At 46.1% G+C, this 115,343-nt stretch carries 112 protein-coding genes, 11 tRNA genes and 1 other RNA gene (1 of these 124 running past the window's edge); 47 read left to right on the top strand and 77 right to left on the bottom strand.

All coding sequences use genetic code 11. From position 1 onward, the window contains the following. From aceF to ampD, 4 genes are all read right to left on the bottom strand, one after another. Positions 1-241 carry the start of a pyruvate dehydrogenase complex dihydrolipoyllysine-residue acetyltransferase gene (gene aceF / locus KIT90_RS18630; protein WP_285377959.1) on the bottom strand. It extends 1,664 nt beyond the left edge of the window, so only the first 241 of its 1,905 coding nucleotides appear in the window; the start codon lies at positions 239-241; its stop codon lies off the left edge, out of view. Positions 242-271: 30 nt separating this feature from the next. Beyond that, positions 272-2,935 (bottom strand): pyruvate dehydrogenase (acetyl-transferring), homodimeric type, encoded by a 2,664-nt coding sequence (gene aceE / locus KIT90_RS18625; protein WP_005438024.1) that lies wholly within the window; start codon positions 2,933-2,935, stop codon positions 272-274. Between the two features lie 55 nt (positions 2,936-2,990). Next, a complete protein-coding gene (gene pdhR, locus KIT90_RS18620) occupies positions 2,991-3,758 on the bottom strand; it encodes a pyruvate dehydrogenase complex transcriptional repressor PdhR (protein WP_005438026.1) in 768 nt (255 codons plus the stop codon). A 404-nt stretch (positions 3,759-4,162) separates the two neighbouring features. Next, entirely contained in the window at positions 4,163-4,714 is a 552-nt protein-coding gene (ampD, locus tag KIT90_RS18615) for a 1,6-anhydro-N-acetylmuramyl-L-alanine amidase AmpD (RefSeq protein WP_038896786.1), read from the bottom strand. A 92-nt stretch (positions 4,715-4,806) separates the two neighbouring features. Between ampD and nadC the strand changes: the two genes are divergently transcribed. The 8 genes from nadC to yacG all read left to right on the top strand — a co-directional run bounded on the left by nadC (position 4,807) and on the right by yacG (position 11,969). Beyond that, complete coding sequence (gene nadC, locus KIT90_RS18610) at positions 4,807-5,694, top strand: carboxylating nicotinate-nucleotide diphosphorylase (RefSeq protein WP_285377955.1); 888 nt, start codon at positions 4,807-4,809, stop codon at positions 5,692-5,694. 264 nt (positions 5,695-5,958) lie between these two features. Next, a complete protein-coding gene (locus KIT90_RS18605; protein ID WP_050905229.1) occupies positions 5,959-6,444 on the top strand; it encodes a prepilin-type N-terminal cleavage/methylation domain-containing protein in 486 nt (161 codons plus the stop codon). Then, positions 6,445-8,130, top strand: coding sequence for a type IV-A pilus assembly ATPase PilB (gene pilB / locus KIT90_RS18600; RefSeq protein ID WP_285377952.1), 1,686 nt, complete (start codon positions 6,445-6,447; stop codon positions 8,128-8,130). 33 nt (positions 8,131-8,163) lie between these two features. Then, a complete protein-coding gene (locus tag KIT90_RS18595; protein WP_285377950.1) occupies positions 8,164-9,387 on the top strand; it encodes a type II secretion system F family protein in 1,224 nt (407 codons plus the stop codon). 72 nt (positions 9,388-9,459) lie between these two features. Continuing rightward, a complete protein-coding gene (locus tag KIT90_RS18590; RefSeq protein WP_038896780.1) occupies positions 9,460-10,329 on the top strand; it encodes an A24 family peptidase in 870 nt (289 codons plus the stop codon). Continuing rightward, positions 10,330-10,944 carry a dephospho-CoA kinase gene (coaE, locus tag KIT90_RS18585; RefSeq protein WP_285377947.1) on the top strand — a complete coding sequence of 205 codons (615 nt, stop codon included), beginning with the start codon at positions 10,330-10,332 and terminating at the stop codon, positions 10,942-10,944. A 27-nt stretch (positions 10,945-10,971) separates the two neighbouring features. Beyond that, on the top strand, positions 10,972-11,712 hold the full coding sequence (zapD, locus tag KIT90_RS18580; protein WP_038896791.1) for a cell division protein ZapD: 741 nt from the start codon (positions 10,972-10,974) through the stop codon (positions 11,710-11,712). Between the two features lie 62 nt (positions 11,713-11,774). Next, positions 11,775-11,969, top strand: a complete 195-nt coding sequence (gene yacG / locus KIT90_RS18575) for a DNA gyrase inhibitor YacG (protein ID WP_009707573.1) — start codon at positions 11,775-11,777, stop codon at positions 11,967-11,969. 368 nt (positions 11,970-12,337) lie between these two features. On the opposite strand, the gene rplS is transcribed toward yacG, so the two are convergent. From rplS to ffh, 5 genes are all read right to left on the bottom strand, one after another. Then, a complete protein-coding gene (gene rplS, locus KIT90_RS18570) occupies positions 12,338-12,691 on the bottom strand; it encodes a 50S ribosomal protein L19 (protein WP_005438036.1) in 354 nt (117 codons plus the stop codon). A gap of 41 nt (positions 12,692-12,732) precedes the next feature. Then, positions 12,733-13,476, bottom strand: coding sequence for a tRNA (guanosine(37)-N1)-methyltransferase TrmD (trmD, locus tag KIT90_RS18565; protein WP_285377943.1), 744 nt, complete (start codon positions 13,474-13,476; stop codon positions 12,733-12,735). Between the two features lie 27 nt (positions 13,477-13,503). After that, complete coding sequence (gene rimM, locus KIT90_RS18560; RefSeq protein WP_005438038.1) at positions 13,504-14,052, bottom strand: ribosome maturation factor RimM; 549 nt, start codon at positions 14,050-14,052, stop codon at positions 13,504-13,506. A gap of 30 nt (positions 14,053-14,082) precedes the next feature. Next, complete coding sequence (gene rpsP, locus KIT90_RS18555) at positions 14,083-14,331, bottom strand: 30S ribosomal protein S16 (RefSeq protein WP_005438039.1); 249 nt, start codon at positions 14,329-14,331, stop codon at positions 14,083-14,085. Positions 14,332-14,541: 210 nt separating this feature from the next. Continuing rightward, on the bottom strand, positions 14,542-15,930 hold the full coding sequence (gene ffh / locus KIT90_RS18550) for a signal recognition particle protein (protein WP_005438041.1): 1,389 nt from the start codon (positions 15,928-15,930) through the stop codon (positions 14,542-14,544). A gap of 213 nt (positions 15,931-16,143) precedes the next feature. On the opposite strand from ffh, the gene KIT90_RS18545 reads away from it, so the two are divergent. Together KIT90_RS18545 and KIT90_RS18540 are read left to right on the top strand one after the other, a co-directional pair. Continuing rightward, positions 16,144-16,938, top strand: a complete 795-nt coding sequence (locus KIT90_RS18545; protein ID WP_005438043.1) for an inner membrane protein YpjD — start codon at positions 16,144-16,146, stop codon at positions 16,936-16,938. 154 nt (positions 16,939-17,092) lie between these two features. Then, complete coding sequence (locus KIT90_RS18540) at positions 17,093-18,373, top strand: HlyC/CorC family transporter (RefSeq protein ID WP_009707575.1); 1,281 nt, start codon at positions 17,093-17,095, stop codon at positions 18,371-18,373. An 85-nt stretch (positions 18,374-18,458) separates the two neighbouring features. Here KIT90_RS18540 and luxS read toward each other — a convergent pair whose 3' ends face one another. From luxS to KIT90_RS18490, 10 genes are all read right to left on the bottom strand, one after another. Next, positions 18,459-18,977, bottom strand: a complete 519-nt coding sequence (gene luxS / locus KIT90_RS18535) for an S-ribosylhomocysteine lyase (protein ID WP_005438047.1) — start codon at positions 18,975-18,977, stop codon at positions 18,459-18,461. 91 nt (positions 18,978-19,068) lie between these two features. Beyond that, a complete protein-coding gene (locus tag KIT90_RS18530; RefSeq protein ID WP_005438049.1) occupies positions 19,069-19,674 on the bottom strand; it encodes a hypothetical protein in 606 nt (201 codons plus the stop codon). 19 nt (positions 19,675-19,693) lie between these two features. After that, on the bottom strand, positions 19,694-21,262 hold the full coding sequence (gene gshA, locus KIT90_RS18525) for a glutamate--cysteine ligase (protein ID WP_005438052.1): 1,569 nt from the start codon (positions 21,260-21,262) through the stop codon (positions 19,694-19,696). A gap of 163 nt (positions 21,263-21,425) precedes the next feature. Next, on the bottom strand, positions 21,426-24,269 hold the full coding sequence (locus tag KIT90_RS18520; RefSeq protein ID WP_045480255.1) for a pitrilysin family protein: 2,844 nt from the start codon (positions 24,267-24,269) through the stop codon (positions 21,426-21,428). Between the two features lie 9 nt (positions 24,270-24,278). Then, a complete protein-coding gene (locus KIT90_RS18515; RefSeq protein ID WP_005438056.1) occupies positions 24,279-24,740 on the bottom strand; it encodes a YqaA family protein in 462 nt (153 codons plus the stop codon). Then, the gene (locus KIT90_RS18510; RefSeq protein ID WP_285377938.1) at positions 24,734-25,684 is read right to left on the bottom strand and encodes an NADP-dependent oxidoreductase; all 951 of its coding nucleotides are present in this window, start codon (positions 25,682-25,684) and stop codon (positions 24,734-24,736) included. Before KIT90_RS18510 ends, KIT90_RS18515 begins: the two co-directional genes overlap by 7 nt. Before the next feature lie 157 nt (positions 25,685-25,841). After that, complete coding sequence (locus KIT90_RS18505; protein ID WP_005438059.1) at positions 25,842-26,972, bottom strand: sodium ion-translocating decarboxylase subunit beta; 1,131 nt, start codon at positions 26,970-26,972, stop codon at positions 25,842-25,844. A gap of 9 nt (positions 26,973-26,981) precedes the next feature. Then, positions 26,982-28,775 (bottom strand): sodium-extruding oxaloacetate decarboxylase subunit alpha, encoded by a 1,794-nt coding sequence (gene oadA / locus KIT90_RS18500; protein WP_285377935.1) that lies wholly within the window; start codon positions 28,773-28,775, stop codon positions 26,982-26,984. Positions 28,776-28,808: 33 nt separating this feature from the next. Beyond that, positions 28,809-29,066, bottom strand: a complete 258-nt coding sequence (locus KIT90_RS18495) for an oxaloacetate decarboxylase subunit gamma (RefSeq protein ID WP_005448441.1) — start codon at positions 29,064-29,066, stop codon at positions 28,809-28,811. A gap of 497 nt (positions 29,067-29,563) precedes the next feature. Then, the gene (locus KIT90_RS18490) at positions 29,564-30,205 is read right to left on the bottom strand and encodes a helix-turn-helix transcriptional regulator (protein WP_020196754.1); all 642 of its coding nucleotides are present in this window, start codon (positions 30,203-30,205) and stop codon (positions 29,564-29,566) included. A gap of 572 nt (positions 30,206-30,777) precedes the next feature. On the opposite strand from KIT90_RS18490, the gene KIT90_RS18485 reads away from it, so the two are divergent. From KIT90_RS18485 to KIT90_RS18470, 4 genes are read left to right on the top strand one after another with little or no spacing between them, the layout of a single operon-like run. Next, positions 30,778-31,878, top strand: coding sequence for a dentin sialophosphoprotein (locus KIT90_RS18485; protein WP_285377932.1), 1,101 nt, complete (start codon positions 30,778-30,780; stop codon positions 31,876-31,878). Between the two features lie 21 nt (positions 31,879-31,899). Then, positions 31,900-32,223: a carbon storage regulator gene (locus tag KIT90_RS18480; protein WP_122067009.1), complete on the top strand. Its 324-nt coding sequence runs from the start codon at positions 31,900-31,902 to the stop codon at positions 32,221-32,223. Positions 32,224-32,231: 8 nt separating this feature from the next. Beyond that, entirely contained in the window at positions 32,232-32,909 is a 678-nt protein-coding gene (locus KIT90_RS18475) for a C39 family peptidase (protein ID WP_285377929.1), read from the top strand. Positions 32,910-32,922: 13 nt separating this feature from the next. After that, complete coding sequence (locus tag KIT90_RS18470) at positions 32,923-33,486, top strand: hypothetical protein (protein ID WP_285377927.1); 564 nt, start codon at positions 32,923-32,925, stop codon at positions 33,484-33,486. 86 nt (positions 33,487-33,572) lie between these two features. Here the strand turns inward: KIT90_RS18470 and KIT90_RS18465 are convergent, their stop codons facing one another. The 17 genes from KIT90_RS18465 to pncC form a co-directional block, all read right to left on the bottom strand. Then, a complete protein-coding gene (locus KIT90_RS18465) occupies positions 33,573-34,568 on the bottom strand; it encodes a transporter (protein ID WP_038896771.1) in 996 nt (331 codons plus the stop codon). A 190-nt stretch (positions 34,569-34,758) separates the two neighbouring features. Beyond that, a tRNA-Arg gene (locus tag KIT90_RS18460) sits at positions 34,759-34,835 on the bottom strand. Positions 34,836-34,892: 57 nt separating this feature from the next. Continuing rightward, a tRNA-Arg gene (locus tag KIT90_RS18455) sits at positions 34,893-34,969 on the bottom strand. Between the two features lie 57 nt (positions 34,970-35,026). Further along, positions 35,027-35,103, bottom strand: a tRNA-Arg gene (locus KIT90_RS18450). Between the two features lie 57 nt (positions 35,104-35,160). Continuing rightward, positions 35,161-35,237: transfer RNA gene (locus KIT90_RS18445), tRNA-Arg, on the bottom strand. A gap of 57 nt (positions 35,238-35,294) precedes the next feature. After that, positions 35,295-35,371: transfer RNA gene (locus tag KIT90_RS18440), tRNA-Arg, on the bottom strand. A 57-nt stretch (positions 35,372-35,428) separates the two neighbouring features. Next, positions 35,429-35,505 (bottom strand) — tRNA-Arg (locus tag KIT90_RS18435). 56 nt (positions 35,506-35,561) lie between these two features. After that, positions 35,562-35,638: transfer RNA gene (locus KIT90_RS18430), tRNA-Arg, on the bottom strand. Between the two features lie 85 nt (positions 35,639-35,723). Further along, positions 35,724-35,815 (bottom strand) — tRNA-Ser (locus tag KIT90_RS18425). A 29-nt stretch (positions 35,816-35,844) separates the two neighbouring features. Continuing rightward, a tRNA-Arg gene (locus KIT90_RS18420) sits at positions 35,845-35,921 on the bottom strand. 31 nt (positions 35,922-35,952) lie between these two features. Further along, a tRNA-Ser gene (locus KIT90_RS18415) sits at positions 35,953-36,044 on the bottom strand. Between the two features lie 243 nt (positions 36,045-36,287). Beyond that, the gene (gene csrA / locus KIT90_RS18410; RefSeq protein WP_004415691.1) at positions 36,288-36,485 is read right to left on the bottom strand and encodes a carbon storage regulator CsrA; all 198 of its coding nucleotides are present in this window, start codon (positions 36,483-36,485) and stop codon (positions 36,288-36,290) included. A 92-nt stretch (positions 36,486-36,577) separates the two neighbouring features. After that, complete coding sequence (locus KIT90_RS18405) at positions 36,578-37,765, bottom strand: aspartate kinase (RefSeq protein ID WP_285377925.1); 1,188 nt, start codon at positions 37,763-37,765, stop codon at positions 36,578-36,580. Positions 37,766-37,968: 203 nt separating this feature from the next. After that, positions 37,969-40,551 (bottom strand): alanine--tRNA ligase, encoded by a 2,583-nt coding sequence (gene alaS / locus KIT90_RS18400; protein WP_005436411.1) that lies wholly within the window; start codon positions 40,549-40,551, stop codon positions 37,969-37,971. A gap of 142 nt (positions 40,552-40,693) precedes the next feature. Further along, entirely contained in the window at positions 40,694-41,161 is a 468-nt protein-coding gene (recX, locus tag KIT90_RS18395) for a recombination regulator RecX (protein ID WP_005425358.1), read from the bottom strand. A 200-nt stretch (positions 41,162-41,361) separates the two neighbouring features. Next, positions 41,362-42,405, bottom strand: a complete 1,044-nt coding sequence (recA, locus tag KIT90_RS18390) for a recombinase RecA (protein ID WP_005436413.1) — start codon at positions 42,403-42,405, stop codon at positions 41,362-41,364. A 200-nt stretch (positions 42,406-42,605) separates the two neighbouring features. Further along, positions 42,606-43,088: a nicotinamide-nucleotide amidase gene (gene pncC / locus KIT90_RS18385; RefSeq protein WP_009707585.1), complete on the bottom strand. Its 483-nt coding sequence runs from the start codon at positions 43,086-43,088 to the stop codon at positions 42,606-42,608. An 85-nt stretch (positions 43,089-43,173) separates the two neighbouring features. On the opposite strand from pncC, the gene mutS reads away from it, so the two are divergent. After that, the gene (gene mutS / locus KIT90_RS18380; RefSeq protein WP_132697857.1) at positions 43,174-45,735 is read left to right on the top strand and encodes a DNA mismatch repair protein MutS; all 2,562 of its coding nucleotides are present in this window, start codon (positions 43,174-43,176) and stop codon (positions 45,733-45,735) included. Between the two features lie 88 nt (positions 45,736-45,823). Here the strand turns inward: mutS and rpoS are convergent, their stop codons facing one another. The 13 genes from rpoS to rlmD all read right to left on the bottom strand — a co-directional run bounded on the left by rpoS (position 45,824) and on the right by rlmD (position 60,151). Then, the gene (gene rpoS / locus KIT90_RS18375; protein WP_009707587.1) at positions 45,824-46,807 is read right to left on the bottom strand and encodes an RNA polymerase sigma factor RpoS; all 984 of its coding nucleotides are present in this window, start codon (positions 46,805-46,807) and stop codon (positions 45,824-45,826) included. Between the two features lie 80 nt (positions 46,808-46,887). After that, the gene (locus tag KIT90_RS18370) at positions 46,888-47,811 is read right to left on the bottom strand and encodes a peptidoglycan DD-metalloendopeptidase family protein (protein ID WP_005436421.1); all 924 of its coding nucleotides are present in this window, start codon (positions 47,809-47,811) and stop codon (positions 46,888-46,890) included. Positions 47,812-47,825: 14 nt separating this feature from the next. Next, a complete protein-coding gene (locus tag KIT90_RS18365; protein ID WP_005436423.1) occupies positions 47,826-48,452 on the bottom strand; it encodes a protein-L-isoaspartate(D-aspartate) O-methyltransferase in 627 nt (208 codons plus the stop codon). Beyond that, the gene (surE, locus tag KIT90_RS18360; RefSeq protein WP_005436425.1) at positions 48,452-49,228 is read right to left on the bottom strand and encodes a 5'/3'-nucleotidase SurE; all 777 of its coding nucleotides are present in this window, start codon (positions 49,226-49,228) and stop codon (positions 48,452-48,454) included. The genes KIT90_RS18365 and surE overlap by 1 nt, the downstream gene beginning before the upstream one ends. Beyond that, positions 49,228-50,271: a tRNA pseudouridine(13) synthase TruD gene (truD, locus tag KIT90_RS18355; protein ID WP_285377921.1), complete on the bottom strand. Its 1,044-nt coding sequence runs from the start codon at positions 50,269-50,271 to the stop codon at positions 49,228-49,230. The genes surE and truD overlap by 1 nt, the downstream gene beginning before the upstream one ends. 45 nt (positions 50,272-50,316) lie before the next feature. Next, entirely contained in the window at positions 50,317-50,793 is a 477-nt protein-coding gene (gene ispF / locus KIT90_RS18350) for a 2-C-methyl-D-erythritol 2,4-cyclodiphosphate synthase (RefSeq protein ID WP_005436430.1), read from the bottom strand. Positions 50,794-50,807: 14 nt separating this feature from the next. Then, positions 50,808-51,515 (bottom strand): 2-C-methyl-D-erythritol 4-phosphate cytidylyltransferase, encoded by a 708-nt coding sequence (gene ispD, locus KIT90_RS18345; protein WP_285377961.1) that lies wholly within the window; start codon positions 51,513-51,515, stop codon positions 50,808-50,810. 1 nt (position 51,516) lies between these two features. Further along, positions 51,517-51,798 carry a cell division protein FtsB gene (gene ftsB / locus KIT90_RS18340; RefSeq protein ID WP_005436434.1) on the bottom strand — a complete coding sequence of 94 codons (282 nt, stop codon included), beginning with the start codon at positions 51,796-51,798 and terminating at the stop codon, positions 51,517-51,519. Between the two features lie 508 nt (positions 51,799-52,306). Then, the gene (gene eno / locus KIT90_RS18335; RefSeq protein ID WP_009707595.1) at positions 52,307-53,608 is read right to left on the bottom strand and encodes a phosphopyruvate hydratase; all 1,302 of its coding nucleotides are present in this window, start codon (positions 53,606-53,608) and stop codon (positions 52,307-52,309) included. Positions 53,609-53,686: 78 nt separating this feature from the next. Beyond that, positions 53,687-55,327, bottom strand: coding sequence for a CTP synthase (locus KIT90_RS18330; protein WP_009707596.1), 1,641 nt, complete (start codon positions 55,325-55,327; stop codon positions 53,687-53,689). A gap of 151 nt (positions 55,328-55,478) precedes the next feature. After that, the gene (mazG, locus tag KIT90_RS18325; protein WP_039841946.1) at positions 55,479-56,276 is read right to left on the bottom strand and encodes a nucleoside triphosphate pyrophosphohydrolase; all 798 of its coding nucleotides are present in this window, start codon (positions 56,274-56,276) and stop codon (positions 55,479-55,481) included. A 208-nt stretch (positions 56,277-56,484) separates the two neighbouring features. Further along, entirely contained in the window at positions 56,485-58,704 is a 2,220-nt protein-coding gene (relA, locus tag KIT90_RS18320) for a GTP diphosphokinase (protein ID WP_005436441.1), read from the bottom strand. A 127-nt stretch (positions 58,705-58,831) separates the two neighbouring features. Further along, on the bottom strand, positions 58,832-60,151 hold the full coding sequence (gene rlmD / locus KIT90_RS18315) for a 23S rRNA (uracil(1939)-C(5))-methyltransferase RlmD (protein ID WP_285377918.1): 1,320 nt from the start codon (positions 60,149-60,151) through the stop codon (positions 58,832-58,834). A gap of 192 nt (positions 60,152-60,343) precedes the next feature. Between rlmD and barA the strand changes: the two genes are divergently transcribed. After that, on the top strand, positions 60,344-63,142 hold the full coding sequence (gene barA, locus KIT90_RS18310; protein ID WP_285377916.1) for a two-component sensor histidine kinase BarA: 2,799 nt from the start codon (positions 60,344-60,346) through the stop codon (positions 63,140-63,142). A gap of 90 nt (positions 63,143-63,232) precedes the next feature. Here the strand turns inward: barA and acpS are convergent, their stop codons facing one another. The 11 genes from acpS to rpoE all read right to left on the bottom strand — a co-directional run bounded on the left by acpS (position 63,233) and on the right by rpoE (position 72,452). Further along, positions 63,233-63,613 carry a holo-ACP synthase gene (gene acpS / locus KIT90_RS18305; protein ID WP_240305008.1) on the bottom strand — a complete coding sequence of 127 codons (381 nt, stop codon included), beginning with the start codon at positions 63,611-63,613 and terminating at the stop codon, positions 63,233-63,235. Positions 63,614-63,625: 12 nt separating this feature from the next. Next, positions 63,626-64,357 carry a pyridoxine 5'-phosphate synthase gene (pdxJ, locus tag KIT90_RS18300; RefSeq protein ID WP_005426507.1) on the bottom strand — a complete coding sequence of 244 codons (732 nt, stop codon included), beginning with the start codon at positions 64,355-64,357 and terminating at the stop codon, positions 63,626-63,628. Further along, positions 64,354-65,085 (bottom strand): DNA repair protein RecO, encoded by a 732-nt coding sequence (gene recO / locus KIT90_RS18295; protein ID WP_005426504.1) that lies wholly within the window; start codon positions 65,083-65,085, stop codon positions 64,354-64,356. The genes pdxJ and recO overlap by 4 nt, the downstream gene beginning before the upstream one ends. A gap of 128 nt (positions 65,086-65,213) precedes the next feature. Beyond that, complete coding sequence (gene era, locus KIT90_RS18290) at positions 65,214-66,176, bottom strand: GTPase Era (RefSeq protein WP_005436447.1); 963 nt, start codon at positions 66,174-66,176, stop codon at positions 65,214-65,216. Next, entirely contained in the window at positions 66,169-66,846 is a 678-nt protein-coding gene (gene rnc, locus KIT90_RS18285) for a ribonuclease III (protein WP_005436448.1), read from the bottom strand. The genes era and rnc overlap by 8 nt, the downstream gene beginning before the upstream one ends. Before the next feature lie 20 nt (positions 66,847-66,866). Further along, entirely contained in the window at positions 66,867-67,766 is a 900-nt protein-coding gene (gene lepB, locus KIT90_RS18280; protein ID WP_285377915.1) for a signal peptidase I, read from the bottom strand. 104 nt (positions 67,767-67,870) lie between these two features. Continuing rightward, the gene (gene lepA / locus KIT90_RS18275) at positions 67,871-69,664 is read right to left on the bottom strand and encodes a translation elongation factor 4 (RefSeq protein WP_005436452.1); all 1,794 of its coding nucleotides are present in this window, start codon (positions 69,662-69,664) and stop codon (positions 67,871-67,873) included. 127 nt (positions 69,665-69,791) lie between these two features. Then, the gene (locus tag KIT90_RS18270; protein ID WP_020196171.1) at positions 69,792-70,262 is read right to left on the bottom strand and encodes a SoxR reducing system RseC family protein; all 471 of its coding nucleotides are present in this window, start codon (positions 70,260-70,262) and stop codon (positions 69,792-69,794) included. Next, positions 70,259-71,224 carry a sigma-E factor regulatory protein RseB gene (rseB, locus tag KIT90_RS18265; protein WP_285377912.1) on the bottom strand — a complete coding sequence of 322 codons (966 nt, stop codon included), beginning with the start codon at positions 71,222-71,224 and terminating at the stop codon, positions 70,259-70,261. Before rseB ends, KIT90_RS18270 begins: the two co-directional genes overlap by 4 nt. Beyond that, on the bottom strand, positions 71,221-71,847 hold the full coding sequence (locus KIT90_RS18260; RefSeq protein ID WP_005449785.1) for a sigma-E factor negative regulatory protein: 627 nt from the start codon (positions 71,845-71,847) through the stop codon (positions 71,221-71,223). The genes rseB and KIT90_RS18260 overlap by 4 nt, the downstream gene beginning before the upstream one ends. A 26-nt stretch (positions 71,848-71,873) precedes the next feature. Further along, positions 71,874-72,452, bottom strand: coding sequence for an RNA polymerase sigma factor RpoE (rpoE, locus tag KIT90_RS18255; protein WP_005436461.1), 579 nt, complete (start codon positions 72,450-72,452; stop codon positions 71,874-71,876). 555 nt (positions 72,453-73,007) lie between these two features. Here rpoE and nadB point away from each other — a divergent pair. Continuing rightward, complete coding sequence (gene nadB, locus KIT90_RS18250; protein ID WP_009707603.1) at positions 73,008-74,615, top strand: L-aspartate oxidase; 1,608 nt, start codon at positions 73,008-73,010, stop codon at positions 74,613-74,615. 33 nt (positions 74,616-74,648) lie between these two features. On the opposite strand, the gene KIT90_RS27940 is transcribed toward nadB, so the two are convergent. Further along, positions 74,649-75,089, bottom strand: coding sequence for a protein YgfX (locus KIT90_RS27940; protein WP_354391130.1), 441 nt, complete (start codon positions 75,087-75,089; stop codon positions 74,649-74,651). Beyond that, positions 75,037-75,297, bottom strand: a complete 261-nt coding sequence (locus KIT90_RS18240) for a succinate dehydrogenase assembly factor 2 (protein WP_005429937.1) — start codon at positions 75,295-75,297, stop codon at positions 75,037-75,039. The genes KIT90_RS27940 and KIT90_RS18240 overlap by 53 nt, the downstream gene beginning before the upstream one ends. A gap of 236 nt (positions 75,298-75,533) precedes the next feature. Here KIT90_RS18240 and ygfZ point away from each other — a divergent pair, with 236 nt between their 5' ends. The 3 genes from ygfZ (at position 75,534) to KIT90_RS18225 (ending at position 77,827) form a co-directional block, all read left to right on the top strand. Beyond that, complete coding sequence (gene ygfZ / locus KIT90_RS18235; RefSeq protein ID WP_285377908.1) at positions 75,534-76,502, top strand: tRNA-modifying protein YgfZ; 969 nt, start codon at positions 75,534-75,536, stop codon at positions 76,500-76,502. After that, a complete protein-coding gene (locus tag KIT90_RS18230; protein WP_009707606.1) occupies positions 76,495-76,968 on the top strand; it encodes an aminoacyl-tRNA deacylase in 474 nt (157 codons plus the stop codon). Before ygfZ ends, KIT90_RS18230 begins: the two co-directional genes overlap by 8 nt. 652 nt (positions 76,969-77,620) lie before the next feature. Next, positions 77,621-77,827 carry a DUF1107 domain-containing protein gene (locus tag KIT90_RS18225; protein ID WP_005449772.1) on the top strand — a complete coding sequence of 69 codons (207 nt, stop codon included), beginning with the start codon at positions 77,621-77,623 and terminating at the stop codon, positions 77,825-77,827. A 78-nt stretch (positions 77,828-77,905) separates the two neighbouring features. Here KIT90_RS18225 and KIT90_RS18220 read toward each other — a convergent pair whose 3' ends face one another. The 3 genes from KIT90_RS18220 to KIT90_RS18210 are packed head-to-tail and all read right to left on the bottom strand — an operon-like array spanning position 77,906 to position 80,939. Next, positions 77,906-79,114, bottom strand: a complete 1,209-nt coding sequence (locus tag KIT90_RS18220) for an FAD-dependent 2-octaprenylphenol hydroxylase (RefSeq protein WP_285377907.1) — start codon at positions 79,112-79,114, stop codon at positions 77,906-77,908. 27 nt (positions 79,115-79,141) lie between these two features. Further along, positions 79,142-80,320: a 2-octaprenyl-6-methoxyphenyl hydroxylase gene (ubiH, locus tag KIT90_RS18215; RefSeq protein WP_285377906.1), complete on the bottom strand. Its 1,179-nt coding sequence runs from the start codon at positions 80,318-80,320 to the stop codon at positions 79,142-79,144. A 40-nt stretch (positions 80,321-80,360) separates the two neighbouring features. Further along, entirely contained in the window at positions 80,361-80,939 is a 579-nt protein-coding gene (locus tag KIT90_RS18210) for a YecA family protein (RefSeq protein WP_009699857.1), read from the bottom strand. A 250-nt stretch (positions 80,940-81,189) separates the two neighbouring features. On the opposite strand from KIT90_RS18210, the gene KIT90_RS18205 reads away from it, so the two are divergent. From KIT90_RS18205 to serA, 5 genes are all read left to right on the top strand, one after another. Then, positions 81,190-81,498 (top strand): cell division protein ZapA, encoded by a 309-nt coding sequence (locus tag KIT90_RS18205; protein ID WP_039841960.1) that lies wholly within the window; start codon positions 81,190-81,192, stop codon positions 81,496-81,498. An 8-nt stretch (positions 81,499-81,506) separates the two neighbouring features. Then, a non-coding RNA gene (gene ssrS / locus KIT90_RS18200) (6S RNA) lies at positions 81,507-81,691 on the top strand. Positions 81,692-81,696: 5 nt separating this feature from the next. Further along, positions 81,697-82,290 carry a 5-formyltetrahydrofolate cyclo-ligase gene (locus KIT90_RS18195; RefSeq protein ID WP_285377905.1) on the top strand — a complete coding sequence of 198 codons (594 nt, stop codon included), beginning with the start codon at positions 81,697-81,699 and terminating at the stop codon, positions 82,288-82,290. A gap of 58 nt (positions 82,291-82,348) precedes the next feature. Further along, positions 82,349-83,005, top strand: coding sequence for a ribose-5-phosphate isomerase RpiA (rpiA, locus tag KIT90_RS18190; protein WP_005436473.1), 657 nt, complete (start codon positions 82,349-82,351; stop codon positions 83,003-83,005). 259 nt (positions 83,006-83,264) lie between these two features. Beyond that, complete coding sequence (gene serA / locus KIT90_RS18185; protein WP_009707610.1) at positions 83,265-84,494, top strand: phosphoglycerate dehydrogenase; 1,230 nt, start codon at positions 83,265-83,267, stop codon at positions 84,492-84,494. Positions 84,495-84,570: 76 nt separating this feature from the next. Here the strand turns inward: serA and KIT90_RS18180 are convergent, their stop codons facing one another. Both KIT90_RS18180 and KIT90_RS18175 read right to left on the bottom strand, forming a co-directional pair. Then, positions 84,571-85,266, bottom strand: a complete 696-nt coding sequence (locus KIT90_RS18180; protein WP_009707611.1) for an oxidative stress defense protein — start codon at positions 85,264-85,266, stop codon at positions 84,571-84,573. A 261-nt stretch (positions 85,267-85,527) separates the two neighbouring features. Continuing rightward, positions 85,528-86,424 (bottom strand): LysR family transcriptional regulator ArgP, encoded by an 897-nt coding sequence (locus KIT90_RS18175; RefSeq protein WP_009707613.1) that lies wholly within the window; start codon positions 86,422-86,424, stop codon positions 85,528-85,530. 142 nt (positions 86,425-86,566) lie between these two features. On the opposite strand from KIT90_RS18175, the gene KIT90_RS18170 reads away from it, so the two are divergent. Together KIT90_RS18170 and KIT90_RS18165 are read left to right on the top strand one after the other, a co-directional pair. Beyond that, positions 86,567-87,196, top strand: a complete 630-nt coding sequence (locus KIT90_RS18170) for a LysE/ArgO family amino acid transporter (protein ID WP_005436477.1) — start codon at positions 86,567-86,569, stop codon at positions 87,194-87,196. 24 nt (positions 87,197-87,220) lie between these two features. Continuing rightward, the gene (locus KIT90_RS18165) at positions 87,221-87,703 is read left to right on the top strand and encodes a YbaK/EbsC family protein (RefSeq protein ID WP_020196162.1); all 483 of its coding nucleotides are present in this window, start codon (positions 87,221-87,223) and stop codon (positions 87,701-87,703) included. A gap of 63 nt (positions 87,704-87,766) precedes the next feature. Here the strand turns inward: KIT90_RS18165 and mscS are convergent, their stop codons facing one another. The 4 genes from mscS to epd form a co-directional block, all read right to left on the bottom strand. Next, positions 87,767-88,633 carry a small-conductance mechanosensitive channel MscS gene (gene mscS, locus KIT90_RS18160; protein WP_005436480.1) on the bottom strand — a complete coding sequence of 289 codons (867 nt, stop codon included), beginning with the start codon at positions 88,631-88,633 and terminating at the stop codon, positions 87,767-87,769. Positions 88,634-89,091: 458 nt separating this feature from the next. Beyond that, positions 89,092-90,168 carry a class II fructose-bisphosphate aldolase gene (fbaA, locus tag KIT90_RS18155; protein WP_005436482.1) on the bottom strand — a complete coding sequence of 359 codons (1,077 nt, stop codon included), beginning with the start codon at positions 90,166-90,168 and terminating at the stop codon, positions 89,092-89,094. A 152-nt stretch (positions 90,169-90,320) separates the two neighbouring features. Beyond that, positions 90,321-91,481 (bottom strand): phosphoglycerate kinase, encoded by a 1,161-nt coding sequence (locus KIT90_RS18150; RefSeq protein WP_005436484.1) that lies wholly within the window; start codon positions 91,479-91,481, stop codon positions 90,321-90,323. 153 nt (positions 91,482-91,634) lie between these two features. Beyond that, positions 91,635-92,672, bottom strand: a complete 1,038-nt coding sequence (gene epd / locus KIT90_RS18145; protein ID WP_038891914.1) for an erythrose-4-phosphate dehydrogenase — start codon at positions 92,670-92,672, stop codon at positions 91,635-91,637. A 198-nt stretch (positions 92,673-92,870) separates the two neighbouring features. Between epd and KIT90_RS18140 the strand changes: the two genes are divergently transcribed. Next, positions 92,871-93,107, top strand: coding sequence for a hypothetical protein (locus KIT90_RS18140; RefSeq protein ID WP_005534899.1), 237 nt, complete (start codon positions 92,871-92,873; stop codon positions 93,105-93,107). Positions 93,108-93,158: 51 nt separating this feature from the next. Here the strand turns inward: KIT90_RS18140 and tkt are convergent, their stop codons facing one another. Continuing rightward, positions 93,159-95,153, bottom strand: coding sequence for a transketolase (gene tkt / locus KIT90_RS18135; protein ID WP_045480184.1), 1,995 nt, complete (start codon positions 95,151-95,153; stop codon positions 93,159-93,161). 368 nt (positions 95,154-95,521) lie between these two features. Here tkt and metK point away from each other — a divergent pair, with 368 nt between their 5' ends. The 8 genes from metK (at position 95,522) to ruvX (ending at position 102,181) form a co-directional block, all read left to right on the top strand. Next, complete coding sequence (metK, locus tag KIT90_RS18130) at positions 95,522-96,676, top strand: methionine adenosyltransferase (protein WP_078608169.1); 1,155 nt, start codon at positions 95,522-95,524, stop codon at positions 96,674-96,676. Between the two features lie 283 nt (positions 96,677-96,959). Then, positions 96,960-97,757: a DUF2189 domain-containing protein gene (locus tag KIT90_RS18125; protein ID WP_009705547.1), complete on the top strand. Its 798-nt coding sequence runs from the start codon at positions 96,960-96,962 to the stop codon at positions 97,755-97,757. Positions 97,758-97,824: 67 nt separating this feature from the next. Beyond that, entirely contained in the window at positions 97,825-98,322 is a 498-nt protein-coding gene (locus KIT90_RS18120) for a SprT family zinc-dependent metalloprotease (protein ID WP_005436498.1), read from the top strand. Positions 98,323-98,472: 150 nt separating this feature from the next. Next, positions 98,473-99,168, top strand: a complete 696-nt coding sequence (gene endA / locus KIT90_RS18115) for a deoxyribonuclease I (protein ID WP_050919060.1) — start codon at positions 98,473-98,475, stop codon at positions 99,166-99,168. A 146-nt stretch (positions 99,169-99,314) separates the two neighbouring features. Continuing rightward, positions 99,315-100,046: a 16S rRNA (uracil(1498)-N(3))-methyltransferase gene (rsmE, locus tag KIT90_RS18110; protein WP_005436502.1), complete on the top strand. Its 732-nt coding sequence runs from the start codon at positions 99,315-99,317 to the stop codon at positions 100,044-100,046. 14 nt (positions 100,047-100,060) lie between these two features. After that, complete coding sequence (gene gshB, locus KIT90_RS18105) at positions 100,061-101,011, top strand: glutathione synthase (RefSeq protein ID WP_005425823.1); 951 nt, start codon at positions 100,061-100,063, stop codon at positions 101,009-101,011. Positions 101,012-101,140: 129 nt separating this feature from the next. Further along, positions 101,141-101,704 (top strand): YqgE/AlgH family protein, encoded by a 564-nt coding sequence (locus tag KIT90_RS18100; protein ID WP_005436504.1) that lies wholly within the window; start codon positions 101,141-101,143, stop codon positions 101,702-101,704. Positions 101,705-101,755: 51 nt separating this feature from the next. Continuing rightward, a complete protein-coding gene (ruvX, locus tag KIT90_RS18095; RefSeq protein ID WP_005436506.1) occupies positions 101,756-102,181 on the top strand; it encodes a Holliday junction resolvase RuvX in 426 nt (141 codons plus the stop codon). A 61-nt stretch (positions 102,182-102,242) separates the two neighbouring features. Here ruvX and KIT90_RS18090 read toward each other — a convergent pair whose 3' ends face one another. Together KIT90_RS18090 and KIT90_RS18085 are read right to left on the bottom strand one after the other, a co-directional pair. Continuing rightward, positions 102,243-103,349: a PilT/PilU family type 4a pilus ATPase gene (locus KIT90_RS18090; RefSeq protein WP_005436509.1), complete on the bottom strand. Its 1,107-nt coding sequence runs from the start codon at positions 103,347-103,349 to the stop codon at positions 102,243-102,245. Between the two features lie 31 nt (positions 103,350-103,380). After that, the gene (locus KIT90_RS18085) at positions 103,381-104,421 is read right to left on the bottom strand and encodes a type IV pilus twitching motility protein PilT (protein WP_005436511.1); all 1,041 of its coding nucleotides are present in this window, start codon (positions 104,419-104,421) and stop codon (positions 103,381-103,383) included. A 28-nt stretch (positions 104,422-104,449) separates the two neighbouring features. Here KIT90_RS18085 and KIT90_RS18080 point away from each other — a divergent pair, with 28 nt between their 5' ends. The 7 genes from KIT90_RS18080 to hemW all read left to right on the top strand — a co-directional run bounded on the left by KIT90_RS18080 (position 104,450) and on the right by hemW (position 109,399). Beyond that, complete coding sequence (locus KIT90_RS18080) at positions 104,450-105,160, top strand: YggS family pyridoxal phosphate-dependent enzyme (protein ID WP_009705542.1); 711 nt, start codon at positions 104,450-104,452, stop codon at positions 105,158-105,160. 130 nt (positions 105,161-105,290) lie between these two features. Next, positions 105,291-106,109: a pyrroline-5-carboxylate reductase gene (gene proC / locus KIT90_RS18075; RefSeq protein WP_020197220.1), complete on the top strand. Its 819-nt coding sequence runs from the start codon at positions 105,291-105,293 to the stop codon at positions 106,107-106,109. Between the two features lie 53 nt (positions 106,110-106,162). Beyond that, positions 106,163-106,720: a YggT family protein gene (locus KIT90_RS18070; RefSeq protein ID WP_005425806.1), complete on the top strand. Its 558-nt coding sequence runs from the start codon at positions 106,163-106,165 to the stop codon at positions 106,718-106,720. After that, complete coding sequence (gene yggU, locus KIT90_RS18065; RefSeq protein WP_005425805.1) at positions 106,720-107,010, top strand: DUF167 family protein YggU; 291 nt, start codon at positions 106,720-106,722, stop codon at positions 107,008-107,010. Before KIT90_RS18070 ends, yggU begins: the two co-directional genes overlap by 1 nt. A 58-nt stretch (positions 107,011-107,068) precedes the next feature. Continuing rightward, positions 107,069-107,500, top strand: a complete 432-nt coding sequence (locus KIT90_RS18060; RefSeq protein ID WP_005425804.1) for a DUF4426 domain-containing protein — start codon at positions 107,069-107,071, stop codon at positions 107,498-107,500. A 105-nt stretch (positions 107,501-107,605) separates the two neighbouring features. Then, a complete protein-coding gene (locus KIT90_RS18055) occupies positions 107,606-108,208 on the top strand; it encodes an XTP/dITP diphosphatase (protein ID WP_285377903.1) in 603 nt (200 codons plus the stop codon). 18 nt (positions 108,209-108,226) lie between these two features. Continuing rightward, complete coding sequence (gene hemW / locus KIT90_RS18050) at positions 108,227-109,399, top strand: radical SAM family heme chaperone HemW (protein WP_285377902.1); 1,173 nt, start codon at positions 108,227-108,229, stop codon at positions 109,397-109,399. A gap of 132 nt (positions 109,400-109,531) precedes the next feature. Here the strand turns inward: hemW and glsB are convergent, their stop codons facing one another. The 3 genes from glsB to trmB form a co-directional block, all read right to left on the bottom strand. Further along, positions 109,532-110,452 carry a glutaminase B gene (gene glsB, locus KIT90_RS18045; protein ID WP_005425799.1) on the bottom strand — a complete coding sequence of 307 codons (921 nt, stop codon included), beginning with the start codon at positions 110,450-110,452 and terminating at the stop codon, positions 109,532-109,534. Positions 110,453-110,554: 102 nt separating this feature from the next. Beyond that, a complete protein-coding gene (locus KIT90_RS18040; RefSeq protein WP_045389737.1) occupies positions 110,555-111,583 on the bottom strand; it encodes a TRM11 family methyltransferase in 1,029 nt (342 codons plus the stop codon). 11 nt (positions 111,584-111,594) lie between these two features. Continuing rightward, positions 111,595-112,314, bottom strand: a complete 720-nt coding sequence (gene trmB, locus KIT90_RS18035) for a tRNA (guanosine(46)-N7)-methyltransferase TrmB (RefSeq protein WP_005449665.1) — start codon at positions 112,312-112,314, stop codon at positions 111,595-111,597. Between the two features lie 203 nt (positions 112,315-112,517). On the opposite strand from trmB, the gene mutY reads away from it, so the two are divergent. From mutY to KIT90_RS18015, 4 genes are all read left to right on the top strand, one after another. Further along, entirely contained in the window at positions 112,518-113,594 is a 1,077-nt protein-coding gene (gene mutY / locus KIT90_RS18030) for an A/G-specific adenine glycosylase (RefSeq protein WP_285377901.1), read from the top strand. Between the two features lie 19 nt (positions 113,595-113,613). After that, positions 113,614-113,886 carry an oxidative damage protection protein gene (locus KIT90_RS18025; protein WP_005436530.1) on the top strand — a complete coding sequence of 91 codons (273 nt, stop codon included), beginning with the start codon at positions 113,614-113,616 and terminating at the stop codon, positions 113,884-113,886. Positions 113,887-113,972: 86 nt separating this feature from the next. Next, positions 113,973-115,103 (top strand): membrane-bound lytic murein transglycosylase MltC, encoded by a 1,131-nt coding sequence (gene mltC, locus KIT90_RS18020; RefSeq protein WP_009705536.1) that lies wholly within the window; start codon positions 113,973-113,975, stop codon positions 115,101-115,103. A 109-nt stretch (positions 115,104-115,212) separates the two neighbouring features. Beyond that, positions 115,213-115,288: transfer RNA gene (locus KIT90_RS18015), tRNA-Phe, on the top strand. The last annotated feature ends 55 nt before the right edge of the window (positions 115,289-115,343 follow it).

Raw genomic sequence — 115,343 nt, 5'->3', positions numbered from 1 at the left:
CAGCTGCACCCTCGGCTTCGAAAATCATGATAAGAGAACCAGTTGTTACTGAATCGCCTTCTGCAACTTTGATTTCTTTTACGATACCTGCTTGAGACGCTGGAACTTCCATAGAAGCTTTGTCGCCTTCTACAGTGATCAGAGACTGTTCTTCTTCAACCTTGTCGCCAACGCTTACAAGAATCTCAGTAACTTCAACCTCATCCGCACCGATGTCAGGTACATTAATTTCGATTGCCATTGCTTATTTACCTTCTAGTTAAGCGCTGTATTAAGCGTAAAGTGGGTTAGTTTTTTCAGTGTCGATGTTGAACTTAGCAATTGCTTCAGAAACAACAGACTTCTCAACATCACCACGTTTCGCTAGTTCAGTTAGTGCTGCAACTACCACGTAGCCTGCATTAACTTCGAAGTGACGACGTAGGTTCTCACGGCTGTCTGAGCGACCGAAGCCGTCAGTACCAAGAACTTTGTAAGACTCAGTTGGCATGAATGCACGTACTTGCTCAGCGTAGTTCTTCATGTAATCCGTCGCAGCGATTGCTGGTTCGTTACCAAGAACAGTAGTGATGTAAGGCACTTTCGCTTCAGCTTCTGGGTGAAGCATGTTGTAACGCTCTGCATTTTGACCATCACGAGTTAGCTCGTTGAATGAAGTTACAGAGAACACGTCAGATGCTACGCCGTACTCTTCGCTTAGGATAGTCGCTGCTTTACGTACTTCGTTCATGATAGTACCAGAGCTCATTAGCTGAACTTTACCCTTAGCACCTTCGTGAGACTCAAGCTTGTAGATACCTTTACGGATGCCTTCTTCAGCGCCTTCTGGCATTGCTGGCATTGCGTAGTTTTCATTCATTACTGTTAGGTAGTAGTAAATGTTTTCTTGCTCAGGACCGTACATACGACGGATACCATCTTGCATGATTACTGCTAGCTCGTAAGCGAATGTTGGGTCGTAAGAGATACAGTTCGGGATAGTGTTCGCTTGAATGTGCGAGTGACCATCTTCGTGCTGTAGACCTTCACCGTTCAGTGTTGTACGACCAGCTGTAGCACCTAGTAGGAAGCCACGAGCTTGTTGGTCACCTGCTAGCCATGCCATGTCACCAATACGTTGGAAACCGAACATTGAGTAGTAGATGTAGAACGGGATCATTGGCAGATCGTTTGTGCTGTAAGAAGTAGCAGCAGCAACCCAAGATGCCATTGAACCTAGTTCGTTGATACCTTCTTGAAGAACTTGGCCTGATGTTGCTTCTTTGTAGTAAGAAACGATGCCTTTATCTTCAGGTGTGTATTCTTGACCGTCTGGGTTGTAGATACCCACTTGACGGAATAGACCTTCCATACCGAACGTACGCGCTTCATCACAGATGATAGGAACGATGTTCTTACCGATGTTCTTGTCTTTAAGCAGGATGTTCAACGTACGTACGTAAGCCATAGTCGTTGAGATTTCACGCTTCTGAGCACCAAGTAGAGGAGCAAACTCTTCTAGCTCAGGTACTTTGAACTCTTGTGTAAACTTAGGTAGACGCTGTGGCGTGTAACCTTTCAGAGCTTTACGACGAGCATGTAGGTATTCGTATTCAGCAGAACCTTCTTCCAGTTTTAGGTAAGGCAGTTCAGCTACTTTCTCATCAGAAAGAATGTCTTGTAGACCTAGACGATCACGTAGGTATTGTACGTGAGTCATGTCCATCTTCTTAACACCGTGAGCGATGTTCTTACCTTCAGCCGCTTCACCCATGCCGTAACCTTTAACAGTCTTAGCTAGGATTACTGTTGGCTTGCCGTTTGTTTCTTTTGCATTGTTAAATGCAGCAAACAGCTTAGAAGAATCGTGACCACCACGCTTCAATTCGAAAATTTGGTCGTCAGTCATGTCTGCAACTAGTGCAGCAGTCTCAGGGTACTTACCAAAGAAGTGCTCACGTACGTATGCGCCATCTTTAGATTTGAATGTTTGGTAGTCGCCATCGATCGTTTCGTTCATAAGCTGTAGTAGCTTACCAGTCGTATCTTTAGCTAGTAGTGCATCCCAGTTGTTACCCCAAATAACTTTAACTACGTTCCAACCTGCACCTTTGAATAGACCTTCAAGCTCTTGAATGATCTTACCGTTACCCATTACAGGGCCATCTAGACGCTGTAGGTTACAGTTGATTAGGAAACATAGGTTGTCTAGCTTTTCACGCGCAGCGAAAGAAATTGCACCACGTGATTCTGGCTCATCCATCTCACCGTCGCCTAGGAAAGCGTATACACGTTGAGCAGAAGTATCTTTAAGGCCACGGCCGTTTAGGTACTTAAGGAAACGTGCTTGGTAAATAGCAGAGATAGGACCAAGACCCATAGATACTGTTGGGAACTGCCAGAACTCAGGCATCAGTTTAGGGTGTGGGTATGAAGGAACACCTTTACCGTCTACTTCTTGACGGAAGTTGTCTAGCTGCTCTTCAGTTAGACGACCTTCAACGAACGCACGAGAGTAGATACCTGGTGAGATGTGACCTTGGTAGTAAACTAGATCGCCACCGTCCGTCTCGTTTGGAGCACGGAAGAAGTGGTTGAAACAAACTTCGTAGAACGCTGCAGCTGACTGGTAAGAAGCCATGTGACCACCTAGGTCTAGGTCTTTCTTAGAAGCACGCAATACGATCATGATTGCGTTCCAGCGAATAATCGAACGAATACGACGCTCAAGAGTTACGTCACCAGGGTAAGCTGGTTCTTGTGCTGCTGGAATAGTGTTGATGTAGTTTGTGTTGATGCCAGTTGGCATATCAACGCCGTCTAGACGTGCTTTTTCTAGAACGGTTTCTAGTAGAAACTGTGCACGTTCTACACCTTCTTCACGAACAACTGATTCAAGGGCTTGTAGCCAATCTTGAGTTTCCAGTGCATCTACGTCATGCTTCATGTCAGACATGGCGATCTATCCTTCTGTTGGTTGGATCTACTTATTTAAGTAAGCGGTTCTTGTATTAAGAATCGTTACCTTGCTGAATTCGACGCAGAGAACGCTCTCGTCGAGACTCTTCTCGAGTCAAATCCAACAATGTTTCTTCGATATAAGCTAAATGTGAGTGAGACATTTCACGCGCCTTTTCAGGCTGACCAGAAACAATCGCATCCACGATATTAGCTCTGTGTTTACTTACTTTATCGACCACTTCTTCGCGGCGATGTAAGAGCTTTAGATTCTGTAGAACATTTTGCTCAAGCAAAGGCGCAAGGCTACGAACAATATGAAGCAATACAACATTGTGCGCCGCTTCTGTTAAAGCAATAAGGAACTGCATTACTGCCGCAGCTTCCGCTTCAACGTTGTCGCTTTTTTGCTCTTCACTGATTTGATTCAGGCAAGCTTGAATGCGTGCAAAATCTTCTTCGGTACCACGCAATGCTGCAAAGTACGCCGAAATTCCTTCCATCGCATGGCGCGATTCAAGTAGGTCTAACTGCGTTTCGGAGTGAGTCGACAACAAGTTCAACAAAGGATCTGAAAAGCTTTTCCAGATGTTTTCGCTAACGAATGTGCCACCGCCTTGACGGCGAGTAAGCAAACGCTTTGCTTCCAAGCGTTGAATGGCTTCACGGACAGATGGACGAGACACATCGAACTGCTTAGCGAGTTCGCGCTCTGGTGGCAACTGCTGCCCCGGAGACAATGTTCCTTCCACAATCAACCTTTCCAACTCTTGTTCAATAACATCAGAGAGTTTTGGCTGACGAATCCTTTGATAAGCCATAATTTATTGTTCTTCTACTCTTGCAGGTAATTGGTAATACCAATTTTAAGATGGTGCAGAAATTAACATAATTAAAACGCCACTGTCCAGCCAAAAATTGACCTAAATCATAGAATGGACTTACAACCAACACTCTGATAACAATCGACTATTAAAACGGCAATAAAATTGGTATGACCAATTACATAAACAAAACAGATGGGAGCTCTGCGTGCTAGTAAATTTGATCAACAAAAACAAAAAATGACAAAATTATCTGTACACTTTTGCACCGATCGCCGATTTAAGCGTTCAAAATGTAGTTAACTTTTAACAAGCGCTCATATTTCTTGTATCGAAAAAAGGCATACCTGAGTGTATGCCTTATTTATTTCTGTTTTTTGAATTTACATTTTCGCTACAAGTTAGCGTTTTATCTGGTGCCGGAACTTGACCCAGTCAAAGCTTAGACCAGGATCAGCTTTTCTCAAGGGAGCGATATACTGATGCCCCGTGATTCTCGGCAAGGTGATTTTTGGGTAGGAATGCATAACAGCTTGGGTCAATGCAGTAAGTGATTGATATTGCTCTTCTGTGTACGCAACAAACTCGGTACCTTCCAACTCAATACCAATTGAATAGTCATTACAGCGTTCTCGGCCAGCGAAGCTGGATTGTCCGGCATGCCATGCTCTGTCTAAAAAAGAAACAAACTGAACAATCTCGCCATCACGCTTAATTAAACAATGAGCCGAAACGCCCATTTTGTGAATTACTTCAAAGAATGGGTGTGTATTGGGGTCAAGGTTGCCCGTGAAAAAGTCTTCTATATAAGAGCCACCAAACTGACCCGGTGGTAGACTGATGTTGTGAACCACCAGCAGAGAGATGTCATTTTTATCAGAACGAGCATCAAAAAATGGCGATGGGACGTGCTTTGCCTCCGTCAACCAACCATTCTCGATTTTTAGGCACATATCAACCTCTCTACTTTGCAAATTAACTGCTGAAATTATTGACACCGGAGAGTATCATTCGTTGCCATCTCCCTTTCAAGACAAGATTTGCGATGAAGAACACACACAACAGCCAAGAACGCCTAGAATACCTTAAGCAACAACTTCCATTAGAAATCACTCGCGCCGTAGCCGATACCCTAAAAGAAGATCTAGGTGGCACATTGGATGCAGACAAAGACATCACCGCATCGCTTATCCCAGCTGACGCTATTAACACCGCAACCATCATCACTCGTGAACACGGTGTGTTTTGTGGCCAAGCGTGGGCAGATGAAGTATTTAAACAACTGGGTAGCAAAGTGACCATCGAATGGAATGTAAAAGATGGCGACAAGGTTGAACCAAACCAAACACTTTGCACACTGACAGGTCCTGCTCGTGATTTGCTCACTGGCGAGCGCAACGCAATGAACTTTATTCAAACCCTTTCAGGCTGCGCGACCATTACCGCTGAATACGCAGAGAAAATTGCTCACACTGAATGTCGTCTATTAGATACACGTAAAACAATTCCAGGTCTACGTAGTGCGCTTAAATACGCAGTAGCTTGTGGCGGTGGTTTCAACCATCGTATCGGTGTGTTCGATGCCTACCTTATTAAAGAAAACCACATCATTGCTTGTGGCGGCATCACTCAAGCGATCACTACTGCAAAAGAATTAAACCCAGGCAAGCCTGTTGAAGTTGAGACGGAAAGCTTAGAAGAGCTAAAAGAAGCAATCGAAGCGGGTGCAGATATCATTATGCTAGATAACTTCACGACAGATATGATGCGTGAAGCGGTCGCGATCAACGCAGGTCGTGCGGCATTAGAAAACTCAGGTAACGTTACCCTAGAAACCATCGCTGAATATGCAGAAACCGGCGTCGATTACATCTCGGTGGGTGCTTTGACTAAGCACCTAAAAGCGATGGATCTTTCGATGCGCTTCAAGTAATTCTAGAGAACCAAGCGATGCTAACTCTCTTAATCTCATAGAGTTACGCTTTTCAAACCGCAATAAAGAGCCGCAAGGCTCTTTATTTTTATCCGCTTAAAAAATAACACCACTCGCAAAACCTTGCATGCAATATGCAACTACAGTGCAAAGATTTTTATCTCACTCGAGAGCCACTTCGTTTCCAGTTTCCACTTGTTTCTACTCTTTTTACTCTTCTGCCCCATGCATAAGCATTAACTAAATTTATCTTAAGGAAAGAAGATGAAAACGAATAAACAGAAAAAGCAGCAAGGTTTTACGCTGATTGAATTGATGATTGTCGTGGCGATTATCGGTATCTTGGCTGCGTTTGCAGTGCCTGCTTACCAAAATTACACTAACAAAACTCACGCTTCTGAAATGCTCAGCACTGCTTCAGCTATGAAAGCTGGTGTAGGTGTTTGTCTGTTAAGTGGAGGAACTAATTGCGCAGCTGGACAACCCAATGTTCCCGCAGCTCAGGACTTTGATAAGGGTACAGGAAATGCATTTGCCATAACGTCTGACGTTGCAGTCACTGCTGCTGCAACCTCATCAGCAGCCGCGACTATCACAGGAACAGTTACTGCAACTGTAGATGGAACAAAAGGTAAAGCTGGTCTTAAAAAGAACGGAACTATTAAATTGACGCCTACGTTAACTATGTCAGGGGTTACATGGGCTGTAACGTGTGATCTTGGTAGTAATGACTTCTGCCCTAAAAGTTAAATGCTAACCAACCTCTCAACAGTTCTTCGCCAAGCTGGGATACTGACCTTTTCTCAAGAAGAGCTGTTACTTGAGCAAGCTAAAGCTTCTGGTATATCAATGCCAGAAGCTTTACTCAATTCTGGCTTTTTCCAATCTCATGAATTAACGGAGCACCTGAGCTCTGTTTTCGGGCTTTCTTGCACTTCTCTCAATCAGTACGAGTACGCTTCGTTATGCCAAACGCTGGGCTTACGCGATCTGATCACTCGGCACAACGCTCTGCCGCTTAATCGCACCTCATCAACTTTGATTCTCGCGGTTGCCGATCCAACCAATCTTCAAGCCGAAGACGACTTTCGTTTTGCAACAGGTTTGCAAGTCGAACTTGTTCTGGCTGATTTTCGCGAGCTGACCGCTGCCATTCGGCGCTTATATGGCCGAGCACTTGGGCAGGAAAAGTCGAGGTTAAAAGAAATAAACCAAGACGAACTCGCAAGCTTGGTTGAGATTGGAGATGATGAGATTGAGAACATTGAAGATCTCAGCCAAGACGAATCACCGGTCAGTCGTTATATCAACCAAATCTTACTCGATGCGGTTCGTAAAGGGGCTTCCGATATTCACTTCGAACCCTACGAAAACATGTATCGAGTCCGTTTACGCTGCGATGGCATCTTGATTGAAATTCAACAGCCACCTAGCCATTTAAGTCGCCGCCTCTCTGCCCGAATAAAGATACTATCTAAACTCGATATTGCTGAGCGCCGTTTGCCGCAAGATGGGCGCATCAAACTCAAATTAAACCAAGACACCGCGATTGATATGCGTGTCTCCACACTGCCAACTCTGTTTGGAGAAAAGATCGTACTGCGTTTACTCGACAGCAGTTCTGCAGCATTAGATATCAATAAACTTGGTTATAGCGACCAACAGAAGCAGCTTTATTTGGATGCTCTGCGTCGGCCACAAGGCATGATTTTGATGACGGGTCCAACAGGTAGTGGCAAAACCGTTTCTCTTTATACAGGGCTAAGCATTCTTAATAAAACAGAGATCAACATCTCGACTGCGGAAGACCCAGTGGAGATTAACTTACCCGGCATTAACCAAGTTCAAGTCCAGCCTAAGATCGGTTTTGGTTTTGCCGAAGCCCTGCGCTCTTTCTTACGCCAAGATCCTGATGTAGTCATGGTAGGTGAGATCCGAGATCTCGATACGGCAGAAATCGCGATCAAAGCATCACAAACTGGTCACTTGGTTCTTTCCACGTTACATACGAACTCTGCCGCTGAAACTGTAATCCGATTATCCAACATGGGTGTTGAAAGCTTTAACCTTGCCTCCTCACTTAGCTTGATCATCGCCCAGCGGCTAGCGCGTAAACTGTGCCCATACTGTAGACAACCGCAAGAACCAAATGCCCAACTGCAACATATCGGGATTACCAACACAGAGCATATCTTTAAAGCCAATCCAGATGGTTGTAACGAGTGTACCCACGGTTATTCAGGCCGAACCGGCATCTATGAAGTGATGAAGTTTGATGAATCCCTATCTGAGGCGCTCATAAAAGGAGCTTCAGTACACGAATTAGAAAAACTCGCTATCGCCAAAGGGATGCAAACCCTACAAATGTCTGGCATCGAAAAACTCAAACAAGGCGTCACTAGCTTCAGCGAATTGCAACGCGTTCTCTACTTTTAACTTTTTCAGAAATTTTAGGCAGTCACTCCGCTTATGAAAACCATCACTCCTCAACTTAAGAACTACCGTTGGAAAGGGATCAATAGCTCAGGTAAGAAGACCTCAGGTAATGTCCTCGCCATGACGGAAATCGAAGTAAGAGAACGCCTCGACGCTCAGCACATCAAAATCAAGAAACTGAAAAAGGGCAGTATTTCTTTTATTACTAAACTGAGCCATAGAGTCAAAGGGAAAGACATCACGGTGTTTACTCGCCAAATAGCTACCATGCTGATGACAGGCGTCCCGATTGTTCAGGCACTTAAGTTGGTTTCAGAGAATCATAAGAAAGCGGAAATGAAATCGATTTTAATGAGTGTGACACGGGCAGTAGAGGCCGGAACACCAATGTCGAAAGCCATGCGCACCGCTAGCACACATTTTGATCCGCTTTATACCGATTTAATCGCAACGGGTGAGCAGTCTGGTAATTTATCCCAAGTCTTCGAGCGTTTGGCAACCTACAGAGAAAAAAGCGAACAGTTGCGCGCGAAAGTGATCAAAGCACTGATTTATCCGGCCATGGTTGTCTTGGTTGCCTTAGGGGTTTCCTACCTAATGCTGACTCGGGTCATTCCTGAGTTTGAAAAGATGTTTGTCGGCTTTGGTGCGGATTTACCTGCTTTTACTCAGATGGTATTAGACCTCTCTGCTTGGACTCAGAACTGGGGCCCTTTCATTGGACTCGGTTTCTTGAGTTTCTTGATCGGCTCAAAAGTCATATCGAACCGCTCTGATTCTTTCAAGCTATTGCTCGCTCGATCCAGTTTAAAGATTCCCATCTTAGGTCCAGTTTTATCCAAAGCCGCCATTGCCAAGTTTAGTCGTACGCTTGCGACCAGTTTTAGTGCTGGCATCCCAATCCTCACCGCGTTAAAAACCACCTCAAAAACCTCGGGTAACATGCACTATCAACTTGCAATAGAAGAGGTATACCGAGATACGGCTGCGGGTATGCCAATGTATATTGCGATGCGCAACTGCAATGTCTTCCCCGAGCTAGTATTGCAAATGGTCATGATTGGCGAAGAATCTGGTCGCTTGGATGACATGCTCAACAAGATTGCAGCAATTTACGAGTTTGAGGTCGATAATACCGTCGATAACCTAAGTAAGATTTTAGAGCCACTTATCATCGTTTTTCTCGGTGTCGTTGTTGGCGGTTTGGTCACAGCAATGTACTTGCCAATCTTTAACTTGATGAGCGTATTGGGATAGAATGATCCTTTAGCAAATTAATTCCTTCAAAACAGCATCTTGCTTGTTTGATTCATCGCTCAAGAGACAGATATGGAAGTATTCCAGTACTACCCATGGCTATTCGTTGTATTTGCCACGGTTTTCGGTTTGATCGTGGGTAGTTTCCTCAACGTTGTTATTTATCGATTACCCAAAATCATGGAATTAGAATGGCGACGCGAATGCGCGGAATCATTCCCTGAATACAAAATCGAACCACCAAAAGAGAAACTGACATTAAGCGTACCACGCTCATCTTGTCAGCAATGTGGCACTCAGATTCGTATTCGTGACAATATCCCAGTGATTAGTTGGCTGCTTCTGCGCGGTAAATGTCACAACTGCCAATCTCCTATCAGTGCACGCTACCCTCTTATCGAACTGCTTACTGCCTTTTGTTCGGGTTTTATCGCTTTTCACTTCGGTTTTAGCTACTTCACTGTCGCGCTGGTTTTCTTTACCTTTGTATTGATTGCCGCCACATTTATCGATCTCGATACTATGCTGTTGCCAGACCAGCTTACACTGCCATTAATGTGGGCAGGTATTGCGCTCGCGCTCTCTGGCATCAGCCCTGTAAACCTACAAGACTCCATCATTGGTGCAATGGCAGGTTATCTGTGTCTTTGGAGTGTTTACTGGTTGTTTAAGCTCCTTACAGGCAAAGAAGGCATGGGCTATGGCGACTTTAAACTCCTTGCAGCCTTAGGGGCTTGGCTGGGTTGGCAATCACTACCGATGATCATTCTGCTTTCATCAGTAGTGGGCGTCATCTTTGGTCTTATCCAACTGCGCTTGCAAAAACAAGGTATCGAGAAAGCCTTTCCTTTCGGCCCTTACCTTGCAATTGCGGGATGGGTGAGCCTAATTTGGGGCCATCAAATCCTCAACTGGTACTTTACGTCGATTCTAGGAGTATAAATGGCTTTTGTTATTGGCTTAACTGGCGGTATTGCGAGTGGCAAAACCACGGTGGCAAACCTATTCAAACAGCAGTTCAAAATCGACATTGTCGATGCTGATATCGTGGCTCGCGAAGTTGTAGAACCGGGAACTCCCGGACTTAATGCCATCGTTGAACACTTTGGTGCGGGTATTGTTCGCGATGATCAGACACTTGATAGAGCCAAGTTAAGAGAAAAGATCTTCTCTAATCCAGAAGAGAAAGCATGGCTTAATGGTTTATTACATCCGATGATTCGTGAAAAGATGATCGAAGATTTGGAGCAAATCACATCGGACTATGCCCTCTTGGTTGTACCTTTATTGGTAGAGAATAAGCTTGATAGCTTATGTGATCGAGTTCTTGTCGTCGATGTTGACCCACAAACCCAGATATCCAGAACTGTAAAACGCGATAACGTAAGCGAAGAGCAGGCAAATGCGATCTTGGCGTCCCAGGCTTCTCGTGAGCAACGACTTGCTCTGGCAGATGATGTGGTGAAGAATAATCCAGATGACCCAGATCTTTTGCTTCAAATCACAGATTTACACGAAAAGTACCTAGCCATGTGTAAGAAAAATCTGCGAAAATAGGAATGAAACTCACCAAGGCTAATGTCGATGACCACGCACAAATTTGAACATCCGTTAAATGAAAAAACTCGCATCTATTTAAGAGTTGAGTCTTTGCTGCGTCAGGCTCATCTAGCCTCAAGTTTCGCTGATAACCATCAATATCAGCTGTTCTTTCGTGCCCTTTTCGATATGGTCGAGATCTTCGAGCAAATCCAGCTAAAAAGCGAACTGGCTAAAGATCTTGAAAAGCAGCGCTTAGCTTATCGTAACTGGCTCAATGTTGATGGCGTAGATCAACAAGCACTGAATGAGCTTCTAAAAGAGATCGATGTCGTACACAGCCAATTGATGGCAGCTGAGCGCTTCGGCCAAGCATTAAAAGAAGACCGCTTCTTAAGTTCAATTCGCCAGCGTTTCAATCTACCTGGTGGTTCATGTTGTTTCGACCTACCCGCTTTGCATTATTGGCTCCACTTACCGATTGAGCGTAAAAAGCACGATGCTAACCAATGGCAAGCCAGCTTAAAGCCGCTTTCTGATGCGTTAGCGCTTTGGCTAAAACTTACTCGCGAAACGGGTCACTTCAAAGCGCAAATCGCCCGCGCAGGCTTTTTCCAAAGTGATGCTGATGAAGCCAATATTTTACGTTTACACATCCCAATGGAATACGGTGTCTACCCGATGATTTCGGGTCATAAGAACCGTTTCGCCATCAAGTTTATGGCTTTCGAAAGTGGTCAAGCTTGCACGCAAGATGTCGAGTTTGAACTTGCTGTTTGTAGCTAAGCTCAACAAGCACTACTATTGCCTTAATACCTTTGAACACCGAATAAATAGGACGAATGACGATGTCTAAAATTACAGTCGTTCCATGCCCACAATGTGGCGCTGACGTTGAGTGGGGCGAACAAAGCCCTCACCGCCCTTTCTGTAGCAAGCAGTGCCAAATGATTGATTTTGGCGAATGGGCTGATGAAGAAAACGCCATCGCCGGTGCTCCGGATATGTCGGACAGCGATGGTTGGTCTGAAGACCAGTACTAAAGAATTGAGAAGCTAGAGTCGAGAAACAAGGACGCTAAGCTTTGAGAATAATAAAGGGGTTGATGTGAGAGCATCGACCCTTTTTGTTTTTCGGGATTCGGGATTCGGGATTCGGGATTCGGGATTCGGGATTCGGGATTCGGCTCTATTTTGTTTTTTAGGAACAAGCCCTGTCAAAGCCTTCGGGGATAAACTTCTTGCACTCCCCCTCCAACAACACCTCTCGATTCTTAAAGCGAAGTGCTCTCGAATCTCGAAGCGTAGCGTTTCCGATTCTAGAAGGACGAAGTCCGTTCCCTAACTTTTTCTCGCATAAAAAAACGGAGCCCAAATGGGCTCCGTTTACTATGAGAACGCTAGTTATAGCATTACTTCTTAGCAAGTTTCTCTTTGATACGAGCTGACTTACCAGAACGCTCACGTAGGTAGTACAACTTGGCACGACGTACTGCACCACGGCGTTTAACTTCGATGCTATCAACAACTGGAGAGTGAGTTTGGAACGTACGCTCAACACCTTCACCGTTAGAGATCTTACGTACAGTGAAAGCAGAGTGAAGACCACGGTTACGGATTGCGATTACAACGCCTTCAAAAGCCTGTAGACGCTCACGCTCACCTTCTTTAACTTTAACCTGAACTACAACAGTGTCACCTGGTGCAAATTTAGGCAGGCCTGATTTCATTTGCTCTTCTTCAAGAGCCTTGATGATGTTACTCATTTTTTAAATTCCTAGAATAAACTGATACTAAATAAATTAGGTTACTTTGCGTTATGTTCACTAATGAACTCAGCAAGTAATTGTTCCTGTTCGTCAGTCAGAGCTAGGTTTTCCAGGAGCTCTGGTCTTCTTAGCCAAGTTCGGCCTAGCGACTGCTTTAGTCGCCATTGACGAATGTCCTTGTGGTTGCCTGACATCAGTACCGCTGGCACTTCTTTATCATCCAACACTTCAGGACGCGTATAGTGAGGGCAATCTAACAAGCCATTTGCAAAAGAGTCTTCTTCTGCTGACGCAAAATCCCCTAGTACATCCGGAACAAACCGAGAGACAGAATCGATTAACGTCATGGCAGGTATCTCACCACCCGTCATCACAAAATCACCAATCGACCATTCTTCGTCGACTTCAGATTGAATGATGCGCTCATCTACCCCTTCGTAACGGCCACAAATCAGAAGTAAATTCTCATTCGTTGCCAGTTCTTCAACCCCTTTTTGGTCGAGCTTGCGACCTTGAGGAGAAAGGTAAATGACTTTCGTCTTACCCGGTGAGGCTGCTTTCGCGGTATGAATGGCATCGCGCAAAGGCTGAACCATCATTAGCATACCAGGGCCACCACCGTAAGGTCGGTCATCGACAGTGCGATGCTTGTCGTGAGTGAAATCGCGAGGATTCCAAGTCTCAATCGACAAAAGACCTTTTTTAACCGCTTGACCTGTTACCCCAAAATCAGTAACAGAACGGAACATTTCAGGAAACAGGCTAATTACGCCAACCCACATGTTTATCTCGCTCTGTAATTTTGGAGATTAGAATCCAGGATCCCAGTCAACTTCGATCCGTTGAGCTTCGCGATCAACTTTGATGATCACTTGCTCTTCAAGGAACGGGATTAATCGTTCCTTCTGCCCGAAAGCATCTTTAAGATTTGCTTTAACAACCAGAACATCGTTTGAGCCAGTTTCTAAAATGTCAGATACGACACCTAGATCGTAACCTTTAGTGGTTACTACTTGCATCCCAAACAATTCACGCCAGTAGAACTCATCTTCTGACAATTCAGGAAGTACCGCAGGGTCGATAGCAATTTCAAAGTTTGTCATTAGATGCGCGTCTTCACGAATATCTAGACCTTCCAGCTTAGCCACCATACCTTTGTTATGGCGCTTCCAGCTTTCTACTTTGTACTCAACCCACGTACCCTTTTGGTTAATAAACCAAGGGCTGTAATCGAAAATGCTTTCAGCATTGTCTGTGTAGGAAAAAACTTTAAGCCAACCACGAATGCCGTAAGTAGCACCAAACTTGCCTACAACAATCTTTTCGTTGCTCATTGTTTCTTTACCTTTCATCGACATAAACTAGTTTCTACTTCTAAAGTAAAAAAATTAAGCCGCTTTTTGAGCGTCTTTAACTAGCTTAGCAACGCGGTCAGATAGAGACGCGCCTTGACCAACCCAGTGGTTAACGCGGTCTAGGTCTAGACGTAGACCTTCTTCTTGACCTTTTGCAGTTGGGTTAAAGAAACCAACTTTCTCGATGAAACGGCCAGTTGCAGCGTTGCGGCTGTCCGCTACTACGATTTGATAAAATGGACGCTTTTTAGCGCCGTGACGTGCCAAACGAATGGTTACCATGTCGTCCTCTTTGCTTTCTCAAAAATAAAATTAACCCCAATAATCATTCATAAAACTGAACAATCTGGGGTCTCGTGCCAAAATAAAGCTCCGGAATTTTACTCTTATCCCGAAGCAATGCAAGGGATTTAGTTACTTTTTCACCAACATAAATTGAAATTCAAGTTTGTGATGTAGCTAACACCCTGAAACTAAAGTCTAGGCAATCGTTTAACGGCCAAATGGATTGAAGCCACCGCCTCCACCCATACCGCCGCCGCCCATCATACCTTGCATGTTGCGCATCATGCCTTTCATGCCGCCCTTTTGCATTTTCTTCATCATCTTCTGCATTTGGGTGAACTGCTTCAATAGACGGTTAACGTCTTGAACCTGAACACCAGAACCTGCAGCGATACGCTTCTTACGCGAACCTTTGATGATTTCTGGGCGTTGACGTTCTTTCATTGTCATTGAGCTGATGATCGCTTCCATCTGCTTAAACATCTTGTCGTCAACTTTGTCTTTCACGTCTGATGGTAGCTGAGACATGCCTGGTAGCTTGTCTAGCATACCCATCATGCCCCCCATGTTTTGCATTTGACCTAGCTGTTCACGGAAGTCTTCAAGGTCAAAACCTTTCTTCTCTTTGAACTTCTTCGCTAGCTTCTCTGCTTTTTCTTGGTCTACATTGCGTTGTAGGTCTTCGATAAGTGACAGTACGTCACCCATACCTAGAATGCGCGATGCAACACGATCAGGATGGAACGGTTCTAGCGCGTCGGTTTTCTCACCCACACCTAGGAATTTGATTGGCTTACCTGTGATGTGACGAACTGATAGCGCCGCACCACCACGTGCATCACCATCAACTTTAGTCAGAATCACACCAGTTAGCGGTAGCGCATCACCGAATGCTTTTGCTGTATTCGCCGCATCTTGACCTGTCATTGCATCGACAACAAACAGCGTCTCAACAGGGTTAATCGCTGAGTGAAGATCTTTAATCTCACCCATCATTTCTTCATCGATAGCCAAACGACCCGCGGTATCGACAATCAACACGTCGTAGAATTTCTTCTTCGCGTGATCGATAGCTGCGTTAGCAATATCAATTGGCTTTTGATCCGGTGAAGATGGGAAGAAGTCGACACCGATGTCTGATGCTAAGGTTTCTAGCTGTTTGATTGCCGCAGGACGGTAAACGTCGGCAGACACAACCAAAACTTTCTTCTTATCACGCTCTTTTAGCAGTTTAGAAAGCTTACCTACCGATGTAGTTTTACCCGCACCTTGTAGACCTGCCATCAAAAGCACTGCTGGCGGCTGTGCTGCTAGGTTAAGAGCTTCGTTAGATTCACCCATAACCGCTTCAAGCTCAGCTTGAACGATCTTGATGAACTCTTGACCCGGTGTTAGGGATTTAGAAACTTCTACACCCACCGCTTTTTCTTTAACGCGGTTTACAAATTCACGTACAACAGGAAGCGCAACGTCCGCTTCCAATAGTGCCATGCGTACTTCACGTAGGGTTTCTTTAATGTTGTCTTCGGTCAGACGACCTTTACCGCTGATATTCTTCAGCGTTTTGGATAATCGATCCGTTAAATTCTCAAACATCTTTGTCTCTTCGCTAAAATGGCGATTAATTAGTGTGAGTATACCTTAGCCAACGTCACAGTCATACCCGAACACTGCTCTTATCCTTAACTTGAGGGCTAACTTGTTAATTTCAATATCTCATCTCTCGTGATTGATGAGGCATCGCCCATAGCCCCAAAGAGTAATGCAAGGTATAATTTTCACCATTGTGCACAATAACTCTTAAGATTCATGGATAGCTTAATTGCCATCGCAGCCGCCATTCTTTACGTTTTGGCAATTGCGACCATCATTCCCGGACTCTCTCAGCAGTCAGGAATCAAAGCGAAAACCGTATTTGCCAGTGCGGCATGTGCGTTGGTTTTTCACGCTTGGATTCTGAGTGATCTGATTTTCGACGGTTCAGGGCAAAACCTCAGCATTCTTAACGTCGCTTCTTTGATCAGCTTTATCATATCCCTTGTGATGAGTGTGGCGATGCTCAAGAATCGTTTGTGGTTCCTTCTTCCTGTGGTTTATAGCTTTGCTGCCATCAACTTAACTGCTGCTACCTTCTTACCAAGCACGTTTATTAAGCATTTAGAGAACGACCCTAAGCTACTTATTCACATTTCTTTTGCGCTGTTCTCCTACGCTACCTTAACAATTGGTGCGCTATACGCACTACAACTTGCGTGGCTTGACCACAAGCTCAAAGCTAAGAAGTCGTTAGCAATTAATCCAAACTTGCCACCATTGATGATGGTTGAACGACAACTGTTCAAGATTATCTTGATTGGTAACCTATTACTCACAGGCACATTGATTACTGGTTTTGTCTTCGTACAAGACATGTTTGCTCAAGGTAAAGCACACAAAGGTATCCTTTCTTTTATCGCTTGGATTGTGTATTCCATTTTGCTTTGGGGTCATTATCAAAAAGGTTGGCGTGGTAAGAAAGTGACTTGGTTTGCAGTCGCGGGTGCGACACTGCTGACCTTGGCATACTTTGGCAGCCGCTTCGTGAAAGAGATCATATTAAGTTGATGTAATCCATCTATTAAATTCAATTAATAAGGAGCCTTGTGCTCCTTATCCTTTATATTGATGGGTAAATAAAATAGAGTACCCCTTATTCCATTGACTTAGCGGCCAAGCTCGGTCATAAATTAACCAAACACATACAAGGAACTGCTGCGTTTTGGACGACATATCTACGGGTATCTTATTTGCGCTACTCGCGTGTCTTATCGTCATATCAGGTTACTTCTCAGGTTCAGAAACAGGGATGATGTCTTTGAACCGTTACCGCTTAAAGCACTTAGCCAATAATGGGCATAAAGGGGCGAAGCGAGTCGAAAAGCTATTAGACCGTCCAGATCGTTTGATTGGTCTTATCCTTATCGGCAACAACCTTGTTAATATTTTGGCGTCTGCCATCGCGACCATTTTGGGTATGCGATTATACGGTGATATCGGTGTTGCCATCGCAACTGGTGCACTGACTATGGTGGTACTCGTATTTGCAGAAGTCACACCGAAAACCATCGCCGCCCTCTACCCTGAACGCGTGTCCTACGCGAGTAGTATTCTCCTTACGATTCTGATGAAAGTTCTTTCACCTCTGGTGATGTTAGTGAACTTTATTACTAATGGTTTTATCCGCCTTATTGGCGTGAAAGCCGATCACAACACAGAAGATCACCTTAGTTCAGAAGAATTACGCACGGTTGTAAATGAAGCGGGTGGCATGATTCCGCGCCGTCACCAAGACATGCTGGTTTCGATTTTGGATCTTGAACACGTCACCGTGAACGACATCATGGTGCCACGTAATGAGATCACTGGCATCGACATCAATGACGATTGGAAATCTATCGTCCGTCAGCTGACTCACTCTCCTCATGGCCGTATTGTGTTGTACCGCGACCAGATTGATGAAGTGGTTGGTATGCTGCGTCTGCGCGAAGCTTATCGATTAATGCTAGAGAAGAACGAGTTCAACAAAGAAACACTGCTACGTGCTGCCGATGAGGTGTACTACATCCCAGAAGGCACACCTCTGAACGTGCAGATGCTGAAGTTCCAACGCAACAAACAGCGCATTGGTTTGATTGTCGATGAGTATGGCGACATTAACGGTCTGGTAACGTTGGAAGATATCTTGGAAGAGATCGTTGGCGAATTCACCACATCCATAGCACCAAGCTTATCGGAAGAAATTACTCCGCAAGGCGATGGCAGCTTCTTGATTGAAGGCAGCGCCAACATTCGTGATATCAACAAAGGCTTGAAGTGGAAACTACCGACCGACGGCCCACGAACTTTGAATGGTCTGATTCTAGAACATTTAGAAGACATTCCAGAAAGCCATTTAAGCGTGCAAGTCGCTGGGCATCCAATGGAAATTGTCGATATTGAAGAGAATCGCATAAAGCTTGTTAAGGTGTACCCAAAACTCAAGAAAAGTAGCGATAAATAGCGTCGAAAAAACAAAAAGAGCCTGACATTGTCAGGCTCTTTCTTTTTATGCGTTTCGAACTCCACGCTCTTATCTGAAAGACAGATTAATCAATGCGTAGTTCTTTTAGCATTGACTCTGGCAGTGCAAGCTCGTCATTCTTATTAACTGATACACCGGCTTCTAGAATGTTCTTCGCGATTTGCTTTGCTTCATCCAGAGAGTGCATTGCTGCTGTACCACATTGGTACTCGTTCAACTCAGGGATCTTGTTTTGGTTTTCTACTTTCAAAACATCTTCCATCGCGGCAATCCAAGCGTCAGCCACTTGCTGCTCTGAAGGCGTGCCAATCAAACTCATGTAGAAACCGGTGCGACAGCCCATTGGTGAAATATCAATAATCTCGACACTCTCACCGTTTAAGTGGTTACGCATAAAGCCTGCGTACAAGTGCTCTAATGTATGAATCCCTTTCTCAGAAAGGATGTCTTTGTTTGGCGCAGTGAAACGTAGGTCGAATACCGTGATGGTGTCCCCTTTTGGAGTTTGCATCGTTTTAGCCACACGGACTGCTGGTGCATTCATGCGTGTGTGGTCTACGGTAAAACTGTCTAATAAAGGCATTACATCTCTCCTGATTGTAATCACCAACACTCACAAGTATTGGTCGTTATTTCTGTTCATTCCCTCACTCATAATCCATGGATTGAGTGAGCTAAAAGAACCAGCCGCTGTTGTCTTCTAATTCCTGACGACATTGTTTCAGCTGCCAGCCATAAGTCTTTGCGGTTTGCTCTACGCGCCTAGCAACCTTAATCAAGCTTGGTTTACTGTTATAAGTGCCGCGTTTGTAGCCGCCACGTCCTTCATGATACGCAAGATACTGATTGTAAGGATCCCACAACGAGATACCCAATTGACGACGAGTTTCATGGGTGTACCAACCGACAAACATCATGGAGTCGTCGAAGTTCGTACGTGAGCCACCTTGTCCCGTCGCATCTTGGAAATCATCCCAAGCAGGGTCTTGGGCTTGAGCATAACCGTAAGCGCTGCTAACGCGTCCCCACGGAATAAAGCCGAGAATATAGTCTTTAGGTGGTCGAGCATCATGACGAAAGCTACTTTCTTGCTTAATGATCGCCATCGCCACATTGATTGGCGTGCCCCACTCTTCTTCCATGTCTTTGGCATCTTCATACCAACCGGATTTTTCTCGGAATATTTCACATAGGTTGTCTTGTTGCTTTGGGGGCGCAGTCGCACAACCGGCTAACATCACGCTCCCAAGTACAGACACCACTAACGGCTTAATGTCCAATCCCTGTCCTTACTGCTGATTATTGTTTTAGGTAAGCAAAGTAATCTTCTAAGAAGTCATCAAAGGATAACGTATCACTTTGCTCTGCTTGTTTTTGCTTCTCTACCGATGTCGCAACTTCCGTTTCCATTGCGTCAGCTGAATATTGCTCATAGCTGTGTGCTAGGTTTTCTTCACGGAACTTCATGCCAAGCGCACAGCCTACTTTACCTAAACCGCCGTGCTCTTTTGTCAGCTCAAGCAGTTGGCCAGAAATGGTCAGCTCTGGTTCATCAATCCAAGATTCTAGTTTGTCACAAACCGCTTGGTACGCATTGCCACCAGCTGCGGCATCCATTTCAACCGCAATCAGACGAAGGTCAGCGAATACGCGATGAGCCCAATCTTGTAGAGACAGACGCTCGCCTTGGCAACCGATTTGCAGCATCAAGCCCTTCTCGCGGCCAGAAACAATGACTTTGTTCCAGTTGTCACGCCAGCATTCTAGCTCGCAGTTATCCATCGGGTCTGAGTCTGAAAGCGCTGCCCACGTTAGGAATAGGTCAAGGAAGCGAACTTGCTCTTCACTCACACCAACGGCACTGAATGGGTTCACATCGAGCGAGCGAACTTCAATGTATTCCACACCGCCACGTTTAAGCGCTTCCGAAGGCTTTTCACCGCTCTTCGTTACACGTTTCGGACGAATTGGGGCGTACAGTTCATTCTCAATTTGCAGAATGTTTGAGTTAAGCTGACGATATTCACCATCGACTTTCACACCAATCTCAGCAAACTCTTCAGATGGACGACGAATCGCGTCACTCAAACCTTCAAGATACTGGTCGATACTATTAAAGCCAATCTTAAGCACGCTTTGAGCGCTGTTGGTGTAACCAAGATCACTCAGACGCAGAGAGGTTGCTTTTGGTAGGTATAACGTGCCACCAATTTTCTCAAATGGCAGATCCGTTTCACGTCCTTGAATGAACGAGCCACACAACGCTGGTGACGCACCAAAGAAGTACGGGATCATCCAACCAAAACGGTAGTAGTTACGGATTAGAGCAAAGTACGCTGCAGATTTCGTTTCTTGGCGAGCTTCTTCATCTTGCTCACCATGCAGCGCATCCCAGAACGATTCAGGGAAAGAGAAGTTGAAGTGCACACCGGAGATAATTTGCATCAAGCTACCGTAGCGGCGTTTTAGACCTTCACGGTAAAGCGTTTTCATTTTTGCTGAGTTTGATGAGCCATATTGAGCCAGCTGAATATCATCTTCAGTGCCTACATAACATGGCATCGAAAGCGGCCACATTTTCTCTTCACCCATTTTGGTTTGAGTGAAGTGATGGATGTCTTTCAACTGTCCCATCAATTCAGGGATCTCATGTGATACAGGCGTAATGAATTCCAGTAGAGATTCTGAAAAGTCTGTCGTGATCCATTTGTTTGTGAACGCTGAGCCCAAACCCTCTGGATGAGGTGTTGTTGCTAGGTGTCCATCCTGACGATAGCGCAAAGTTTCTCGCTCAACACCGCGTCCAAACTGCTTAAATACTTCTGGGTTTGATGCAACTTGTTTTAGTCGCGCAGCAAAATCAGTCAAAATGAGGTTCGCTTATATTGGGAGCAGGACACTCGCCAAGCGTGGCAAGTGAAAGCTAAGTTATTGATATATAATCCATCTAGATAAATAACCCATCAAAAAGTCATTTATCTAGTTAGAAACGAATAGCGGAGAGTCTCCTCTCCGCTATTAAATGTGTACTCTATCGAATGATTTCAAGCTCTTCCACGTCTTTCCCTAACTTTTCTAGTTGAGGGCGAAGGGAAGTCGCATCTCCGACGACCACGATTTGATAGTCGTTCGGGTCAAACCATTTCTGTGCTAGAGCGTTGAGCGTCTGCTTATCGACGGTCTCAACAATAGCGTTTCGTTGCTGTAGATAATCTTTATCTAAGTTGTATTTCAAAATATCACTGATGAGCTTGCCTTTCTGTGTTGGCGTTTCATATTTCAGTGCATCTTTTTGACCGACCGCTTGGCGCATAAATTTCAACTCATCGTCAGTCATGCCCGATTGTGAGAACTCGTTCAACTCATTCTCCATCTCGATGATAGACGCCACCGTCGAATCCGCACGCACTTGCGCAGTAAATACAACCGATCCCGTTTCTACATTACCGGAGAAATAACCATAAGCACCATAAGTGTAGCCTTTGTCTTCACGAAGGTTTTGGTTGATACGGCTATTAAAGTTACCCGCTAGGTTAAAGTTTGCTAACTGACCTAGATAGAAATCGCCAGTTGCATCGTAAGGCATGCCTTGACGAACCATCATGACCACACTTTGTGGCGCCCCTGGCTTATCCACCAAGTGCACTTTTTGCGTACCGAGTGGTGCGATAGTTTGCGGCGCGTAAAGTGGAGCGGCGTCATCTTCCCAATTTGCCCAGAAAGACAGTTGTTTCTCTAAGTCCGCTTTGCTGATATCACCAACGGCAATGATCTGTGCACTTTGTGGCGTGTAATGCTTCGCATAGAAATCACGAACATCATCCAACGTCAGCGCTTGAAGCCCCGCCTTGGTGCCATCTTTCGGGCGTGCAAAGATAGAGTTACCATACAACACTTGGCGACTTGCCTGTGATGCCATCCAGCTTGGTTTTTGGTGTTCATAAACCAGACCTTCTAACGCTTGTGTTTTCACTCGGTCAAAATCTTCTTGCTTGAATGCCGGAGACAACAACATCTCCTCAACGATCTTCAACGTTGGGGCAAGGTTCTTCTCAAGTGCAGAAACGCTGATGTCCGTCGTGTAACCACTCGCATCGACAGAAATAACGCTGCCAAGCTTGTCTAATTCAGCTTGGATGTCTTCTGCAGAGCGCTTAGTAGTGCCCTCTTGCAACATCGCTGCAGTGAGCTGAGCAAGGCCCTCTTTGCCTCTTTCAACAAAACGCGTACCAGCTGGCAAGCTAAACTGCATTGTCACCGTTGGTGTTTCGCTGCTTACGGTTCCAAGTAATTCCGAACCGTTTTTGAAGTGAACGTCGTACAGTTTTGGCATCGTTGCTTCAACAGGCGCGCCCGCTGGCGGTTGGACAGAGCGGTCGAAATTGTCCGTTGCACGACGATAAGCCAATTGGTCATCGGTGATCTTTTCGTACTCAGGTAATGTGCGTTTTGGCGTTACGAAGGTTGCAGGCTTCACAGCTAGCTCTGTCTTACCTTTTGGCACAACACTCAGCGTTACCTTGTTCTTGCCTTGAATAAAATCACTGTATGCTTTTTCTACCGATTCAGGCGTAACAGCACGAAGCTGCTCAAGCTGCTGTTCAATCAGATCTGGCTTACCAAAGAACGTTTGATTTGATGCTAACTGCGTGACTTTGCCTTTTACACTTTCTAGAGCAAAAATCGCGTCGGCTTCGGTTTTACCTTTCAGTTGCTCAAGACGATCTTTGGTTACGCCATCTTTGGCAAATTTATCCAACGATGCCATCAACTCATCATAGAGCTTAGATAAATCACCTTTGTCGCCAGAATCTCCCATCGCGTAAACATAGAAATTACACGACAGCTCAGCACAATCTTGGAATGATCCCGCATCGACAGCTTTCTGTGTTTTGACCAAGTCTTGGTAAAGCACGCTGTTCGTGCCGCTGCCCAACACACTAGCTAAAGTATCCAGCGAGGCTTGATTCGCTTCACCGCTATAAGTTGTCGGCCATGCGATCATGACCATAGGTTGCTGAATACGATCTTCTAATGTGATGTATTTGCTTTCGGCAAGCTTAGCTGGCTGCTTAGGAGCGTTTTCCACCTCAGGGCCACGAGGGATCGAGCCAAAGTATTTGTTCACCCACGCCAACGTCTGTTCTACATCGATATCACCACCAATAGTCAATACCGCGTTGTTTGGGCCATACCAGCGCAAGAAGAAAGCTTTCAGGTCGTTCACATCCACGCGATCAAGGTCTTCTACGTAACCGATGGTTTGCCATGAATACGGATGACCTTCTGGGTACAAGGCTTCAGACATACGTTCCCAAATCAAACCATAAGGTCGGTTGTCGTAACGCTGAGCTCGCTCATTCTTCACCGTAGAACGTTGGATCTCAAACTTACGTTGAGACACGGCATCGAGCAAAAAGCCCATGCGATCCGATTCGAGCCACAGCATTTTTTCTAACTGGTTAGCCGGAACAGTTTCGAAGTAGTTGGTGCGGTCACGGTTAGTTGTACCATTTAGGGTACCACCCGCTTCCGTAATAATTTTGAAGTGCTCTTGGTCACCTACGTTCTCAGAACCTTGGAACATCATGTGCTCGAAAAAGTGCGCAAAGCCAGATTTACCGATCTCTTCACGTGCAGAACCCACGTGGTAAGTAACATCCACATGCACAAGTGGGTCAGAATCTTCAGGTGCCAGAATCACCGTAAGGCCGTTATCGAGCTGATATTTCTGGTATGGGATTTTTACTTTGCCTTCTTCTGCTTTTGATGACTCGACGAAAGTCACCCCATCAGGCAATGACGAAACAGGGGCGTTTGATGCGCAGCCCGTGATCACTAAAAGTGAGCACGCACTTACCCAAAACATTCTCATGCGCTTTCCTTAAAATAAACCGAGATAGATGGCAGCCAGCACACTGTATCTTGCGGCTTTGCCTAAAAATATAAGAACTAAACACGGCAGAAACTTCATCCTTAACCATCCTGCCGCTAAACATAGTGGGTCGCCAATAACAGGCAACCAACTAAAGAATAATCCCCAGTAACCGTATTTTGACAGCCACTTCAATGCGGTGTGACCGTGCTTTTCGTCTTGAGTTTTATTAGGAATCCACAACCCAAGCCAATAGTTAGTCAAACCACCAAGGGTATTACCGATCGTGGCTACAATGATAATGGAAGAAACGGAGTACTGGTTTAACGATAAAGTGGCTATCAATCCCGCTTCAGAGCCACCTGGTAACAAAGTGGCACTGAGAAAACCGGTAATGAATAGCACCCACAATGCAGAATCAGAAAACCACAGTGCTAGGTTTTCAAAAGCCGCATTAAAGGCTTCTAACATGTCATATCAAGCAAGATCTTGCCTCGCGTCCGTCCGGATTCGACTTGTTTGTGTGCTTCCACAACCTCATTCATCGGATAGACGTGTTGTATTTCTGTTTTCAACAATCCAACCCCAACCATATAAAGTAAGGTGTCGAGTTGTTCGCGATCGGGTTCCACCAACATGCCGCTCGCCTCAAAGCCAAGCAGCTTCGCCTTTTCGCAGATCAGTTCGGCGGTAATGGTTGGAACGGTGATGACTCGAGCATCATCAGTCAGGCATTTGAGAGCATCAAGTGCAGCATCGCCACCAACAAGATCAATCAAAACATCCACATCTTCAACACGTTCTGACACTGGCGCAAATTGATAGTTCACTGCATGCGCCCCCAATGTGGCGAGGTAGTCTAAATTTCGCTCACTGCAGGTGGTAAAGACTTCGGCTTTGGTTGCCACGGCGATTTGTACCGCTATATGCCCAACGCCACCAGCGCCTGCGAGAATCAATACTCGGTCGCCCTCGGTAACATTGGCCTTGCTTAATGCTTGAGCCGCCGTTTGTCCCGCAAGAGGTAGTACCGCTGCCGCCTCTAACGTGACAGTATTTGGAACATGGTTGAGTTCAGATTCTGGAACACAAACGTATTGGCTGTAACCACCGCCTCGGATAGGGAAGCCGATAAATCCCGCTACCTCGTCGCCTTCATTAAAACGCGACGTTCCCTCTCCACAGGAAACGACTTTTCCTGAGATGTCATAACCCGGAACCCAAGGTAAGTTATCTTTATTTTGTGCGGCAGCCCATCCAAGCCCTGCTCGAGTTTTAACATCAATTGGATTTATGCCTGAGTAGGCAACTTTAATGAGGATTTCACCCGCTTGTGGTGCCGGTGTTGTGGTGGTTTGCAGTGCAAGAACGTCTGCGTCGCCAAATTCGGTAATCGCTATCTGTTTGTGTTCCATAACCCATTCCCTGCGAGAAAACAAAAAGGGATGCAAGAGCATCCCTTTGACTATAAACCATTTTGTTTGTCGAAGTTAATCGCCAATTTGTAAATTGATAGCTAATTCCATTTCATAGAATATCCACCAACTTTCAGGCTCTACTTACAGTGACATACTAGCCGACAAGTGCGAGCAATATACCAGCAGCTACTGCTGAACCGAGTACCCCAGCAACGTTTGGTCCCATTGCGTGCATCAACAAGAAGTTTTGTGGGTTTGCTTCTAGGCCAACCTTATTCACAACACGTGCCGCCATTGGTACTGCAGAAACGCCTGCCGCACCAATAAGTGGGTTGATGTCTTCTTTCGAGAACTTGTTAAGCAATTTCGCCATCAGAACACCCGCGCCAGTACCAATACTGAATGCGACCGCGCCAAGTCCTAAGATACCTAGCGTTTCTAGGTTCAAGAACTGCTCAGCTTGCAGCTTAGAACCGACACCAAGCCCCAAGAAAATGGTCACAATGTTGATCAGTTCGTTTTGAGCTGTTTTCGATAAACGATCCACCACACCGGCTTCACGCATCAGGTTACCCAAACAGAACATACCAACTAGCGGCGTTGCCGAAGGTAAGAACAGAATCGTCATCAATAGTACAGCAAGTGGGAAGATCACTTTCTCCCACTTACCAACATGGCGAAGCTGAGCCATCTTGATCTGGCGCTCTTCTTTGGTTGTCAGAGCTTTCATGATTGGTGGCTGAATGATCGGTACTAAGGCCATGTAGCTGTATGCTGCCACGGCAATCGCACCTAACAGATCTGGAGAGAGTTTACTCGCCAAGAAAATAGCCGTTGGGCCATCCGCACCACCGATGATCGCGATAGACGATGCATCCGCCATGGAGAACTCCATACCCGGAACGTAGTTAAGTAGAATCGCACCAAACAATGTTGCGAAGATACCAAACTGCGCCGCAGCACCTAACCATAAGGTTTTCGGATTCGCAATCAAAGCGCCAAAGTCAGTCATCGCACCTACGCCCATGAAGATCAGCAGTGGGAACACGCCCGACTCGATCCCAATGTAGTAGACGTAGTACAACAAGCCGCCCGGATCGGTAAAGCCAGCGTTTGGAATGTTCGCTAAGATAGCACCAAAACCAATTGGCAATAACAGTAAGGGTTCAAAGCCTTTTTTGATCGCCAAAAACAGCAAGGTACAGCCAACCAGCATCATACAGATTTGGCCGAACTCAAAGTTCGCGATCCCTGTTTCTGACCATAAGGTCATCAATCCGTCCATGATACTCCCTTACGTCAGGCTAAGAAGAGGCGAGCCAACGGTAACAGCGTCCCCTTCTTTCACGTTCAACTCTTGAACCACACCACCACGTGCAGCGCGAACTTCTGTTTCCATCTTCATCGCTTCAAGAATCAAAAGTACATCACCTTCCGCCACTTCAGCCCCCGGCTGAACATTGACTTTAAAGATGTTGCCCGCAAGTGGCGCTGGTACTGCTTCCGCGGCACTATTGGCAGCAGCAACTGGCGCAGCAGGTTGAGTAGGCGCTGCTGCCGCATTTGGCGTCACAGAAGTTAATTGACCTTGCGGCCCAACTTCTACTTCATACACTTGACCATCAACACGCACGCTGTAGGTTTCTACACCGCCAGTAGCAGGTTGCGCTACAGGTGCAGCAGCTGGTTTTGCAGCTTCTAAGGTTGGTGCTGGTTCAAAGGCATCTGGATTGCCACGGTTTTTCAGGAATTTCAGACCAACTTGAGGGAACAGCGCGTAAGTTAGAACATCGTCGACACGTTCACTTGCTAGCTTAATGCCTTCAGATTGCGCTTTCTCCATCAAATCAACGGTTAGGGTCTCCATTTCTGCTTCAAGTAAATCAGCAGGACGACAAGTAATAGCTTCTTTGCCATCCAGCACTTTTGCTTGTAGCTCGGCGTTTACTGCTGCTGGAGCTGCACCGTATTCGCCTTTTAGAACACCCGCAGTTTCTTTAGTGATGCTCTTGTAGCGCTCGCCTGTTAGTACGTTGATCACCGCTTGAGTACCGACAATCTGAGACGTCGGTGTCACTAGTGGGATAAAGCCAAGATCTTCACGTACACGTGGGATCTCTTCCAATACTTCATCGATACGATCTGCAGCGCCTTGTTCTTTGAGCTGACCTTCCATGTTAGTCAACATGCCACCTGGTACTTGAGCGATCAAAATGCGTGAATCCACACCTTTTAGCTGACCTTCCCATTTCGCGTATTTCTTACGTACTTCACGGAAGTAAGCCGCGATAGGCTCGATTTGATCTAGTTTTAGGTTGGTGTCGCGCTCTGTACCTTGCAGCATCGCAACCACTGTCTCTGTAGGCGTGTGACCGTATGTGCAGCTCATCGAAGAAATCGCGGTATCAAGAATATCAATGCCTGCTTCTACCGCTTTCACTGCAGTCGCCGTAGATAGACCGGTTGTTGCGTGACAATGAAGCGCTAATGGCACATCACAAGACGCTTTGATGCGAGTGATCAGCTCTTCGGCTTCATATGGCTTGAGTAGGCCGGACATGTCCTTGATACATAGAGAGTGACAGCCTAAGTCTTCAAGACGTTTAGCCAAATCCACCCAAGTATCTGCGTTATGTACAGGACTGGTAGTGTAAGACAAGGTCCCTTGAGCATGTGCACCAACGTCTACCGTTGCTTTCACTGCCTTTTGGAAGTTACGTACATCGTTCATTGCATCAAAGATACGGAACACATCCATACCATTTGCGTGCGCGCGTTCAACAAACTTCTCTACTACGTCATCGGCATAGTGGCGGTATCCTAAAAGGTTTTGACCACGCAGTAGCATTTGCATTGGTGTATTTGGCATGGCCTTTTTCAATTCGCGCAAGCGCTCCCATGGGTCTTCACCCAAGAAACGGATACACGCATCAAAGGTTGCGCCACCCCAAGTCTCTAGCGACCAGTAACCAACTTTATCTAACTCAGCTGCGATAGGCAGCATATCTTCGATACGCATACGCGTTGCGAATAGAGACTGATGGGCGTCACGAAGGACCACATCTGTAATAGCGAGTGGTTTAGACATGTTCTTAAACTCCTTTTTAATCCTATCTTTCGGCTACTTCGCGACAGAGGCGCGATGTTTATGAATCGCAGCCGAGATCGCCGCCACTACTTGTGGACTAACAGCTGAAGAGGTTGATTGAACGTTGGTATTTGTTTTCGGTGCTGCGATCGGCGCTGGTACTTCTTCCGGTACCAATTTGGACATCAGCCGAACGAGATAAACTAGAATGGTGAGGAAAATAAATACGACCGCCATCCCTGTTAACATCAGGGTGGCCGCATCTACTAGCAGGCTTCCTATATTCGTCATGTTGCTTCCTTTCTTTGTCATCCTGACAATGTGCAGGACTTTAATAGCGTCAAATCCCGACCAATGGATTATCTCGATTGGTTAAATTTTGTCAATTTTGTTTAAGGAAGCTTTTAAATAATCCTTAATATTGATTATTTATTCACTACCCAGATCACAAATTATACGAAAATCCACTTTTCTCATGAGATTGTTTAATCTATAACCACACTAAATGAAAGTGATTGTAAAAACTGCGATTGGGATTTCAAAACGAAAACAGCACATAGGATGAAAACTAAAATAAAAACATAAACCTAGCTCAAATTAACTAAATTTAAACATTTCATTTACACAAAACTAATATGGTAGTGGAGTGACAAGAAATAAGTAGGACAATGATTCTAGGAATTGCAGGCAAAGGTTTGCCCCTCGGGTATTTTAACTAGCCGTTCTTAGAAGAACTTATGATTATTTAAGCACTTATTGATTTTTCTCATTCTTTATTTTACAGGCCATCACTGCGCCGTTAACCCTCCATTCATTCGAACCATTTTTATCGCGTCATGACGACAATGCACGTCGAGTTTCTTGTACAACTTGTAGATATGACTTTTCACCGTGCTCTCAGATAAGAACAATTGAGAGGCAATTTGCTGATTCGATATCCCATAGGCGAGCAGCTCAAGTATCTGCCTCTCCCGGCTGGTTAATGAGTCATGCTGACAATCCATGGAAAGATTTGAGTGACGATAATTGCTGATCAGTTTCTCCAAGTACACTCTTGGTAGCCATAGCCCTCCTTGAAATATGTATTCCACACTTTCACTGATGTGTGTGACCGAAGCGTTTCGCAATAAAATACCTTTGAGCAATTTCCATCGAAGCAACTCATTATCCACCCTTTCATTAGGCACATTGTGAATCATAAGAGACCAACCAAATAGGTCGAAATCGGGCAACAATGCTCTCGCTTCAAGTAGCCTCATGAAGTCATAGTCAATGAACACCAGATCAACGTGCATGGTATGACTGCGAAACACTGCTTCTTCTGGTAAACATGTTTTGACGTAGATGTCAGGTAAAGTTGATAGTTGTCCTTCTATTAAACTGGTTTGAAGATTGTTCTCCGCTAGCAGGAGAAGATGCTTGGTTCCCATAGTATCCACCACTGTTTGCTGGCACTTATACCACTTACCTCCGTGTGCCAGAGTTTTCTCACGACAAATTCAAAGTCGATAAATTTATCAATAGAAAAAATATAGCAGTTCAGGCTGACTTTACCGTCGCGACAAAGAGACAAAAATAATGAAAAGGTTTGAGCGGTAATAAACGATTTCGCACTACCTCTTCAGCCTATCAAAGCTAAGTCACTGTTCTTACGACCCCCTTTTAAAACAAAGGCTCCCAATCAATTTGTCGTTTTTATTTTAGGGTGACTCGTCGGAGGAGAAAAAGCCTACTTTTTAAGCCTATTTCTGTGTGGAATTTCATACTTGAAGCACCCTAATGAGATCCATTCTCACTAAATAAATGATTCAACTTCGATTTTGTAATCGCTCAATGAACAACCGAGAGGTTCGCTCAGCTGCTACTGGTAATTTTCTCAATAGTAAGAAACTCGCCCTAAAACCCTTACCTATACTTCCTTCGCTTCCGCAACGATGGAGCCAGCAAGAAGTAAACATGCAGTCATTTTTAATCAGGAAAATCAGGAAATGGAGTAATCAACATGACTCTTAACAAAACAGGGCTTGCTATCGCTATGTCGGCGATTCTATTTAGTGGTTCAGTGTTAGCTTTCCCTTCAGTTAATGAAGTGGATGACGGGAATGGAAATAGCCAGTGGTCTGAAAGCGCGAACACAAACAATAGTTCAAATGATGCAACTGCGAATAACAGTTTCAATCATGCTGATAGTTCGAATTCGAGCACTAACAACGCTAACGACAGTTCAGATTCAAGCATGAACACTACGCGTAGTAACAACGACAACAGTGATCATAACGCAAGTACTAACGGTAGCTACAACAACAGCAGTACCAATAACGCGAATGACAACTCAGATTCAAGCATGAACACCACGCGTAGTAATAACGACAACAGTGATCACAACGCGAGTACCAATCACAGTAACAATGACAACAGCAGTAGCTATGCGAACGATAACTCCGACTCAAGCACCAATGGCAGTTACAACGACAATAGCGACAACCGTGATCAAGCTGACTACCGAAATCAATCAGACAATCGTGACCAAAGTGATAGCAGTGACAACAGCAGTAGCTATGCAAACGACAACTCTGATTCAAGCATGAATACGACACGTAGCAACAACGACAACAGTGACTCAAGCACCACCACTCGTCGTAGTAACAACGATAACAGTAACTCAAGCACCAACGATAGCTACAACGACAACAGCGACAACCGTAGCTATGCCGATAACAACTCTGATAACCGAGATCAAAGCGACAATCGTGATCAAAGTGACAACCGTAGTTTCGCTAATGACAACAGCGACAGCAGCACTAAAGACAGCTACAACGACAACAGCGACTCAAGCTCTACCAATACTGACAGCTTCAACCAAGTAAATATGGACGTCGATATGGTGGTGGCTGATTCCAAAGTGATGGGTGGTGTTCACTCTGCGTCTGTGACTTACAAAGCGGATGCAAAAGATGCCAAAGTGAAAGTTGAAAACGTGAATAACCTAGGCGGTCTAGGTGGTGCGGCAGGTATTACTACCGTGGCACAAAACGCCGGCTCTAACTCACTTATTCAACAATCTGTTGCTACCAATGCGAGTGTATTTACAGGTGGCGAGTAACTAGGAACCTAGGAGAAAGCGATGCGTTTGGCACTGTGTACCTTGGGTATGGTAGTGGCCGTTTCTGTAAACGCAGAGGACATAACGTTATCTGATGAAACCGTCAGCTTAGAAGCAATGAATGAAGCCAGAGGTGGGCAAAACGTTGAGTTAGACCTCTTCTATGCGGAATCAGATGTGGACGGCATTTCGTCAGATAACGTTGCGACCAATACGGTAAGCGGAAACAACATACTATCACCAGGTGCGTTCGCAGACAGTTCAGGGATATCGAGCGTGATTCAAAATACAGGGAATAACGTGCTTATCCAGAACTCAACCGTCGTTAACCTGACACTCAAGTAACTATCAATATGAAAGTTTGGCAAAACTTAACTTGGCTGTTGCTGGCAATGTCAGCTTCAGCCAACTCCTTGGAATTCCTTCCTCATCGAGGGCATTTTTCTGTGCCGGTAAAAAGCTACAAGGAAATCGTGTTTGGTGATGTCTTCCGTCAGCAATATGATTTTAGTTGTGGCTCTGCCGCACTAGCTTCATTACTCACCTATCACTATGGCACGCCTTCGACGGAACAAGACATCTTCAAAGTCATGTACGACAAGGGGGATAAAGCGCAGATAAAAGAGAAAGGCTTTTCTTTACTGGACATGAAGCTTTACCTCGATTCTATCGGACTAAATTCCGACGGCTTTCAAGTTGGGTTAGAAAAGATCCGCAAAGTTGGAGTTCCGGGCATCACATTGGTGAATTTCGATGGATACATGCACTTTGTCGTGATCAGAGGTATGAATGCCGACTCAGTGATCTTAGGCGATCCTTCCCGCGGCACCATGATCATGAAATATGAAGAGTTTGAGAAATATTATCAGGGGATCGTACTGCTGATTCGAAACGAAGCTGAGATGGGACGCTCGGGATTTATTACCGATGACAAATTTGCCATCTATCACGCTTCGCCTGTTGAGAGTGGCGTACCAAGAGACTCACTCGGAGTATTCAGTATTACCTTGCCCGTTGCGGGTGAAAACTAATGGAGGCGTGGTTATGAGAAGATCAAAAGTATTGCTCGCGTTTTGTCTTAGCATGCCTTCTGTCGTGCTGGCTAACGTGATTGAACTAGGCGCTTTAAAACCAGTCCCAGATGAATCCCTTGCCGAGATGCGAGGTGGGTTTCAATTGACTGATGACTACGTGATAAACATTGGTCTGAGCATTACCACGACAATTAATGGGCAAGATATCCTCAACACGACGATAGCAAACCTCGTAATCGAAAACGGCTCTCTTACCAATATCAGTGGCAGTAATAACCCCAATGGTAGCGGCGATCTCGATCAGGGTATCGTCAACATCATTCAATTTGGTGAAGGGAACTTTATTGGTGACAATACGGCCAATACGCCTGATATGCCCAGCTCTAGTCAACCTAACATCATCAGTTCTGATTTCATTAACTCCAGTATCATCAATATCATTCAGAATACGACTGACAACAGCGTGATTGGCTTGAGCACATTAGTCGATATCGATGCGCAAGTCACTGGCGTCATGCAGCAGATACGCGCAAACCAGCAACTTGAGGATGCACTCCTTAATCACCTTCAGTGAAACTCCTTAATAGAGCATCAAAAAAGGATTACCGTTTTAGTAATCCTTTGAGCATGTCTTTGGTTCATTGAGTAAATTGAGTTGCGCTATAAATTAAACGGCACTCGAATCGTCAATTGGAAATCCGGAGTATCTTCCGTTAAGCCTGCTTGAGCGCTGACATTGATCGACGCTCGCGGGCTAAACGCGTAATTGACCCCAAGTGTTAACGCATCGAGTTGAAGTAGCTTCGCATCATCGGCAGAGCTGCCATTAACTTTACTTTTCATGATCGTTTTATGGCTGAGTCCGAGCGAGAAAGACAGATCCGGGTTCACCGCAAAGCCCATACCACCCGCTAAGGAAATGGTGTCGCCAAGGTCAACATCAGCTTTGGTATCCCCTACTGTGACATTGTCTTCCAAGTTGTAGATATAGCTGAGGTTGGCGTACAAGACTGCAGGATCGGTTGGGTAAATCATCGAGATGCTCGGTTCAAAACTCCAAAAGCCTGAGCCTGTTGGTACATCACTAAAAGAGTTGCTACCTTCGTCGATCGATACATCATAAGGAGAGCGGCCAGTGTCTGATTTCACCCGTAGTCCGCCAACCCAATAAGGCGCACTGTCAAAATTAAACTGGTGACGAATAGCGAGCTCCACATCTCCCATCCCACCACCATCGATTGTGGTATTCACCACGTCAGCATTCGAACCATCCTGAATAGGTCGCGTTGCAATCTGGTCATTGCGATAAACGTAGGGTAGCCGAACTTCCAATTCCGTTGCATTGGTTAAGCCATATCGAGCCGTTAAACCAACCGTTACTGTTGTCCGATCTGCATCACTGACTTCGATTCGACCGACAATCAGTGTCGGTAACACGGTATAACCGACGACAGAGACCTTATTTGAAGAGTTTTGTGTATAGCTAAGTGATGTATCGAATGACCACTGCCCTCGTGGCGTGAGCACGCCAGGGCGGTCTATGACATCACTTACCGTTTGTGCCCGTTGAGGAATCTCATCTCCTTCAGCACCGTAAGCAGTTTGAGCTACACATACCAACCCAAGAGTGCAGCCAATCAGTGTCTTCCCTAACATCGAATTATCCTTTCTTGTGGCGGTTATAAACGATTAGGTTAGATTTTGAGGTTTCGCAATTTGTTGATAGCAAGAAGTTGCGCAGTCTTAAAACAGAAACGCTTGAATGGCTTATGGGAGTTTAGCTTAAGGAAGAGGTCAGATCTCAAATACAAAAAAGCCCCGCATAAGCGAGGCTTTTTCTAAAGAGTGGCGCGTCCTGGAGGATTCGAACCTCCGACCGCCTGGTTCGTAGCCAGGTACTCTATCCAGCTGAGCTAAGGACGCACGGTTTTCGATATCAGTATTACCAATATCAGGAGTTCACAAGGAAACCCTAAAGAGTGGCGCGTCCTGGAGGATTCGAACCTCCGACCGCCTGGTTCGTAGCCAGGTACTCTATCCAGCTGAGCTAAGGACGCGCAGTTTTCGACATCAGTGTTACCAATATCAGGAATTCTCAAAGAAACCCTAAAGAGTGGCGCGTCCTGGAGGATTCGAACCTCCGACCGCCTGGTTCGTAGCCAGGTACTCTATCCAGCTGAGCTAAGGACGCGCAGTTTTCGATATCAGTGTTACCAATATCAGGAATTCACAAGGAAACCCTAAAGAGTGGCGCGTCCTGGAGGATTCGAACCTCCGACCGCCTGGTTCGTAGCCAGGTACTCTATCCAGCTGAGCTAAGGACGCGCAGTTTTCGATATCGGTGTTACCAATATCAGGAGTTCACAAGGAAACCCTAAAGAGTGGCGCGTCCTGGAGGATTCGAACCTCCGACCGCCTGGTTCGTAGCCAGGTACTCTATCCAGCTGAGCTAAGGACGCGCAGTTTTCGATATCAGTGTTACCAATATCAGGAATTCACAAGGAACCCCTAAAGAGTGGCGCGTCCTGGAGGATTCGAACCTCCGACCGCCTGGTTCGTAGCCAGGTACTCTATCCAGCTGAGCTAAGGACGCGCAATAATCTTTATTTTACTTTGTATAACCCGTTTATCAAACGAATTATTAAATAGTGGCGCGTCCTGGAGGATTCGAACCTCCGACCGCCTGGTTCGTAGCCAGGTACTCTATCCAGCTGAGCTAAGGACGCGCAGATCTTCTTGCTAGGAAGTTGTGAAGTAAATCACATTCATTTCTTACGAAACAAAAAAAAGGCCGTCGGGCCAGTCAATGAATGGCGGTGAAGGAGGGATTCGAACCCTCGATACGGGATAAACCGTATACTCCCTTAGCAGGGGAGCGCCTTCAGCCTCTCGGCCACCTCACCGTTTTCATTGTTATATCTCAGAAGAGATATGGCGCGTCCTGGAGGATTCGAACCTCCGACCGCCTGGTTCGTAGCCAGGTACTCTATCCAGCTGAGCTAAGGACGCACTGTTTGTTGATAAATCAACGTTGCAAGAATGGCGGTGAAGGAGGGATTCGAACCCTCGATACGGGATAAACCGTATACTCCCTTAGCAGGGGAGCGCCTTCAGCCTCTCGGCCACCTCACCGTCTTGCGGAGGCACATATTACGTTTTACCGAAAATATGTCAAACACTTTCTTTGAAAAAAAACGCAAAAATCGCTTAACCGATGCGGATTTAATCAAAGTGATTATTAAACAAACTTTATCACTCTATTATGATGAAAAAAAGAGAGTCTTCCCTTAAAAAATGACATTTTTTCGAAACTAAAAAGGCTAGCCGAATGGCTAGCCTTTTTCATTCAAACTAAGCTCTGTAAACAGGAGCGGCTTAGTAGTTACCTGAAGCAACGTTACCGTTGCCTTTTTCAGCTTGAATGCGCATGTAGATTTCTTCACGGTGAACAGAAACCTCTTTCGGAGCGTTAACGCCGATACGTACTTGGTTACCTTTAACACCTAGTACAGTTACAGTCACTTCATCACCAATCATAAGTGTTTCGCCTACGCGGCGAGTCAAAATTAGCATTCTTTGCTCCTTGAGTAATCTCTAAATTTTCTTGCTACAAAGCTATTATCCAACAAAAGTTATATTTTCGTAAACTACCTTGTTACCGAAAATTAGCCCAAAAAGGCATGTTTTTGCTGAATGTTTAATACTTCACTAGATGTAACGTAAGCATTATGAAGAATGTTTGCTGCTGCATCCACACTCTCAGGTGGTAAGACTAGCATCATAGTGAGTGCATTCGTTGAGCAGAAATTGATCACAATATCTTGCTGTGCCAACAATTCACAGGCATGGTCAACCATTCCATTGGCTTCTAGCCCCACAGCGGTCAACAGGCTTACTACTTCACTATTACGGATTTTATCGCTGAACACCAGATCCAACTTGGCACATGCATCTTGTTTTATCATGATACCTGTTCGTTCTGTTTCCTCGATCACATTCCAAATGTCGATACCTAACATCTGACATTGCTTTGTAACGCTAGGCAAATGTTCGTCGTCAACTTCAATAATGGCAAGGTCACGTTGAATGGCTAGACCAGAGACGGCTTTTGAGCCTGACTCCCCTTTCACCAAACTGCCTTCATTCAGTTCAAATGTCGAAAGCACGCGTAGTGGAACATTATTCTTCCATGCATACTGCACAGAAGGTAGATGTAACACTTTCGCTCCACGGCTCGCCATCGCTTCCATTGAAGGAAAATCGATAACCGCCATCTTTTGAGCGTTTTTCACTACACGTGGATCACAAGTATATATACCATCAACGTCGGTAAAGATTTGACACTCATCCGCGCATAATGCGCCAGCCAGTGTCACTGCGCTCGTATCTGAGCCACCTCGACCTAATGTGGTGATATCCCCATTTTCATTCACACCTTGGAAGCCAGCTACGATGACGATTTGGTCTTGTTCAAGCAAATCCATAATCGTAGATGTATCAATGTGTTTAATCGTCGCGTCATTGTGTTGATTGTCCGTCACAATGTTCGCTTGTGCTCCGGTAAGTGAGCGCGCTACATAACCCAATTTATTCAGAGTCATCGCCAGCAGTGCCATCGACACTTGCTCACCAGCAGAGAGCAAAACATCAAGTTCTCGAGCCGTTGGAACGCTATCTACTTGCTTAGCGAGATCCATTAGTCGATTTGTTTCGCCTGACATTGCAGACACAACAACGACAACTTGATTACCATCATTTTTCGCCTTAATGATGTGTTCAGCTACCTGGTGGATTCTTTCAATTGAACCCACTGAGGTTCCGCCAAACTTTTGCACGATAAGGGGCTTTTTCACCAGTCTTCACCTTCCCAAGACCAAAGTCTCATTAGGACCACTCATACTCCATTGAGATAAATTATATAAGCGGTAGTTACAACAAAAACCAAGCAGCGTAAATGACCTGGTTAAAATACGGTCAATTAAACCACTTGGTTACCATAAAAAAATTACGCTCAATCAAAGAAGCTTGATTGAGCGTAATTCATTATTTTAAAAGCTTATAGGCGTTCTTCTAGCCAAGGCTGTACTGACTGAATCGCCGCAGGCAGCGCGGCAACATCAGTACCACCCGCTTGCGCCATGTCAGGACGACCACCGCCTTTACCGCCAACTTGCTCAGCAACCATCTTAACTAGGTCACCTGCTTTCACTTTACCGATAAGGTCTTTGGTTACGCCTGCAATCAGACCGATCTTGTCATCGTTCACGTTAGCAAGAAGGATTACGCCGCTACCTACTTGGTTCTTGATGTCATCAACCATCGTACGTAGGTTCTTGTTATCTGCGCCTTCTAGAGCAGCGATCAGTACTTTAGTACCGTTGATGTCCTGAACTTTACCCATGATGTTTGCGCTTTCTGCCGCAGCCATCTTGTCTTTCAGTTTCTGGATTTCTTTCTCTAGAGATTTTGCTTTCTGCGCTGATTCAGCCAGTTTCTCTTCGTACTTAGCCGCTTGAGCTTCGATTGCGTCTAGCGCACCTTCACCCGTTACCGCTTCGATACGACGGATACCTGCTGCGATACCACCTTCAGATGTGATCTTGAATAGACCGATATCACCTGTGTTTGAAGCGTGAATACCACCACAAAGTTCAGTAGAGAAGTCGCCCATAGACAGTACGCGTACTTCGTCGTCGTACTTCTCGCCAAATAGAGCCATTGCGCCTTTCTTCTTAGCAGACTCAATGTCCATCACGTTGGTTTCAATCGTATGGTTACGACGAATTTGCGCGTTAACTAGACGCTCAACTTCTTTCAGTTCAGCTGCAGTTACGGCTTCTAGGTGTGAGAAGTCGAAACGTAGGCTGTCAGCTTTCACTAGAGAGCCTTTCTGCGTTACGTGCTCACCAAGAACTTGGCGAAGAGCTGCGTGTAGTAAGTGCGTTGCTGAGTGGTTTAGAGAGATAGCTGCTCGACGCTCTGCGTCAACGATAGTTGCTACTTCGTCGCCTTTCGCTAGAACGCCTTCTGCCATTACACCGTGGTGTGCGATTGCGTTACCTAGCTTTTGAGTATCTTCAACACGGAATACACCAGCTTCAGTACGGATTTCACCAGCGTCACCACATTGACCACCTGACTCTGCGTAGAATGGTGTCTCACCAAGCACGATGATTGCTTTGTCGCCTGCAGATAGAGATTCTACTTCGTTGCCTTCAACGAACATCGCCGCTACAGAGCTAGAGCCTTTAGTACCTGTGTAACCACAGAATTCTGTTTGCGTATCAACTTTGATTGCTGCGTTGTAGTCAGTACCGAAGTTACCAGCTTCACGCGCACGTTGACGCTGCTCTTCCATCGCTTTCTCGAAACCTTCTTCGTCGATTGCGAACTCACGCTCACGTGCAACGTCGTTAGTTAAGTCAGCTGGGAAACCGTAAGTATCGTAAAGTTTAAATACTGTTTCGCCGTCTAGTACTTTACCGTCTAGGTTATCTAGAGCTTCGTTTAGAATCGCCATACCGCGCTCAAGTGTACGACCGAAGTTTTCTTCTTCGATACGCAGTACTTTTTCAACCACAGCTTGTTGACGCTTCAGTTCTTCACCAGCCGTACCCATGATTTCCGCTAGTACACCAACCAGTTTGTGGAAGAATGCACCTTGTGCGCCCAGCTTGTTACCGTGACGAACTGCACGACGGATGATACGACGTAGAACGTAACCGCGGCCTTCGTTTGAAGGCATAACGCCATCAACGATCAGGAATGAACATGAACGGATGTGGTCAGCGATAACGCGTAGCGATTGGTTTGATAGGTCTTCGTAACCAATCACTTCAGCAGCAGCTTTGATAAGAGCTTGGAATACATCGATTTCGTAGTTTGAGTGAACGCCTTGCATGATTGCAGAGATACGCTCGATACCCATACCAGTATCTACCGATGGTTTTGGTAGCGGTTCCATAGTGCCGTCTGCGTGACGGTTGAACTGCATGAATACGTTGTTCCAGATCTCGATGAAACGGTCACCATCTTCTTCAGGTGTGCCAGGACGGCCACCCCAGATGTGCTCACCGTGATCGTAGAAGATTTCAGTACATGGACCACAAGGACCTGTGTCACCCATTTGCCAGAAGTTATCTGACTCGTATGGTTTACCACCTTTCTTGTCGCCGATGCGAATAATGCGGTCTGCTGGAACACCTACTTTTTGGTTCCAGATATCGAATGCTTCGTCGTCTGTCTCGTAAACGGTTACAAGTAGACGGTCTGCTGGCAGCTTAAGGGTTACTGTTAGGAATTCCCAAGCGAAAGCAATAGCGTCTTCTTTGAAATAATCGCCAAAGCTGAAGTTACCTAGCATTTCAAAGAACGTGTGGTGACGAGCAGTGAAGCCAACGTTTTCCAGGTCGTTGTGTTTACCACCAGCACGTACACAACGTTGAGCCGTAGTCGCTCGAGTGTAGGCTCGTTTTTCTAAGCCTAAGAAACAATCTTTAAATTGGTTCATACCCGCGTTTGTGAACAGCAGGGTTGGGTCGTTATGTGGAACTAACGATGAACTTTCTACGATTTGGTGTCCTTTGCTCTCAAAGAACTTGAGGAACGCGTTACGAACCTCATCAGTGCTCATGTACATGCAGCTCTTCCTGAAAATAGTCGAGTTAGAATTTTGCCGTATTGTAGATCATGCAATCAGCTACGACTAGTTTTCTTGCGGAAAAGAGGCATTAGAAGAAAAAATTTGAAGCAAAACAAAAAACAGTGCGAACGACTGACCGTTAATCTTCGTCCTCAAAGCTCAGCGCGTAGCTGATTTGGTCAAAACTGTAGCCACGATATTGCAGAAATCGCACCTGTTTAGCGTACTCTTTCTGGTCTTTGGCTTTTATTCCTTTGAATTTCTTCTCAGCAGCCATTCTTGCCAGTTCAAACCAATCTTGGGGCTCTTCTGCCATCGCCATATCAATGATGGATTCTGCCACACGCTTTTGATTCAATTCTTGACGAATACGGCGCTCACCGTGACCTTTGTAAACATGTTGGCGCACTTGGCTTTTGGCGTAACGCAGGTCATCTAAATAGTTGTGGTCGAGACAAAAATTAATGGCCGCTTCGATGTCAGCCTCTTCATACCCTTTTAGAGCCAGCTTTTGGTATAACTCGTATTGCCCATGATCTCGACGGCTCAATAATTGGATAGCCGCTTCTTTGCTAGATAGAGTCGGTGCTTGACGCTTTTGGTACATGGTGATCCTAAAACTGTTTTTGCTGTACAGGCTTTATAACAATCGCAAGTAAATAACCGCTCACTCTAGCTTACCAACGCGCTAGTTCTGATCGCTTGCCTACCCTAATTGATATTAACCTAGCCTTTGTTTTTTGATTTCAGCAGATACAACAAAGCCCCGCATAGCAGGGCTTTGTTCAATATGATTCAATCAGAAGCTTAAAACTCTTCTTCTTGCTCTGATTTTTCACCTGATTCTGGTGCTTCAGGTAGTGCTGGTGAAAGTAGCATTTCACGCAGTTTAGTATCGATAGTCTTACCGATTTCTGGGTTTTCGCGTAGGTAGTTACAAGCGTTTGCTTTACCTTGGCCAATCTTGTCGCCTTGGTAGCTGTACCATGCACCCGCTTTTTCAACTAGCTTGTGCTTCACGCCTAGATCAATCAGTTCGCCTTCACGGTTGAAGCCTTGGCCGTACATGATTTGCGTGTTTGCTTCTTTAAACGGTGCAGCAATCTTGTTCTTAACAACTTTGATGCGCGTTTCGTTACCTACTACTTCGTCACCTTCTTTGATTGCGCCAGTACGACGGATATCTAGACGAACAGAAGCGTAGAACTTAAGTGCGTTACCACCTGTTGTTGTTTCTGGGTTACCGAACATCACACCAATCTTCATACGGATTTGGTTGATGAAGATACACATACAGTTAGATTGCTTTAGGTTACCCGTTAGCTTACGCATCGCTTGAGAAAGCATACGTGCTTGAAGACCCATGTGGCTGTCGCCCATTTCGCCTTCGATCTCTGCTTTTGGTGTTAGTGCTGCAACTGAGTCGACAACCATAACGTCAATCGCACCAGAGCGTGCAAGTGCGTCACAGATTTCTAGCGCTTGCTCACCAGTGTCTGGCTGAGAAACCAATAGTGCATCGATATCAACGCCAAGTTTCTTTGCGTACACAGGATCTAGAGCGTGCTCTGCATCGATAAACGCACAAGTTTTGCCTTCACGTTGCGCAGCAGCAATAAGTTCAAGAGTTAGCGTTGTTTTACCTGAAGATTCTGGACCGTAGATTTCTACGATACGACCCATTGGTAGACCACCAGCACCCAAAGCGATATCAAGAGAAAGAGAACCCGTTGAGATGGTTTCTACGTCCATTGCGCGGTTATCACCAAGGCGCATGATAGAGCCTTTACCGAATTGCTTTTCAATTTGACCTAGCGCAGCGGCGAGCGCTTTCTGTTTGTTCTCGTCCATTACTTTCTCCGATTTATTCATCTTCTTTGGGCGACGAATAGTAATTCATTTTTCTTAAGCAGAAGAACTGCTCAGCAATGAAAGTCATTATACTGTTGATTCATACAGTGTCTATACCTGTATGAAAAAAATTTGGCTGACCTACAGCTGTGATTTGCTCTAGCCCTTATCAACGCTGGGCTAAGACAATTTCACAAATTCTAAATCAGATGTTGATGCAATTGAGTCAGTGCATGCTCGACTGCTTTTTTGCGAACTTCTGCACGGTCACCAGTAAAATGCATGGTTTCGACTTGCTGCCAATTTTGATTATCAGCAAAAGCAAAGCAGACCGTTCCGACAGGTTTCTCTTCACTGCCTCCTCCCGGGCCAGCGATACCACTGATGGATACGCCGATGGTTGCGTTGGAGTTTTTAATTGCGCCCTGCACCATTTCAATCACAACAGGCTCACTCACTGCACCGTGCGCTTCTAACGTTGAAGCTTGTACACCAAGCATCTCCATTTTGGCTTCATTACTATAAGTAACGAACGCGCGATCAAGCCACGCAGAACTACCAGCAATGTCAGTAATAGCGGTTGCGACACCGCCACCCGTGCATGATTCTGCGGTGGTTAAAACATGTCCATGCTTAGCCAATAATGCGCCGAGATCGGCACTCAATTTTGTTGCTCTTTCCATAGCCAAAAATGCCCTTTGTCTCTTTTTACTTGATAGGGATTCACGTATCCTAAGCCGCTACGGAAATAAACAAAAGTACTTACCTGTGAAAGCTGAACAAAAACATACTCCGATGATGCAGCAATATCTCAAGCTAAAGGCTGAGAACCCAGAAATCTTGCTGTTCTATCGCATGGGCGACTTCTACGAACTCTTCTACGACGATGCAAAACGTGCATCTCAATTGTTAGATATCTCGTTGACCAAACGCGGCGCATCGGCAGGTGAACCAATTCCTATGGCTGGCGTCCCATTCCACGCTGTTGAAGGTTATCTGGCTAAACTTGTTCAACTAGGTGAGTCTGTTGCGATCTGTGAACAGATTGGTGACCCAGCGACAAGCAAAGGTCCGGTTGAGCGTAAAGTAGTGCGTATCGTCACTCCAGGTACGGTGACCGACGAAGCACTGTTGTCTGAGCGTATCGACAACCTGATTGCAGCAATTTACCAACACAATGGTAAGTTCGGTTACGCGACATTGGATGTGACTTCGGGTCGTTTCCAACTAGTCGAGCCAGAAACCGAAGAAGCAATGGCTGCTGAGTTGCAGCGCACGGCACCTCGCGAATTACTCTTCCCTGAAGATTTTGAAGCAGTTCACCTCATGTCTAGCCGAAACGGTAACCGTCGTCGCCCGGTCTGGGAATTTGAGCTCGATACCGCTAAGCAGCAGTTGAACCAACAATTTGGTACGCGCGATTTAGTAGGCTTTGGTGTTGAGCACGCTTCATTGGGCCTGTGTGCTGCGGGTTGTTTGATCCAGTACGTGAAAGATACTCAGCGTACTGCCCTACCGCACATTCGTTCGTTAACGTTTGATCGCCAAGATCACTCAGTCATTCTTGATGCCGCAACACGTCGCAACTTAGAGCTGACGCAAAACCTGTCAGGCGGCACTGATAACACGCTAGCTGAAGTGCTCGATCACTGTGCGACCCCAATGGGCAGCCGTATGCTGAAACGTTGGTTGCATCAGCCGATGCGCTGCGTCGATACTCTCAACAACCGTCTTGATGCAATTGGTGAAATCAAAGACCAAAGCTTGTTTACCGACATTCAACCGATCTTCAAGCAGATTGGTGATATTGAACGTATCCTTGCTCGTTTGGCGCTTCGCTCGGCACGCCCGCGCGATATGGCTCGTCTACGCCATGCGATGCAGCAATTGCCAGAGTTGGAAGCAGTCACTTCTTCTCTAGCTCACCCATACCTTAAAAAGCTGGCTCAATTTGCTGCACCAATGGACGAGGTATGTGACTTACTTGAGCGCGCAATCAAAGAAAACCCACCAGTGGTTATTCGCGAAGGTGGTGTGATTGCAGAGGGCTACAACGCTGAGCTGGACGAATGGCGAAAGCTTGCAGACGGCGCAACCGAGTATCTTGAAAAACTTGAAGCAGACGAGCGTGAACGTCATGGTATCGACACCCTAAAAGTTGGCTACAACGCCGTACACGGTTTCTTCATTCAGGTTAGTCGTGGTCAAAGCCATTTGGTTCCACCACACTATGTACGTCGCCAAACGCTGAAAAACGCAGAACGCTACATCATTCCTGAGCTGAAAGAACACGAAGACAAGGTACTAAACTCTAAGTCAAAAGCGCTAGCAGTTGAGAAAAAACTGTGGGAAGAGCTGTTTGATTTGTTGATGCCAAACCTTGAGAAGATGCAAAACCTTGCTTCGGCGATTTCTCAGTTGGACGTACTACAAAACCTAGCCGAGCGTGCAGATTCACTTGATTACTGTCGCCCAACATTGGACAAAGAAGCAGGCATTAGCATTCAAGCAGGTCGTCACCCTGTCGTGGAGCAAGTGACAAGCGAACCATTTATCGCGAACCCTATTGAGCTAAGCTCAAACCGTAAGATGCTGATCATCACCGGTCCAAACATGGGCGGTAAATCGACCTATATGCGCCAGACTGCGTTGATTGCTTTGATGGCTCACATTGGTTCATACGTACCTGCAGAATCAGCTCATATCGGTTCTTTGGATCGCATCTTTACCCGTATCGGTGCATCTGATGATTTGGCATCTGGCCGTTCAACCTTCATGGTAGAAATGACTGAAACAGCCAACATTCTTCACAATGCTACCAAGAACAGCTTGGTTCTGATGGATGAGATCGGTCGCGGTACCAGTACTTACGATGGCCTGTCTTTGGCATGGGCAAGTGCGGAATGGCTTGCAACTCAGATTGGGGCAATGACGCTATTCGCAACCCACTACTTCGAACTGACTGAGCTGCCAAACTTACTGCCAAATCTAGCCAATGTTCACCTTGATGCGGTAGAGCACGGTGACAGCATTGCCTTTATGCACGCGGTACAAGAAGGCGCGGCAAGCAAGTCTTATGGTCTAGCGGTTGCTGGTTTAGCGGGTGTTCCAAAACCAGTCATCAAGAATGCGCGTCACAAACTGTCTCAGCTTGAACAATTAGGTCAAGGAACTGACTCACCTCGTCCGAGTACTGTTGATGTGGCAAACCAACTCAGTCTGATCCCTGAACCTAGTGATGTTGAACAAGCATTGTCGAACATCGATCCTGACGATCTAACGCCGCGTCAGGCACTGGAAGAGTTATATCGCTTGAAGAAGATGCTCTAGTTTCTGTACTGACACAGTAAAAAGCAAAAAGGCTATGGTCACCCATAGCCTTTTGTTTATTCTGAACTCGCCTCTACAGCACTTCTACCTAATCATCTTCTACGTTGAACAAGTTTTCCATGTTCAGACCTTGCTTAATCAAGATCTCGCGTAGTCGACGCAAACCTTCCACTTGGATCTGACGAACACGTTCGCGTGTTAGACCAATTTCACGTCCCACTTCTTCAAGCGTTGATGGCTCATAACCAAGCAGACCAAAACGACGTGCCAGCACTTCTTTCTGTTTTGGATTCAGCTCTTCTAGCCAATGGATCAATGAAGATTTGATGTCATCGTCTTGAGTGGAAACTTCAGGATCCGAGTTGTTTGCATCAGGAATGATATCCAATAGCGCTTTCTCGCCGTCACCACCGATTGGTGTGTCAACAGAACTGATGCGCTCGTTGAGGCGAAGCATTTTGCTTACGTCTTCTACTGGGATATCTAACTGTGCAGCGATCTCTTCTGCTGTTGGTTCATGGTCGAGCTTCTGAGAAAGTTCACGCGCAGTACGCAGATAAATGTTCAGCTCTTTAACCACATGAATTGGCAGACGGATCGTACGAGTTTGGTTCATCAACGCACGTTCGATCGTTTGGCGAATCCACCACGTCGCGTAAGTTGAAAAACGGAAACCGCGTTCTGGATCGAACTTCTCGACCGCACGGATCAAACCTAGGTTACCTTCTTCAATAAGATCAAGAAGCGCAAGACCACGGTTGCTGTATCGACGAGAGATCTTCACTACAAGACGCAAGTTACTTTCGATCATACGTTTGCGAGCAGCTTCATCGCCACGCAGCGCACGTCGAGCATAAAGTACTTCTTCTTCTGCAGTGAGTAGTGGTGAGAAACCAATTTCGCCCAAGTAGAGCTGTGTTGCGTCTAAGCTCTTACTGCTCGCGTCAAATTCTTCGCGCGCCGCTGATTTGGTTCCAGTAGATGTTTTTGCAGGTTCGTTTGAAATGCCTTCCGATTGTGCATTGTCGTAGTCGAACTCTTCAACTTTGGTTACTGTGTTGCTGATACTCATAACGCCTCCCCCTGGCGAGTTAGCAAGACATGACAACTCAATATGCCGCTAAATGATGTCGCAAGTTGTTATTCAAAGTTTTACGGTAAATAGCGCTTTGGATTCACTGATTTACCTTGATAACGAATTTCAAAATGTAGTTTTACGGATTTAGCACCTGAACTACCCATGGTTGCTATTTTTTGTCCGCTCTTAACACTTTGTCCTTCTGATACCAGCAGTCTGTCGTTGTGTGCGTATGCGCTTAAATAATTGTCGTTATGCTTCACTATAATTAGGTTGCCATAACCTCGTAGCGCATTACCCGAATAAACGACGGTGCCAGCTGCGGTTGAAACGATAGGTTGACCACGCTGTCCCGCGATGTCGATACCTTTATTTCCTTGTTCTCCCGCTGAGAAGTTACTGATTACTCTCCCTTTTGTCGGCCATAACCATTTCGAGACTTTTTCATTTTTCGCGGTGGTTGTTGGCGGTTTCGGTTTAACATTCTGATTACCTTTTGACCCAACATACTCCTTTGGTTTGGATTGTTCAACCTTCTTTGGCGGCTGTTTTTGTGCAACCTGAGTCGTAGTTGTCTTAGGTTTCTGAGTAGAGCTTTTACTTGAATTTGACGCCTTTGACGTTGTTGATGTTTTAGTCACCGGAGCAGGTTTTGCTGCAACTACAGGAGCGACAACGGGTTCCACTTTGTGGCCATATTTAGGGGCCACATATTTCGGAGCCCAAAGTTTCAACCTCTGGCCCGGAAAAATCGTGTAAGGAGCAGACAATTCATTGTAACGAACTAGATCATTTACATTCTTATCTGTGACGTAGGCTATAAAATAAAGGGTATCACCTTTCTTTACTTCGTAATAACTCCCTCTATAACTGCCACGCTCAACCGTCGAGTAATCTTTATTTAGGCTTGAAACAGGTGCAGGTGAATGAGCCGCGCAACCAACAAGTCCCGCAGCCAACAAACAGCTAATAACAAAACGATGTAATAACTTCTTCACCTAGTCTTTAACCTTTAAGCTAAATCACCTGCAACTAGTGGCACAAATCTTACCATTTCTACCACGGTCGACAGATATTGTTCACCCTGACGTTCAATTTTTAATAGTTGTTGCTCATCGTCACCCACCGGAATGACCATCTTTCCGCCTTCTTTTAGCTGCGATAAAAGTGCTTGGGGAACACTCTCCGCGGCGGCAGTGACGATAATCGCATCGAAAGGACCTTTGCCTTCCCAACCAAGCCAACCATCACCATGTTTAGTCGATACATTATAAATATCGAGTTGCTTCAGACGGCGCTTCGCATCCCATTGCAAGGATTTGATGCGTTCAACGGAATAAACATGATCGACAATTTGAGCGAGGACAGCGGTTTGGTAACCTGAGCCGGTACCAATTTCTAATACATTGCTGTTCGACTTTAGATCCAACAGTTCTGTCATTTTCGCGACGATGTAAGGTTGAGAAATAGTTTGTCCCTGACCAATCGGCAACGCATTGTTGTCGTATGCTTGGTGCATCATCGCTTGTGAGACAAAGCTCTCACGTGGCAAACGATAAATTGCATCCAACACGCGTTGATCACTGATGCCACTGGAGATAAGAAACGCTATCAACCTGTCAGCATGTGGGTTACTCATTAATTCTCTTCCTTTAACCAACTATCCATTGCACGTAATGACTCATGAGCTGTTAAGTCGACTTGTAGCGGCGTGATTGAAACAAAGCCATGTTCAATCGCGTAAAAGTCCGTACCAATACCAGCATCTTGCTCTTTACCCGGAGGGCCGAGCCAATAAATATCATGTCCGCGCGGATCTTTCTGCTTGATCATATTCTCAGCGTGATGACGAGCACCTAAGCGAGTCACTTCAATCTCACCAAGCTCTTCAAATGGAAGATCGGGCACGTTTACATTCAATAAACGGTTAGTTGGGATCGGACGAACCAAGTGTTGCTCAACCAGCTGACGCGCAACTTTCGCAGCAGACTCAAAATGCTGTTTGCCGACGAGGGAGAAAGCAATGGCCTGTACACCAAGGAAGTGCCCTTCCATCGCCGCAGCGACTGTACCAGAGTACAGCACGTCGTCACCTAAGTTGGCACCATGATTGATGCCTGACAGCACGAGGTCTGGCAGGTCATCTTTCATCAACTCATTCAGCGCGAAGTGGACACAGTCAGTTGGCGTCCCCTGCACAGAGAAGGTTTTCGGCGCAATCTCAGTAACGCGTAGTGGCTGCTCCAACGTTAGCGAGTTAGAAGCACCTGAACGGTTTCTGTCTGGTGCTACAATTGTCACTTCAGCAATGCTTCTTAGCTCATCAGCAAGCGCATGAATTCCCTGAGCATGAACACCGTCATCATTACTGAGCAGTATTCTTAATGGCTTCGCGTTGTGTGAATCCATTTCCATTAATATTCTCTTTCTACCTTTTCTTCGATAACCAATTCGCGCACGATTGAAGTCGCAAAGGAGCCCGCATCCAGCGAGAACGTCATTGTGATATTGTTACCATCGACAGTCCAAGCTAAGTCTTGTGGCTTGAGTGCGATATCACGGCGGTCATGACGCATACGGTTACCGCGAATCAGTGCCATCAAATCTGGTTCTTCATCTAAGAACGGTTGCTCTAAGGTTAGCGCATCCGCTTGAGTCGGTAGTGCGTTATCGCCTGCCAGTGCAGCAGTGATCGCCACTTCACCTTGAGCAAACTGTGCTTGTAGATCTGCCATGTTACTTGCATCAACAAACTGAGTGCCAGAAGCTGTCTGCGCCACATCACCGTCGATAAACTTATCAAACACACCATTCTCTAGGCGAGCTGAAACGATGCGGTTGAAGATCCACGAGCGAGCCGCCGACAAATACATGCTGCGCTTGTTTTGGTTGCGGGTACGAACGTTCTCGCGTCCCCATCGACGTGCTTCTTCAAGGTTGTTGCCATCGTTACCAAAACGCTGACTACCAAAGTAGTTTGGCACACCCACTTGTTTCACTTTTTCAAGACGTTGCTCAACATCCGCAACATCTGTCACTTCAGACAAAGTAACCACGAACTCGTTCCCTACTAAGTCACCAGGACGCAGTTTTTTGTTGTGACGATCCGTTGCAAGGATTTCGATGCTCGGGTATTGCGCCAAAAATGCTGAAAAGTCTGGTGTTTCACCTTTTGGTAAATGCACGCTTAGCCACTGTTCAGTCACAGCATGACGGTCTTTAAGACCTGCCCAGCTGACGTCTTTCGACTTAACACCACAGGCTTTAGCTAACTCGTTAGCAACAAAGCTGGTGTTCTCACCGGTTTTACGGATACGAACCATTAAGTGCTCGCCTTCACCCGTAAAGGCAAAACCTAAATCTTCGCGAACCTGAAAGTGCTCTGGTTGCGCTTTGATTTTTGCAGATGCAACTGGCTTACCTGTTAGGTAAGCCAATGAAGATAAAATGTCTGACATGATGTGTTTCCGCTGATATCACAGCTTAGAGGAGCAAATTGCTAGTTATTGCTTAAACAGAAGTACAACCGCTTCCGTTGCAATGCCTTCTTTGCGTCCAGTAAAACCAAGACGTTCTGTCGTCGTCGCTTTTACGTTAATGTTGTTAATGTCGGTTTCCAAGTCTTCGGCAATCGCTGCGCACATGGCTTCAATGTACGGAGCCATCTTAGGCGCTTGTGCAATGATAGTGATGTCAGCATTACCAAGTCGGTAGCCTTGTTCTTTGACTCGACGGTATACGTCTTTCAATAATTCACGGCTATTCGCGCCTTTCCATTTGTCATCCGTATCAGGGAAGTGGCGACCAATGTCACCCGCTGCGATCGCTCCTAACAAAGCATCACTCAACGCATGTAGTGCGACATCACCATCAGAATGAGCAATCAAACCTTGTTCGTAAGGAATCGCTACACCACCGATGATTACCGGACCTTCACCGCCGAATTTATGTACGTCGAAACCATGACCAATTCGAATCATTTTCTATCCTTTCTTTATTCGCCGCGCTCACGGCTTAGATAAAACTCGGCTAACGCAAGATCTTCTGGCTGAGTAATTTTTATATTATTCGCATTCCCTTGAACAAGTGCCGGCTTTTCGCCTAACCATTCCAAAGCCGAGGCTTCATCAGTGATGGTTGCACCTTGTTCTAATGCGTCAGCCAGTGCTTGAGTAAGCTGCTGAGTTTTAAACATTTGTGGGGTTAGTGCATGCCACAATGCTTCTCTATCTACCGTATGATCAATATCTTGTGCTGCGTTTGCTCGCTTCATTGTGTCTCTCACTGGAGAGGCAAGGATGCCACCTGTTGGGTGTGCGCTACAAACGTCGATCAAATGGTCAATATCGGATGTGAGTACACATGGCCTTGCTGCGTCGTGAACTAAAACCCACTCGCTCTCAAGATGTGTTCTTACATAGTTTAGCCCTGAAAGCACAGAATCTGCCCTTTCTTTACCACCAGCCACACGAATCACGTCTGGGTGCTGGGCAATGGACAGTTCAGGGTAGTATGGGTCACCGTCAGTAATCGCTACGACAACCTTAGAAATTTTTGGGTGAGAAAGCAGTTTTTCCACGGTATGTTCCAATACCGCTTTGCCGTCAATCAACAAGTACTGTTTTGGACGGTCTGCCTTCATTCGACTACCGACGCCAGCAGCTGGCACGATAGCAATATGAGATGGTGAAGTAGCCAACATCTTATTGTTCATCCTCACCTACGATTCGGTAGAAGGTTTCGCCATCTTTGACCAAACCAAGTTCGTGACGCGCACGTTCTTCGATCGCATCAAGGCCTTGTCGTAAGTCATCAATCTCAGCGAACATCTCGTTATTACGAGCTTGCAGCTTGCTGTTTACTTGCTGCTGCACTTCAATTTCATCTTCTACTGTGTAGTAGTCAGACACCCCGTTTTTGCCAAACCAGAGGGTATATTGAAGCCAGCCAAACAGTAACGTAAGGGCTATAACAAAGATTCGCATATCGTTGCTAACATTCTGTACCGGAAGGGATTAGATAAGGTGACATATATAGCATAAATGCGTGGTTGGCTCTAGGGCAGAAAAAGAGACTCACACGCTCCTTACAGGAAAAAAGCAGCAAAATGAAACAAAGAGACTTCCCTACTCTCTCCCTCCTCGTTCTATCGAATGACAAATGAACGTAAGCGAAAGACATCAAAAAGCAAAGCCTGTTCTCATATATCCGAGTGAACTGCCTCGAAGAGCCAAGTCCACTCGCACCTTTCGAAGCGAAGCGTTCCCATATGTCAGATACAAAAACACCCCGCCAAGGCAGGTTGTCTTTAAGAGCTTTAAGTTAAGCCGTTAACCCAGTTAAGGATTAAGCTTGACCTTTAACTTCTTTGAGACCGCTTCCTTGAAACATGGAGGAGCGCGCTCACTTAGAGCTTCCGTCATATAAAAAAACGCCCCGCAAGTGCGAGGCGTTTTCAAAAGCTTTAAGTTAAGCGGTTAATTCAATTAAGAATTAAGCTTGACCTTTAACTTCTTTAAGACCGTTGAAAGGAGCGCGCTCACCTAGAGCTTCCTCGATACGGATTAGTTGGTTGTACTTAGCAACACGGTCAGAACGGCTCATAGAACCAGTTTTGATTTGACCTGCAGCTGTACCTACCGCTAGGTCAGCGATAGTTGCATCTTCAGTTTCGCCAGAACGGTGAGAGATTACTGCTGTGTAACCTGCGTCTTTAGCCATCTTGATTGCAGCTAGAGTCTCAGTTAGAGAACCGATTTGGTTGAACTTGATAAGGATAGAGTTAGCAACGCCTTTCTCGATACCTTCAGCAAGGATCTTAGTGTTAGTAACGAATAGGTCGTCACCTACTAGTTGAAGCTTGTCACCTAGTAGTTCAGTTTGGTGCTTGAAGCCAGTCCAATCAGACTCGTCTAGACCGTCTTCGATAGAAACGATTGGGAATTGGTTAGCTAGCTCAGCTAGGTAGTGGTTGAACTCTTCAGAAGTGAAAGTTTTACCTTCGCCTTTCATGTTGTAGATGCCAGCTTCTTTGTCGAAGAACTCAGATGCAGCACAGTCCATAGCTAGAGTAACGTCTTTACCTAGTTCGTAACCAGCAGCTGCAACAGCTTCTGCGATAACTTCTAGAGCTTCAGCGTTAGACTTAAGGTTAGGAGCGAAACCACCTTCGTCACCAACTGCAGTGCTGTAGCCTTTAGACTTAAGAACTTTAGCTAGGTTGTGGAATACTTCAGCACCGATACGTAGACCTTCTTTAAGAGTCTTAGCACCAACTGGTTGGATCATGAACTCTTGGATGTCAACGTTGTTGTCTGCGTGCTCACCACCGTTGATGATGTTCATCATTGGTAGAGGCATAGAGAACTGACCAGCTGTGCCGTTTAGCTCAGCGATGTGCTCGTATAGAGGCATGCCTTTAGCTGCTGCTGCAGCTTTAGCGTTTGCTAGAGAAACAGCTAGGATAGCGTTCGCACCGAACTTAGATTTGTTTTCAGTGCCGTCTAGTTCGATCATTACTGCGTCGATTGCAGCTTGGTCTTTAGCGTCTTTGCCAACTAGAGCTTCAGCGATTGCGCCGTTTACAGCTTCAACAGCTTTAAGAACACCTTTACCTAGGAAACGTGCTTTGTCACCGTCACGTAGCTCAAGAGCTTCGCGAGAACCAGTAGATGCGCCAGATGGAGCTGCTGCCATACCTACGAAACCGCCTTCTAGGTGTACTTCAGCTTCTACAGTTGGGTTACCACGTGAGTCGATGATTTCACGACCTAGAACTTTAACGATCTTAGACATTAATGTTTCCTCTCGTTTCAAATATAAATGTCAATTTTAAAGGGCAGCAGTACAACCTTTGCCGCTGCCCGTATCCTTTTACTTCTCGAATTCGCCGCGAGCGTTTTGGCCAGCAGCTTTAACGAAACCTGCGAATAGTGGGTGACCATCGCGAGGCGTCGAGGTGAATTCTGGGTGGAATTGAGCCGCTACAAACCATGGGTGAGCTGGGTTCTCAATCATTTCCACTAGTTTCTTGTCCGCTGATAGGCCAGATACTTTCAGACCTGCTTTTTCGATTTGCGGACGAAGATTGTTGTTTACTTCGTAACGGTGACGGTGACGCTCATGAATTGTCGCGTTACCGTATAGTTCACGAGCTTTCGTACCTTTCTCTAGGTGACATAGCTGTGAACCAAGACGCATCGTACCACCTAGGTCAGACGTTTCAGTACGTTCTTCAACTTTACCTTCGCCGTCTACCCATTCAGTGATCAAACCTACCACAGGGTATTTAGTGTCTTTGTTAAATTCTGTTGAATGTGCACCTTCCATACCCGCTACGTTACGCGCGTATTCGATAAGTGCTACTTGCATGCCTAGACAGATACCTAGGTAAGGTACTTTGTTTTCACGAGCGTATTGTGCTGCGCGAATCTTACCTTCGATACCACGGTCACCGAAGCCACCAGGTACTAGGATTGCATCTAGACCTTCAAGTACTTCTACGCCTTTCGTCTCAACATCTTGAGAGTCTACGTATTTAATTGTGACGTTTAGACGGTTTTTCAAGCCTGCGTGTTTAAGTGCTTCGTTTACTGACTTGTAAGCATCTGGTAGTTCGATGTATTTACCGACCATACCGATAGTTACTTCGCCAGTTGGGTTCGCTTCTTCATAGATAACCTGTTCCCATTCAGACAGGTCAGCTTCTGGTGCGTTGATACCAAAGCGAGCACAAACTAGGTCATCTAGACCTTGAGACTTAACAAGTTGAGGGATCTTGTAGATTGAATCTACGTCCTTCATTGAGATTACCGCTTTCTCAGGAACGTTACAGAATAGCGCAATTTTCTTACGCTCGTTCGCTGGGATCATACGATCAGAGCGGCAAACAAGAATATCTGGTTGGATACCGATAGATAGCAGCTCTTTAACAGAGTGCTGAGTTGGCTTAGTTTTCACTTCACCTGCAGCTGCTAGGTAAGGAACTAGCGTTAGGTGCATGAACATTGCGCGTTCACGGCCTAGTTCTACAGCAAGCTGACGGATAGCTTCCATAAATGGTAGTGATTCGATATCACCTACCGTACCACCGACTTCAACGATAGCAACATCATGGCCTTCAGAACCTGCGATTACGCGGTCTTTGATAGCGTTAGTGATGTGAGGGATAACCTGAATGGTTGCACCTAGGTAATCGCCGCGACGTTCTTTACGTAGTACGTCTGCATAAACACGACCAGCAGTGAAGTTGTTACGCTTAGTCATCTTGGTGCGGATGAAACGCTCGTAGTGACCAAGGTCAAGGTCAGTCTCTGCGCCATCTTCCGTAACGAACACTTCACCGTGTTGAGTTGGGCTCATTGTGCCTGGATCAACGTTGATGTAAGGGTCAAGCTTCATCATAGTCACTTTTAGACCACGAGCTTCTAGAATAGCTGCAAGAGATGCTGCTGCAATACCTTTACCTAGAGAGGATACAACCCCGCCAGTAACAAAAATGTAATTTGTCGTCATGTTTAACCTGAAATTGGTTGAATGAGGGAAATGGAGTGCTTCTGGACGGGACGTAAATATACCAGAAGCTCCTAACCGCCACAACGTGAAATCTATCACACCGTAATTTTTTATTTTTTGCTTCAAATCAAAGTCGAGTATTCATGCAATTTCAGCTTTGCTCTTCTCGTTTCACTTCATCCCACATTGAATCGAGTTCATCTAGAGTAAAGTCTGTGAGCTGCTTACCGTGCGCTGCAACTTTAGTTTCCACGCCTTTAAAGCGTTTCGAGAACTTTAAGTTGGCTTTTGCCAGTGCCACTTCAGGGTCTTTCCCTAGGTGACGAGACAGGTTCACGGTAGCAAATAAAAGATCGCCTAATTCAAGTTCGACTTTTTCCTCATCCGGAGTAATTTGAAGCGCTTCTTCCATCACCTCTTCAATTTCTTCCTGCACTTTTCCGACGACAGGGCCAAGCGAGTCCCAATCGAAACCAAATTTCGCGCACTTTTTCTGGATCTTTGTAGCACGCGAAAGCGCAGGTAGAGAGTTTGGTATTGAGTCTAGAATACTTTCTTCAGCTTTGCCTACTTGCGCTTTCTCTTTGGCTTTTTCTGCTTCCCAGTTTGCGTTAATCGCTTCTTCAGAATCGAATTCTACTTCTGAAAAAACATGTGGATGGCGACGCGTCAGTTTCTCATTGACGGTTTCCACCACATCAGAAAAGTCGAATAGTCCCTGCTCTTTCGCCATTTGGCTGTAGAAAATCACTTGGAACAATAAGTCACCCAACTCTTCTTGCAAGTTCGGCCAATCGCGGTTTTGAATCGCATCCACTACTTCGTAGGTTTCTTCGATAGTGTGCGGAACAATGGTGTCGAAGGTCTGCTTTAAATCCCAAGGGCAACCGCTTTTTGGGTCACGCAACTTCGCCATGATTTGTTCTAACTGTTCAATTGGATGACTCATTTTCTGTTCCTTTAAACCTTTCTATCTAAAGAAAAAGGTGAGCAGTCAAAACCACTCACCTTTAATTTGTTTTCTAACTGTTTTTACTAAGTAGTTGGTTCTTCTGGCAAGGCAGTAAGCTTATGAGACCCATGAGCATAGCTTGCCTATGAGATTGGGCCACATAAGTGCAGCTAACGCCGCTAGAAAGCCAAATACGACGTAAAAATTAGCCTAAGCGTTTCACCGACATTACATCCTTAATTTGCTCAACACGCTTCGAAACTCGTGAGAACACTTCAAGGTTGGTCACTTCAAGGTCAAAGTCCATGATCGACATTTGCGTGCGGTAATCGACGCGGCTCTTCATACTGGTGACTTTGATTTTCTCGTTCGCAAATAGCGTTGTGATGTCTTTAAGTAGACCGCCGCGCTCCATTGCTTCAACACGAACCGTCAAGATGTAAGAACCGACAAAGCCGCTACCCCAAACAGTATCAATGATACGTTCTGGTGCGTGATGACGAAGCTCCTCAAGTTGCTCACAGTCACTGCGGTGGACCGAAATACCACGACCTTGGGTGATGTAACCTGCGATTTCATCACCAGGGATCGGCTGACAACAGCGCGCTAGGTGCGTCATTAAGTTATCAACGCCCTCTACTACGACTGCATCTTTCTTCGGACGACTCTGTGCTGGCGCGCGACTTTCTGCTTCTTGCAGTTTTTCTAGCGCTTGCTGGTCTTCTTCTTCCGCGGTCGGTTTGTTCACCAATGCGTTAATGTGGTTGATGATCTGGTTAATACGTAAGTCACCACTACCAATACCAACATACAACTCATCAGCACTATTAACGTTAAAGCGTTTCAGTGCGTAGTTATCAGCGTCTTTCAGTGTTGCACCGATTTTCGCCAGTTCGTGTTCTAGAATTTCACGACCCGCTTCTAGGTTCTTCTCACGGCTTTGCTTACGGAACCAAGCGTTGATCTTCGCACGCGCTCGGCTTGACGTCACAAAGCCTAGCGATGGGTTTAACCAGTCTCGCGAAGGGTTTGGTTCTTTCTGGGTGATGATTTCAACCTGATCGCCCATTTGCAGTTTATGAGTGAACGGTACGATACGACCCGCTACTTTGGCACCGATACAACGATGCCCCACTTCTGAGTGAATGTGGTAAGCGAAGTCTAATGGGGTTGCGCCCATCGGTAGGTCGACGACATCACCGCGTGGGGTAAAGGCATACACGCGGTCATCAAATACCTGACTACGCAGCTCATCCAACATCTCGCCAGAGTCGGACATCTCTTCTTGCCAATCCAGTAGCTTACGTAGCCATGTGATCTTCTCATCGTAACCGCTGCGGCTGCTTGCGCCTTCTTTGTACTTCCAGTGCGCTGCAACACCTAGCTCCGAGTCTTCGTGCATCTCTTTAGTACGAATCTGGATCTCGATGGTCTTGCCTTCAGGGCCAAGAATCACGGTATGGATAGACTGGTAACCGTTTGGTTTCGGGTTCGCAACGTAATCGTCGAACTCACTTGGTAAGTGTTTGTATTTGGTGTGAACCACACCTAGAGCGGCATAACAGTCTTGAAGTTTGTCAGCGATGATACGTACCGCACGTACGTCAAACAATTCATCAAACGCTAGACTCTTCTTCTGCATTTTGCGCCAGATACTGTAGATGTGCTTTGGACGACCACTGACTTCTGCGTTGATGCCGCATACGGTCATTTCTTGGGTAAGGTCGTCGACAAAGTCTTTGATGTATTGTTCACGGACAATACGACGCTCAGCCAATTGCTTCGCGATTTGCTTGTAGGTTTCTGGTTGTTGGTAGCGGAAGGCATAATCTTCGATTTCCCACTTCAACTGACCAATACCAAGGCGGTTTGCCAGAGGCGCATAGATGTTTGCACACTCTTTTGCCGCTGCACGACGAACTTCGTCCGGCGCTTTTTTTACTTCAATCAGGTTGCAAATACGTTCTGCCAGCTTGATGACCACGCAGCGGAAATCATCCACCATGGCCAACAGCATACGACGAACGTTATCTACTTGAGACGAGGCAGCACCACCATCCATTGTTACATTCAGTTGACCAATTGCCGCCATTTCATCGACGCCATCGATCAGCTTAATGATTTCTTTGCTGTATTTTTCCTCAAGGAGTTCTCTATCAAAAGCACCACTTGAGACCAAAGGGAACAGTTGCGCAGCGACGAGTGTCGCTTTATCCATCGACAAGGTGATCAAGATTTCGATCATCTCTCGTCCACGCCACAACAAAAGCTCCGCCTGCTCGTGGTTCGCCAAAATCGATTGGCAATCACGATACACTTCGGTTAAGCGTTTCGCTGTGTTCTTCTCTTGACCTAGGCTAGCCACCCAGTTTTCAAGTTCAAACTGTTCATCTTGGTTTAAATGCGCGCTTCTTACCGCAACCATCTCATCATCCTAATTATTATATTTGTGTGGTTTGACTAACACCATCCAGGTTAGTTCTTGTGCCAAGCTTTAAGCGTTGGCTTATTGACCACCCACCACGTGTAAGTGATCAACAAAGTCCCAATTATCAGGACTTTTCAAACAGTGCCATCGATTCTAGATGGCTGGTATGAGGGAACATGTCCAGCATACCTAATCTGGTTAATTGGTAGCCTTGCTCCAGCAAGCTCTGGCTATCCCTTGCAAGGGTAGCAGGATTACACGAAACATAAACTACACGCTGTGCGCCAAGCGCAGAAACTTGATCGATGATCCCACTCGCGCCAGCGCGTGCCGGATCAAGCAGCACTTTGTCGAATTGTTCAGCCGCCCAAACTTGTCCTTCAAAATCCTGCTCAAGGTTAGCGTGATAAAATTGCGCGTTATTGATTTGGTTCAAAGATGCATTATTTGCCGCCTTTTCCACCATTTCTGCCACACCTTCTACGCCAACCACGTGTTTTGCACGTTTTGCGATAGGTAAACTGAAGTTACCCAAGCCACAGAACAAATCTAACACTCGTTCATCACTTTGTGGGTCTAACCACTCTACTGCCTGAGCAACCATTTTCTGGTTTACCGTTTGGTTCACTTGAATAAAGTTATTTGGCGTAAATGGCACGGTGACACCCGCTTCTTGATAGAAAGGCACTTCACCTTCAATCAAATCAAGCTGATCGGTTTCTGGCATCAAGTAGAGCGATGCATTGTGACGCTTCGCCAATTCCACCAACGAGTTGGTTTCTTTTTCAGTCAGTTTGCTTAGATGACGCAATGTTATGCATGGACCATTATCGCCTAGCACCAACTCTACGTGACCAAGTTGCTCTGGCTTCTTAAACGCTTTTAACGTCGAGTAGATTTCTGGCAATAGCACATTCAACTCAGGTGCGAGCACTGGACAATCCGTCACTTGCGCGATTTGTTTACTCTGTTTCTTGCGGAAACCAAAGTGCAACTGACGAGTCTTTTTATCCACGAACAAGCTCACACGAGCACGGCGACGGTAGCCAAGAGACTCCCCCAACACCGGCGCATCCAACTCGATATCACTGCCGGCAAATTTTCTCATCAACTGACGAAGCGTTTGCTGCTTGTGCGTCAATTGTTGGTCATAGTTCAGATGCTGCAGGTCACAGCCACCGCATTCATGGTAGTGCGGACAAAATGGCTCCACGCGAGCGTCACTCGGTTTAAGGATTTTAATCAACTTACCACGAGCGAACTTGCTCTTTTCTTCCACCAATTGGGTTACCACTTCCTCACCCGGTAGCGCACCATCAATAAACAATGGTTTCTTCTTAAGGTAAGCAATGCCTGCGCCGTGGTGATCCAAACGCTCCACTTGTACCGCTTGGTGGCGGGTATTCAGTTGCGTTTTCTTTTTAGGTTGAAAGATACGTGCCATGCTCTGTGCCTGATTTGTGTCTAATTGCTCTACTGCTTCACTATTCTTGATTGCAGCCGTTGTGTGATTCGAGTGACTTGATTATGCTTACCGTTTATCCGGTGACGTCACTTCTTTGCTCAAGGCTTTATCGTGCGCTTGAGAAATAATGCGTTATTTTCCCATATCCAGACTCCGATGTAATTAGATAACATGACCAGATATGGCTTAAGAGCACGTGTAATTACACTAACTCTCGCTCCCACTCTCATTATTGGTTTATTACTGAGCGGCTTTTTCTCATTTAACCGCTACCAAGACCTCGAGAAACAAGTTATCACCACAGGCAATAGCATCATCGAACCGCTTGCGATTGCCAGTGAAACTCACCTACTTTCCGAAAGTCGCGAAGCCGTTCGTCGTCTTATCAGTTACGCCCATCGCAAAAACTCGAAACTGGTTCGTAGTATCGCGGTGTTCGATGAAAATCATGAGCTTTTCGTCACTTCTAACTTCCATCCCAATTTTGAAGCTCTGATGTTCCCGAAGGATAAGCCTATCCCTCAATTAGGCAATTCAGAAATCTTCGATAACTCGCTAATTCTGCGCGTGCCGATTCTATCTGAAGGTCACTATCTTTCGGAGCTCTCAAATGAGAATCAGGGCACAAAAGCCATCGGCTACATCGCAGTAGAAATGGATCTTTCGTCACTTCGATTGCAGCAATACCAAGAAGTGTTCTCTGCGTTCTTAGTATTGATCCTCGGTCTTGGTCTCGCGAGTGTGTTCGCCTCTCGCCTCATGCATGACGTTACTCAGCCGATCACGCACATGAAGAACGTTGTTGACCGTATTCGTCGTGGTCACCTTGATGTGCGTATCGAAGGCAAAATGCACGGTGAATTAGACCAACTGAAAAACGGTATCAACGCCATGGCGGTCTCGCTGTCGGAATACCACGTTGAGATGCAGCACAGTATAGACCAAGCGACATCAGACTTGCGTGAGACTCTGGAACAGCTAGAGATTCAAAACGTGGAGTTGGACATCGCCAAGAAGCGCGCCCAAGAAGCAGCACGTGTGAAATCCGAATTCTTAGCGAACATGTCTCACGAACTTCGTACTCCATTGAATGGCGTAATTGGCTTTACCCGCCAAATGCTGAAAACACAGCTTTCGAACAGCCAAACGGATTACTTGCAGACCATTGAGAAGTCGGCAAACAACCTACTGAACATCATCAACGACATCCTCGACTTCTCGAAACTAGAAGCCGGTAAGCTAGCACTGGAAAACATTCCGTTTGAATTCCGAGAGAGCCTAGAAGAAGTAATCAACCTACAAGCTACCAGCGCGCACGAGAAAGGTTTAGAAATCACCTTGAAAGTGGATCCGAAGATCCCGCAAGGCTTGGTGGGTGACCCACTTCGTATCCAACAAATCCTCACTAACTTGGTCGGCAACTCCATCAAGTTTACTGAGCGCGGTAACATCGACATCAGCGTTGAGATGCGCTCACAATCCGGTGATTCGGTCGAATTGCAATTCATGGTGCGCGATACTGGTATTGGTATCTCTGAACGTCAGCAAGCGCAGTTGTTCCAAGCGTTTAGCCAAGCGGATGCGAGTATTTCACGTCGCTATGGCGGTACCGGTCTGGGTCTGGTTATCACCCAGAAACTGGTGAGCCAGATGGGCGGCGAAATAAGTCTAACCAGTCGCCTACACCAAGGTTCAACCTTCTGGTTTACGGTTCGCTTGCACTCAACTGAAATGCCAATGAGCGATCTGATTGAAGTCGAACTACTAACTGGTAAGCAATTGCTGTTGGTTGAACCAAACATGCAAGCGGCCTCAGTGACACAGCAGATCCTAAGCCAAGAAGGCATTCTGGTAACCTACCGCTCTTCACTGCCTGAAAACGACGAGAACTACGATTACGTCTTGTTGAACTTGGCCGCTAACCAAACCTACGACGAACAATCGGTAGCGTCATGGATTGAGCAAGCCAAACGCATGGCGCCGAGTGTAATCATGGGTACGCCGAGTACCGAACTGGCACTGGCAGACCAAGTGATGAACGATCATCAGATCCAATGTCTGACCAAGCCATTATCACGCCGTAAGCTTCTACAAAGCCTAATCACGGACCATGTAGAAACACCACAAGCGGTAATTGCTCCAATTGAGCCTGTGGTGAATGAACGCTTACCACTTACGGTACTTGCGGTTGATGATAACCCGGCCAACTTGAAACTAATCTCTGCGCTACTAAAAGAGCGAGTAGAAACAGTAACGGCGTGCAGCAATGGTCAGCAAGCGGTGAATCTCGCGACTGAGAAGAAATACGATCTGATCTTCATGGACATTCAAATGCCATTGATGGACGGCGTGACGGCTTGTCAGCACATTAAAGAGCTAGAGCTGAACAAAGACACCCCTGTGATTGCGGTAACCGCGCATGCCATGGCGGGCGAACGTGACCGACTACTGGCAGCGGGTATGGATGACTACCTAACCAAGCCAATTGAAGAGCATGTACTACAACAGGTTTTGGTTCATTGGAATCCAAATACCTGTACTGAGAGTGTCGACAAAATCGCGCCATCGTATGTCGAACCTGTTGTGGAAACTGCGCCACCAGCACCAGAAAAACCACAGCAAGACGTCATCATCGACTGGCAAGCAGCGTTAAAGCAAAGTGCCAACAAAGAAGACTTAGCCAAAGACATGCTGCGCATGCTGATTGATTTTATTCCTGAGGTGGAAGAAGTGGTCGATCAAGCATTAGAGCAAGAAGACTTCTCGCGTGATGACCTTATCCATGTGGTGCATAAACTTCACGGCAGCAGCTCTTACTGCGGTGTGCCAAGATTGAAGTCATTGTGTGCAACCTTGGAACAAGCGCTGCGCTCAGGGGCTAGTATTGAAGACATCGAGCCAGAAATGTTTGAACTGCAAGATGAGATGATAAAGGTCACTAGCACCGCGAAACTCTATCTTGAGCAGTAGAGAATGACGTCATAAATCAGAGCAATAAAAAAGCCAGAGCATCGACTCTGGCTTTTTCGTATTCGGTTATTAATCCGTAATCAGGCTAAGTTAGGATTCAAAAATCACCGTCGCAACGGCGTAATGACGCTCATCCGAAATGGACAGATGAACATGATTGACGCCCATCGACTCGGCGATTTGCTTCGCCACACCGGATAGGGACAATACTGGTTTACCAAACTCATCATTCGAAACCGTAAAATCATGGAAGGTCACGCCTTTTGCGATGCCAGTTCCTAACGCTTTTGAGGCCGCCTCTTTTACTGCGAAACGCTTCGCAAGGTAACGCCCTTTTTGCTTCAATTCAGCAAACTTTATCATTTCATCTTGCGACAAAATGCGCTTTGCGAATGGTTCACCAGTACGACCGAGCGCTTTTTCAATGCGCTCAATCTCTGCGATGTCAGTGCCTAATCCTAAAATTGCCATGCTTTAATCTGATTACTTACGAGCCGCAACCATAATGGCTTTCATTTCTGCCACAGATTTTTCTAGACCATCGAAAACGGCACGACCAATGATCGAGTGACCGATGTTTAGCTCGTAGATTTCTGGCAGTGCTGCGATTGGTGCAACGTTGTGGTAAGTCAGACCGTGACCTGCGTTTACGATGATACCTAGGTCATCAGCGTAGCTAGCGCCAGCTGCGATCTTCTTCAGTTCATCTTGCTGATCTTCTTCTGTTGTCGCGTCTGCGTAGTGACCAGTGTGAAGCTCAATATAAGGAGCGCCACAAGCTTTTGCCGCATCGATCTGTTGACGGTCAGCATCGATGAATAGAGAAACTTTGATGCCCGCTTCAGTTAGCTTTTGCGTTGCCGCTTTCACTTTCTCAAGTTGACCGACAACGTCCAGACCACCTTCTGTTGTCAACTCTTCACGTTTTTCAGGAACCAGACAAACGAACTCAGGCTTAGTTTGTAGCGCAATCTCAACCATCTCGTCCGTTACTGCCATTTCAAGGTTCATACGAGTTTGAATGGTTTCACGTAGGATGCGAACGTCACGATCTAGAATGTGGCGACGGTCTTCACGTAGGTGGATGGTAATACCGTCAGCACCTGCACGCTCTGCGATCTCAGCAGCATGAACTGGATCTGGGTATTTAGTACCACGTGCATTACGTAGAGTGGCAATATGGTCGATATTAACGCCTAAGTAGATTGAGCTCATTTTCCGTTACTCCGTGCTCGATATGTCTGAATGAATAATTCGCGACTTTTTAAAGGTTTGCCGCCAAGATACGGCTTTAATGCCATACGTGTAAAGCGTTTCGCCGCTTTTAATTGCTCTTTAGTGACGAATCGCCGTTCGCTAATCGCAATCAATTCATTCCCTAAAAATGTCAGGTTGTCGCGCCTTACTGAAGCTATGAATCCCTTTTGCTCACGATAACGGTAAGTCATCTCAGGATCGACAGGCTCCCCCGTCCCGGCACAATGTAAGAAATCGACGCCATAACCCATTGAAGACAGTAGGGCCAGTTCAAAACGACGCAATCCCGGTTCAGGGTTATCACTCTGAGCCAATTCCGTTAGTGCATGCAGATAATCATGAAACAGAGCTGGCATCGGCACTTCTGCCATTAACACGCGCCCGACTAATTCATTTACGTACATCGCGGAATAAAGGTTTATCCCGAACAACGGCAAGCCTAAACTGATTGGCTCTGCCTGACGTAAGGTTTTCATCGAACCTTTTCCGGACCATTTCAGCAATAGTGGCGTGAAAGGCTGTAATGCCCCTTTCAGATTGGAGCGTTTGCTGCGCGCGCCTTTCGCCATCAACGTGATACGGCCATACTCCTCGCTAAAAACATCAAGGATTAAGCTCGATTCACTGTAAGGGCGTCGGTGCAATACAAAGCAGCGCTGGAAGCCTTCTGAAGACTGGTTGCTCATTTCAATCAGTGTGCCTAAGTCGGTAATAAAAAATAAGGAGCCAAGTGGCTCCTTATTCTAATCGATATTATAATTTAGTCGATGTTGGAACGAAGTGTCTTCGTTACCAAACGTACAAGCAACCAAACTTATAGGTCGTCAATGTAACCTAGTGAGCGCAGTGCACGTTCGTCGTCTGCCCAACCAGATTTCACTTTTACCCAAGTCTCTAGGTAAACCTTACGACCGAATAACTCTTCCATATCTAGACGTGCTTCACGACCAATTGTCTTGATCTTCTCACCGCCTTTACCAATCACCATTTTCTTCTGACCATTACGTTCAACAAGAATCAGGGCGTTGATATGGAAACCGTCAGTTTCTGGGTTGTAATCGAAACGCTCAATCTCAACCGTTACCGAGTATGGCAGCTCTTCACCAGTAAAACGCATCAGCTTTTCACGCACGATTTCAGACGCCATGAAACGCTGAGAACGGTCGGTTACGTATTCTTCTGGGAAGTGATGCGTTGCTTCTGGCAAGTGATCGCGAACGTGCTTGCGCAGTACGTCGATGTTCTTACCTTGCTTTGCAGAGATTGGCACAACGTCAACGAAGTCCATCTTCTTAGACATGTCGGCCATGTGCATCATCACTTCGTTACGATCTTGCACGTTGTCTACTTTGTTCACACAAAGTACAACTGGGAAGTTCGACTTTTGAAGCTTAGTCAGCACCATCTCGTCGTCTTTTGTCCAATGTGTACCGTCGACCAAGAAGAATACTAGGTTCACATCACTTAGAGATGAGTTTGCTGCACGGTTCATCAAGCGGTTAATCGCGCGCTTTTCTTCAATGTGAAGTCCTGGCGTATCTACGTAGATCGCTTGGTAATCGCCGTCTGTGTCCACACCCATGATGCGGTGACGAGTCGTTTGCGGCTTACGAGATGTAATCGAAATCTTCTGACCAAGAATTTTGTTTAGAAGCGTCGATTTACCAACGTTTGGGCGACCAACAATCGCAATAAAGCCACAGTGCTGGTTTTCTGGTGAACTTACTTCACCATTGGATGCAAAAAATGCATCGATATCGAATTCGTTATCAGCCATTTGTTAATTGCTCAAGTGCTGTTTCAGCAGCCGCTTGTTCTGCCTTGCGGCGGCTGGTGCCTTTACCAATGACAGGCTTATCCACACCTGCTACGTCACACTCAACCGTGAACTCTTGGTTGTGCGCTTCACCTTTAATATTAGTCACTGTGTAGACAGGCAGTGGTTTTCTTCTGCCTTGCAGGAACTCTTGTAGGCGAGTTTTTGGATCTTTTTGTGATACGCCAGGCTTGATGGCTTCAAGACGCGAGTTGTACCAGCTCAGTACAATACCGCGCACGGCTTCAATATCACTATCAAGGTAAATCGCACCAATAATGGCTTCTACCGCATCGGCTAGAATAGAGTCTCGGCGGAATCCGCCACTCTTCAATTCACCTGGACCTAATTTTAAATAATCTCCTAGATCGAATTCACGACCCAGTTCCGCCAATGTGTGCCCACGTACCAAAGTAGCGCGCATACGGCTCATGTCACCTTCGTTCACTTTCGGGAAACGATGGTACAGATCATCAGCGATGACAAAACTTAAAATTGAATCGCCCAGAAACTCAAGACGTTCATTATGCTTGCTGTTGGCGCTGCGGTGAGTCAGCGCCAAGTTGATAAGCCCAGCATCCTTAAATTGGTAGCCGAGCTTTCTCTCTAGTTTATCAATTGGAGAATTCATACTCTCTCGATATGTAATGGTTAGTGAATACCACCGACGCGGTTAAAACGCACACCAGTTGGAATCCATGAAGGTAGAACGCTGTCCGCGCCACGATCAAACTCGAAGCTGATCCAGATCGCGACAGCTTTACCGACTAAGTTTGCTTCTGGAACAAAGCCCCAGTAACGGCTATCAGCACTATTATCACGGTTATCACCCATAACAAAGTACTGACCTTGTGGTACAACCCATTCGTTAATTCCCGGACGTGGCTGATAGTTCTGCACACGGTCACGAGCAAGCGGGTTCACCAAAACTTGGTGTTCAACTTCACCCAGTTTTTCATTCATCTGAATCAGAGGAATGCCATTTTGGATGAATTGGCTCTCTTCAACATTGCTCAATTTGACTGGCTTACAAGATGATTCACCTTTCGATTGAATACATACCTGTTTGTCAGCAGAGTAACGCACGGTATCACCAGGCAAACCAACCACACGTTTAATGTAGTCAATGTTTGGCTGTGGTGGGTATTTGAATACCACGATGTCGCCACGCTCAGGCTTGCCAGTTTCCACTAGCTGCGTGCGCCATACTGGGTCTTTCAAGCCGTATGCGTATTTCTCAACCAAAATGAAGTCACCCACTAGTAGGGTTGGCATCATTGAGCCTGAAGGGATTTGGAACGGTTCATAGATAAAAGAACGTAATACCAGTACGAATGCAATCACTGGAAAGATAGAGACGCTGTTCTCTACCCACCAAGGTTGGCTTTCTACTTTTTGTAGCGTCACCGCATCCAGACCATTTGCTGTTTGCGCTTGGATCTCCGCTACCTTTGCTTGACGTTTTTTCGCAAACACCAGCTTTTCTAGTAACCAAACTACGCCAGTTACCAAAGTCACGATAACTAGAATCAGTGAGAATGTATTCGCCATTAAATTCCCTTATCTAAAAATACGAAAGTGAAAGAGCCGAAACCCTTTCACTTATTTTACTATCTAACGTCTTATGACAGACAAGAGTACGAGATAGTTCAACTCTAGTCTTTACCAACGTGAAGAATCGCTAGGAACGCTTCTTGAGGCAGCTCTACGTTACCGATCTGCTTCATACGTTTCTTACCTTCTTTCTGTTTCTTCAGAAGTTTCTTCTTACGGCTCACGTCACCACCGTAACATTTCGCGATTACGTTCTTACGTAGCTGTTTCACGGTAGAACGCGCGATGATGTGGTTACCGATAGCCGCTTGGATCGCGATGTCGAACATCTGACGAGGGATGAATTCTTTCATCTTCTCTACAAGCTGACGACCACGAGTCTGAGACTGATCTTTGTGCGTAATCAACGCTAGTGCATCCACTTTGTCGCCGTTCAGTAGTACGTCTACGCGTACCATGTTCGATGCTTCAAAACGTTGGAAGTTGTAATCCAGAGACGCATAACCACGTGATGTAGACTTCAGACGGTCAAAGAAATCCAGTACTACTTCTGCCATTGGAATATCGTAAGTAACGGCTACTTGGTTACCGTGGTAAACCATATCTACCTGAGTACCACGTTTCTCAACACAAAGTGTGATTACGTTACCTAGGTAATCCGCAGGTACTAGGATGTTACAACGCGCGATAGGCTCACGGATCTCTTCGATGTCGTTAACCGCTGGCAGTTTTGCCGGGCTATCAACATACAGAGTCTCGCCGTTTGTTTGCTCAACTTCGTAAACTACTGTTGGTGCCGTTGTAATCAGGTCTAGGTCATATTCACGTTCTAGACGCTCTTGGATGATTTCCATGTGCAACATGCCAAGGAAACCACAACGGAAACCAAAGCCTAGTGCTGCAGAGTTTTCTGGCTCGTAGAATAGCGATGCGTCGTTAAGGCTCAGTTTGCCTAGTGCGTCACGGAAGTTTTCGTAATCATCAGAAGATACTGGGAACAGACCCGCGTATACCTGAGGTTTTACTTTCTTAAAGCCTGGTAGTGGCTTCTCGCTGCCGTTTTTCGCTAGTGTCAGCGTATCACCTACTGGTGCACCTAGGATGTCTTTGATACCACAAACTACCCAGCCTACTTCGCCAGTACGCAGAACATCAGTGTCCACTTGCTTAGGCGTGAAGATACCTAGACGGTCTACACCCCAAGTTTGACCTGTGCTCATTACTTTGATCTTGTCGTTTTTCTTCAGTGAGCCGTTTTTAATACGAACCAAAGAAACAACGCCAAGGTAGTTATCGAACCATGAGTCGATGATCAGCGCTTGAAGTGGCGCGTCTGGATCACCTTCTGGTGCTGGAATTGCTGATACGATGTTTTCTAGAACGTCATCTACACCGATACCTGTCTTTGCAGAACAGCGAGTAGCTTCCATTGCATCAATACCAACGATTTCTTCAATTTCTTCCGCTACACGCTCAGGATCGGCTGCTGGTAGGTCAATCTTGTTCAGGATTGGCACAACCTCTAGATCCATTTCGATCGCGGTGTAACAGTTAGCTAGCGTTTGAGCCTCTACACCCTGACCTGCGTCAACCACCAGTAGCGCACCTTCACAAGCGGCTAGAGAACGTGATACTTCGTACGCAAAGTCAACGTGTCCCGGAGTATCGATGAAGTTCAACTGGTACGTTTCGCCGTCTTTAGCGGTGTAGTTCAGCGTCACACTCTGAGATTTGATGGTGATACCACGCTCACGTTCAAGATCCATAGAATCCAGAACCTGTGCGGCCATTTCACGATCGCTTAATCCACCACAAACTTGGATTAGACGGTCAGATAGGGTCGACTTACCATGGTCGATGTGGGCGATAATCGAAAAGTTGCGAATGTGCTTCATAGATTTAGGGTGACTAACTCTTTACAAATAGGGACAGTAAGAAAGCCGTCAGTTGACGGCATTTCAATCAAGTTGGCAGATTCTACCCAATTTCGTTAACGGGCGCACCTTATTTAAAGTTTAGAACTTATTGAATAGGTTCACCGAGAACTCGAATGAGGGTGACTTGACGTTTGGACTCATCTTCTAGCGGGCGTGACACACGTTTTGCGAGCCACATACCACCAGCCGCGAACAATACCGAAGCGAGGATGGTAATACCCTCACCACCAGCGGTTAAAGGCACAAGCAGGAAGTTGCCAATCACGGCACCGAGAATCAAACCAAATAGAGGAAGAAGGTAGACCGCCATGGCTGATTTGATCAGGCTTGCTTCAGGGAAGCCAATTTCCACCACTTGGCCAACTTTGACGGATTTTGGGGTACGCAAATGCCACGACAGCGTTTTGTTACCAATCGCTTTGGTAACCACACCAGTGCCGCAGCTTTTTTGCGATGAACAGCTGCTGCAACTGGTCTGTTGCTCGCAGCTGAGATCGACATCATATTGCTGACCGTGACGATGAACACCCGTCACAGTAGCCAATGCAGTCATCATTGCACTTCACTCTTTGTTACATTAAAAGTGACCGATTGTGCGATGCGCTGAGCCGTTGTTGGTGGGATATCACCTACAACAGAGATTTCGTGGTTGCCATTAATAAAGCTATGTAGAGTGCGACGACCTTGACGAACCAGCTGACCTTTCAGCGAATGCTCATCTTTGTTCGCCACATACACAGAGAAACTAAACAGCCCATCTGAGTACAATTGGCTTTCTACCATTTGGTCGGTCACCGCCATACGGTAGCGATTCAGTTCATTTGCTTGGAAACCTTCTGGTATCCAACCCACAGTCCAATCGCTGGTGCCAATATCGCCTTTCGGCATGGTCAAAACACCAGGTAATTGAACCTCTTCCAAACCGCTCATCAGCTCGCCAATTTTAGGGTTCACTGAGTAAGAGATAGTTCGGTACTGTTCAAGCATTTCACCATCGCGATCGACAAGATCAGCACGCAGTGGCAACTTACTCTTCTCATCAATCCACAACACATAAGAATAACGCAGGCCATCTTTTGGCACGATACGTAGCACTTGTGTTGGTACGCCTGCTTCACGGGCACGACCTACTTTTACATAGTCGTAGTACAAGTTTAGCTCGTCGATGTTCGCGTTCAGCATCGGCATGATTGGAGCAACCATTTTACCCGATTCGATGGTAAACGGTTCCGCGCCGGTTTCGATGTAGCTTACTTCAGTGCCGCGACGAATAACCTCACGCACAGGACCGCTCAGGTACACAAGATGTGCGTACTGGTCTTTGTCGTGAGTCGCATGACGATACAGCAAAGGTTCAATGCTGTTCTTTTTGATAAGGATATAAGAGAGTTCGTAGCTTAAATTCTTGCTCGCCTCGCTCATTTGATGCAATAAAGCCTCCGCTGGCTTATCACCAGCAAAGGCTTGCGAAGACATCAGACTGAACAGAGCGCAAGCGCTGATCAGAAATTTTTTCATTCAATATCCGGAGTCAGATGTGCATCTTGCTGAGACGCATCACTGTTAATTCTTAGCTGCAGTTCGTAGTCACGAAGCATAGCATGAACGCGTTTGCGTTGCTCTTGCATATTTGCTTCACCAACCGAACGCTCTACGGATTCACGCGTCAAGCTTACTGGTTCAGCGCTGCCAGCGAATGGCACGGTTTGAAGCACAGGAAGTTGATCGGCTTGTGGCGACATTGGGTCGCTACCACCGTATTGTTGCACACCTAAAATCACAACGAGTGACACACACGCAGCGACCGCAACTTGACCAAACTGGGTCAACCAAGCTGGCAATTGGCGTTTCGCTTTTTGTGGCTCTGGTTGCGACTCTTTTGGCGCGTCGTTAATTGAAATCACGTTTGCACTGCGCGAATCGATAGCACGATGCACAGGCTCGTCTTCTAACGCTAACGCTACGCTTTCAGCAATATTCCACTCAGGCTTTGCTGGCGCTTCGCCTCGCATCACATCACCAATCAGGTGATAGTTCTGCCAAGCATCACGGCTCTCTTGGTCTTGCTCTAATTCTTGAATTAAAGCCTTATCGACCAATTCTCCATCCATGAGAGCTGAAAGTTTTTCTTTGTCAGCCATTGTTTTCACCATAGTTATCACTTGTACTAGCGCTGCAAAAGAGGTTTGATTTTCTTTTCCACCGCCTCACGAGCACGGAAGATACGTGATCGTACCGTTCCCACCGGGCAATCCATTACTTCAGCAATTTCCTCATAGCTTAAGCCGTCAAGCTCACGCAGAGTCATTGCCGTTTTCAAATCTTCAGGTAAGGCTTCGATTGCGCTGAACACTACCCGTTGCAATTCTTTGGACAACGTTAAGTTCTCAGGGTTCGAAATTTCTTTCAGTGCATTACCTGTTTCGTAAAATTCAGCATCTTCAGCATCAACATCCGTCGCAGGCGGTCTACGACCCTGAGCAACGATATGATTCTTCGCAGTATTCACCGCAATGCGATACAGCCAAGTGTAAAACGCACTCTCCCCGCGAAAGCTAGGGATAGCTCGGTAAGCCTTGATAAACGCTTCTTGTGCTACATCTGGAACATCGCCAGGATTACTTACGTATCTGGAAATAAGATTACATACCTTGTTCTGATACTTTGTTACCAGCAGGTTGAATGCTTGCTTATCTCCATTCTGAACTCGCTCAATCAATACTTGATCGGTCAGCTGCTCGTTCATTCGAGCGGATACTCCTATTTGTTATGCCCCTACTCTTCTCAGATATGGGTACTAATTATGCAAAACGTAGTATTGACACCACTGCTTACTTGAGCACTATTGTGACTCCGACGTGAATGAGAAAGTTCCATAGTTTCTCAAATTTTTTGTCATTGTTTTTTCACAGTGTGATGTCACTAGCCAAATCCCTCGCCACGTCTGAATTACGTCTCGTTTTGACAAGCGAGCATAGTGTTAGGGAAATGGGTATAATGGATGATCTCTGTCCCAGATTGTGCTGGGTAGAGCCTAGAAAAGCAATGGCATTGACAAACTATTACTTTTTGTTGGCACGGCTAATGGCTATCTGAACAACGCGTTTAAAATAAAACTCAGGAAGCATTCGCATGTCATCGACATGCAAAAATAAGAGTGGCACAAGTCACCAGAGTTGCGGTGATTTAGATACCTCCCAACTTAGCCCTTAGCGACGGATGTCGCGTTAATGGATGCACATGGTGTGCAAAATATACACAAGGTAGCCTTGTTACCTTAGCTTGGGATTGTAAAAGTAATATGAACACAAATCGTGAACATGAATGTGATGTGTTAGTGGTAGGGAGTGGCGCCGCGGGCTTGTCGTTGGCTTTGCGTGTCGCAAACCACTGTAAGGTGATGGTTCTAAGTAAAGGACCACGTAGCGAAGGCGCGACGTTTTACGCGCAAGGTGGTATCGCTGCGGTATTTGATGAGTCGGACACCATTGAGTCTCACGTTGAAGATACACAAATTGCCGGAGATGGTATCTGTGACGAAGAGACGGTTAAATTCATCGCGGAAAACTCAAAAGAGTGCGTGCAATGGTTGATTGATGGCGGCGTACCATTTGACCGTGAAGATGATGATTCTGACGATGAGCCACGTTATCACTTAACTCGCGAAGGCGGACACAGCCGTCGTCGTATTTTGCACGCGGCCGATGCCACTGGCATGGCAATGCAAACTTCTCTGCAAGACAACGCACACAGCCACCCAAACATTCATGTTCTTGAACGTCACAATGCTCTGGATTTGATCACCGAAGATAAAATTGGCGGCGACAAAAACAAGATCATTGGTGCTTATATTTGGAACCGCAACGAAGAGCAAGTTGAAACTGTTCGTGCAAAATTTGTTGTTCTCGCAACGGGCGGTGCTTCCAAAGTTTACCAATACACATCTAACCCAGACGTCTCTTCTGGTGATGGTATCGCAATCGCGTGGCGCGCAGGCTGTCGCGTTGCGAACATGGAATTCAACCAATTCCACCCGACCTGTCTGTTCCATCCAGAAGCGCGCAATTTCTTACTAACAGAAGCGTTGCGTGGTGAGGGTGCGTATTTACGTCGTCCTGATGGCTCACGATTTATGCCAGATTTCGATGAGCGTAAAGAGCTTGCTCCGCGTGATGTCGTGGCTCGCGCTATCGACTTCGAAATGAAGCGCTTAGGTGCTGACTGCATGTATCTCGACATCAGCCATAAGCCAGCAGATTTCATTACTAAGCATTTCCCAACCATCTACTCTCGTTTGATGGATTTGGGTATCGACATGACTAAAGAGCCAATCCCAATCGTACCTGCGGCGCACTACACATGCGGCGGCGTCATGGTCGATCAAAACGGCCATACCGATCTGAAGAACCTCTACGCGATTGGTGAAGTGAGCTACACAGGCTTGCACGGTGCGAACCGTATGGCATCGAACTCGCTACTTGAGTGTGTGGTTTACGCATGGTCGGCAGCCAAAGATATTCTTAAACATCACAACGAAGTAGAACTAGCACCACAGGTTCCATGTTGGGATGAAAGCCAAGTCACCAACAGTGATGAAGAAGTGATCATCCAACACAACTGGCATGAGCTGCGCCTATTTATGTGGGATTACATGGGTATCGTTCGTACCGATAAACGTCTTGAACGCGCACTGCGCCGTATCCAGATGCTGCAACAAGAAACGCACGAGTACTACAGTCACTTCCGCGTATCAAACAACTTGCTAGAGTTACGTAACCTGCTGCAAGTCGCAGAGCTGATGGTGCGTTGTGCGATGCAGCGTAAAGAGAGTCGCGGTCTGCACTACACCTTGGATTATCCAAACCAGCTAGAAAACAGCGGCCCAACGATTCTTACGCCAAACAAATAGCACTGACACTAAAAGTAACAGTCAGATATAAGGTCAAATGGGAGCTTCGGCTCCTATTTTCCATTGTCGTAATATCAAACACAGTTGACGATATGCCACGTCTTCACAACTGTCTCGCCAAATCGTGACTTTCTCACCCGACACTAATTCAAACGTGACTTTGAACGCCGCCGCCGACACATCAACACTCGATATTGTCGAAGTTTGTTTGTCATTGCGTACTGTGCCATCACGATGCAAATACCAACCGCCGCAGGCTGAAGGCACGACAAAGCCACCTTGCAATTGGCAACGGATAATCAGTAGTAACAGATAAGTTGATAAGACGAGTGGGATATCAGAGCAGATAACCGCCCAAACGCAACCTAGGAGAAGAAGTTGGTTGGCAATTTGGGCGTATAGAGAAGTGTTAACTTTAAGATTAACGAACCTTGCTGAGGTTGTGTGCGACAATTTTATCAACCATCGATGCATGACCTAGGTTTTCGCTGCGACCGTGGCCCATCACCCAAGTAAACAGATCGGGATCATCGCATTCTAGTAGTGAGACGAAATCACGCTGCTCTTGCTCATTTAGTGCATCAAAGCACTCTTCAAAAAACGGCATAATCACCACGTCAAGCTCAAGCATGCCACGACGACAAGCCCATTTAATACGCGCCTTTTCTTCCGCAGTGTACATTCAGTATTCCTTCATAGATGTCTTGTTCTTAGTGCGGAGTGTAACAAGGGATGTGCAACGTCACTAGTGTGCGGGTCACAATATGTAGCCAAGTCGCTGCAAATCCTGAACGCATTTAATAAACAAACGTTCAGCAAAGCCAAACACCTTAAAATTGAGTGGGTATATTGAGTGCTGACAAATGCCGATTCTGCATTTAACATAGCTGAAAAATATCTTCAAAAGGCATTGTAATCATGGAATGGCAAACTCGCTTTTCACCGCTGAACCTATCGACACAAGACGCACTACCTGAGCTGTCTATCTCGCTATTGGATAACCTAGGTATGATCACCATGATTGGAGACGACAAAAAGTCGTACCTACACGGTCAAGTTACCTGCGATGTGGTTTCTCTTGAGAAAGACCAATCAATGTTGGGTGCACATTGTGATGCGAAAGGTAAAGTGTGGAGTGTCTTCCGCCTATTCCACCATAACGATGGCTATGCAATGGTTCAGCCGAAATCAGCGATTGAAGTGGAACTAAAAGAAATCAAAAAGTACGCGGTATTCTCGAAAGTGACCATCGAAGAGTCTAGCGACATCGTGCTGGGTGTTGCTGGTGAGAATGCAGATGCGTTCATCTCAACATTAAATGCTGATTCTGGCGACGTGCGTACAGTTGAAGGTGGCACTGCAGTCAAAGTCGCTTCAAACCGCTGGTTGCTTGCGCTTACAGCAGAAGCTGCACAATCGTTAGTGGAAGATAGCCAAGCAACACTGACAACCTATGAGCTTTGGACCCGTTTCGATATTGAAGCAGCACTACCATACGTGGCAGCAGATGCGCAAAACGAGCACATTCCACAAGCACTAAACCTACAAGTGCTTGGCGGCATCAGCTTTACGAAAGGCTGTTACACAGGTCAAGAAACCGTAGCGCGCGCGAAATACCGCGGCACCAACAAACGTGCAATGTACATTGTTAAAGGTGCAACCGCTGAAGCCTTAGGTGAAGGTGCAATCGAATTGGAACGTAGCGTCGGTGAAAACTGGCGTTCAGTGGGTGCATTGCTCACACATTACCAATTCAGCGACAACCAAGCGATGGGGCTCATTGTATTACCAAACAACCTAGACGATGACACTCGTCTGCGCTTGGTTGCTCAACCTGAGTGTGAATGGGAAATCGCAGCATTGCCGTACAGCCTTGACGATGAGTAATACCATTCATACCCCTTTGATGCAGTTTTTGGCGGACCAAAACATCGAGTACCGCCTTCTTCCTCATCAAAGGCCAGCAACAACCATTGAGGATGCCGCGCAACAACGCGGCATTCGCCCTTCTCAAATGGTCAAAGCGATTCTTTTGCGTGATATGGGAAATCAATATGCGCTTGCTTGTGCACCAGGTGATCGTAGCGTTGATCCAAAGAAGGTGCGCGCATTACTGCAGTGCCGTCGTATGACGTGTGTTGATCAAGCGGACGTAGAAGCGATTACCGGATACAAGATTGGTACTGTCACACCACTACTCTTAAAACGCTACATGCCGATCGTATTTGATCCAAGTTTGCTTGAAGAAAAAGAAATCACCATTAGCAGCGGAGATCGTATGGCTGGCTTAGCGCTATCCATCGATGATCTAATCCAATTATGCCAACCAACCATGGCTGATATCTGTCGCTAACATGTAATCAAGCGCAGGATTCTCACTCCTGCGTGATCTCACTCATATCTCTCCGATTACACTTAAGAATTTTTAATCATTTTTAAAACATAAATAGTCACGCATAAAAAACTCGTATATGCTGAATTCGTTGGTTAAGTTTTCAACAACGACTTAGCTAACGTAAAGTGAATCTGCTGACTTGTATGACAGCGTTCATTAAGTCAGTCGTCCACTTTTGTGTAATGCATCTGTGACTATTCGCCCGCCGAAGCGGGCTTTTTTTTGCGTGGAACTTTTTCCCTTTTTCTTCCTCTAACTCAATGAAAGCAATGCATTTGAGGTTTCAACCTCGTCAAAACGAACAAAATGCAACCCATTGAGTAAAAACATTTAGCAAACAATCATTTTCCTTCTATTCTTATTTCTGTAACAAAACTGTTGCTTAATGCACCACGTAAGAACAGGAGGACTCAAGGACTGGTTCCTTCGATAATGATTTTTTGAGGTAATCCTCACGCTATTTGAGATATGACTCTGTCAATTTGTCTAAGGCAGCACAAATCTCTAAAGCCAAGTACCTCAACTGCACTTAATACTATTGCTGTCACAATAATTTTTACGCGAAAAACGTAGAATAACTGGGCTAGGTAAGAGATAAGGAAGAGTAAATATGAGACTGTTTAAGCGCTATACACCAGGTATGATTGCTAAACACATAAGTCGTCTTTTTAAAGGAAGAATTTATATTTACGGAGTCGGTAAGTTCGAGTTTGATAACGGAAAATTGATGTTGCCAGAGAAAGCTGAGAAACGTCACTTTCAGGCAGTAAAAGAGATTAACCAAGAGATTATGAAGCTCAGATGCGCATACGCTTAGCTTAAACATCGATGTAATAAGAAAGGCTGGATTAACCAGCCTTTTTTGTGTCTTCTATTCGTGAAGCGAGAAACGCGCTTATTGACGCGCTAGTTCCGGCAAATTGCCTTTCAAGCCTAATGCGCGCTTCATGATTTCATCTTTCGCACCCGGCAGTTGTCCTGCTAGGCTCAAACCAATACCACGAACCAACTTCTTGGCAGGGTTCTCACCGGAGAACAGATCACGGAAGCCTTGCATTGCCGCTATCATCTTCGCCGCTTCAGCTTTGCGCCAACGCTCGTAACCACGTAGATTACGTTTGGTGCCAATGTCTTGCCCTTGTTTCCACAGCGCCAACACTTCTTGCGCTAAGCTCGCCGCATCTAATAACCCAAGGTTCACACCCTGCCCTGCTAGTGGATGAATTGTGTGTGCTGCATCGCCAACTAACGCCACGCGTTCAACCACAAAGTCACGCGCATAACGCATCTTAAGTGGGAATGCTGCACGTTCACCAACCACTTCACACAAACCTAAACGCGCATCAAATTCGCTAGTCAGTGCTTTATTGAACTCTTGCTCATTCATCACCAGCAATTGCTCAGCACGGTTTGGCTCGGTAGACCACACAATCGAACACATGTGCGGATCAGACATTGGAAGGAAAGCCAATGGACCTTGTGGTGTAAAGATCTGACGCGCAACACTATTGTGTGGATCAGCGGTTTTCACGTTCGCGACAAGTGCACTATGACCGTAATCCCAATGCGTTAGTGGGATATCCATTTGGTTACGCAGCCAAGAGTTTGCACCATCTGCGCCAACAACCAACTTAGCAGTCATGGCCTGACCATTGTCGAGCGTTAGCCAGCTTTCTTGCTCACCCACCGCAAGCGTTGCACAGCGGGCAGGCATAAACAGTGTTACGTTATCCAGCTTTTGTACTTGTTCTAGCAACGCTAATTGAATCACGCGGTTTTCAACGATATGACCAAGGTCTGGTTGAGCCATGCTTTGTGCATCAAATGCGATGTTAGCGAAACTGTCTTGCTCCCAAACCTCCATCGCATAATAAGGAGAAGCACGACGCTGCTCGATACCCTGCCAAGCACCAAGGTTACGAAGGATAGTTTCACTTGAACGGCTCAACGCCGATACGCGTACATCTGGCAGTTCATTTAGTGTGTCGTTTGGTACTGCGCCTTCGATAACGGCTACTCGCAGGTCACTGTCCTTAAAAGCGGCCGCCAATGCTAAACCTACCATTCCACCGCCGATGATGGCGATATCTACACTTTGCATCATTGCTTTTGTTACCTAATTCGTTGCCGTTTATCGTTTCACTAGACCAAGCGTATGGCGTAGCAGCGGCTGCTTAAAAGTAGAAAGGTTATCCATCGTTGCGAGAGCGAGGTTACGCCCAATTCGCATCGCCGGTAAATCATTTGAAAAAATATGCACTAGAGAACTGGTTAACCAAATTGTTTCGCTGCGATCATCTTCACGGCGCTGGCTAAATCGCATTAAGCCTTGGTAACGTCCCGCGTCTTCAGCTTGCTTAACCACCTCTTCAGCTAACGATGCCACATCACGAATACCAAGGTTGAAGCCTTGCCCAGCAATCGGGTGAAGTGTTTGTGCAGCATTGCCGACAATAGCAAAGCGGTGCGAAATGTTCTGCTTACGATGACGCAGAAGAAGCGGATAGCTCGCGCGTTGTCCGACTTTCTGCATCGCACCTAGCCGCCAACCAAAATCGTTCTGCAGGCGTTCAAGGAACTCAGCGTCAGATAAGCTCACTACGGTTTGCGCTTCTTCAGGACGCAGACACCATACTAACGACATGCGGTTGTCACTCATCGGCAGCAGTGCAACTGGACCATTTTCGGTAAAGCGTTCAAAAGCGCGACCTTGATGAGGCTCTTGCGTCACGATATTCGCAATCACTGCCACTTGGTCGAAATCATGTTCAGACAACTCTAAGCCGATTTGCTGACAACATTGCGATACTGCCCCATCGGCAGCCACCAGTAACTTAGCTTCCAGCTTTTCACCGCTGCTCAGTTCAATGTGTGCTTTGTCTTGCTCACGTTCGATGTTCGCAACCGAATCAGGGCAAAACAGAGTGATCGCCTCACTCTTATCCAAGAGATCTTGGTAGACGCGGCCAACATCGGCGAGTTCGACTACGTAGCCAAGCGCTTCAACGCCAACTTCGTGCTTGGTAATCTCAGTCATGCCCGCATGAGAGCGGTCAGAAACATGAATATGTTCAATTGGGGTTGCACAAGGCTCTATAGCAGACCACAACTGCAAGTGACGCAGAATATTGACCGTACCGTAGGACAGAGCAATCGAGCGCGAATCAAACCCCGGATGTTGATCCGATTGGGCTTTAAAAGGCTCAACAACCGCAATTTGCAGCGCGCCTTTAGATAAACGGTCGATTGCTAACGCAAGTGTGGCACCAGCCATGGCACCACCAGCAATTACAACGTCATATTGCCTCATGCTAACCTCTAGATACTATTCGATAATGGGGAACGAGTGATTAATGAATCGTTGGTTTGTTTTCGTTGCTTTCAGGACGAGCACCAAACTCTGCATGAATAGTTAATACGCAGGCTTTAACGTGTTCGATTACTTGCTCTAGTAATAGCGCTTGCTCGCCTAGGTCATCGTCTTCATCAATACCAAGCTTGGCGATTTCTTCTAGATCAGCCAAAGCTTCTTTTGCATCGTCTGATGCCTTATCAATCGCAATGCCCGCTAAGCCCATACCTGAGATAAAGTGGTTCACAAAGTCAGACACTCCATCTGCTAGTGCAAACAAACCTTCTTCGCCCGCTTCATCTGGAAGCAGCAGAGACAACTCCATAGAAGTGCCAGTTAGCTCGTTAACGGTTACTTGGAACACGCTTTGTGCCAGTGCTAATGCGCTTGATGGCCAACCCATGCCTTCGTTGGTGTAATCAAACAGAATCGGTTGCCAGGTTTGGTCGTTAATCGCCAATCCACCACTTAGCATGCCAACAAGTAGACCGTGCAATTCTGCTGGGGTCACAGCAAGGCTTGCAGATTTCAGTTCAGCAGCAATAGATTGGTATTCAGGAAGGGTGATTTCACTCATAATCTTGGCTCATTCTTGCGTAATAATGTATCGACATATCCTACCATCAAGCCTAGTCGGCTGAAACGGCTATCAAATTCAATTTTGGACAGCATTTAATCAATTTGCCCAATTCCTGTGTGATCACTTCACCATTTTTCTTTCTGTGATGGGAAATGCTTGAATCTTAATAGCGGTTTTCCTATAGTTTCCTCCTCGGTAGTTGTATAACGCAACGCCTTAGATAGCGCGAATATAGAGTTTATTCATCATGAGCAATCAAGCGATCGACGTTGAAATCCTTGGCAAAATGACACGAGTCAATTGTCCTGTGGGGCAAGAAGAGTCACTAATTACAGCGGCTAAAGATCTTGATCGTCGATTGAAAGAGATGAGCGAGCGTACTAAGGTAACCAATGAAATTCAGCTACTGACCTTTGCTGCGTTGAACATTTGTTATGAATTGCATACAAAATCCTACGAATCTAACGGCCAGCAACAAGAAATTACTGAGCGAATGGAAAAGCTCACCGCGTCTTTAGAAAGTGCGCTTAGTAAGGTAAAGCAAGGACAGCAGTAGATACAAAATTTACCCTGGGGTGTGCGTCAGTTGGATTTAAGTCCCTGAGCCGATAAGCAATACCAAAGGGTTAGTACTTGATAGCTATTGAGCAAGCTTGGCATGCACCGAGAAGCCTACGGTTATCATTGCTGATCCGCCTTGAACCAGCTGGTTCAAGGGCCACAATCCTCAACGGCACCCTGGGGTATCCTCTCTATGTCAGACCTATCTCGACAAGAGTTCCGCAAACTCATCCGTGAAAAACGTAACGCCCTTTGTAGCGATACTCAGTTCCAATCTGGGCTCGATCTCGTTCAGCAGTTTTCACAGTTAGCAGAAATCAAAACCGCACAGCACATTGCCATCTATTTGTCTGCCGATGGCGAGTTAGACACCAAACCTTTGATTGAATCACTAAGGCAGCAAGGTAAGTCGATTTACCTGCCCGTCATTCATCCTTTCTCTAAAGGTCAATTACTGTTCTTGCAATACGTCAATGATGAACAGTTGGTGTACAACAAATACGGAATCTTAGAACCTGCGCTTGATATCCGATTCCTGAAACCGGTTCGTGAACTGGATGTCATTTGTACGCCGTTAGTCGGGTTTGACAGTGTCGGCCATCGCTTAGGTATGGGCGGAGGCTACTACGACCGGACTCTCTCACGCTGGTTTAGCACTGGCGAAGGTGCCAAACCGATCGGTATCGCTCACGATTGCCAGCATGTAGAGCGCCTACCCGTTGAAAGTTGGGATATTCCATTACCTAAGATCGTGACTCCAAGCCAAATCTGGCAATGGGAAAAGTAACACTTACCCGCTATAATCACGCCGCAAACGTTAACGAACATCTATTCAGGAGATTGGCATGACTCAAGATGAAATGAAGAAAGCGGCTGGTTGGGCAGCACTTAAGTATGTTGAGAAAGGCAGCATTGTCGGTGTTGGTACTGGCTCTACCGTGAATCACTTCATCGATGCCCTAGGCAGTATCAAAGATGATATCAAAGGCGCAGTGTCTAGCTCTGTTGCTTCTACTGAGCGTCTAAAAGAGCTTGGTATTGAAGTTTACGAGTGTAACGACGTAGCAATGCTAGATATCTACGTTGATGGTGCAGATGAAATCAACGCAGCGCGTGAAATGATCAAAGGCGGCGGTGCTGCACTGACTCGTGAAAAGATCGTTGCGGCTATTTCAGAAAAATTCGTATGTATCGTTGACGGCACAAAAGCAGTTGACGTACTTGGTCAGTTCCCACTTCCTGTAGAAGTAATCCCAATGGCGCGCTCATACGTTGCTCGTGAATTGGTAAAACTAGGTGGTGACCCTGCATACCGCGAAGGCGTGACGACGGACAACGGCAACGTAATCCTAGACGTGCACAACATGCAAATCACTAACCCGAAAGAACTTGAAGACAAGATCAACGGCATCGCAGGTGTGGTAACGGTAGGTCTGTTTGCTCACCGTGGAGCTGACGTGGTTATCACTGGCACACCAGAAGGTGCGAAAATAGAAGAATAAATCATTAGATGATTTAAATTTTCTGTTATTTCATTACAGACGGCGCCCTAGGGCGCCGTTTTTTCTTCCTTTTTCTAAGAAAAGCATGCCTTATTCCGTAATTTTCTTACCCAAAGCAAAAATTTTTTGTTACTTTATTGAACAGAAGACGCACAGGGAAACGTTTGTCTTCCGACAAAACTGTTAATTATCCCCTTTTTAATGGTTTTGCTTTATGTGCGCCACATTAGCCCACCTTTCCATTTTAAGGACGAGAAAAATGGCCAAAGTTTCACTGGAAAAAGAAAAGATTAAGATCCTCTTGCTAGAGGGACTCCACCCTTCTTCAGTTGAAGTTCTTCAAGCAGCTGGCTACAGCAACATTGAATATCACAAAGGTTCCCTTTCAGAAGAAGAGCTGATTGAAGCAGTAAAAGACGTGCACTTCATCGGTATCCGTTCCCGAACGAACCTATCGGAAGAAGTGATCAATGCGGCCAACAAGCTAGTTGCGATTGGCTGTTTTTGTATCGGTACCAACCAAGTTGACCTAAGTGCTGCCGCTCGACGCGGTGTCCCTGTATTTAATGCACCATTCTCAAACACGCGCAGTGTTGCCGAGTTGGTGTTAGGCCAAGTACTACTGCTTCTTCGTGGTATCCCTGAGAAAAATGCACTCGCACACCGTGGTATTTGGAAGAAGAGTGCAGACAGCTCTTACGAAGCTCGTGGTAAGCGTCTGGGTATCATCGGTTACGGCCACATCGGTACTCAGCTAGGTATCATCGCAGAAAACTTAGGCATGCGCGTTTACTACTACGACATTGAAAACAAACTGTCGCTAGGTAACGCAACGCAAGTGTTCACCATGAGCGAACTACTGAACAAGTGTGACGTCATTTCTTTGCACGTTCCTGAAACGCCAGAGACCAAAAACATGATGGGTGCAGAAGAGTTCGCACGCATGAAGCCAGGCGCAATCTTTATCAACGCTGCGCGCGGTACCGTCGTAGACATCCCTGCTCTATGCCACAGTCTAGAGTCTGGTCATATCTCGGGCGCTGCGGTTGACGTATTCCCAGTAGAACCAAAAACCAATGCTGATGCATTTGAGTCTCCACTGCAGAAGTTCGACAACGTAATCCTAACGCCACACGTCGGTGGTTCAACGCAAGAAGCGCAAGAAAACATTGGTGTTGAAGTTGCTGGTAAACTGGCGAAATACTCAGACAACGGTTCAACGCTATCAAGTGTTAACTTCCCAGAGGTATCTCTGCCTGAGCATCGTGAATGTTCACGTCTGTTGCACATCCACAAAAACCGCCCTGGTATCCTGACGCAAATCAACACCATCTTTGCGGAAGACGGCATCAACATCGCAGGTCAGTACCTACAAACGGCAGCTGAGATCGGTTACGTAGTTATCGACGTTGAGACTTCTCGCGCAGAAGAAGCACTAGTGAAACTAAAAGGCATCGAAGGCACAATCCGTGCTCGTATCCTTCATTAATCGCTGATTACTCGACATAAAAAAGGCAGGGACTCCCCTGCCTTTTCTGTTTCTATTCGTCGTGATTTTCTCTGTACTATTTCAGCTTATAAACCACATCTACTTGGTCACGAATCACAAGCGTAGAGTCTTGGTAGCTATTCGAACTCTCTCTTGCATCCATTGCCATTGAACGTAAAAGCACTGGACGAGCGTGCATTTGGTTGTAGTTAATCTGCCAAACATCACCCAACTTTTTGTCAAAACCAGTCGCTAAAGATGCCGCCTTGCTTTGTGCATCTTTGATTGCTTCCATACGCGCTTTTTGCTGATACTCAGACTGGTTACTCACTTTAAGCTGAATATTATCGACTTGATTAATGCCAGCTTTTAACGCCATGTCCAAGTATTCATTCAAGTTGGCAAGATCATTTACCGTCACATCAATACTACGCGATGCGCGGTAGCCAACTAGCTCTGCTTTGCCCGATTTCGGATAGTGGTACTGCGGTGCTAAATATAGGTTTGAACTGGTGATGTTATCTTTTGACAACCCTGCATCCGCTAAGCTTTTTAGAAACGCATCAACGGTATTATCGACCGATTGCTTCGCTTGCTCCGCAGTCATTGTCGTATCAACTACCTTCACAGAGAAAGTGGCCATATCTGGAGTTGCAACAACTTCACCGTATCCAGTCGTACTCACATGAGCAAAATCAGGTGCATCATTCGCAAGTACAGAAACGCTAGTAAGGCTTAGTGCCGAAGCCAGAAAAATTGAAGACAGTTTCATTCGATAAATCCATCCGTATTGAAATAGAAAAGTCACTCCAAATGCCGGAGTTCAAGACGAGATACTCGATGAATGCCATGGCGGATTAAGTTGATGCCTCATCAAAACCAGAAAGATAAGAGGCACCAATGAACTGGAGTGTATATAGCTTCATCATAGAAACTTCTGCCAATTATCCAAGCGCCCTAAGCGACTTCTAACACAACTTTGACTGTGTTACTTCGCCGTAATTTCAGCTTAAAACGCGAGGCAAGCGGGAACTTATTGTGGCAAATGCTGTTGCGCGTAGCCAACGATCGCTTGTGAGATCTCTTGAAGCACACCCGTTTCTAACTGCCAGTGATGCCAGTAAATTCGATAGGACATCAAAAAGCCCGGCGTAATATCAATCAACTCACCTTTCTCCAGTTCGTCAGTGATCTGCAATCGGGGAATCAAACAATAAGCCACGCCTGCTAACGCCATCTTAAGGAAAGCTTCTGAGCTACTGATGTTGTGATGAATCACGCTATCTGGCCTCACGTTGAAGTGTTCCGTTAAGAACTTCTTATGCAGATCATCATATTGGTCATAAGACACCGCCGGCGCTTTGGCCAAAGTCTGGTTGTTGACTCCTTCCGAGAAGTAACGTTGATAAAACTCTGGGTTGGCCACACAAACATAATCGATGCGACCAAGATAGTCTGCTCGACAGCCCGGAATGGCTTGAGACTCTAAACTGATCGCCCCTGCAACCTCACCACTTCTTAGCTTCTCAATCGAGCGCGACTCGCCATAAATAGTCAGTTTTAGTTCCACTTGGCGATGCTTCATTACGTCTTGCAACGCAGGTAAGAGCCAGGTCGCGAGGCTGTCTGCATTGGTTGCCAATGAAAGCTGTACAGGGCGTGTTGTCGTGTCGTTTTTTAGTTCAGGGAGGATTTCATGCTCAAGCAGTCTTACTCGGCGATAAAGCCCGAGTAACTTCTTACCAATCGGGGTTGGCTTGGGTGGTTGCTCACGAATAAGAACCGGTTGGGCAAGGTACTTCTCTAGCTGTTTAATTCGCTGGGAAATGGCTGATTGTGAGACAAAAAGGTGTTCAGCCGCTCGGTCAAAGCTGCCTTGATGCACTACCGCATCTAACGCTTCAATCCATTTATAGTCCAATCCTCGCACGTGTTTTTCCTCCTTAATAAACGCCCAAAACACCAGATAAGTGTTACTAATAATATATTAAAATCATTAATTATACTTATTTCAATAAAAGCTTTATCTTCCATTCCTCTGTTGTTCTATTGCTAATTTTTTGAGGTGTGTTGTGAGCTTTTGGGTGTTATTACAAGGATTCGGTTTAGGTGCGACGATGATCATTCCAATCGGTGCGCAGAATGCGTACGTCCTTAACCAAGGTATTAAGCGCCAACATCACCTGACGACCGCGACTATCTGTAGCATCCTAGATATGATCTTCATATCGCTTGGTATTTTTGGTGGTGGTGCGATCCTATCGCAAAATGAAATCCTGCTGACCTCAGTCACTTTAGGTGGCATTGCCTTCTTAAGTGTTTACGGTTTACTGTCACTAAAAAGCGCATTCAAGCCAGCAAACGCCTCTGAATCGAAAGGTGAAGTCGTCGCTCGAGGCCGTCGTACCGTGATTCTTGGCGCACTTGCCGTCACAGTGTTGAACCCACATCTTTACTTAGATACCGTGGTAATCTTGGGTTCAATTGGTGGTCAATTCGAAGGCAACGATCGCATCGCATTTGCAATGGGCACCATCATGGCTTCATTTGTGTGGTTCTACACACTCTCATTAGGTGCTGCGAAATTAGGTCCGACGCTCTCAAAACCGAAAGTGAAGAAAGGCATTGATATTGCGGTTGCCGCTATGATGTTTACTATCGCTTTTGTACTTGCGAATGAGTTAGTCACCAAATACTGGTAAAGACAAATAGGAAAGAAACACGACATGGAGTCACTGGAAAAAATCCATCAAATCAACCGAGAGCGATTCAATGCGCTCTCCATCCCCTTTAGAGAATGGCAACACGAAGCCATTCTCGACTTCGAAACCGACGTCAAAGTCGCCGCACAACTCGGTTGGACAGGCACGCATACTAAGAGTCTTTTTCTCAAGCTGAAAGGGCAAGGTTATGCAGTATACCTAACCGACAAGGACTCGCGTCTAGACTCCAAGCAAATCAAAGCCATTACTGGTAAACGACCTTCAATTTGCAGCGACGATGAAATGATTGAGCAGCTAGGCTGTGTGCCCGGCGCAGTTTGTCCTATTGGCTTACCTGAACATGTCACCATTATCGTCGATACAGCACTCTACCAACATGATGAGTTGCTCTATACACCAGGTTTACCCGAGTTAACCTTTGGCTTTGCAGGTAGCGAACTTAAACGTCTGCTCCTTGCTGGCAGTAACACTCTGTTAGAACTTTAGAAAATTAGGATATAAAAAAAGCGAGGCCATTGCCTCGCTTTTTCATGTTCTCAATCGAAGGGATTAAGCTTCTACTTTGTTCAAGTGAACATCCATTTGTGGGAATGGAATTTCGATGCCTGCTTCATCCAACGCTTCTTTGATTGCTTGAGTAGAATCGAAGTAAACGTCCCAGTAATCAGCAGTTTTACACCATGGACGAACCACGAAATTCACTGAAGAATCTGCTAGAGCCAGTACACCAATTTGGATTGCTGGATCTTTAAGGATACGCTCATCTTTTTCTAGCACGTCACGGATAACTTGCTTAGTTTGCTTAAGGTCAGCGCTGTAAGAAACACCGATAACTAGGTCTACACGACGCGTAGCGTGGCGAGAGTAGTTCGTGATTGCGCCGCCGATAACTGATGAGTTCGGTACAACAACCATTTTGTTGTCAGGTGTTTTTAGTACAGTTTGGAAGATTTGAATTGCTTCAACACTACCTGCTACACCGCCGATTTCTACGTAGTCACCAGACTTGAATGGACGGAATGCAACAATTAGTACGCCCGCTGCAAAGTTAGATAGTGAGCCTTGTAGAGCAAGACCAACAGCAAGACCTGCCGCACCGATTACCGCAACTACAGATGCAGTTTGAACACCTACACGGCCTAGTGCCGCGATAAGTACGATAACAAATAGAAGGTAACGAACTAAACCATTGACGAATTCAACAACAGCTTTGTCCATCTTTTTCTTTTCAAGCACTTTTGAAACGCTGTTTGCTACCGCTTTAACGATAATGTTACCGATAAATAGGATCAGCAGTGCAGAAATGATGTTCACACCGTACTGAATAAGAAGATCTGAGTTGTTATTTAGCCATGTTTCAGCTTTGCTCAAACCATCCGTTAAAGAGGTATCGATACCCATCGATTCACCTGCCATAATTCGTATCCTCAAAATAAAGATATTAAATCTAATTGCCGTTAATTTATGAACCTTGTTTTTTATAGGTTCTTATTCACAACAACATCCCTATTGTTTTCCTGAACAGTGTCAGATTTTTGGCACAATATCTCAAAACTGAAATTTTGCAAAGTCAGAGTTTAGCAAAGACCTACAAAACAAAGCTTTATCAGATTTTTCTGATACTGGCATGTTACAGAGTACGCAATGGATTTACATTTCGCCACACTTTTTACTTGGTTTTATGCCACTTGGTGCGGAAATGCGCTGAGTTTCGAAATTTGCGCCAAAAACAGAAGGGATATGAAGTTCGGTGATCATATAGCAGTTGATTTAGTTATCAATTGCTACAGGAAGGAGAATTTAGGCTGTCTCATTGTTTAGACATAAAAAAACCCGCTCTAAGAGCGGGTTTTTAGAAACTCAGTTGAGACGAATTATAGTACGTCTACTGCGTTTAGGTCAGCAAATGCTTTCTCTAGGCGAGCTACCATTGAAGCTTGACCAGCACGTAGCCATACGCGTGGATCGTAGTACTTCTTGTTTGGAGCGTCTTCGCCAGTTGGGTTACCGATTTGACCTTGTAGGTAATCGCGGTTTTCCGCTTCGTATGCACGGATACCGTCCCATGTAGCCCACTGTGTATCAGTATCGATGTTCATTTTGATAACACCGTAGCCGATAGACTCTTGGATTTCTGCTTCAGTAGAACCAGAACCACCGTGGAATACGAAGTTTAGAGCGTTTGGTGCGATACCGAACTTCTCTGCACAGTATGCTTGAGAGTCACGTAGGATAGTTGGAGTTAGAACAACGTTACCTGGCTTGTATACACCGTGTACGTTACCGAAAGATGCTGCGATAGTGAAACGTGGGCTAACAGCGCTTAGTTTCTCGTATGCGTATGCAACGTCTTCTGGAGAAGTGTAAAGCTCAGATGCGTCCATATCAGAGTTATCAACGCCGTCTTCTTCACCACCAGTACAACCAAGTTCGATCTCGATTGTCATGTTCATTTTAGCCATGCGCTCTAGGTACTTAGCACATGTTTCGATGTTCTCTTCTAGAGACTCTTCAGAAAGGTCTAGCATGTGAGAAGAGAATAGAGGCTTACCAGTTTGAGCGAAGAACTCTTCACCAGCGTCTAGTAGGCCGTCGATCCATGGTAGAAGTTTCTTAGCAGCGTGGTCAGTGTGTAGGATTACTGGCACACCGTAAGCTTCAGCTACAGCGTGAACGTATTTAGCACCAGCTACAGCGCCAAGGATTTGTGCACCTTGACCTTCAAGTTTAACGCCTTTACCAGCGAAGAAAGCTGCGCCGCCGTTAGAGAACTGAACAACAACTGGAGCTTTAACTTTTGCAGCTGCTTCAAGTACTGCGTTTACAGAATCAGTACCAACAACGTTTACTGCTGGAAGTGCAAAGTTGTTCTCTTTTGCTACTTCAAATACTTTCTGAACGTCATCGCCAGAGATAACACCTGGTTTTACGAAGTCGAAGATCTTAGACATGGATGTAATCCTATTTATCTGTCGTTTTATAAACAAAACTTGTTAAATTGAAAATCTTGCAAACGTTTGCTCACAACTGAGGCTATTTTAGCAGAGTTCCACTCTCGTTGCAGCAAACAAGAAAGCGGGAGAGGACTCCCGCTTTACTAATATTACTTAGCGCGTGCTTCTAGCATTTCAACTGCTGGAAGTACTTTACCTTCTACGAACTCAAGGAAAGCGCCGCCGCCAGTAGAGATGTAAGATACGTCAGCTTTGATACCGAACTTGTCGATAGCTGCTAGCGTGTCACCACCACCTGCAACAGAGAAACCTTCAGAAGCTGCGATAGCTTCAGAGATACCTTTAGTACCTGCTTCGAAGTTCTTGAATTCGAATACGCCTACTGGACCGTTCCATAGGATAGTCTTAGCGTTCTTAAGGATTTCTGCTAGTTCAGCAGTTGAATCTGGACCAAGGTCGAAGATCATGTCGTCGTCTTGTACTTCAGAAACGTGCTTGATTTCAGCTTCTGCGTTCTCGTCGAATGCTTTCGCACATGCAACGTCAGTTGCTACTGGAATTGCACACTCGTCCATTAGCTTCTTAGCTGTTTCAACTAGGTCTGCTTCGTATAGAGACTTACCAACGTTGTGGCCAGCAGCTGCGATGAATGTGTTAGCAATACCACCACCAACAACTAGTTGGTCAGCGATTTTAGATAGAGACTCAAGAACAGTTAGCTTAGTAGAAACTTTTGAACCACCTACAATAGCAACCATTGGACGAGCAGGCTTGTCCATTGCTTTACCTAGAGCTTCTAGTTCGTTCGCTAGTAGAGGACCAGCACATGCTACGTCTGCGTGCATACCAACACCGTGAGTAGATGCTTGTGCACGGTGAGCTGTACCGAATGCGTCCATTACGAAGATGTCACATAGAGAAGCGTACTGCTTAGACAGTTCTTCTTCGTTTTTCTTCTCGCCTTTGTTGAAGCGAACGTTTTCTAGAACAACTAGTTCACCAGCGTTTAGTTCTAGACCGTTTAGGTAGTCTTTCGCTAGTTTAACTTCGCAGTCTAGTGCGTCGTTTAGGTAGTTAACTACTGGTTGTAGAGAGAACTCTTCAGCGTATTCACCTTCAGTTGGGCGACCTAGGTGAGAAGTAACCATAACTTTAGCGCCTGCTTCTAGACAGTGCTTGATAGTTGGAAGAGATGCGATGATACGTGCATCTGAAGTTACTTTACCGTCTTTTACTGGCACGTTTAGGTCAGCACGGATAAATACACGTTTACCTGCAAGATCCAGGTCAGTCATCTTGATTACAGACATGATGTGTCCTCTCAAATATTAAATAATTAAAGTTTTTAAAAACTCGGCAATCCTGCCAAGCCCGTTAATTCTTCAAACTGGTTACAGATATGGAGATACGTCAGATTTATTTCAAGGCTTAAAATAAAAAATTTCTCCATCGCCTCTTCACCATTATTGCTCCACTTGTGAAGAAGCTTGCATTGCTAAGGCGGTATCCAGCATCCGGTTAGCAAAGCCCCATTCGTTATCGCACCAAACGAGCATTTTAACGAGTTGCCCGTTACTCACTCTTGTCTGAGTTCCATCCACAATTGCACTATGGGGATCGTGGTTAAAGTCGATGGAAACGAGCGGCGATTCAGTATAGTCAACAATGTCACGTAATGTACACTGAGATGCGTTAACAATGGTTTGATTTACGTCATTAACTTTCACATTTGTACTAATTGTGACACTTAAATCCATCGCAGTGACGTTAACTGTCGGAACACGGACCGAAATTGCTTCGAATTTGTTGGAAAATTTCGGGAAGATTCTTTCAATACCCTTATGCAACTTAGTATCGACTGGAATGATGGATTGACTAGCCGCACGCGTACGGCGTAAATCATTGTGGTAAGCGTCGATAACTTGCTGATCGTTCATTGAAGAGTGAATCGTGGTGATGGTGCCAGACTCAATGCCAAAGGCCTCATCTAATACTTTGATGATAGGAACGATACAGTTGGTGGTACATGAACCATTGGACACCACGCGGTGTTCATCTTTGAGGGTTTCGTGGTTCACACCATAGATAATGGTGTTATCAAGATCGCTTGCGCCAGGGTGTGAAAACAGAACTTTTTGCGCGCCAGCTTCAATATGAGCTTGGCCGTCGGCTTGTGAGCCAAAAACACCAGTACAATCGAGCACGATGTCGACTTCTAAGTCACGCCATGGCAAGAGTTCAATTTCAGCAAGGTGAAGGATTCTAATGGGATCGAATTCGCCACTGTCGTGGTGAACATAGAGGTGTTCTTGGTCGTGCGAGATTTTCTTTCCGAAGCGGCCATGACTGGTGTCATATTGAAGAAGATGTGCCATCGCTTCGGGTTGCGCAAGTTCATTAACCGCCACAACTTTTATCTGCTGATGCTTACCGCTCTCATATACTGCTCGCAGTACATTACGACCGATACGTCCAAATCCATTGATCGCAACTTTTAGCATTTATCCTTCGCCTCACCAAAAATTCGTGTCACAGATAGTACCTGATACGGAAGCTGAGCGCATTAAGTAAGTGATCTCACTCGCGGTAAACTATCTTTTCACTTCCCGGAATATTCATATCACCAATATATTGAGTTCTGACGTTACGTGTTTCGCTTGGCACTTTAGCTCCTTGTTTGACCACCAAAGGAAATGCGTATGTCAGGTTTTCCCGCTGCTCACTTTTGCAAGCGATGCAATAGAGAAACACCACACTCTGAAGTGCTGGTCCGTAAACCAAGTCGTTATGATACGGATAAATCAATTCTTGGAACGTTAAAGCTTTGGGCTCATACCCTGCTGAACGGCGGTCACTATTACGATATGGATCGCTATGTCACCTGTAAGGAATGTGGACACAAAGAGAAGGACAACTGGGGAAAAGAATTTGAGTAGGCACAAAAAAACCGAGCATTAACGCTCGGTTTTTCTTTTATCTTCGTAAGCTTACGCTAGCAGTTCTTTTGCTGTGTTCACTACGTTTTCTACAGTGAAACCAAACATCTCGAACAGTTGGTCAGCTGGCGCAGATTCACCGAATGTTGTCATACCGATGATGCGACCGTCGAAGCCAACGTACTTGTACCAGAAGTCAGCAATGCCCGCTTCTACAGCGATACGAGCTGTTACGTCTGATGGCAGTACTGATTCACGGTAAGCCGCGTCTTGCTTGTCGAATGCATCTGTTGATGGCATTGAAACAACGCGTACTTTCTTACCTTCAGCCGTTAGTTGCTCAGCTGCTTTCACTGCTAGTTCAACTTCAGAACCTGTCGCGATTAGGATTAGCTCAGGCTTGCCATCGCTGTCTTTCAGGATGTAAGCACCTTTCGCGATGTCCGCTACTTGCTCAGCAGTACGTTCTTGTTGCGCTAGGTTTTGACGAGAGAAGATAAGTGCCGATGGGCCATCTTTACGTTCAATCGCTAGTTTCCATGCTACTGCAGACTCAACTTGGTCACATGGACGCCATGTGCTCATGTTTGGAGTCAGGCGTAGAGATGCCATTTGTTCAACTGGTTGGTGAGTTGGGCCATCTTCGCCAAGACCGATAGAGTCGTGCGTGTAAACTTGGATGTTCTGAACTTTCATCAGAGCAGCCATACGCATAGCGTTACGAGCGTATTCCATGAACATTAGGAATGTTGCGCCGTAAGGAACGAAACCGCCGTGTAGAGCGATACCGTTCATGATCGCAGTCATACCGAATTCACGTACACCGTAGTGGATGTAGTTACCAGAGAAGTCGTTTGCTTCTAGAGACTTAGAACCAGACCACATGGTTAGGTTAGAAGGCGCTAGGTCAGCAGAGCCGCCCATGAATTCTGGAAGCATTTGACCAAACGCTTCTAGTGCGTTTTGAGATGCTTTACGTGATGCGATGTTTGCTGGGTTAGCTTGAAGGTCAGCAATGATTTGGCTTGTCTTCTCTTCCCATTGTGCAGGAAGTTCGCCGTTTAGACGACGCTTAAGCTCTGCTGCTTCTGCAGGGTAAGCTGCTGCGTACGCTTCGAACTTTGCGTTCCAAGCCGCTTCTTTCTCAGTGCCTGCTGCTTTCGCATCCCACTCAGCGTATACGTCTGCAGGGATTTCAAATGCTGGGTGTTCCCAACCTAGGAATTCACGCGCTGCTGCAATTTCTTCCGCACCTAGTGGCGCACCGTGACAATCGTGAGAACCTGATTTGTTTGGAGAACCAAAACCGATGATAGTTTTAGTACAAATAAGTGTTGGACGAGGGTCTGCTTTCGCCGCTTCGATTGCTGCGTTGATCGCTTCAGAATCGTGACCATCTACAGCAGGGATTACATGCCAGCCGTAAGATTCAAAACGCTTAGGTGTGTCATCAGAGAACCAGCCTTCAACGTGACCGTCGATAGAGATGCCGTTGTCATCCCAGAATGCGATCAGTTTGCCAAGGCCTAGTGTACCTGCAAGAGAACATGCCTCGTGCGAGATACCTTCCATTAGACAGCCGTCGCCCATGAACACGTAAGTGAAGTGGTCAACGATGTCGTGACCTTCTTTGTTGAACTGAGCTGCCAACGCTTTCTCAGCCATTGCCATACCAACAGCGTTAGTGATGCCTTGACCTAGAGGACCTGTTGTTGTCTCGATACCAGGTGCGTAGCCGTACTCTGGGTGACCAGGAGTCTTAGAGTGAAGCTGACGGAAGTTCTTAAGATCGTCGATAGACAGCTCGTAACCGCTCAGGTGCAGTAGAGAGTAAATCAGCATAGAGCCGTGGCCGTTAGACAGTACGAAACGGTCGCGGTCAGCCCACTCTGGGTTAGCTGGGTTGTGGTTTAGGTGAGAACGCCAAAGAACTTCAGCGATATCAGCCATACCCATAGGTGCGCCTGGGTGGCCAGAGTTAGCTTGTTGAACACCATCCATGCTAAGAGCGCGGATTGCATTTGCCAGATGTTTACGAGAAGACATGTCTGCTCCTGAGTGCATTAAGCGAATTGATAAAGGAATGTGGGCACTTTCACTGAGTGAACCAAGTACAAAAGTGCGGGCAATATTCTCTCAGAGCCAAAATCTGACTGCAAACGTTTTACTCACCATTTTTGAGGTTTTAACTCAATCTTTTCGCAGTTAATGGGCAATTTATGAAAAATTCACCCCATCAAAAGCAAACGATTGGGTAATAAGCTAGACGAATTCAAATCGAAAAAGAGCTTGTAATTCGACTGTGGGAAATTAAAATAGACGTCTAGATGTAGAAACACCTACAAACTGTATTGTATTTTTCGTGGCAAGCTTGCGTTAGTTAGCCATGAGTAAACCTTAAGATTGGAGCTATCATGGCTAAGCACCTGTTCACTTCTGAGTCGGTATCAGAAGGTCATCCAGATAAAATCGCAGACCAAATCTCTGACGCAGTTCTTGATGCAATTCTTGAGCAAGACCCAAAAGCACGCGTGGCTTGTGAGACTTACGTTAAAACCGGCATGGTTATGGTTGGTGGTGAAGTAACGACTTCTGCATGGGTTGATATCGAAGAAATCACTCGTGAAACAGTTCGTGAAATTGGTTACGTTCACTCTGACATGGGCTTTGATGCGAACTCGTGTGCGGTTCTAAACACCATCGGTAAGCAGTCTCCAGACATCAACCAAGGCGTTGATAAAGCGGATCCTAAAGAGCAAGGCGCAGGCGACCAAGGCATCATGTTTGGTTACGCAACGAACGAAACTGACATTCTAATGCCAGCTCCAATTACTTACTCTCACCTACTTGTTAAGAAACAAGCTGAAGTTCGTAAGAGCGGTAAACTAGACTTCCTTCGCCCAGATGCGAAATCTCAAGTAACGTTCCAATACGACCAAGGTAAGATTGTTGGTATCGATGCTGTTGTTCTTTCAACTCAGCACTGTGATTCAGTAACAACACCTGACCTACGTGAAGCAGTAATGGAAGAGATCATCAAGCCAGTACTACCTTCAGAGTGGATTACTAAAGACACTAACTTCTTCATCAACCCAACCGGCCGTTTCGTTATCGGTGGTCCAATGGGTGATTGTGGTCTAACTGGTCGTAAAATCATCGTAGATACATACGGCGGCGCAGCTCGTCACGGTGGTGGTGCATTCTCTGGTAAAGATCCATCGAAAGTAGACCGCAGCGCGGCTTACGCAGCACGTTACGTAGCGAAGAACATCGTAGCAGCTGGCATGGCTGACCGTTGTGAAATCCAACTTTCATACGCTATCGGTGTTGCTGATCCAACGTCTATCATGGTTGAAACGTTCGGTACTGAGAAAGTATCACACGAAATCATCATTGAAGCGGTTCGTCAAAACTTCGACCTACGTCCATACGGCCTACAAGAAATGCTTAACCTGCTTCAACCTATCTACAAGCAGACAGCAGCATACGGTCACTTCGGTCGCGAAGAGTTCCCATGGGAAGCTACAGATAAAGCAGCTATCCTACGCGATTTCGCTGGCATCAAGTAATCGAGCCACACAAGAATCGATAAAGCCCTCGCCTCTGGCGGGGGCTTTTTGTTTCTGCCCCCTTCTCTGCCTTCTCACTTTTTCCTTGAACAAAAATTCAGCAATTATTTGTAAATTGCCCCATCTCCGCCAATAGTTAACATAATGTTAAATGCACTTTTCGATGTATATAACGTAAAGAACTATGATGCAGGCTCACGTGGCTAAAAGAGTCATGACAAACGTCAGCCAAACATCTTTATATGGCCTAGGTGCCACCGTGGGAATAAATCAAGGAGGAGTTATGCCTCGTACCGTTAACCCGTCTGACTTCCAGGGTAAACGAAAGGAAGTTCCAGATAATGAATACGCCAGAACCATTCCATGCAATACCGTTAGCTTATCGGCACCATTCCATTGGCTCGCGTTGGGTCTGCATGACTTTGTCCGCATGCCGCTCATCAGTGCCTTTTACGGCATCTGTTTTATGGCTGCTGCGATTGGTATCGTGCTTCTGGTTCAGTGGCAAGGCACGCATCTCGTCGTGATGCCAAGCCTGATTGTTTACATGTTAATCGGCCCTTTCTTAGCGCTCGGATTATATGATGCAAGTTGGGAGAGAGAACGCGGACACAAACCAAGTTTGTTCCATTCAATGAAAGCCATCGGACGAAACTCCAGCTCTCAATGGGCATTTGCTGTGATGCTCGCGGTATGTATGATTTTCTGGATGCGAATTGCTGCCCTGCTCCATGCGCTATACCCCTCAGTACAAGGCGCACCACTGACTGAATTCTTGCCTTTCTTGGTTATTGGCTCAATTGTTGGTTTTGTCTTGGCTTGCGTAGTCTTCAGTATTTCTGCTTTCTCAATACCGCTGATGATGGAGCGCCGTGTCGATATGATGACCGCAGTGTTCACCAGCTTTAACGCAGTGAAATCCAACATCCCAGCGATGATTGTTTGGGCTGCGATTATTTGTGGCGGTATCTTAATCGGCTTTGCGACGTACGGTATTGGTATGCTCTTCACCATGCCAATCTTAGGCTATGGTACATGGCATGCTTACCATGCGACGATTAAGAAAAAACACACGCCTTAGAAAACAGATGTTATGATCCGGCCCTCGCAAACGCGGGGGCTTTTTTATTGAGTAAATGGGGTGAGTTGTGGATATAGAACTGAGCTACAAAGCCAAGCAAGTGATGGCAGATTGCATCGCGATGGCAGAGCAAGCTTTCAAGCGTTCTTTTCCTATTCCTTCTCTTACTTTCAATGTACGTGGCAAAGCGGCGGGTAAAGCGTATTTGCAATTGAATGAAGTCCGTTTGAATCCAAAACTGTTCAGCGAAAATCCACAAGCGTTTATCCAAGAGGTTATTCCTCACGAAGTCGCCCACTTGATTACCTACCAAGTTTACGGTCGCGTTCGCCCACACGGGAAAGAATGGCAAGGTGTTATGGAGGCGGTATTCAAAGTACCAGCCAAAACCACTCACAGCTTTGATGTGGCCTCTGTTCAAGGTAAAACTTTTGAATACCGTTGTGGTTGTATGACCTACCCACTTTCAATTCGTCGTCACAACAAAGTGCAGCGTAAAGAAGCGGTATACTCATGCCAAAAATGCCGCCAACCGCTGAATTTCACGGGAACTCAGCTCTCCTAACAGCACAAATTTCCTACTTTTCTATTCCAGAAAGAGAGACATTCGCTCTCAAAGTGTCTCTTTTTGCCTGTTATTGTTGGTTTGCTCATCACTAAAGCTAATTTGTGCGTGTTAGAATGAATAAAGTCATACTTTATAAAGACTTTAATCATGAAATATCTTTTCTCTTTATTGCTGCTTGCACTTTCTAGTGCAGCGATTGCTGCACCTCCAAGCTCTTTTTCCGCGGCCAAGCGCGAAGCGGTAAAAATCTACGCCGATCACCCAACCAGCTTCTACTGTGGTTGTGACATAAAATGGCAAGGCAAAAAGGGCGTGCCGGATCTCTCTTCTTGTGGCTATCAAGTGCGTAAGCAAGAAAAACGCGCATCACGCATCGAGTGGGAACACGTGGTTCCTGCATGGCAGTTCGGCCACCAGCGTCAGTGTTGGCAAAATGGTGGACGCAAAAACTGCACAAGAAACGACAAAGTCTTCAAATCTATGGAAGCCGATCTCCACAACCTAACTCCAGCTATCGGAGAGGTAAACGGTGACCGCTCTAACTACAACTTCAGTCAGTGGAATGGCATGGATGGCGTCAGCTACGGCCGTTGTGAAATGCAAGTAAACTTTAAGCAACGTAAAGTAATGCCGCCCGATCGCGCACGTGGTTCAATTGCCCGCACTTACTTGTACATGAGCAAAGAATACGGTTTTAAACTTTCGAAGCAGCAAACTCAATTGATGAGTGCTTGGAACAAAACCTATCCAGTAGACAAGTGGGAATGTGAGCGTGATGAACGCATTGCTAAAATTCAAGGCAACCACAACCCATTCGTTCAAGAGGCTTGTCGCGCGCTGTAATTCTTCCCGCAATTACCGCAGTACACCTCCGCTATACGAGGCGTTGTCATTTACTGTAATGGAAACGCCTCTTGCCCCTTGTTTTTTCGCTGGAAAGCATCCATGTTAGTGTCTAAACACTCGCGTATGCAGGAAATCGAAACACAATGCGTATCCCTCGAATTTATCATCCAGAAACCATTCAACAACTTGGCGCTATTGCTCTTAGCGACGATGCAGCTGGCCATATTGGTCGCGTACTTCGCATGAAAGAAGGTCAAGAAGTCCTGCTCTTTGACGGCAGCGGCGCAGAATTCCCAGCAGTCATCAGCGAAGTCAGCAAAAAGAATGTGATGGTTGAGATCTCTGAACGCGTAGAAAGCAGCATTGAATCACCGCTTGACCTTCATCTTGGTCAGGTGATTTCACGTGGCGACAAGATGGAATTCACCATCCAAAAATCCGTAGAGCTTGGCGTAAATACGATTACACCGCTTATCTCTGAACGTTGCGGCGTAAAACTGGATCAAAAACGTTTCGAGAAGAAACTCGCTCAGTGGCAAAAAATCGCGGTCAGTGCCTGTGAGCAATGTGGCCGTAATGTAGTACCTGAAATTCGCCCTATCATGAGCTTAGAAGAGTGGTGTCAGGAAGAATACGATGGCTTGAAGCTTAACCTACACCCACGAGCGAAATACTCAATCAATACCCTGCCAACACCGGTTGAAAAAGTTCGTCTATTGATTGGCCCTGAAGGCGGTCTATCTTCTGACGAAATCGACATGACTCGCGAATACCAATTTGAAGAGACGCTACTCGGCCCTCGCGTTCTGCGCACCGAAACCGCGGCTCTGACAGCAATTACAGCCTTACAAGTTCGTTTCGGCGATCTTGGTTAAAACGGAGAAAAATAATGATCAAACTCGGTATTGTAATGGACCCAATCTCGTCCATTAACATCAAGAAAGACTCTAGCTTTGCCATGATGCTTGAAGCGCAACGCCGCGGCTACGAAATCCACTACATGGAAATGAACGATCTGCACCTCGACCAAGGTAAAGCGATCGCAGACACCAAAGTAGTTGAGCTCAAAGAAGATCCAAACGGCTGGTACGAATTCAAATCTGAGCAGACTATCGAACTGTCTGAGCTTGATGCCGTACTAATGCGTAAAGATCCTCCGTTCGACACTGAGTACATCTACGCAACTTACATCCTTGAGCGCGCTGAAGAGCAAGGTGCACTGATCGTGAACAAGCCACAAAGCCTACGTGACTGTAACGAGAAGCTGTTCACCGCTTGGTTCCCAGAGCTAACGCCAACCACCATCGTGACGCGTAAAGCAGAGAAGATTAAAGCTTTCCGTGAAGAACACGGTGATGTGATCCTAAAACCACTTGATGGTATGGGTGGCGCATCTATCTTCCGCGTGAAAGAGAACGATCCAAACGTATCGGTAATCATCGAGACGCTAACAAACCACGGCCAGAACTACGCAATGGCGCAAACCTTCGTGCCAGACATCAGCAATGGTGATAAGCGTATCCTAGTGGTTGACGGTGAGCCAATGCCTTACTGCCTTGCTCGTATCCCTGCAAAAGGCGAAACGCGTGGTAACCTAGCAGCAGGCGGTACAGGTGAAGCTCGTCCACTTAGCGAAACTGATATGAAGATCGCTCAAGCAGTCGCACCAACACTGAAAGAAAAAGGGCTTATCTTTGTGGGTCTTGACGTGATTGGCGACAAGCTAACAGAAATCAACGTAACGAGCCCAACTTGTATTCGCGAAATCGAAGCAGCTTTTGACATTTCCATCACTGGCAAGCTAATGGACGCAATTGAACGCCGCGTAAAAGGCGAATAACTCAAACTGTATTACAGTTAATAGAGAGCGTTGTGCAGTAACTTAAGCAAACTCATGCACATACCCTAGGGTTGCAAGCATGGTGTTTGCTTAAGTGTTTCTAATAGCCCAATTAAGGTCGAGATGAGAATGAACCTCACAAACCATTTCTTAGTTGCGATGCCGGGAATGAAAGATCCCTACTTCCAGAATAGCGTTATCTACGTCTGTGAACACAACGAAGAGGGCGCGATGGGGTTAATGATCAATGCACCCGTCGATATCACGGTTGGTAACATGCTCAAGCAAGTCGAAGTGCAACCCGTGCACCCTAGATTGTTCGAAGCAAGTTTAGATAGACCCGTCTACAATGGTGGACCTGTTTCTGAAGATCGCGGGTTCATCCTGCACAAACCAAAAGACTACTACGAATCAAGCATTCAAATGACTGATGAGCTCACGGTTACCACGTCTAAAGACATCTTGTCGGTACTCGGTACTGAAGCGGAACCAAGTGATTACCTCGTGGCGCTGGGTTACTCCGGTTGGAGTGCAGGACAGTTAGAAGCTGAGCTAGTAGAGAACTCTTGGTTGACCATTGAGGCGACGCCAGAGATCATCTTTGAGACACCTATCATTGACCGTTGGAAAAAAGCCGTTGAGAAATTGGGCATCGATCCAAGCCAGTTATCTTCCGATGCTGGGCATGCGTAACGCGCTCTCCCGCGACAACTTATTTTTATTGATTTAGATTCGAGACACCTTATGTCACGCACTATTATGGCTTTCGATTTCGGTACCAAGAGCATTGGTAGCGCCATCGGACAAGAAATCACGGGAACCGCATCCCCGCTCAAAGCGTTCAAAGCGAATGACGGCATTCCAAACTGGGATGATATCGAGAAGCAAATTAAAGAGTGGCAACCGGATTTATTGGTCGTTGGCCTGCCTACCGATTTGCACGGTAAAGCTCTAGAAACCATCACACCACGAGCGAAGAAGTTCGCTAATCGCCTACAAGGTCGCTACGGCTTACCCGTTGAATTGCATGATGAGCGCCTATCGACAGCCGAAGCACGCTCAGAGCTATTCAGTATGGGTGGCTACAAAGCACTATCGAAAGGCAATATCGACTGCCAATCAGCGGTCGTGATTCTTGAGAGCTGGTTTGAAAGCCTTTGGGGTGAGTAAACACTTCAAGTACAATGAAAAAAGGTTGGCAGATGCCAACCTTTTTCGTTTCTGGAATGGATTAATCCATATCGATCTTTACGTTCGCCAGCGTACCCGTTGAGAAGCCTTCACCGCGCTGCGTCTTCAACATCAAACGCAGATCGTTAGCTGAATCAGCACTGTGCAAAGCATCCTCTTCACTGATCTTACCTTGCATCACTAGCTTGTAGAGTGACTGGTCAAAGGTCAGCATCCCAAATTCATTCGAGCGTGCCATGGTCGTTTTCAACTCATGCAGGTCACCACGGCGGATCAGATCCGAAACGCGTGGACTGTTTAACAAGATCTCAAACACACCATGACGACCTTGACCGTTCTTATCACGGATCAACTGCTGACCTACCACACCTTTTAAGTTCATCGATAGATCAAACAGGAACTGATCTTTCTGGTCTTTCGGCACCAAGTGCAGAATACGCTCAAGCGCTTGGTTTGCATTGTTGGCGTGCAGTGTCGCCATACACAAGTGGCCCGTCTCAGCAAAGGTCATTGCGTATTCCATCGTTTCTCGGCTACGAATCTCACCAATCAAAATCATGTCTGGCGCTTGACGCAGTGAGTTCTTCAACGCTACTTCATAGCTGTCGGTATCCAAGCCCACTTCACGCTGGGTCACGATACAACGCTTATGCTCGTGCACAAATTCAATCGGGTCTTCTACCGTAAGAATATGCCCCGTTTTATTGCTGTTACGGTAGCCAGTCATCGCGGCCATAGTCGTTGATTTACCAGAACCTGTTGCACCAACCACCAGCACCAAACCACGCTTTGCAATCGCAAGGTCTTGCAGAACCAAAGGAAGTTTAAGTTCTTCAAAAGTCGGAATATTGGTCTCGATACGACGAATCACCGCGCCAGGCAATTCACGTTGGAAGAAGGCACTGACACGGAAACGACCGCAATCACGGACAATGGCAAAGTTCGACTCACGGCTTTTACGAAACTCCTGACGTCGCTCCGGATCCATCGCACTATCGAGTAACACAGCAACATCATTTTCAGTCAGCTTATCGCCTTGCGGGCGCAGTTCGCCATCGACACGAAACAAGATCGGCGCACCAACAGTGATATAGAGATCCGACGCTTTTAACGCCAACATGCCTTCGAGAAATTTATTCAGATCCATCGTCCGTATTCGCTATTACCTGTGTGATTCGTTACGAGAATTGCTGCGCTTCAATTTCAACTTTCTTGTCCACTTCTTCACGCGACACCATGCCTTGCGCCATCAATTGACGAGCATTTTGCTCCATGGTCTGCATGCCGTGCGCCGCACCGGTCTGAATGATCGAGTACATCTGCGCGACTTTATCTTCACGGATAAGGTTTCGGATCGCCGGTGTTGCCATCATGATTTCATGACACGCAATACGACCGCCGCCGTTACGTTTCAAAAGTTTTTGCGCGATAACCGAACGCAGAGATTCCGACAACATCGAGCGCACCATGTCTTTATCGCTCCCCGGGAACACATCGATAATACGGTCGATGGTTTTCGCCGCAGAACTCGTGTGTAGTGTACCGAAAACAAGGTGACCAGTTTCAGCCGCTGTCAGTGCTAGACTGATGGTTTCTTTGTCACGCATCTCACCGACTAGAATCACATCCGGGTCTTCACGCAATGCGCTACGCAGCGCGTTTTGGAAGCTGTGTGTATCACGGTGTACTTCACGTTGGTTGATCAGACACTTATTGTTGTTGTGAACAAATTCAATTGGATCTTCAATTGTTAGGATGTGCTTATTGTGATTACGGTTAATGTAGTCAACAATGGCTGCCAAGGTCGTCGATTTACCAGAACCCGTTGGGCCAGTAACCAGTACCAGACCTTTCTCGGCGTTAGCGATTTTTCTGAAGATCTCTGGAGCTTCTAGCTCTTCCAGTGTTGGAATGCTGCTTGGGATGGTACGGAACACAGCCGCACAACCGCGAGATTGGTTGAAAGCGTTGACACGAAAGCGGCCAACGTTATGCAATTCAAATGAGAAATCGACTTCGAGTTTTTCTTCGAACTCACTGCGCTGCGCATCGTTCATGATTTCAAAAACCAAACGGTGCACTTCTTGGTGTGTAAACGCTGGAATGCCCAGCTTTCTCACATCACCATCAATACGAACCATTGGTGGTACACCTGCAGAAAGATGTAGATCCGAAGCATTATGTTTTACACTAAAATCCAGTAACTCAGTGATATCCATTTAAAATCCTTAAGTCTAAAGTACAGCTATGAGTAGTATTCAACAAAACATTGAACATATCACCTCTCAAATTCGACACGACGAACAAAAATGCGGTCGTTCTCCAGAGTCCGTGCAACTTCTAGCAGTAAGCAAAACTAAACCTGTCGAGGCAATTCTCGAAGCTTACCAAGGTGGCCAGCTGGCATTTGGTGAGAACTACGTCCAAGAGGGCGTCAGTAAAGTTCAGCACTTTGCCGAGCATTATCCAGATAATCGAATCGAATGGCACTTCATTGGTCCTATTCAATCCAATAAATCACGTCCTGTTGCTGAACATTTCGATTGGGTTCACACCGTTGATCGCGCTAAGATCGCTCAACGCCTCAATGACCAACGTCCTAGCGAACTAAAACCGCTGCAAGTTCTGATTCAAGTAAACACCAGTGGTGAAGAATCAAAATCAGGCGTCAGCGATGCAGAAATATTCGAGCTGGCTGAGTTGATTTCTCGCCTTCCAAACCTCACGTTAAGAGGGTTGATGTCGATTCCTGCCAACGTACCAGACTACGAATCACAACTTCGTGCATTTAAGCAACTGGAAGCGCTAAAGCAAAAGCTAGCTCAGCAATACCCTGATGTCGATACGCTATCTATGGGGATGAGCGGCGACATGGATGCAGCAATCGAAGCAGGTAGCACCATGGTGCGCATCGGCACAGCGATTTTTGGCGCGCGCGACTACAGCAAAAAGCAATAAAGCGAATCGTTGTTAGACACTGTGAATTTGAGCCTGACTGCCGTCTCTTTCGGTAGCCAGAATAAAGTGACGCAATTATACACCTGAGCGCACAACAAATTGTAAGAATTTATATTTGGAAATCAGACATATGGAACATAAAAAGATTGCCTTTATCGGCGCGGGAAACATGGTGCGAGCGATTGTTTCTGGCCTTGTAGCAAATGGCTACCCTGCACAGAGCATCATTGCGACCGCCCCATCTGAGACGCGTCGCCAACCTCTTGAGCAAGACTTTGGTATCCGTACCACCAGCGATAACATCGCAGCCGCGACAGAAGCGGATGTTGTGGTATTGTCTGTGAAGCCACAAATGATGGAAGAAGTGTGTAAACCACTGCAATCTATCGACTTCAGCAATAAACTGGTTATCTCTATTGCGGCTGGCATCAGCTGTTCACGTTTGGATGACATGCTAGCGACTAAGCTCAACTTGGTTCGCGTGATGCCAAACACACCCTCGCAACTTGGCTTGGGCATGAGTGGGCTTTACGCGCCTGAATATGTGCAAGAACAAGATAAAGCTTTCGCAGCAGAGCTAATGCAAGCCTGCGGTAAGGTATGCTGGGTTGAACAAGAATCTGGCATCAATAACGTAATTGCAGCGGCAGGCAGCGCACCGGCTTACTTCTTCCTGTTTATGGAAGCGATGCAAGCAGAAGCGATTGCTCAAGGCTTTGATAAAGACACGGCTCGCACGTTGGTTCAGCAAGCAGCACTTGGCGCAGCAAGCATGGTAGTGGAAAATCCAGAAACTGAGCTTTCAACGCTACGCGAGAACGTGACATCAAAAGGTGGCACAACGGCAGAAGCGCTACGTACGTTCAACGAGCACCAACTGTCTGATATTGTGGCAAAAGCAATGCAAGCTGCGGTTGCTCGTGCTGAAGAAATGGAAAAACTGTTTTAATGACTTGAGTGGCACCCACTCTGTGTCACTCACTTACTTGTTAAGGGTACCTTATGAATTCAATGAGTTTTCTCATCTCAACCCTATTTGACCTGTACATCATGGTCGTGATTTTGCGTATTTGGTTGCAAGCTGCTCGTGCAGATTTCTACAACCCATTCTCGCAGTTCATCGTCAAAGCAACCCAACCGGTTGTAGGACCGCTGCGCCGCGTGATCCCATCCATCGGCAGCATCGACCTAGCGACGGTACTGTTTGCTTACGTACTTTGTGTGCTTAAGTTTGTTGCGCTGATCCTGATCGCTTCTAGTGGTTCGGTTTCATTCAGCATGGATTTCCTATTCCTAGGCTTATTGTCTCTGATTAAAGCCGCTGGCGGCTTGTTGTTCTGGGTACTATTGATCCGCGCAATCCTAAGCTGGGTTAGCCAAGGTCGCAGCCCTATCGAGTACGTATTCCATCAACTCACTGAACCAATGCTAGCGCCAATCCGTCGCATCATCCCTGCAATGGGCGGCTTCGACTTGAGCGTGCTTGTGCTGTTCATTGGTCTGCAATTTGCTAACTTCCTGATGGGCGACATGATTGGTCCTATCTGGTACCAACTATAATGTCAGAAGCAGTTTGGCATGATGGCGAGGATGTGGTGCTTCGGCTCTACATCCAACCAAAAGCAAGCCGCGACAAGATCGTCGGCTTGCATGGTGAAGAGCTCAAAATTGCCATCACCGCACCGCCTGTCGATGGTAAAGCGAATGCACACCTAACTAAGTTTTTAGCCAAACAATTTAAAGTTGCTAAAGGTTTGGTTCACATAGAAAAAGGTGAACTGGGACGTCATAAACAAATTCGGATAGAATCCCCAGTACAAATACCAACAGAAATTAAAGCCATCATTTGATGGCTTTTTATTTACGAAATTCGTACCAATAATAAACGCCCGATTCGAGGAAGTGATAATGAGCAAATGGATTACCGCCCTACTGATCAGCCTGTTGTCTTTACCAAGCATGGCTGGTCAGTTCAAAACCATGAAAGACATCGAGGTCCACTACATCGCGTTTAACTCGACCTTTTTAACTCCCAAGATCGCCCGTAGCTACGATATCAAGCGTAATGGCTACAATGCCGTACTGAACATCAGCGTGCTCGATAGTGCCTCTCTGGGTAAACCTGCCGTTGAAGCTAAAATCAGTGGTCAGGCGAAGAACCTTATCGGTCAAACACAAAAGCTCACCTTCCGTGAAGTGAAAGAAGGCGATGCGATTTACTACCTAGCAGAGCTCGGTATTACTAACGAAGAAACTTTTACCTTCGATATTGACGTTAAAGCTGGAAACAAAGGCTCAGGTAAGCTTAAATTCACCCAGAAATTTTATGTCGAAGAGTAATTGGGTTGTGATGATCTAAAAGCTTTTAGAACATCATAACCCCAGAACCAATTTAATCAGGGAGAACACTGCGTTCTCCCTTTATCGCTACAGAAAGAGACGACCATGAAAAAGATAGTGCTAGCAACAGGCAACCAAGGCAAAGTTCGCGAGATGGCAGATTTGCTGTCCGACTTCGGTTTTGAAGTATTGGCGCAAAGTGAATTCAACGTATCTGAAGTAGCAGAAACTGGCACCACTTTCATCGAAAACGCGATCATCAAAGCTCGCCATGCAGCACAAGAAACAGGTCTTCCTGCGATTGCGGACGACTCTGGCTTAGAAGTCGATTTCTTGAGAGGTGCTCCGGGCATTTACTCTGCACGTTACGCAGGTGAAAAAGCCTCTGACCAAGAGAACCTAGAGAAGCTACTTAAAGCAATGGAAGGCGTACCAGAAGCAGAGCGCACCGCTCGTTTCCACTGCGTATTGGTTTTGATGCGTCACGAGAACGATCCAACCCCTATCGTTTGTCACGGTAAGTGGGAAGGTCGCATTCTAACTGAAGCACACGGTGAAAATGGCTTTGGCTACGACCCAATCTTCTTCGTACCTGAAGACAACTGCGCGTCTGCCGAACTTGAGCCAGCACGTAAAAAACAACTGTCTCACCGCGGTAAAGCACTCAAATCGTTGTTTGCTCAACTGTCTGAGCAAGTGTCTCAGTAATCACGAGCGAATTAGACCATGTTAACGCCCCCAGCACTGAGCTTGTATGTACACATCCCGTGGTGTGTACAAAAGTGCCCGTATTGCGATTTTAACTCTCATGCACTCAAAGCCGAGATCCCAGAAGAAGAGTACATCAATGCTCTTCTTGAAGATTTGGATACCGACATTGAGAAATACCGCCTCAGCGAAGCGCCACGTCCCCTGCATTCAATCTTCATTGGTGGTGGTACGCCGAGTTTGATTTCGGCAGAAGGCATCGAGCGTCTGCTTAAGGGCATTGAAGCGCGAATTCCGTTCAAGCCTGAAATCGAAATCACCATGGAAGCCAACCCAGGCACCATCGAAGCTGAGCGTTTTGTTGGCTACCGCAAGGCTGGTGTAACGCGCATTTCTATCGGCGTGCAAAGCTTTGAGCAACAGAAGCTTGAGCGTTTGGGGCGCATTCACGGTCAAGACGAAGCCGTCAATGCTGCTAAGCTGGCACACCAAATCGGTTTGAACAGCTTTAACCTCGATCTCATGCACGGCTTACCTGATCAAAGCATCGAACAAGCCTTAGCAGACTTGGATAAAGCGATTGAGTTGGCGCCGCCGCACTTGTCTTGGTATCAGTTGACCATCGAGCCCAACACCATGTTCTACTACAAGCCACCGACTCTGCCAGATGACGATGACTTGTGGGATATCTTCGAGCAAGGACATGAGAAACTCGCAGCGGCAGGTTACGTTCAGTACGAGATTTCGGGTTACAGCAAGCCGGGCTATCAGTGCCAGCATAACCTGAACTACTGGCGCTTTGGTGACTACCTTGGCATTGGTTGCGGTTCACACGGTAAGCTAAGCTTTGCTGATGGCCGCATCATTCGTACAACTAAGGTCAAGCACCCACGTGGCTATCTAATGGCATACCAAAACATGGTGAAGCCGTACTTGGATAGTGAACAGCTTGTGGCTGATGAAGATCGCCCGTTTGAGTTCTTTATGAACCGTTTCCGCTTAATGGAAGCGTGCCCGAAACAAGACTACATCGATACAACAGGTCTGCCGTTGAGCTCAATTCAAGAGACTATCGATTGGGCGCTTGAGATGGGTTACCTGAGTGAGACAGAGACTCACTGGCAAATTACCGAGAAAGGTAAGCTGTTCCTGAATGACTTGCTTGAAGCCTTTATGGCGGAAGAGGAATAAGAAAGGGAATAGAGATTCGAGAAAAATGATGGAAGGGTTGGCTTTAGGGTCAACCCTTTTGATTGTAAGAACCTTTCTCGAAGCAAAGCGCTCTATAGGATGAAGTCCGTGCTCGCATCTCGCATCTTTCTTCTAAAAAATCGAACGACCAATACGCTCAGCAAGTAGTTCGAGCGCTTTAGTACCAGCGAGTGAGTTACCAGATGCATCAAGCTCTGGAGACCAAACAGCAATCGTCATTTCACCCGGTACGACAGCGATGATGCCACCACCAACACCTGATTTACCCGGCATACCAACGCGGTAAGCAAATTCACCAGCACCATCGTACAAGCCACAAGTTGCGAGCAATGCATTCAACTGCTTGGTTTGCGTTGGTGATACCACAGGCTTACCCGTTTGCACCGACGTGCCTTTATTGGCTAAGTAGCTAAAGGTCTTCGCCAGATCGACACAGCTCATCTTCAATGCACACGCATGGAAGTAGTTTTGCAGAACGGGGATAACCTCGTTCTCGAAGTTACCAAATGAACGCATCAAATACGCGATCGCAGCGTTACGGTCACCATGCATCATTTCAGAAGCTGCAACCACTTTGTCGTACACGATATGAGTGTCACCAGATAGCTGACGAGCAAATTCCAATAGACGCTGACGAGGCGCAGAGAGACGGCTTTGCAGCAAATCAGCAACCACAATAGCACCAGCGTTAATGAACGGGTTACGTGGAATGCCCTGCTCCATCTCTAACTGGATCATCGAGTTAAACGCCTGACCAGAAGGCTCTTTACCTACACGACACCAGATCTCTTCTTGCTTGTACAAGCACATTGCCAGAGTCAGACTCAACGCTTTTGAGATCGACTGAATCGAAAACGACTCTTCTGCATCGCCCGCTTTAATCACTTCACCTTCATTGGTGTATACCGCAATACCCAGTTTGGTATTGGGTACTTTTGCCAATGCGGGAATGTAGTCGGCGACTTTGCCTTGACCAATTAAAGGGCGAACTTCCGCTAGAATGTCTGTCAAAATTTGCGCTGTAGGTTTCATCTTCTACCTTCTTGTCACAAGAACCCAAATAGCTGAGTTCAGAGGTAAAAAAAGCCAACGCGGACGTTGGCTTTTCCATGGAATTTATTCGACTCAAGTCGATTATGGTTTTATTGCCACAATGATGTTGCGGTTGATGGATTGATCAACACGGTGAAGATAACCGATGTAAGGCTCTTCTGAAAGTACCTTCCACCCTTGCTCTTCAAATAATGCCGCCACGTCTTTCCACTTCAAAGTGAATTCGTTGAAAGACAGCACCACAGAACCCTGTTTCTTCAGAACCACTTTCCATGCAGGCAGAGCCTCTTTTAGAAGCTCCAATGGGCTGCGGTTCAGCTTACTGTCTTTGGCATTTTTGCTGCCGTGCTGCACGCCGTAAGGCAAGTCAGACACCATCACATCTACCGAGTTCTTCTTCACAACTTGATCTGCAATACGCGTATCTGCTGAGTACAACTTCATAGTTTGAAGATTACCTTTGTTGTAATCGTCTTTGTCTGCTGCAGCCTCAACCACGAAACCATCTGCCACTTTTTTACCACCAGAAGTGCGCTTTTCTTTGCTCACTTTGTGCTTAAAGCGACCGTTCTTCATGAACTTAACGATGAAGGTTTGGATCTCTTGAACCCATTTCTGGTTGATCTCAACACCCACAACGTTCAAGCCGTGGATCAAACCTTCAAACAGTGTTGTACCTTTACCACACATAGGATCCATCAGCGTCAATTTCGCACTGCCCGTGTTGGCAGCACTGACGCCTAGGTTCACCATCAAACGCGTAAACTGCTCGTTTGTTTTACCTGTGTAACGCAGGATCTGACTCATGCTCTCAGGGAAAGTATTGAATGCAGGCGCCTGAATTGGACGTAATAAGCCATCTTCACGCACTTCAAATAGCGCGTAGTAGATAGATGACGCAGCAATCTTGCCAGCCTGTGCTTCACTCAGTTCAGTTTCGCAAGAGAACACAAGTGCAGCAGGCAGACCTACGTCTTTGTTGCCAATTTCAGTTACTTCAACACCTTCCGACGCCAAAATCGCTTTCAGCTCAGAACATGCAATCGTCATTGCGCTATCAAAGTAAATACGGTTATGACCCGGATTCGCTAATATCGCGTAGTGGTACATCTACTGGCTCCTTAAGCAGTACGCTTGAATTTGATATCCCACACACCGTGACCTAGACGGTGACCGCGAGCTTCAAATTTAGTCAGTGGACGTTCTTCTGGACGAGGAATGAAGTCGCCTTCTTCAGCGATGTTTTCGAAACCAGGTGCTTGGTTCATGATTTCAATCATGTGCTCAGCGTAGTTTTCCCAGTCTGTCGCCATGTGGAAGATACCTTCATTAAGGATAAGCTTCTGACGAACCATTTCAGCGAACTCAAGCTGTACGATACGACGCTTGTGGTGACGCTTTTTGTGCCATGGGTCTGGGAAGAACAGTTGTAGCGTTGCTAGGCTGCCATTTGGGATCATGTGTTCGAATACTTCTACCGCATCGTGACACATTACACGTAGGTTCGTGATACCTGCTTCGCGAGCATCTGCAAGACAAGCACCAACGCCTGGACTATGCACTTCGATACCGATGAAGTTTTTCTCTGGCGCGTTCTTTGCCATTTCAACCAATGAAGCACCCATACCAAAACCGATCTCAAGCACTACTGGGTTATCGTTGCCAAATACTTCTTTCCAATCAAGAAGTTCAGCTTTGTAGTCGATACCCATTGTTGGCCAGCATTCGTTCATCGCATTTTCTTGGCCCTTAGTTAGACGACCTTCGCGACGCACGAAACTGCGGATTTTACGGATCATTTTACCGTCTTCGTTGTATTCGTTAGTGGTTACTTCACTCATTGATTTTGCCTGCACATTGATTAATCAAAGCGGGGATTATCCAAAGAATTCACTTAGGTGCAAGTATTTGTTGAGCTATCGGACTATGGCAGCCCAAAAGCAAACAAACCAGACACAATATCCCCACAGTTTATCTGTTGTACTTACACCACAATCTGTGGTGCAATTTTGCTCCTAACCAATAATAGAATACAGAGCAAGTCGTGACACCTTTCGCCAGTGCCATCTTAGAATGGTATGACGCATATGGAAGAAAAGATCTTCCGTGGCAACAAAACAAGACCGCTTATAGTGTCTGGTTGTCTGAAATCATGCTTCAGCAAACTCAGGTCACTACGGTTATCCCTTATTACCAACGCTTTTTGGAGCGCTTCCCGACCGTGGTCGATCTTGCCAATGCTGAGCAAGATGAAGTGCTGCACCTTTGGACCGGCTTGGGTTATTACGCACGTGCTCGTAACCTTCATAAAGCCGCAAAAGAGGTCGCCCATAAATACAATGGTGAGTTTCCTCTAGACCTAGAGCAGATGAATGCCCTACCGGGGATTGGTCGCTCCACCGCCGCTGCGGTTCTTTCGTCTGTCTATAAACAGCCACATGCGATATTAGACGGCAACGTAAAGCGCACACTTTCACGCTGTTTTGCCGTGGATGGATGGCCTGGACAAAAGAAAGTCGAAAACCAATTGTGGGAAATCGCAGAAACGCACACGCCACAAACCGACGTCGACAAGTACAATCAAGCCATGATGGATATGGGTGCCATGATGTGTACCCGCAGCAAGCCTAAATGCACCTTGTGTCCAGTCAACGATCTTTGTGTGGCAAAAAAACAAGGTAATGTGCTTGATTATCCGGGTAAGAAGCCGAAAAAAGACAAACCGGTTAAGCAAACACGTTTCGTTATGCTGCATCACAAAAATGGTGATAGTCACGAAGTATGGCTAGAACAAAGACCGCAGACGGGAATTTGGGGCGGGCTATTTTGCTTTCCACAAACTGAGCATATTGATGTTGAAAGTGATATTGAATTGCTACTGGAACAACGTGGTATTCAAGCCGACGATATTAAACATCAAGAAACTCTGATTACGTTTCGTCATACATTCAGCCATTACCATCTCGATATCACACCGATTTTGATTGACCTGTCAAAGCAACCCAATGTGGTGATGGAAGGTAACAAAGGTCTTTGGTATAACTTATCTAAACCTGAAGAAGTCGGTTTAGCTGCACCAGTAAAACTGCTACTGGAAGCGCTACCCCACGAACTTCGTTAATTAATTGCAAGGAGTCATTATGAGCCGCACTGTTTTTTGTGCTCGACTAAAGAAAGAAGGCGAAGGTCTAGACTTTCAACTTTACCCAGGTGAACTAGGTAAACGCATTTTCGATAACATCTCGAAAGAAGCTTGGGCTCAATGGCAACAGAAACAAACCATGTTGATCAACGAGAAGAAGCTCAACATGATGGATCCAGAGCACCGTAAACAGCTTGAAACAGAAATGGTGAACTTCCTTTTCGAAGGCAAAGAGGTTCACATTGAGGGCTACACGCCACCAAGCGAATAAAGCAAACTTGTTTTAAAACAATGACATCACAACCAAACTTGTGGTGTCATTTTTATATTAGAGACCACAAAGCCATCTCAATAGTTATGAAAAAAATCGCCTTTATCGCTACTGCCCTTTTAATGGCAGGTTGTAGCCGTGAGTTCGTAGAAAAGATTTATGACGTCGATTACGAGCCGACCAACCGTTTTGCCAACAATCTAGCAGAACTGCCAGGACAGTTTGAAAAAGACACCGATGCCTTAGATTCACTGATCAGTAGCTTCTCTGGCAACATCAAAAAGCGATGGGGTCAACGCGAAGTTAAAGTCGCGGGTAAAAGCAATTACGTCAAATATATCGATAACTATTTGAGCCGTGCCGAAGTCGATTTCCAAAAAGGTGTGATTACTATCGAGACGGTTTCTCCAACCGAACCACAAAAACACCTCAAGAACGCTATCATCACAACCCTTTTGACACCAGACGATCCAGCCAGTGTCGATCTATTCTCCTCTAAAGAGATCAAACTGGAAGGCCAGCCCTTTCTTTACAATCAAGTCGTTGATCAAGACAAAAAGCCCATTCAATGGTCATGGCGCGCAAATCGTTTTGCCGATTACTTGATTGCTAACCAAGTCAAAACCAAAGATGTCGATTTCAAGAAAGCCTACTACGTTGAAATCCCAATGGTAGAAGATCACTTCTCACAACGTAGTTACCAATACGCAGACATCGTGCGTCGCGCCTCGAAGAAATACGATATTCCTGAAGATCTGATTTACGCCATCATCAAAACCGAAAGTAGCTTTAACCCGTATGCAGTAAGCTGGGCAAATGCGTATGGATTGATGCAGGTTGTACCAAAAACAGCAGGGCGTGACGTATTTAAGCTGGTGAAGAATCGTTCGGGACAACCAAGCCCTGAGTATTTGTTTAATCCAGAAAACAACATTGATACCGGAACGGCTTACTTTTACATCCTTAAAAACCGTTATTTGAAAGATGTACAACACCCAACCTCGTTGGAATACAGCATGATTTCTGCTTACAACGGCGGAACTGGTGGTGTTTTGAACACTTTCCACCGCACAGATCGCAAACGCGCCATGCAAGATTTGAATTCTTTGCAACCAAACCAAGTTTATTGGGCGCTAACCAAGAAACATCCGAATGCAGAAGCACGCCGTTACCTAGAAAAAGTTACAAATTTCAAAAAGGAATTTAACGCAGGATAAACTTTTTACCGACAGTTGAATAAAAAGCGTTCGAACAACCACTTTTTTGAAATTATTTAAAAAAAGTGGTTGACGAAAAGCGGGAAAATCCGTTTAATAGCGCTCCGTTGCCCGGATAGCTCAGTCGGTAGAGCAGAGGATTGAAAATCCTCGTGTCGGTGGTTCGATTCCGCCTCCGGGCACCACGATTTAAAATTGTTGGTGCTTAGCACGAACAGTTAAAAAGAAAACGGTACGCCG

Source organism: Vibrio sp. B172a, assembly GCF_030248355.1.
In the GTDB taxonomy this organism is placed as follows: domain Bacteria; phylum Pseudomonadota; class Gammaproteobacteria; order Enterobacterales; family Vibrionaceae; genus Vibrio; species Vibrio owensii.
The sequence above is the reverse complement of the archived record's forward strand: the minus strand, read 5'-3'. Positions and strand labels throughout refer to the sequence as shown.

What these genes read in the sequence shown, in the direction of transcription:
- aceE (WP_005438024.1), bottom strand. Translation starts at nt 2,935, where the DNA reads ATGTCTGACATGAAGCATGACGTAGATGCACTGGAAACTCAAGATTGG.
- pdhR (WP_005438026.1), bottom strand. Translation starts at nt 3,758, where the DNA reads ATGGCTTATCAAAGGATTCGTCAGCCAAAACTCTCTGATGTTATTGAA.
- ampD (WP_038896786.1), bottom strand. Translation starts at nt 4,714, where the DNA reads ATGTGCCTAAAAATCGAGAATGGTTGGTTGACGGAGGCAAAGCACGTC.
- nadC (WP_285377955.1), top strand. Translation starts at nt 4,807, where the DNA reads ATGAAGAACACACACAACAGCCAAGAACGCCTAGAATACCTTAAGCAA.
- KIT90_RS18605 (WP_050905229.1), top strand. Translation starts at nt 5,959, where the DNA reads ATGAAAACGAATAAACAGAAAAAGCAGCAAGGTTTTACGCTGATTGAA.
- pilB (WP_285377952.1), top strand. Translation starts at nt 6,445, where the DNA reads ATGCTAACCAACCTCTCAACAGTTCTTCGCCAAGCTGGGATACTGACC.
- KIT90_RS18595 (WP_285377950.1), top strand. Translation starts at nt 8,164, where the DNA reads ATGAAAACCATCACTCCTCAACTTAAGAACTACCGTTGGAAAGGGATC.
- KIT90_RS18590 (WP_038896780.1), top strand. Translation starts at nt 9,460, where the DNA reads ATGGAAGTATTCCAGTACTACCCATGGCTATTCGTTGTATTTGCCACG.
- coaE (WP_285377947.1), top strand. Translation starts at nt 10,330, where the DNA reads ATGGCTTTTGTTATTGGCTTAACTGGCGGTATTGCGAGTGGCAAAACC.
- zapD (WP_038896791.1), top strand. Translation starts at nt 10,972, where the DNA reads ATGACCACGCACAAATTTGAACATCCGTTAAATGAAAAAACTCGCATC.
- yacG (WP_009707573.1), top strand. Translation starts at nt 11,775, where the DNA reads ATGTCTAAAATTACAGTCGTTCCATGCCCACAATGTGGCGCTGACGTT.
- rplS (WP_005438036.1), bottom strand. Translation starts at nt 12,691, where the DNA reads ATGAGTAACATCATCAAGGCTCTTGAAGAAGAGCAAATGAAATCAGGC.
- trmD (WP_285377943.1), bottom strand. Translation starts at nt 13,476, where the DNA reads ATGTGGGTTGGCGTAATTAGCCTGTTTCCTGAAATGTTCCGTTCTGTT.
- rimM (WP_005438038.1), bottom strand. Translation starts at nt 14,052, where the DNA reads ATGTCGATGAAAGGTAAAGAAACAATGAGCAACGAAAAGATTGTTGTA.
- rpsP (WP_005438039.1), bottom strand. Translation starts at nt 14,331, where the DNA reads ATGGTAACCATTCGTTTGGCACGTCACGGCGCTAAAAAGCGTCCATTT.
- ffh (WP_005438041.1), bottom strand. Translation starts at nt 15,930, where the DNA reads ATGTTTGAGAATTTAACGGATCGATTATCCAAAACGCTGAAGAATATC.
- KIT90_RS18545 (WP_005438043.1), top strand. Translation starts at nt 16,144, where the DNA reads ATGGATAGCTTAATTGCCATCGCAGCCGCCATTCTTTACGTTTTGGCA.
- luxS (WP_005438047.1), bottom strand. Translation starts at nt 18,977, where the DNA reads ATGCCTTTATTAGACAGTTTTACCGTAGACCACACACGCATGAATGCA.
- KIT90_RS18520 (WP_045480255.1), bottom strand. Translation starts at nt 24,269, where the DNA reads ATGAGAATGTTTTGGGTAAGTGCGTGCTCACTTTTAGTGATCACGGGC.
- KIT90_RS18515 (WP_005438056.1), bottom strand. Translation starts at nt 24,740, where the DNA reads ATGTTAGAAGCCTTTAATGCGGCTTTTGAAAACCTAGCACTGTGGTTT.
- KIT90_RS18510 (WP_285377938.1), bottom strand. Translation starts at nt 25,684, where the DNA reads ATGGAACACAAACAGATAGCGATTACCGAATTTGGCGACGCAGACGTT.
- KIT90_RS18505 (WP_005438059.1), bottom strand. Translation starts at nt 26,972, where the DNA reads ATGGACGGATTGATGACCTTATGGTCAGAAACAGGGATCGCGAACTTT.
- oadA (WP_285377935.1), bottom strand. Translation starts at nt 28,775, where the DNA reads ATGTCTAAACCACTCGCTATTACAGATGTGGTCCTTCGTGACGCCCAT.
- KIT90_RS18495 (WP_005448441.1), bottom strand. Translation starts at nt 29,066, where the DNA reads ATGACGAATATAGGAAGCCTGCTAGTAGATGCGGCCACCCTGATGTTA.
- KIT90_RS18490 (WP_020196754.1), bottom strand. Translation starts at nt 30,205, where the DNA reads ATGGGAACCAAGCATCTTCTCCTGCTAGCGGAGAACAATCTTCAAACC.
- KIT90_RS18485 (WP_285377932.1), top strand. Translation starts at nt 30,778, where the DNA reads ATGACTCTTAACAAAACAGGGCTTGCTATCGCTATGTCGGCGATTCTA.
- KIT90_RS18480 (WP_122067009.1), top strand. Translation starts at nt 31,900, where the DNA reads ATGCGTTTGGCACTGTGTACCTTGGGTATGGTAGTGGCCGTTTCTGTA.
- KIT90_RS18475 (WP_285377929.1), top strand. Translation starts at nt 32,232, where the DNA reads ATGAAAGTTTGGCAAAACTTAACTTGGCTGTTGCTGGCAATGTCAGCT.
- KIT90_RS18470 (WP_285377927.1), top strand. Translation starts at nt 32,923, where the DNA reads ATGAGAAGATCAAAAGTATTGCTCGCGTTTTGTCTTAGCATGCCTTCT.
- KIT90_RS18465 (WP_038896771.1), bottom strand. Translation starts at nt 34,568, where the DNA reads ATGTTAGGGAAGACACTGATTGGCTGCACTCTTGGGTTGGTATGTGTA.
- csrA (WP_004415691.1), bottom strand. Translation starts at nt 36,485, where the DNA reads ATGCTAATTTTGACTCGCCGCGTAGGCGAAACACTTATGATTGGTGAT.
- alaS (WP_005436411.1), bottom strand. Translation starts at nt 40,551, where the DNA reads ATGTACATGAGCACTGATGAGGTTCGTAACGCGTTCCTCAAGTTCTTT.
- recX (WP_005425358.1), bottom strand. Translation starts at nt 41,161, where the DNA reads ATGTACCAAAAGCGTCAAGCACCGACTCTATCTAGCAAAGAAGCGGCT.
- recA (WP_005436413.1), bottom strand. Translation starts at nt 42,405, where the DNA reads ATGGACGAGAACAAACAGAAAGCGCTCGCCGCTGCGCTAGGTCAAATT.
- pncC (WP_009707585.1), bottom strand. Translation starts at nt 43,088, where the DNA reads ATGGAAAGAGCAACAAAATTGAGTGCCGATCTCGGCGCATTATTGGCT.
- rpoS (WP_009707587.1), bottom strand. Translation starts at nt 46,807, where the DNA reads ATGAGTATCAGCAACACAGTAACCAAAGTTGAAGAGTTCGACTACGAC.
- KIT90_RS18365 (WP_005436423.1), bottom strand. Translation starts at nt 48,452, where the DNA reads ATGAGTAACCCACATGCTGACAGGTTGATAGCGTTTCTTATCTCCAGT.
- surE (WP_005436425.1), bottom strand. Translation starts at nt 49,228, where the DNA reads ATGGAAATGGATTCACACAACGCGAAGCCATTAAGAATACTGCTCAGT.
- truD (WP_285377921.1), bottom strand. Translation starts at nt 50,271, where the DNA reads ATGTCAGACATTTTATCTTCATTGGCTTACCTAACAGGTAAGCCAGTT.
- ispF (WP_005436430.1), bottom strand. Translation starts at nt 50,793, where the DNA reads ATGATTCGAATTGGTCATGGTTTCGACGTACATAAATTCGGCGGTGAA.
- ispD (WP_285377961.1), bottom strand. Translation starts at nt 51,515, where the DNA reads ATGTTGGCTACTTCACCATCTCATATTGCTATCGTGCCAGCTGCTGGC.
- ftsB (WP_005436434.1), bottom strand. Translation starts at nt 51,798, where the DNA reads ATGCGAATCTTTGTTATAGCCCTTACGTTACTGTTTGGCTGGCTTCAA.
- eno (WP_009707595.1), bottom strand. Translation starts at nt 53,608, where the DNA reads ATGTCTAAGATCGTTAAAGTTCTAGGTCGTGAAATCATCGACTCACGT.
- KIT90_RS18330 (WP_009707596.1), bottom strand. Translation starts at nt 55,327, where the DNA reads ATGACGACAAATTACATTTTTGTTACTGGCGGGGTTGTATCCTCTCTA.
- mazG (WP_039841946.1), bottom strand. Translation starts at nt 56,276, where the DNA reads ATGAGTCATCCAATTGAACAGTTAGAACAAATCATGGCGAAGTTGCGT.
- relA (WP_005436441.1), bottom strand. Translation starts at nt 58,704, where the DNA reads ATGGTTGCGGTAAGAAGCGCGCATTTAAACCAAGATGAACAGTTTGAA.
- rlmD (WP_285377918.1), bottom strand. Translation starts at nt 60,151, where the DNA reads ATGGCACGTATCTTTCAACCTAAAAAGAAAACGCAACTGAATACCCGC.
- barA (WP_285377916.1), top strand. Translation starts at nt 60,344, where the DNA reads ATGACCAGATATGGCTTAAGAGCACGTGTAATTACACTAACTCTCGCT.
- acpS (WP_240305008.1), bottom strand. Translation starts at nt 63,613, where the DNA reads ATGGCAATTTTAGGATTAGGCACTGACATCGCAGAGATTGAGCGCATT.
- pdxJ (WP_005426507.1), bottom strand. Translation starts at nt 64,357, where the DNA reads ATGAGCTCAATCTACTTAGGCGTTAATATCGACCATATTGCCACTCTA.
- recO (WP_005426504.1), bottom strand. Translation starts at nt 65,085, where the DNA reads ATGAGCAACCAGTCTTCAGAAGGCTTCCAGCGCTGCTTTGTATTGCAC.
- era (WP_005436447.1), bottom strand. Translation starts at nt 66,176, where the DNA reads ATGGCTGATAACGAATTCGATATCGATGCATTTTTTGCATCCAATGGT.
- rnc (WP_005436448.1), bottom strand. Translation starts at nt 66,846, where the DNA reads ATGAATTCTCCAATTGATAAACTAGAGAGAAAGCTCGGCTACCAATTT.
- lepB (WP_285377915.1), bottom strand. Translation starts at nt 67,766, where the DNA reads ATGGCGAATACATTCTCACTGATTCTAGTTATCGTGACTTTGGTAACT.
- lepA (WP_005436452.1), bottom strand. Translation starts at nt 69,664, where the DNA reads ATGAAGCACATTCGCAACTTTTCGATTATCGCCCACATCGACCATGGT.
- KIT90_RS18270 (WP_020196171.1), bottom strand. Translation starts at nt 70,262, where the DNA reads ATGATGACTGCATTGGCTACTGTGACGGGTGTTCATCGTCACGGTCAG.
- rseB (WP_285377912.1), bottom strand. Translation starts at nt 71,224, where the DNA reads ATGAAAAAATTTCTGATCAGCGCTTGCGCTCTGTTCAGTCTGATGTCT.
- KIT90_RS18260 (WP_005449785.1), bottom strand. Translation starts at nt 71,847, where the DNA reads ATGGCTGACAAAGAAAAACTTTCAGCTCTCATGGATGGAGAATTGGTC.
- rpoE (WP_005436461.1), bottom strand. Translation starts at nt 72,452, where the DNA reads ATGAACGAGCAGCTGACCGATCAAGTATTGATTGAGCGAGTTCAGAAT.
- nadB (WP_009707603.1), top strand. Translation starts at nt 73,008, where the DNA reads ATGAACACAAATCGTGAACATGAATGTGATGTGTTAGTGGTAGGGAGT.
- KIT90_RS27940 (WP_354391130.1), bottom strand. Translation starts at nt 75,089, where the DNA reads ATGCATCGATGGTTGATAAAATTGTCGCACACAACCTCAGCAAGGTTC.
- KIT90_RS18240 (WP_005429937.1), bottom strand. Translation starts at nt 75,297, where the DNA reads ATGTACACTGCGGAAGAAAAGGCGCGTATTAAATGGGCTTGTCGTCGT.
- ygfZ (WP_285377908.1), top strand. Translation starts at nt 75,534, where the DNA reads ATGGAATGGCAAACTCGCTTTTCACCGCTGAACCTATCGACACAAGAC.
- KIT90_RS18230 (WP_009707606.1), top strand. Translation starts at nt 76,495, where the DNA reads ATGAGTAATACCATTCATACCCCTTTGATGCAGTTTTTGGCGGACCAA.
- KIT90_RS18225 (WP_005449772.1), top strand. Translation starts at nt 77,621, where the DNA reads ATGAGACTGTTTAAGCGCTATACACCAGGTATGATTGCTAAACACATA.
- KIT90_RS18220 (WP_285377907.1), bottom strand. Translation starts at nt 79,114, where the DNA reads ATGATGCAAAGTGTAGATATCGCCATCATCGGCGGTGGAATGGTAGGT.
- ubiH (WP_285377906.1), bottom strand. Translation starts at nt 80,320, where the DNA reads ATGAGGCAATATGACGTTGTAATTGCTGGTGGTGCCATGGCTGGTGCC.
- KIT90_RS18210 (WP_009699857.1), bottom strand. Translation starts at nt 80,939, where the DNA reads ATGAGTGAAATCACCCTTCCTGAATACCAATCTATTGCTGCTGAACTG.
- KIT90_RS18205 (WP_039841960.1), top strand. Translation starts at nt 81,190, where the DNA reads ATGAGCAATCAAGCGATCGACGTTGAAATCCTTGGCAAAATGACACGA.
- KIT90_RS18195 (WP_285377905.1), top strand. Translation starts at nt 81,697, where the DNA reads ATGTCAGACCTATCTCGACAAGAGTTCCGCAAACTCATCCGTGAAAAA.
- rpiA (WP_005436473.1), top strand. Translation starts at nt 82,349, where the DNA reads ATGACTCAAGATGAAATGAAGAAAGCGGCTGGTTGGGCAGCACTTAAG.
- serA (WP_009707610.1), top strand. Translation starts at nt 83,265, where the DNA reads ATGGCCAAAGTTTCACTGGAAAAAGAAAAGATTAAGATCCTCTTGCTA.
- KIT90_RS18180 (WP_009707611.1), bottom strand. Translation starts at nt 85,266, where the DNA reads ATGAAACTGTCTTCAATTTTTCTGGCTTCGGCACTAAGCCTTACTAGC.
- KIT90_RS18165 (WP_020196162.1), top strand. Translation starts at nt 87,221, where the DNA reads ATGGAGTCACTGGAAAAAATCCATCAAATCAACCGAGAGCGATTCAAT.
- mscS (WP_005436480.1), bottom strand. Translation starts at nt 88,633, where the DNA reads ATGGCAGGTGAATCGATGGGTATCGATACCTCTTTAACGGATGGTTTG.
- fbaA (WP_005436482.1), bottom strand. Translation starts at nt 90,168, where the DNA reads ATGTCTAAGATCTTCGACTTCGTAAAACCAGGTGTTATCTCTGGCGAT.
- KIT90_RS18150 (WP_005436484.1), bottom strand. Translation starts at nt 91,481, where the DNA reads ATGTCTGTAATCAAGATGACTGACCTGGATCTTGCAGGTAAACGTGTA.
- epd (WP_038891914.1), bottom strand. Translation starts at nt 92,672, where the DNA reads ATGCTAAAAGTTGCGATCAATGGATTTGGACGTATCGGTCGTAATGTA.
- KIT90_RS18140 (WP_005534899.1), top strand. Translation starts at nt 92,871, where the DNA reads ATGTCAGGTTTTCCCGCTGCTCACTTTTGCAAGCGATGCAATAGAGAA.
- tkt (WP_045480184.1), bottom strand. Translation starts at nt 95,153, where the DNA reads ATGTCTTCTCGTAAACATCTGGCAAATGCAATCCGCGCTCTTAGCATG.
- metK (WP_078608169.1), top strand. Translation starts at nt 95,522, where the DNA reads ATGGCTAAGCACCTGTTCACTTCTGAGTCGGTATCAGAAGGTCATCCA.
- KIT90_RS18125 (WP_009705547.1), top strand. Translation starts at nt 96,960, where the DNA reads ATGCCTCGTACCGTTAACCCGTCTGACTTCCAGGGTAAACGAAAGGAA.
- endA (WP_050919060.1), top strand. Translation starts at nt 98,473, where the DNA reads ATGAAATATCTTTTCTCTTTATTGCTGCTTGCACTTTCTAGTGCAGCG.
- rsmE (WP_005436502.1), top strand. Translation starts at nt 99,315, where the DNA reads ATGCGTATCCCTCGAATTTATCATCCAGAAACCATTCAACAACTTGGC.
- gshB (WP_005425823.1), top strand. Translation starts at nt 100,061, where the DNA reads ATGATCAAACTCGGTATTGTAATGGACCCAATCTCGTCCATTAACATC.
- KIT90_RS18100 (WP_005436504.1), top strand. Translation starts at nt 101,141, where the DNA reads ATGAACCTCACAAACCATTTCTTAGTTGCGATGCCGGGAATGAAAGAT.
- ruvX (WP_005436506.1), top strand. Translation starts at nt 101,756, where the DNA reads ATGTCACGCACTATTATGGCTTTCGATTTCGGTACCAAGAGCATTGGT.
- KIT90_RS18090 (WP_005436509.1), bottom strand. Translation starts at nt 103,349, where the DNA reads ATGGATCTGAATAAATTTCTCGAAGGCATGTTGGCGTTAAAAGCGTCG.
- KIT90_RS18085 (WP_005436511.1), bottom strand. Translation starts at nt 104,421, where the DNA reads ATGGATATCACTGAGTTACTGGATTTTAGTGTAAAACATAATGCTTCG.
- KIT90_RS18080 (WP_009705542.1), top strand. Translation starts at nt 104,450, where the DNA reads ATGAGTAGTATTCAACAAAACATTGAACATATCACCTCTCAAATTCGA.
- proC (WP_020197220.1), top strand. Translation starts at nt 105,291, where the DNA reads ATGGAACATAAAAAGATTGCCTTTATCGGCGCGGGAAACATGGTGCGA.
- KIT90_RS18070 (WP_005425806.1), top strand. Translation starts at nt 106,163, where the DNA reads ATGAATTCAATGAGTTTTCTCATCTCAACCCTATTTGACCTGTACATC.
- yggU (WP_005425805.1), top strand. Translation starts at nt 106,720, where the DNA reads ATGTCAGAAGCAGTTTGGCATGATGGCGAGGATGTGGTGCTTCGGCTC.
- KIT90_RS18060 (WP_005425804.1), top strand. Translation starts at nt 107,069, where the DNA reads ATGAGCAAATGGATTACCGCCCTACTGATCAGCCTGTTGTCTTTACCA.
- KIT90_RS18055 (WP_285377903.1), top strand. Translation starts at nt 107,606, where the DNA reads ATGAAAAAGATAGTGCTAGCAACAGGCAACCAAGGCAAAGTTCGCGAG.
- hemW (WP_285377902.1), top strand. Translation starts at nt 108,227, where the DNA reads ATGTTAACGCCCCCAGCACTGAGCTTGTATGTACACATCCCGTGGTGT.
- glsB (WP_005425799.1), bottom strand. Translation starts at nt 110,452, where the DNA reads ATGAAACCTACAGCGCAAATTTTGACAGACATTCTAGCGGAAGTTCGC.
- KIT90_RS18040 (WP_045389737.1), bottom strand. Translation starts at nt 111,583, where the DNA reads ATGTACCACTACGCGATATTAGCGAATCCGGGTCATAACCGTATTTAC.
- trmB (WP_005449665.1), bottom strand. Translation starts at nt 112,314, where the DNA reads ATGAGTGAAGTAACCACTAACGAATACAACGAAGACGGTAAAATGATC.
- KIT90_RS18025 (WP_005436530.1), top strand. Translation starts at nt 113,614, where the DNA reads ATGAGCCGCACTGTTTTTTGTGCTCGACTAAAGAAAGAAGGCGAAGGT.
- mltC (WP_009705536.1), top strand. Translation starts at nt 113,973, where the DNA reads ATGAAAAAAATCGCCTTTATCGCTACTGCCCTTTTAATGGCAGGTTGT.